We start from the raw sequence: 115,343 nt of genomic DNA, 5'->3' as shown, positions 1-115,343 counted from the left end.
GTAATCCATTGATGGTTTCCTTTGATTAGTAAATTTGCTTCGTCCAACGGTTTTTCAAGTGTCGTTTCCATAATGAATGTTTCGTCTTTATCCACGGTAGGAATCGTACGAGTGTACTTGCTGTCAAACTTAAAATCAGGATCATCTTTTGTATAGAAAACCCACGAATCTTTTATTTCTTTCATTTGATTGCTGTCCGCAGGAGAAAAAATAAAATAAAAGAAATAAGCAATTCCTGTTAAAAATAACAATGATAATATAATGATTATGCTCCACTTTATACGTAAATAAAAAGATTCTTTTTTATTATATATGTTATTAAAAAAAGCCATAAAGGTATTCCTTTCTAAAACTTGTAATGTTAGGGTAAACGTTTTTTAAACTAACGTCAATTATTTATAATAAAAAATGAGATAAAGATGAGGAAATAGAATTAGAAACATGTAATTATTAAAGGGAAACATTTTTACAGCTATAATTTGAAAAAAATTTATCGTTATTATATGATTAAGAAGGATTGAATAAAGAAAGAAGTTGAAAACGATGCCTGATTACAAAAAAATAACTTTTATAAGTTCTATAACGTTGATTATATTTTTAATTCTTATTCTTCTCGTCGTCTTGGTTCCCCGAATTTTTGGTTTGACTCCTTATATTATTGAGGACAAAGAAATGAGTCCATATTATGCACAAGGAAATCTGATATATGTACGACCGAAAAATACAAATGAGATTTTAGTCGGAGATATTATTACATATTATGAAAATTCAGGAAAAAAAATCTCGACGCGTCGCGTAATAGCCGTTGAAAACAACCACGAAGATTTTTATACAAAAGCTGATACAAAGACTTATATTGAGCCTGGAGTAGTAAAAAAGAGAAATATTATCGGTAGTCCCATCTTTCAGATTCCATATATTGGACTAGTCCTTTCAAAAACGGCATTTGCATGGATTCAGGGGTTATTCTTTACGATTGCTTTTTGCCTAACAGGAATCACAGCATGGAATACCTTTGTAGAGTTGAAAAAGAAGCGGAGACGAACACAGAAATTTTTGTAAGAATGTTAAAAACATAAATGTATTCCAGAGATCCAACGACTCTTCTGAACATGAAACACGAGAAAACACTCATGCAGCTTGTAGATTTAGTCAGTTGTTCGTATAATGTGTGAAGAGGAGGAGTAGTATGCGCAATGAAATGATGCATCGTCCTGTAGTCAAAGAAGAACTATTGGATTTTATGCGTACCCAGCAAAAAAAATTACCGGGTGAGCTAGGCAAACTGGAAGAAGAAGCTCATGTAGCAGAAGTACCAGTTATTCCCCATGAAACAGTTGTATTTTTGAAATTTTTACTTGGACAGCTTCAGCCTGAACGAATCTTGGAGATCGGAGCAGCTATCGGTTTTTCATCAAGTGTCATGGCCACGACAATCGGAGAAAACGCTCATGTTACGACAATTGATCGTTTCGATGTCATGATCGAGAAAGCTAAAAAAAACTATGAACGTCTAGGACTGACAGATAAAGTGACTTTGCTTGAAGGTCAAGCAGCAGATATCTTGCCGGAGTTGTCTGGTCCGTATGACTTTATTTTTATGGATAGTGCAAAATCAAAATATATTGAATTTTTACCTGAATGCTTACGTTTGTTAAGAAAAGGTGGCGTTTTGATGGTAGATGACATCTTCCAAGGAGGAACGATCTTGCTCCCAGATGAAGAGATTCCCCGTGGCAAACGAGCTATCCATCGTAAATTAAATGAATTTCTTCGTGTTGTGATGGATCATCCCGATTTGACATCGACAATCTTGCCATTAGGTGATGGTGTGATCTTAATGACAAAGGAATCAGAAACAATCGAGTTGTGATACATGATTATGGCAGCCTGTAGATAATCGATTGAATCGAGGGCTCAATTCGAACTTGATGTAAAAGTTTCTATATTTGTAAGTCAATTAAAGGATACAGGAAATCTAAATAAACAGGAGTAGCATGAAGTCAATGTAGCTCCTGTTTTCCATTGATAACCTTAGAACAGCTGAAGGAGAATGTCTCGTTTTAAAAGATTGATTTAGTAGTTGGGCCAAAATAATTCATTATTTGCTAATTAAATAACTATTTCGTATTGACAGAAGCAATTTAATTATCTATAATTATTGATGTTCCGCTGATTCTTGTCATAGTAGCTCAGCTGGATAGAGCATCCGCCTTCTAAGCGGACGGTCGGGGGTTCGAATCCCTCCTGTGACGCTAAAAAACCGTTAGAAACTGAGGTTTCTAACGGTTTTTCTTTGTTTTTTGTGCCAATATTGTTTGTTTTCAAAGGCAAATAAAATAAAAAAACATCCTTATCGAGTACAATTATAAGGAGCAAAAAAATAAAATTCATCAGAAAAGAGGAAGAAGATATGACGATACTATCGAAAATTTTAGTGACTCTAGTTGCAATTGAATTTTTTTATATCATGTATATCGAAACGGTGAGAACTGATTCTGACACGACAAGTAGGGTTTTTAAAATGAGTAAAGAAGAGTTAAGCAGAAAATCTGTTCAAACATTGTTTAAGAACCAAGGAGTGTACAATGGACTATTAGGAGTGGGACTACTTTATGGAGCTTATCTTTCTTCCGCATCTAAAGAAATCACAAGTATGCTATTAATATCTATTTTTTTTGTTGCATTATATGGCAGTTTGACTAGCGATCGTTGGATTTTACTCAAACAAGGTGGGCTAGCTCTGTTGGCATTGCTTTCTATTTTCTTATAAATATAGAAAAAATAAGAATTTATCTAACAGGAAACTTTGTGAAAAATATTACTTTATCTCATGAAATATGATATTCTAATGAATGGTATTTTAGAAAATTTCATGAAAAAGGAGTTAGATAGGTGTTCAAAAATTATGTTTCCTCACTAAAAAAAGAATTTTCAGGTTATGATCTTTCAAGATTTCAGAAAGATCTTTTGGCTGGGATCACAGTAGCTGCTGTAGCATTGCCTTTAGCCTTGGCTTTTGGGGTATCAAGCGGAGCTGATGCGGCCGCAGGTTTGATTACGGCTATCATTGCCGGTATCGTTATTGGCGGTTTATCAGGCGGTTTTTATCAAATATCAGGTCCGACAGGTGCGATGGCAGCTATCTTGATGTCTATTGCGGCAACAAAGGGAATGCAAGGTGTATTGCTTGCTACTTTTTTAGCGGGTCTATTTTTACTTGCAGCAGGACTTTTCCGATTAGGAACACTGACTTCTTTTATCCCAGCACCCGTAATTACGGGGTTTACTTCAGGTATTGCTATCATTATTGCATTAGGTCAGATCGATAATTTATTTGGTGTTCACTCGGAAGGTACAAACGTTATTGAAAAACTAAGTAGTTATCAAACGATAGGATTTCCGATAAACACAGCCTCTTTGATCATGGGAGGGCTAGTCATTTTAGGGATGTTTATCTATCCAAAAAAATGGGCGAAACGAATGCCTAGTTCGCTGCTGGCTATCATTTTGGCAACAGCAGTTATGCTATTGTTCCATTTACCAGTAGCAACTGTGGGTAAGATTCCACAAACATTGATCAGTAGTAATCGTTTGAATATGGGAGATTTTAGCTTTTCTGCCTTGCAACAAGTGGCAGTTCCAGCTATTAGCATTGCTTTATTAGGAATGATTGAAAGCTTGCTATGTGGTGCTTCGGCTGGCCGAATGGCAAATAAGCCCTTAGATAGCAATCAAGAATTAATGGCGCAAGGAATTGGAAATCTGTTGCTTCCTTTCTTTGGCGGGATTCCTGCTACTGCGGCCATCGCCCGTACAAGCGTGGCCATCAAATCTGGTGCACAAACTAGATTAGCTGGTATGATACATGCAGTTGTCTTACTGCTCTCCATGCTTGTTTTTGCGCCAGTGATGTCACAGATTCCAATGCCAGCACTTGCAGGTGTTTTGATCGTGACGGCTTGGCGTATGAATGAATGGGAAACGATCAAGGAGCTATTTACTAATAAATATTGGTCAGCAGTTCTATTGTTTATCCTTACGATGATTTGTACAGTTATCTTTGATTTAAGTATTGCTATCGTGATCGGGGTGATCGGCGGCTGTGTATTTTTTGTTGTCAAAAGCGCTGCTATCACGATTTCATTAGAAACGATCGATTGGCAAAGAATGGGGCTGCCAGAAACGGAAAAGCTGAATAACTGGACAGTAGTGTATATTAGTGGTCCACTGTTTTTTATGTCTTCAGAAAAACTCAAAAATAAATTGGAAGAACTAAATCATCACGATGGTGTCATTTTCTCCATGCGAGGCGTACCAAGTATTGATTTGACGGCACGTGCAGTTTTTGATGAATTTCAAGAAAAAGCAGAGCAAAGAGGACAAACGATTATCTATACTTCCTTGCAGCCAGAAGTAGAAAAACAACTTTCTCACTTGTGGGAACATACATTCACGCATCAACATCAAACAGTTGCTCATGCGTTGACAGCTTTACATGCGAAATATACTGCAATTAGCCGTTAAAACAATGAAAAAGAACAGACAAGACTGTAAACTGAAGATTTTATAGTCTTGTCTGTTCTTTTTAATATTGCTGTAAAAGTGAAGCTAGTACTTGCCAGTCTTGATGGATAACAGGTACAAGGGAGCGATTGTAGAAAATAGCTGCTGGATGAAAAAGTGGAAGAATTCGATAGTTTTTTTCTGACCATTCGTAGGCATCCTTTTGTTCTGTTAATTGTAAGACAGGCCCTGTATAGAGTTGACCATGATTTTTGGTAACCGTATATTCTTTGCCAAGTAAACGTTGAAGACCAATGTTTCCAAGTGTCGCAATTAATTTTGGCTGGACCTTCATCAGTTCGTAATCCAATATTGGTGCATGCGCAAATACTTCGGAACGAGTAGGTGTCCGATTTGGATAAACAGTTTCTGACTGTTGTGTCCGTTTATTGATCCGATGAGTCACGCGATACGGGCGGCTCCTTACAGCACTGGTGATATACACCTCTTCTCGTGTTAAGCCAGTTGAAGAAAGTGCCTGCATCAATTCTTTTCCAGCTTGACCGCTAAAAGGAACATGCGTATCAATCTCTGTTTTCCCTGGGGCTTCTCCCACGAGCATCAGTTTAGGATGAAGAGGTCCTTGCCCAGCGATAAATCCTTCTACAGGACGGCCGTTCATTCTTAAAGAAGCTTCTTGTATCAGTTCTTTTGGGTATTCCATTTATGCTCCTCCTTTTTCTTTTATTATAAGAATAAAAGAAACACAATGCGACTATTTTATTTGGTAGAACTGTGAGGATAGAAAAGCAGAAGTATTGCTTGAATTTTTGTTTTACTTTTTGATTTTAAATTTAGTTGACTAACGATTGCTGTTCTGGTAAGCTAGTACTGTTGTAATTGTGGACTCCACAGCTACAACCGCTCAGAACAAGTAATAAGCACAGCATATGCTGTCACTTCGGATGGCGAGTCTAAGTATATCAGAAGGAGGTGCTTTATAGCATGTACGCAATTATTAAAACTGGTGGTAAACAAGTAAAAGTTGAAGTGGGACAAGCAATCTATGTTGAAAAACTTGACGTTGAAGCAGGAGAAAAAGTTGTTTTTGACGAAGTTATCTTAGTAGGCGGCGAATCTACAAAAGTAGGCGCTCCAACTGTTGCAGGTGCAACTGTTGAAGGTACTGTTGAAAAACACGGCAAACAAAAGAAAGTCGTTACTTTCAAATACAAACCTAAAAAACATTCACACCGTAAACAAGGTCATCGTCAACCATATACAAAAGTGGTTATCGACGCGATCAACGCTTAATAGCGTTTGAGAAAGAAGGCCTATATATGATCAAAGGAACATTTAAGCGAAATGACGCAGGTCAGATCGTTTCATTCACTTTGACCGGGCATGCTGATGCTGGTCCTTATGGAAGTGATATCGTTTGTGCAGGTGTTTCTGCGTTAGCGATCAGCACTGTCAACGGGATTGCCTCATTAGCCGGTTTTGAGCCGATTGTTGAAATGAATGAAGAAGAAGGCGGTTATCTTTATACCGAAGTCACTTCAGGAATGACACAAGAACAAAACAATATTGCTGAGATTCTATTAGAAAATCTTTTATTAGGATTACAATCGATAGAAGCTGAAAACTCAGAATATATCCAAATTAAAACAATTAATGATAAATAGGAGGTGCAGACCATGTTGTTATCTATGAATCTACAATTATTTGCCCACAAAAAAGGTGGCGGTTCTACATCTAACGGCCGTGACTCAGAATCAAAACGTCTAGGTGCTAAACGTGCTGATGGACAAACAGTTACAGGTGGATCAATTCTTTACCGTCAACGCGGTACAAAAATCTATCCAGGTGTAAACGTGGGTATCGGTGGAGACGACACTTTATTTGCAAAAGTTGATGGCGTAGTACGTTTCGAACGTAAAGGCCGTAACAAAAAACAAGTGTCTGTTTATCCAGTAGCTCAAGAAGCTTAATTGAATCTTGTGATTAAAGAGGTTGTGACAAGACTTTTGTCACAGCCTTTTTTTGTTTATAAAAATAAAAGTTGTAGTGGAGGCTACGAAGTTTACTTTGTCTTTTTACACTTAATATTTTTTTGCCAATTTGGAATCAGAATGTTTTGATAACTATCGTTTTCAATTGATGGAAGCTATATTGTTTGCTATCAGTGAAATAATTATATGGTAAACAGTGTTCTTTTTCTTGTTTCCATTATAAAAATCGTATCGGGATTTTTGGTTCTTTTAAATTGAACATTTCTATCTATCCGCGTGTTATCAACAAAACAAAATCAGGTAAATAGTTGACGAAACAGAAATAAATACATAGTATTATGTTTTGAAGCCTAAGTACAACAGTCTATAGAAAAGGAGCGATACCATTGGCAAAACGCATTGACCGAATTTATATGTATGTCAAAGAAAAAACCGCTCATTTAACAAAGGCAGAATATGATCAAGGAGTAACAACACAGGAAATTGCTGAAGTGTTAGGGATTCAGCGAACAAATAGCAGTAAAGATCTGAATCAGCTAGTGCGCGAAGGAAAACTGATAAAGACAGACGGACGACCAGTACGTTACATATATCAAACACTCGTTACGCACGTAAAGCCAGTTACAAAACATGTAGTCAGTTACAAAGAAACGTCGGTCTCTGAAGAAAAAAATACACTCCAAATAGATACTAAGGATATCTTTGCAAAAATCATTGGAGCTAACGGCAGCATGAAAAATTCAGTGGAACAGGCAAAAGCTGCGATTTTGTATCCGCCAAGAGGATTAAATTGTTTGATTACAGGACCTACCGGATCAGGAAAGACTTATTTTGCACACGCGATGTATCATTTTGCAAAAGCACATCATGTAATAGATGAGGAAACGGAACTGATTGTTTTCAATTGTGCTGATTATGCCAATAACCCTGAGCTTTTGATGAGTCATTTATTTGGGTACGCAAAAGGTGCTTTTACAGGCGCAGATGAAGAAAAAATGGGGATTATCGATCAAGCGGATGGCGGTATGCTGTTTTTGGATGAGATTCACCGGTTGCCGCCTGAAGGTCAAGAAATGATCTTTTACTTTATGGATCATGGAACTTACAGTCGTCTTGGGGAAACAACGAAATCCCATGAAGCAAATGTACGGATCGTAGGTGCGACCACAGAAGACCCAGGTTCTTCTCTATTAGAAACTTTTGTTCGGCGTATCCCGATCAATATCAAACTTCCGGCTTTTGAAAAACGTCCTGCAAATGAGAAAGTCGATTTAGTAAAAATCATGATTGCCCACGAAGCAAACCGCACGCAGCGAAAGATTTCTTTGACAGAAGATGTAGCAAAAGCATTGATCGGCAGTGTGACCTATGGAAATATAGGACAATTGAAGTCAAATATCCAGTTAGTATGTGCACGAGGATTTCTAAATCATATGCAATCACCCGAAATCTCGATCACAATCGATGATTTGACAGAAGGGATTCGTAGCGGATTGATTCAATTAGCAAGCAACCGCAGTGCAATGGCAGAGCTTTCTAAAATATTGGAGCCAAAGATAACTGTAGCACCAAATGATACGATCATGAAAATCCAATCGGACTCCTATGAGTTACCTTATAATCTATATGATATCATCGGAGATAAAGCAGCTTTACTGAAGTCGGATGGTTTGGATCAAGAAGCAATCAATCATTTCATTTCTACAGATATCAACATCCATCTGAAGTCTTTCTATAAAGACCATGGTTTTTCTTTTAATGCAGACAGCAAATTAGCAGAATTTGTAGATCCGAAAATCATAGAAGTGACCAATCAGATTTATGTAATGGTCAAAAGATCTTTACCATATGAGTTTCAGCAAAACTTTATTTATGCTATGAGCTTGCATATCAGTTCTTTTTTGAAAAAAATCAACTTAGGAGAAGAACGGCATACGAATGATAACATCCGTGAGATGGCTTTTGATTTTCCAGATGAATATGCTGTTGCGAAAGAAGTGCGTAGTTATATCGAAACGTATTTTCAAGTGGAGATTCCAGAAAGTGAAGACTATTACTTGACCGTTCTACTCGTCTCGTTACGGGCAAATCAAGCAAGCGGCAGAATCGGTGTAGTCGTTGCAGCTCACGGAAACAGCACAGCAAGCAGTATGGTCCAAGTTGTCCAACAGTTGTTAGATGCAGAGAACGTACGAGCAGTAGACATGCCTTTAGATATGGATCCGAAAACAGCATTGGATCGAATTGAACGCAATGTACAAGAAGTAGATGAAGGAAGCGGGGTCATACTCTTAGTAGATATGGGGTCCCTTGCGTCGTTTAATTCGCAAATTCAAAGAGACACTGGAATTCCAGTACGTACTGTTGATATGGTAACAACTTCTCTAGTTTTGGAAACTGTACGAAAGGTCTCAGTATTAGGGACAGATCTAGATATGTTGCATGAATCATTGAAAAATTTTCGAGGTTACGCAGAAATATCTTCTGTAGAATCTGTTCAGGAAGCAAAACCTATTCATAAGAAAAAAGCTGTTTTGGCTATCTGCGCATCTGGCGAAGGTACAGCACAAAGAATCAAAGAATTGATCGAACGAGCGGTAAACAAGCGTCAAGAAACAGAATTAGAAGTTCTAGCTTTGTCGATTGTGGAAGTGAAAGAAGAACTGCCAGTTATCCAAAAAGAATATCAGATCATAGCTACTACTGGGATTACTGATTTGAATATCCAAGCCCCATTTATTCCTTTAGAACGTTTCATTGATCAAAATATCGAAGTCATTTTGGATCAGTTGCTGATGGAATCAGAATTGGAGGAAACTGAATTCATCTCCCTAGATGAAGAGTCAGCTAAAAATACGTGTGTTGAGTTTATCTCTGATAATTTCATCTTTATTAATGGTAGTAAGTTAATCGATCCAATGTGGCAATTTTCTACACAAATCTCTCAGACGACGGAAATCGGCGATGAAGAATATGGATTCAAAATCAACCTAGTGATGCACACAGCAGGAATGATCGAACGTATTATTCGGAATGAACCATTGACTGTGGAAGAAAACGAATTGACAAATACAACGAATGATCCTCTTTATAGCCAATTGGCAGCCTCAGTTGTTCTGTTGGAAGATCAGATAAAAGTAAAAGTGCCGATAGAAGAAATGTATTATCTGCTACGTCTAGTCCATAATCAGTTAGATAAAAAAGAATACACTGTGCCATGAATACACAAAAACGATACACTTTTATAGTGTATCGTTTTTGTGTATTGGTTAAGAATCCTTTAAATTCAATTAGTGTATCGTAAAAAAGTTGGCACGCTTTTTGCTTATAGTAGTGTGTGCTAGGAGGTGGTTGTTCACACAGAAATGATAGGGGTTTCTGTGAAGTAGTGAGGAAGAAGGAGTTTTGCAGATGGATATTCGATTGGCACGTATAGATGATCGTTTAATCCACGGGCAAGTCGCAACAGTTTGGTCGAAGCAAACAGGTGTTGAACGTATCATTGTGATCAGCGATGTAGTCGCTCAAGATAAATTGAGAAAGTTTCTACTAAAAGAAGCTGCACCGCCGGGGATCACAGCAAATGTAATAACCGTGCAGAAAATGATTCAAATCTATCATAGTGGATTATTATCACGAGCAAAAGTGATGCTTTTATTCACCAATCCCCAAGATGTTGAAGCGGTTGTCCGCTGCGGTGTACAGTTGAAGTCGTTGAATATCGGCGGTATGAGTTTTACTGAAGGCAAATCAATGATTACCAATTTTGTTTCAGTAAATCAACAAGATATTGATTCCTTTCGTTACTTGAACAGTCAAGAAGTGGAGTTAGAGATTCGAAAAGTACCTGCTGACAGGAAAATCCTTTTGATGGAACTACTAGCGAAAATCAAAAAGGTGTAGCAAGAATGGTTGTTGGAAAAGGTCAAATAATTCTGTTGTAATGGTTAGCAATTATTAATATTTTTGAATTTGTTACAACAAAAGTAAATAGGAGGTATAAATATGGTAGGGATTATCCTAGCAAGTCATGGACAATTTGCTGAAGGAATCTTACAATCCGGTTCAATGATCTTTGGCGAACAAGAAAACGTCAAAGCCGTGATTTTGAAACCAAGTGAAGGTCCAGATGACTTGAGAGCCAAATTGGAAGAAGCGGTTGCTTCTTTTGATAATCAAGACGAAGTGTTATTCTTAGTTGATTTATGGGGCGGAACACCGTTCAATCAATCAAACACATTATTCGAAGAGCACAAAGATAAATGGGCAATCGTCAGCGGTTTGAATTTACCAATGTTGATTGAAGCCTACGCATCACGCTTTTCAATGGAATCTGCTCATGAAATTGCAGCACACATCATTGAAACAGCAAAAGACGGTGTAAAAGTAAAACCGGAAGAATTAGAACCGGCAGAAGCACCGAAAGCAGCAGTTGAAGACGCACAACCTAAAGGAGCACTTCCAGAAGGAACTGTGGTCGGAGACGGAAAAATCAAATATGTATTAGCACGTGTTGACTCACGTCTGTTACATGGACAAGTTGCGACAGCTTGGACAAAAGCAGTGCAACCAAACCGTATTATCGTTGTTTCAGATGCAGTATCAAAGGATGATCTGCGTAAGAGACTAATCGAACAAGCTGCTCCTCCAGGTGTAAAAGCAAATGTTATTCCTATTAGCAAAATGATCGAAGTAGCAAAAGACCCTCGTTTTGGAAATACCAAAGCATTGCTTTTATTTGAAAATCCTGAAGACGTATTGACAGCTGTTGAAGGTGGCGTAGACATCAAAGAATTAAATGTTGGGTCAATGGCGCATTCGGTTGGTAAAGTCGTTGTAAGTAAAGTATTGTCTATGGGACAAGAAGACGTTGAAGCGTTTGAGAAGCTTGAACAAAAAGGTGTGAAATTCGATGTACGTAAAGTACCTAATGATTCACGCGATAACATGGATGATATTTTGAAAAAAGCAAAAGCTGAATTAGCAAAAGCGTAATAAATAATATTAAAATTTATAGGAGGCTTATCATGTCTATTATTTCAATAATTTTAGTCGTATTAGTTGCCTTTCTAGCTGGTATGGAAGGTATTCTTGATGAATTTCAATTTCATCAACCACTAGTGGCATGTACATTGATCGGTTTAGTTACCGGTAACCTCGAAGCTGGTATCGTACTTGGCGGTACGCTTCAGATGATCGCTTTAGGTTGGGCAAATATCGGTGCCGCTGTAGCACCAGATGCTGCATTAGCATCAGTAGCATCAGCAATTATTTTAGTTTTAGGTGGACAAGGTGTTAAAGGTGTTCCTTCTGCGATCGCGATTGCCGTTCCTTTGGCTGTTGCAGGGTTGTTCTTAACAATGATCGTACGTACAATCGCTGTTCCAATCGTTCATTTGATGGATGCGGCTGCTGAAGAAGGAAACATCCGTAAGGTTGAAATGTGGCACATCATTGCTGTATGTTTACAAGGGGTTCGTATCGCGGTCCCAGCAGCAGCGTTGCTATTTATCCCAGCACAAACTGTGCAATCATTCCTTGAATCAATGCCAGCATGGTTAACAGATGGTATGGCTATCGGTGGGGGAATGGTCGTAGCTGTAGGTTACGCTTTGGTAATCAACATGATGGCTACAAAAGAAGTATGGCCATTCTTCGTTATTGGTTTCGTTGTAGCTGCAATTTCTCAATTAACATTGATTGCTCTAGGTGCTTTAGGTGTTGCATTAGCTCTTATTTACTTGAACCTTTCTAAAATGGGTGGTTCATCAAATAATGGAGGCGGAAGCAACTCTGGTGACCCTTTAGGCGACATTTTGAATGACTATTAATCTTGAAGGAGGAAAATAAAATGGCAGAAGAAAAAATCAAATTATCAAAAAAAGATCGTTTAGCTGTTGCGTGGCGCTCTACCTTCATTCAAGGTTCATGGAACTACGAACGTATGCAAAACGGTGGCTGGGCATTTTCTATGATTCCAGCAATCAAAAAATTATACAAAACAAAAGAAGAACGTTCTGCAGCATTAAAACGTCACTTGGAATTCTTTAATACACACCCATACATTGCTTCTCCAATTTTAGGGGTTACATTGGCTCTGGAAGAAGAACGTGCGAATGGCGCGCCTGTTGATGATGTAGCGATTCAAGGGGTTAAAGTAGGTATGATGGGTCCTTTAGCTGGTGTTGGTGACCCAGTGTTCTGGTTTACAGTACGTCCAATGCTAGGTGCACTAGGTGCTTCATTAGCTATGGGAGGAAATATCCTTGGACCAATCATCTTCTTCTTAGGTTGGAACATTATTCGTTGGGCATTCATGTGGTATACACAAGAATTTGGCTACAAAGCTGGTTCTAAAATTACTGATGACCTTTCTGGCGGATTGTTACAAGACGTAACAAAAGGTGCTTCAATTTTAGGGATGTTCGTATTAGCTGCCCTTGTACAAAGATGGGTATCAATCAAATTCTTACCAGTTGTATCAACTGTAAAATTAGATAAAGGTGCTTACATCGAATGGGATAAATTGCCTTCAGGTGGTGAAGGAATCAAGAGTGCATTTGAACAAGTTAATAATGGCTTAGCCCTTTCTCCTGAAAAGGTAACAACATTACAAGACAACTTAGACCAATTGATTCCTGGTTTAGCTGCATTAGGATTAACATTGTTATGTATGTGGTTGCTTAAGAAAAAGGTTTCTCCAATCGTTATCATCCTTGGTTTATTCGTAGTCGGTGTTGTTGGACACGTCATCGGACTTTTATAATCCATAAAAATATAGCTCGGGCGTTGTCCCGAGCTTTTTTTATATAGTATACTGTTCATAAACAAATATCTGGAGGGAGAAAATGGTTCAATCAATCAATACAAAAGTAGACTTGGTAATTGATGCTACTTCGTTTACGGGTCTGACAGATTACGGGCAAATCATGATAGGTGATAATGGTTTTGAGTTTTACCATGCGCGAGATAGACGCAAATATATCCAAATTCCATGGGAAGAAGTGGATTATGTACTAGCATCAGTCATGCTAAAGGGAAAATGGATTCCTCGATATGCCATTCAAACGAAAAAAAATGGTACATACACATTTTCTTCCAAAGAACCTAAAAAAGTGCTTCGTGCGATCAGAGAATATGTAGATGAAGATAGAATGGTACAATCATTGAGTTTCTTTGATGTAGTGAAACGTGGTATTCGTAGTATGTTTAAACGCAAGTAAAAAATAAAGAAAACTTCTAAGAGGAGGTTTTCTTTATTTTTTTACTTTGCAGAAGAAAATATGAAATAGCAAAACCAATTATTTGTCCCCTTTAAATCCCATATGCTAAAATTGATTAGCAAAGAAGGAGGTTATATTATGAGTTGGTTATGGACATTGATTGTTGGAGCCGTGATCGGAGCAATTGCAGGTGCGATCACCAGTAAAGGAAATTCGATGGGCTGTGTAACGAATATCATTGCTGGACTAGTCGGTTCAAGTATTGGACAAGCGATTTTCGGCGAATGGGGACCAAAAGCTGCAGGTATGGCACTTATTCCATCTATTTTAGGCGCAGTGATTTTGGTAGCAGTTGTCTCATTTTTCTTTGGAAAACGATCATAAGTTTTTACAAAATAGTAAACTAAAAGGAGTTGCAGCGAGACTGTGACTCCTTTTTGGCTTTATTTATTTAAAATAAAAAGAAGTTTTCCGGAAATTTTTATTTAACTGTCGTGTACGAAGAAAAGTTTGCTATAATGGAAAAAAGCGTGCAAAGAAAGAGGGAGTTTCATTATGATGCTACGTGTAGAAAAATTGCGCAAAAAAATGCAAGAAGAAAATTTGGATTCATTTTTGGTTACCAGTCCGTACAATCTTCGTTACTTAACGAACTTTACAGGTACGACAGGATTAGCTGTTATTACTTTGGAAAAAGCATTTTTTATTACTGATTTTCGTTATACCGAGCAGGCGGCAGCGCAGGCTCAAGGGTTTGAAATTATTAAAAATGTCGGACCTATTTTTGATGAGGTAGCAAACTTAGTACGCAAAGAAGAACTGCACTCATTAGCTTTTGAGGAAACAACAGTCTCATTTTTAGAATATTCGGTTTTAGAAGAAATCATCGATGCGGAATTAGTACCTGTTTCACAGATGATCGAAGAACTCAGAGAAGTGAAAGATGAAGAAGAAATCGCCATTATCGAAAAAGCATGTCATATTGCGGATATGGCATATGATCACATCCTGAAAATGATCCAACCGGGCATGACTGAGATTGAAGTCGCAAATCAACTAGACTTTTATATGCGTTCTCTTGGCGCTTCAGGTGTTTCTTTTGATACGATCGTTGCTAGCGGATTGCGTTCGGCTATGCCGCATGGTGTAGCAAGCAAAAAAATCATCGAACAAGGCGACTTGATCACATTGGACTTTGGCTGCTATTACGAAGGGTACGTTTCCGATATGACACGTACATTCGCTATTGGTGATCCTGGGGAAAAATTAAAAGAAATTTATCAAATAGTCTTAGATGCTCAATTAGCAGTTATTGATGCTGCAAAACCAGGAATGACTGGTGTCCAATTAGATGCAGTTGCTAGAGATTATATTTCAAAACATGGTTACGGGGAAGCATTTGGACATTCTACAGGACATGGGATCGGTTTAGAGATCCACGAAGGACCAAACGTTTCTTCTCGTGCAGAAAAGCAATTTGTACCAGGAAATGTGATCACTGATGAACCAGGGATCTACTTACCAGAAATCGGTGGAGTACGTATTGAGGATGACTTGTTGATCACAGAAGATGGAAATCGTGTGTTGACTCGTTCACCAAAAGAATTGATCATCTTATAGTTTCATCAATAGAAGAAGTAAGCGTAAAAATCAGTGTTCACAGACTTTGTTATAGAAAATCACTCGATTTAATGATACACTATAGAAGAACTTTTAAGCTGTAAGAGATAATAAAGTTGGGTGTTTTCTCCAATTCATAGCAGTTTGCAGCTGATCGGCGGCAGTTTTCTTACCACGTGATCACTATAGCCGCATCATAGGGAATTCGAATGTATCTCGTGCTTAGGCAAAGGGAGGAATAAATAAATGGCAGATGAAAAAAATTTGATTTTAAACGCAAACCAAGATTTAGGAGAGATCGTGATCGCTCCTGAAGTCATCGAAGTAATTATCGGGATTGCAGCTTCTAAAGTAGAAGGCGTATACGGAATGCGCGGAACTTTTGCCAGCAATGTCACTGAATTATTAGGACGTGCAGCTCACGGAAAAGGTGTTTACTTAGCAAACGAGGAAGATGGCTTGAAAGTAGATCTTTACTGTTATCTAGAATATGGTGTTTCAGTTCCTAAAGTAGCAATGGAAATGCAGGAACGGGTCAGCCAGCAAGTCCTTTTCATGACGGATATCGATTTATCTGAAGTCAATATCCATGTAGTAGCTGTTGTTCCTGAAAAATTAGAACAACCAACAATCGAAGAACTTTTTGAAGACGAAGAGGAAGAGAATGAATAAAGAATTATCAAGACACGAGATTCGGGAAATGGCATTGCAGGCTTTATTTCCATTAGACTTCAATGCAGACCTAACAAAAGAAGATGCGATTTTCAACGCAATCGAATTAGACCACCGCGACATGATCAACGAAGATGAATCAGAGTTTGTTCCTGTTTATCTTGATACGCTAGTTGGCGGTGTCTGTGCAAAAAAAGATGAATTGGATAAAGTGATTGAAAAACATTTGAAAAACAATTGGCACATCAATCGGATCTCAAAAATGGATTTGGTGATCTTGCGTATCGCGATTTTTGAAATGACTTATGTGACAGATGTACCAGCGGCTGTTGCTTTAAATGAAGCAATCGAGTTGGCAAAAACATTTAGTGATGACCGTTCACGTAAATTCGTCAACGGTGTTTTATCCAATGTATTGAAAGAATTAGAAGCTGGGGCGTAAGTCCTAGCTTTTTTCTATGAATCATCATAAACCTGTTATAAATCGGGAAAATTCTATGGTAGAATGAAAACACAAAAAATATCTGGGAGTGGTTAGATGGCAGAATTGATTAACGGAAAAGAATTAGCTGAAAAAATGCAGGCAGAGATTGCTGAAAAAATCCAAAAATTGAAAGATAATGGTATCCATCCCGGATTAGTCGTTTTATTGGTAGGGGAAAATCCAGCCAGCCAAATCTATGTAAGAAATAAAGAACGTGTAGCAAAAGAAATCGGAATCCATTCATTGGTAGAGCGTTATCCTGAGACGATTTCTGAAGACGAACTACTTGCAGAAATTGAAAAATACAATCAAGATCCTAGTTTTCATGGTATATTGGTCCAATTACCATTGCCAAAGCATATAGATGAAGAAAAGATCCTGTTAGCTATCCGCCCTGAAAAAGACGTAGACGGCTTTCATCCGATGAATTTAGGCAGACTCCTTGCGGGTAAACCGGACAAGATTCCTTGTACTCCATACGGCATCATGAAAATGTTTGAAGCTTATTCTATCGATCCTGCGGGTAAACGAGCAGTAGTTATCGGACGAAGCAATATCGTCGGTAAACCGATGGCTCAGCTACTCTTGATGGCAGATGCAACTGTTACTGTGGCTCACTCTAAAACCGAAAATCTGGCTGAACTGGCACAAGAAGCAGATATTTTAGTCGTAGCAATAGGACGTGGACATTTTGTCACAAAAGAATTCGTGAAACCAGGTGCTGTAGTGATCGATGTAGGGATGAACCGTGATGCTAACGGTAAGCTGATCGGTGATGTGAAATTTGATGAAGTGGAGCCTATTGCAGGCTGGATCACTCCTGTGCCAAAGGGTGTAGGGCCAATGACTATCACGATGCTGATGTATCAAACCGTAAAATCTGCCGAAGCTTTTGGAGCAGGTGAATAGATGGCACAAGAATATTTAACTGTCACTACATTAACGAGGTATTTGAAACGTAAATTTGATGCCGATCCTTATTTAGAACGCGTATATTTAACAGGCGAAATATCGAATTTCCGTTTACGTGCCAATGCCCATCAATATTTCAGCTTAAAAGATGACCATGCAAAAATATCTGCTATTATGTTCAAAGGAGCATTCCAAAAATTGCGCTTCCAGCCAAAAGAGGGAATGAAAGTCCTTGTTGTTGGGCGTATTTCATTATATGAAGCGGGAGGTTCTTATCAAATCTATGTAGAGCACATGGAGCCTGATGGAATAGGTGCTTTATATCAAGAATTGGAAGAACGAAAAGAAAAGCTGATGAAGGAAGGCCTTTTTCAAGGGCCTAAAAAAATGCTGCCACGTTTCCCAAAGCGAATCGCGGTCCTTACCAGTCCAAGCGGAGCGGTTATCCGCGATATCATCACGACGGTGAAAAGAAGATATCCAATTGTCCAATTGGTTTTGTTCCCAACAGTTGTACAAGGAAACCAAGCAGCGGACAATGTTGTCAGGAATATCCAGAGAGTAGAAGAGATGGGCAATTTCGATACAATGATCATCGGTCGTGGGGGTGGTTCGATTGAGGATTTATGGCCGTTTAATGAAGAGCGGGTTGCTCGGGCGATTTATCAAGCTAATACGCCGGTGATTTCATCTGTAGGACATGAAACAGATACCACGATCGCTGATTTAGTAGCAGATGTTCGGGCTGCTACTCCAACAGCAGCTGCAGAATTAGCTGTTCCTGTTTTGTCAGAAGAGTTGATGCGCATTCAAGAACGGCAAGCTAGATTGCAGCAGGCGTTTGTACGCCAGATCCAGCGCAAACAAGAACGGTTCGAGCGTGCTCGACGTTCCTATGTATTTCGGCAGCCTGAAAGATTGTATGAAGGTCAGACCATCAAATTAGACCAGTTGAAACAGCGATTATATCAAGCTACACAGCAAATTTATCATGCGAAAGAAAAACAAACGATCGCATTAAGCCACCAATTGGAACAAGTGGCTCCGCTTTATCGAGTTAAAGCAGCTCGCCAAGAAACTGCTTATCTAGAAAAACGCTTAGAAGAGAAAATCCAACAATATATGAAACAACAGCAGCAGCGTTTTGCTCAAGCTGTTCAATCTCTTGATTTGTTGAGTCCATTGAAAATCATGGGAAGAGGCTACAGCTATACGACGTTAAATGATCAAGTAGTAAAAAGTGTCTCCGAGATTCATCAAGGGGATTTGCTGACGATCCATTATCAAGATGGAATCGTTAAAGGACAAGTACAAGAGATAGACAAAGGAGAATAAAAATATGGAAAATCCAACTTTTGAAGAGTCACTGCAAGAATTAGAAAAAATTGTCATGCAGTTAGAACAAGGAGACGTTCCATTAGAATCAGCTCTAGATTCGTTTAAACGAGGAATGGAATTAAGCAAACATTGCCAAGATACATTAGCTAAAGCAGAAGAGACCTTGACGAAAATGATGACAGAATCAAATGAAGAAGTTGATTTTGACGGAAACGAGGAAAGCTGAGATGAGATTAACTGACTTTTCAGCTATTCATCTACCTGCTGTAGAAAAAGAAATCTTGTCTTTTTTAGATGAGCATACAACGGATAGAGGACTCTATGATGCGATGAGTTATTCAGTGAAAGCAGGCGGGAAAAGAATACGTCCCTTATTACTTTTAACGGCCGTTGCTTCCTTTGATGAGCCTATTGATGTTCCCGTCTATCAAGTAGCAGCTGCTTTAGAAATGGTGCATACGTATTCCTTGATCCACGATGATTTGCCTGCGATGGACAATGATGATCTTCGTAGAGGAAAACCTACCAATCATAAAGTATTCGGCGAAGCATTAGCTATATTGGCCGGAGATGGTTTGCTTACAGGAGCATTCCAGCTAATCAGTATGGCACACTTAGGTAATTCTCCTAAGCTTCTGCTGCTTCAGCAATTAGCTGTTTGTGCGGGATCACAAGGTATGGTTGCTGGGCAAGCTGCAGATATCGAGGGCGAATCGAAAAAGCTTTCTTTAGAAGAATTAGCATTTATTCATGAAAGAAAGACAGGGCATTTGATTCGTTATGCCTTGCTGGCTGGTGGCATATTAGCGAAGCAACCTGAAGAAATCTTATTGCTACTTCAACGATTAGCCGAACATTTAGGTTTAGCTTTTCAGATAAGAGATGATCTACTCGATGTGATTGGTACAACGAAAACATTAGGGAAAACAGCTGGTAAAGATGAACGTATGGAAAAAAATACTTACCCGCGTTTATTAGGCCTAGAAAAGACACGTGAGGCGTTGGAGATTGAGCTGTTATCCGCCAACAAGATCATAGACAAATTAGAAGAGGACGTTTTTTCTTTTGATGGCGGGCTGATGCGCCAGATGATCAAGCAATTTGATGTGGAGAAATGAGGGAAAGAATGGAAAAAGAACGCGTAGATGTATTAGCGGTCAAACAAGGATTATTTGAAACAAGAGAACAAGCCAAACGTTCAGTGATGGCTGGTTTGATTTACAACGAAAAAAACGAGCGGTTTGATAAACCGGGAGAAAAAATTCCAGTGAGTAGTGAATTAAGAGTCAAAGGTAAAAAACTTCCTTATGTTTCTCGGGGGGGATTAAAATTAGAAAAAGCACTCAAAGCATTTGATCTATCTGTTGAAGGAAAAACATTGTTAGATATTGGTGCTTCCACTGGCGGATTTACTGATGCAGCTTTGCAAAATGGCGCAAAAATGAGTTATGCTTTAGACGTTGGCTACAATCAGCTAGCTTGGAAAATAAGACAAGATCCTAGAGTCGTTGTAATGGAAAGAGTGAATTTTCGTTATGCAAAACCCGAAGACTTTACCTTAGGAATTCCAGAAGTTGCTGTTATCGATGTTTCTTTTATTTCACTAAAACTGATGCTGCCTCCATTACATGCTATTTTAAAAGAAGAGGGAGAAGTGATTGCTTTAATCAAACCCCAATTCGAAGCAGGCAGAGAAGCTGTAGGGAAAAACGGAATTGTTCGTGACCCTCAGACCCATCAAAAAGTTTTAGAAGACATTTTGTCATTTGCGGCACAAGGTGGATATGATGTGCTGGAATTAAGTTATTCTCCGATCACGGGGGGAGAAGGAAATATCGAGTTCTTGGCTCACTTGAGGAAAGTACCCGAAAGCGGAACAATCAATTCAGCTATTAATATGGCAGAAGTGGTTTCAAATGCACACGAACAGTTTGACCATAAATAAATTGTAACTGTGAAAATCAAGTGAGAAGTATGCGGATTCTTCTTTATTATACCAAGGAAATAAGCTATCATTGATTAAGAAGAATATGCTAAGGAGCGAAGACGTAATGAGAAAAAAAGATCGGCATCGTTTGATTACTCGATTGTTGAGTGAGCAAGATATCCGAAAGCAGGAAGAATTTGTTGAAATCCTGAAAAGCAAAGGAATATCTGTTACTCAAGCTACGATTTCCAGAGATATAAAGGAACTGAAACTGATCAAGGTACCGGCTTCAGATGGCGGCTACCGTTATAGCATACCAGCTGAAACAAACGAAGATGTAAATACTAAATTGGAAAAACTATTAAAAGACGCTTTCGTGGCAGTTGACCAAATGGAAAAATTTGTTATTTTAAAAACATTGCCGGGAAATGCTTCGGCAGCAGCAAATTTGATTGATAAACGTTACAAGAAAGAATTATTTTCGATTATCAATGATGACGATAATGTTTTGATGATTACACGAACTGAAGACCAGGCAGTTTTATTGAAGAAAGACTTCCTGCATTACCTTTAAGTTGAGGAGCGAATGTGATGCTACAAGAAATCAGTATTACTAACTTTGCGATTATTCCGGAATTGCGGCTTTCTTTTCACGAAGGAATGACCGCGCTGACCGGAGAGACTGGTGCGGGTAAATCCATTATTATCGATGCTTTAGGTCTGTTAGCAGGAGGAAGAGGTTCAAGCGATTATATACGTCAAGGAGCAGAAAAATGCGTGCTTGAAGGGTTGTTTGAACTACCAAAACAAGAAGGATTCTCTGAACTGATGGTTGAATTAGGGATCGAAACAGATGAGGACAATCTGATTGTTCGACGGGATATGTCCTTAACTGGAAAAAATGTTTGTCGAGTGAATGGTCATATTATCACATTAGCTAATTTAAGAAGAATCGGCAGTTATTTAGTAGATATCCAAGGACAAAACGAACATCAGGAACTGCTCCAGCCTGAATCACATCTTGCTTTATTGGATCGTTTTGGAGATGTAGCTTTCCAACAGAAGAAAAAGAGTTATCAGCAAGAATATATCTCTTATCGTGAGCTGGAAAAAAGGGTACGAAAAGTGCAGCAAAATGAAAAATCCTATGTTCAGAGAATAGATATGCTCCATTTCCAGCAAGAAGAAATAGCTGCTGCTGATTTGCAAGTCGGAGAAGAAGAGAAATTAAAAGAAGAAAGAGAAAAACTTAGCAATTATCAAAAAATTGCTGATGGATTAGCTGCAGGTTACGGAGCACTGACGAATAATGAACAAAACAGTGTAGATGGTGTTGGCTTGGCCGTTTCAGAACTGCAAGGGATCGCCCATCTAGATGTGGAGTATGAAGCAATTTATGAAAATATCCAAAGTGCTTACTATTTGCTGCAAGATGCAATCGGCGATATGAGTCGTCAGATTGATTTATTGGAGTTAGATGAGAGTCGTTTAGAAGAAGTGACGCAACGTTTAGAATTAATCCGACAGTTGAAACGTAAATACGGCGAATCCATTGAGTCAATATTGGCTTACTATGACGAAATCACCGAAGAGCTAGCTTCTTCTGATTTTTCAGAAGGTCAATTGGACAAAATGAAAGAGGAACTAGAGCAAAAAGAGCTTCTACTTCAGCAACAAGCCGCAGATCTTCATGAAGCGCGTAAAAAAATCGCAAAAGAATTGGAAAAATCCATTCTGCATGAATTGAAAAGTCTGTATATGGAAAACACTGAGTTTGAGGTACGTTTCTTAAAAGAAGAAAATAGACAATTGAATCATGATGGATTTGACCAAATCGAATTTTACATTACGACCAATCCAGGAGAGCCACTGAAGCCTTTGGTGAAAGTCGCTTCTGGTGGCGAACTGTCTCGGATGTTGCTTGCTTTGAAAACTATTTTTTCTTCTGAGCAAGGTGTGACAAGTATTATTTTTGATGAAGTGGATACAGGTGTGAGCGGAAGAGTTGCACAAGCCATCGCAGATAAAATTTCTCAAATATCGAAATACTCTCAAGTTTTGTGCATCACTCATCTGCCTCAAGTTGCTGCAGTCGCCGACTATCAATATTATATTGTGAAAGCAGTGATTGATGGACGTACGCAAACTTCTGTTTCAGAGTTGAAAACAAAAGAAAGAGAAGAAGAAATTGCACGTATGCTGGCTGGAAGTGAGATTACAAAACTCACACTCGAACATGCAAAAGAACTATTGAAACTCGCAAAAAGGACCTGAGCCACCTCGCAGTGGTTCAGGTCCTTTTCAGCAGCTGATAGCTATATTTTATTTTTACATGACACTCATTACAGCAGTCAATACAACAGATCCAATCGTTAAAATCAGCATTGTCCAAATGACAAATTTTGTTACTTTAGCAAAAGTACTTGTTTGTTTTTTTTCACGCATTGTTTTCAACCTCGTCATTAATTAGTTGATTCAAGTGTACAATCTTTTTGCCATTTCCACAAGAGGGCTTTTTTATAAAAACTTCCCTTTTTTTAAATAATAGGTAGTTACGATACAAATAAATAATGTTAATAGAACTAGCCATATAAAGGCATCATCCCTTTCAGCAATAGGTAACTTAATGTTCATTCCATAGATACTGCCGACGATTGTCGGTATAGTTAAAATAATCGTTAAAGAAGTTAAAATTTTCATAATATTATTCAGATTATTCGATACGATTGCTGAAAAAGTCTGATTCATTTGTTCTACTAGTTTTAATTGAATGCGAGAAGTAGTCATTGCCTGCTCTGTTTCCACCAATACATCACGTAAATGATTTTTCAAAGCATGATTTTCTTGGAAAAGTTTATTTTGCGCTAGTTCTTTCAATGCATCTAAATTAGCAGAAGTCGCTTCTCTGAAATAAACGAGGCTTTTTTGGATATCCATAATTTGATAAAGTTGTTTGTTTTCAGTGGATACTTGAAGTTTGGCTTCCAAAGTATCGCATTGAGATTGAAGCGTAGCTAAATAACTGTTGTAAGAGAGTGTGACCTGCCAAATGAATTGAAAGAAGATATTGAGATTAGGCGAAATATCACTTTTTGGAAAGGTCTGGCTAAAGACTTTCTTTAAAAACAGTGGTTCATGATTCGTAATTGTGATAAGCTTCTTTTTGGGCGTCAAAATAATAGAGAGCGGGTATGTATCCACTTGAAAATAACCGCTAGGACTTGTTTTAGCAAAAGGATATTGTAACAATAATAACGCTGGCTTTGTCAACTTTGATTGATTGAATTCTTCTGTACGGGAATTTTCTGCATCGTCCAATATGGAAGTGATGTAATCTGACGGAATTTCAAATTGATGTGTCAGCTGATGAATCTCTTCTTGATTAGGACGTTCTACACAATACCAGATCGTTTGGTCAGTTTCCTTTCCGGTATTACGCAGTTTCTCATTATCTAATGTAAAATATTTGATCATGATTTTCCTCCTGTTGCCTGTTTCTTTTATTATAACGGATAGGGAATTGGAATACATGGAATGTGTTTGTAAGATATAGAATATAACTGCATAAATTTAAATAAAATGAAACAGTTGTGTAAAGTATATACAGTATACTTGAAGCAACGATAAAAAAGGAGTTTACGTTCATGGGCACATTCACACCACTTATCTTGTTTTGGTATATTTACCCGGTAATCGTTTTGTTTGGTTGCCAATTTCTTGTAAAATTATTTTCGTTAAATCGTCGTTTTAAAATAAAAGCCCCTGATTTGGCGATTCCTTTTTTGTGGGGCGGTATGCATGCATTGTCTAGAAATACAGGGACAATTTCTATCTTGCCGTTTTTCTTTATTTCTGTTTTGCTAATGGGAATTTGTATTGCTGTTTTCCAAGCATATTATTATGAAGAAATTATTTATCCGCGTTATTTCAAGATGACTTGGCGTTTGGTTTTTCTGTTGACAATCGTCTTGTACGCTGTCTTGATCATTGTGAACATACTTTCTTACCTATGAAAAAAATAGAAAAGCTGTAAAAAGTCTTTTAAAAGGCTTTTTGCAGCTTGATTTTTAAAAAAATGTTTATGAATAAAAAAAGTTGTTCCCGGATTTCCCAGAAAAGGTGGTAGAAAGTGGGGGATTGTGGTAGACTAATTTTAGTTAGTGGAGGAATGGGGGGCTTTCAATGTTGATGGGTGAATTCCAACATAATATTGATGCAAAAGGACGTTTAATCGTGCCCTCAAAACTTCGTGAAGAACTTGGCGAAAAGTTTGTTCTGACACGCGGATTGGATGGCTGTCTTTTCGGCTATCCGATGAGCGAATGGGAAAATCTGGAAGCTAAACTGAACGAAATGCCGTTGGCTAAAAAAGACGCACGTACTTTTGTGCGATTCTTCTATTCGGCTGCCACTGAATGCGAACTTGATAAACAAGGACGAATCAATATACCCAGCACGTTAAGAAATTATGCAGCTTTGACAAAAGGTTGCGTAGTCATCGGTGTATCTAACCGAATTGAAATTTGGGATGAGACACGATGGCAAGATTTTTCTGCAGGAGCAGAAGAGAACTTTGACGAAATTGCTGAAAGTATGATTGATTTCGGACTATAAGAATAGGAAGAGGCTGACTAATGACTGAAACATTTCAACACTATACAGTCATGTTGAAAGAAACGGTAGATGGATTGAACATCAAACCGGATGGCGTTTATGTAGACTGTACACTCGGCGGTGCCGGACATAGTGAATATTTATTAAGCCAACTAAGTTCTAAAGGGCATCTGTATGCGTTTGACCAAGATCAAAAAGCAATCGATCACGCCAAGCTGCGTTTAGCTTCTTATGTCGAACAAGGTATGGTCACATTTATCAAAGCGAATTTCAGAGAATTAGAAGAACGCTTGAGTGAGCATGTAGATAAGGTAGACGGCATTTTGTATGATCTAGGGGTTTCCTCTCCTCAGCTAGATGAAGCAGAACGTGGATTTAGTTATCATCAAGATGCACCGTTGGATATGCGCATGGATCAGTCAGCTCCTTTATCCGCTTATCACGTAATTAATGAATATTCCTACCATGAATTAGTAAAGATTTTCTTCCGCTATGGCGAGGAGAAATTTTCCAAACAAATTGCTCGTGAAATCGAACGAGTACGAAAAACAAAACCAATCCAAACAACTGGTGAGCTTGTCGAAATCATTAAACAAGTCATCCCAGCTCCCGCAAGAAGAAAAGGCGGGCATCCTGCAAAAAGAATTTTTCAAGCTGTGCGGATTGCAGTAAATGACGAACTCGGTGCCGAAGAGGCCTCTTTAGAACAGGCAATCCGGTTATTGAAAGTCAATGGAAGAATCAGCGTAATCACATTCCATTCATTGGAAGACAGAATTGTCAAAAGTATGTTTAAAGAATATAGTACGGTACAAGATCTACCACCGGGACTTCCTGTCATACCTGACGAATTCCAACCAGAACTGAAAGTCATTACTCGTAAACCAATCCTTCCTTCAGAGGAAGAGCTAGCAGAAAACAATCGATCACGCAGTGCAAAGTTACGTATTGCAGAAAAAATAAGAATGAAAGAGGAGTAGAATGATGGCAGAATTAAAGAAAATGCAAGATTACGAATATGATTTACCTGAATTGGTGGATCAGCCAGAACAACAAATGCCTGATTCTTCTTCGAATCAAGAAATTATTCTTCCACAATCACCGGCAAAACGATTGAAGCAGATTTCTGCTTTGGAAAAAATTGCTGTGGCAAGCGTGGCGATTGCTATTGTTGCTTTATGTGTTTTAACAGTTATGCTGCGCACAAATATCAGCGGAGCTGAAAAAGAAATCACGTCAATACAAACAGAAATCAATGATAAAAAGCAAGAAAAAACGAGTTTAGAACAAGAAAAAAACGAACTTTCTCGTACTGAACGGATTAAACAAATCGCAGAAGAAAAAGGATTGTCTATTAATGACGACAATTTAAGGAAAGTGAAGTAAATGAGTCTTAAAAATAAAATTCGGCGGTTTATGGAAAAGAAAAATCTAAATCCGATGAACAATCGCAAAAAAGTAGGTATCATTTTATTTGCTACGAGTATTGGATTGTTCTTTTTATTTGCCGTCCGTTTCTCGTATATCGTTATTGGAGGTCATGTTGCTGGTACCTCATTAGCTGAAAAAACAAAACAGTTGTACCAAGGAAGTGAAGTAGTAAAAGCAAAAAGAGGAACGATTTATGATCGTAACGGTGTGGCGCTCGCAGAAGATGCCTCCTCTTATTCAATTAAAGCGATACTCTCAAAAACATATACCTCTGGGGATAAAAAACTGTATGTTGAAGAAAAGAATTTTGATAAAATAGCAGAAATCCTGCATAAGAATCTTTCTATAGACAAAAAAGATGCACTGAATATTTTAGAAGACGGCGCAAAAAAAGAGCTGTATCAAGTTGAATTTGGTAGCTATGGGAAAAATATCTCCCAAGAAACCAAGCAAAACATCGAAGCGGATATGAAAAAAGAAGGTGTCGCTGGTCTTTACTTTGTCGACCATCAGGCTCGGATGTATCCAAATGGCGTCTTTTCTTCTCATTTTATTGGATACGCAGTTCCAGACAAAGATGAGAATGGCTTAGTTGGTAAACTAGGTTTGGAGTCTGCTTACAATGATATCTTGAGCGGTAAAGATGGTAAGATTATTTATCAAAAAGATAATTTTCAAAATCCTCTGCCAGGTACAGTGGCAGAAGAAGAAAAAGCTGTCGACGGACAAGATATCTACACGACTTTAGACAGCAGACTACAAAGTTATTTAGAAACACTGATGGATCAAGTAAATGAAGAATATCAGCCAGAAGAATTGACAGCAGTCCTGATGAAAGCAAAAACCGGAGAAATCTTGGCAATGGGACAACGACCTACTTTCAATCCTGAAACAATGGAAGGATTGACTGGAAAAGATGCTATCTGGCGTAATTTCTTGGTACAAGATAGTTATGAACCAGGATCAACCATGAAAGTTTTCACTACTGCAGCTGCTATCGAAGAAGGAGAATTCAACGAGAATGAAACCTTCCAATCTGGAAAAATCCAAGTAGAAGATGCTACGATCAATGACCATGACTTTGGTGAAAAAGGTGTGCTGACCATGCGTCAAGCTCTTTCATGGTCAAGTAACGTCGGGATGGTCATACTGGAACAGCGATTAGGCGGACGATGGTATAACTATTTACAAAAACTAGGATTTGGACAAAGTACTCATTCTGGATTAGATGATGAAGTAAACGGTGCTTTACCTACATCAAATATTGTCGACCGAGCAATGAGTGCTTATGGACAAGCGGTAGGTGTGACGAATTTCCAAATGATGAAAGCTTTCACTTCTATTGCGAATAACGGTACAATGATTCAACCTCGATATATCAGCAAAGTGGTGGATCCCCAAACTGGAGAAGAGCGAACAACTCAAACAGAAGTTCTAGGGCAACCTTTTTCAAAAGAAACAACAGAAAAAGTCCGTGAATATATGAGAGATGTTGTCGAAAGCGAAAACTACGGTAGTGCTTATGGTGTATATAGTGTACCTGGATACAATGTATCGGCAAAAACCGGAACAGCCCAAATCGCTTCTGATACAGGGGGATATCAAACAGGAGATACAGCCTACCTGTATTCGATTGTGGAGATGGTTCCTTCTGAAGATCCAGACTATGTCTTGTATCTAACAATGAAACACCCTAAGACATATGATCGAATGGCCTTGGCTAAAATCGCAAATCCATTGATGAAACGGGCAATGGATTTTAAAGAAACTGAAGAAGATTCAGATACAGAAACAAAAACAGAAAAAGTATCCGTAGCCGATTATCGTAATCTTGAAGCGGACGTTGCAGCAGCTGATGCTCAAAAAAGTGGACTGCAACCTGTAGTGATCGGTAATGGTAAAAAAGTACAAAAACAATCTACTGCCAACGGTGATCAGTTGATCTCTGGAGAAAAACTGATCCTATACACTGGTGGTGATAAGCTGATGCCTGACGTAACAGGATGGTCAAAAGCAGATATCATGAAGCTGGGGAAAATCCTCGGTATTGAAGTTAGTTTTGATGGAGATGGTTATTGTGTCAAACAAGAACTTGCTCCATATGAAAAAATCACTGAAGACAAACTTAGTTTTACTTTAGAAGAATAAGAAGAGAAATAGGAGAGAAAAGAGCATGGAATGGACACAAGCATTGATTCCCATTGTCAGCAGTTGTGCAATGACAATTGCCGCAATGCCGCTATTTATTGGTTACTTTCAAATGAAAAAGCAAGGTCAGGCGATTCGTGAGGAGGGACCAAAGTGGCACAATAGCAAAGCCGGAACTCCTACAATGGGCGGCTTAGTGTTTCTGATCGGCTCTATTTTGACAGGAATTTGGGTTGGAGCTTGGCAAAAACAGCTAACTCCTACTCTTTTCATCTTGCTTTTTGTATTAGCGTTATACGGAGTAATCGGCTTTCTTGATGATTTTATAAAAATATTCAAGAAAAGAAACATGGGACTGAACTCGAAGCAGAAATTGATTGGACAGATTCTAGGGGGAATCATCTTTTATCTTGTTTACCGTTCTGAAGGTTATCCAGGTGTATTGAATTTCTTCGGACTAGATCTACCTTTAGGAATCATTTATGGTATTTTCGCTCTCTTCTGGCTTGTTGGATTTTCAAATGCGGTAAACCTGACAGATGGCATCGATGGATTAGTTGCTGGCTTAGGAAGTATCTCTTTTGCAGCTTACGGTCTAATTGCTTGGCATCAGCATCAGTATGATGTATTAATCATTTGCTTAAGTGTTTTAGGAGGTTTACTGGGTTTCTTCGTCTACAACAGAAAACCTGCCAAGATTTTTATGGGAGATGTCGGTTCATTAGCGTTGGGCGGACTTTTAGCGGCAATTTCTATAATGCTAAACCAAGAATGGACATTGCTTTTGATTGGTTTGATCTATGTTATGGAAACAGCAAGTGTGATGCTTCAAGTTACTTCCTTTAAGCTTACAGGAAAACGAATTTTTAAAATGTCTCCAATTCATCATCACTTTGAAATGTGCGGATGGTCGGAGTGGAAGATTGATACAGTTTTTTGGTTGATCAGCATTGTGACTTCGTTGATCACATTATGGATCGTTTGGTAGGAGATGACGGGAAATGAAAAAAATATCAACATATGAAAATAAGAAAGTGCTTGTCTTAGGACTCGCAAAAAGCGGAGTAAGTGCGGCCAAATTATTACATGAATTGGGCGCACTTGTCACCGTTAATGATGGAAAACCTTTTGACGAAAATCCGGAAGCACAAGAGCTGCTTTCTTTAGGGATAAAAGTAATAACAGGCAGTCATCCAATCGAATTGTTGGATGAAGAATTTTCATTGATGGTCAAAAATCCAGGGATTCCCTACAGTCATCCTTTAGTAGCAAAAGCCCAAGAAATGGGTATTCCGGTAATTACGGAAGTTGAGCTAGCTTACGAAGTAGCGGAATGCCCAATTATTGGGATTACAGGAACGAACGGAAAAACAACGACAACAACGATGACAGGACTACTACTGAATGCAGGAGCAGATCAAGGAATTGCACGTTTAGCAGGAAATATTGGGTATCCAGCAAGTGGTGTCGCGCAAGAAGCGAAACCAGAAGATAAAATCGTGATGGAGTTATCTAGTTTTCAACTCATGGGAATCACAGATTTCCGCCCTCATATAGCGGTGATTACCAATATCTATGAAGCACATATTGATTATCATGGTACAAGAAAAGAATATGTCAAAGCTAAATGGAACCTTCAAAAAAACATGACAGAAAAAGATTATCTGATCCTTAACTGGAATCAGTCAGAACTACAAGAATTAGCGCAAAGAACAAAAGCACGTGTACTGCCTTTCTCGACAAAAGAAGTGTTGGAAGACGGTGTGTATGCTGACGATTACTCAATATACTATAAAAAAGAAAAAATAATGGAAATATCTGAACTTGGCGTACCAGGTAAGCATAATGTAGAAAATGCACTAGCTGCTATTTCTGTAGCAAAATTGTATGGTATATCAAATGAAGCTATACGAGAAACGTTGAATTTATTCCATGGCGTACCACATCGTACGCAATATGTAGGAGAAATCCAAGGCAGAAAATTTTATAATGATTCAAAAGCAACCAATATTTTAGCGACTAAAATGGCTCTAAGTGGATTTGAAACGTCTAAGGTCGTGTTATTGGCTGGCGGATTAGACAGAGGAAATACATTTGATGAATTAATTCCTTCATTAAAAGGAATCAAAGTAATGGTCGTATTTGGCCAAACAAAAGAAAAGTTGATGGATGCTGGAAAAAAAGCAGGCATCGAGACAATAGTAACAGCCGATTCTGTAGAACAAGCAGTTCCTTTAGCATTAGAAAACAGTACAGATGGTGATGTAGTTTTATTATCACCAGCGAATGCCAGCTGGGATCAATACCCAAATTTTGAAACTAGAGGAAACAGATTCATGGAAGCTGTGAACCGATTAAAATAGAAAAAGTAGAAGCGAGCGATAAAAAATGAAAATTTTGGTTACAGGCGGAGGAACAGGGGGACATATTTATCCAGCTCTTGCCTTTGTCAATTATGTAAAGACTCAAGAACCGAATGCTGAATTCATGTATGTGGGAGCAAAACGAGGTCTAGAAAACAAAATCGTCCCTGATACAGGAATGCCTTTCCATACCTTGGAGATTCAAGGATTTAAACGAAAAATTTCCATGCATAACATCAAGACGGTCCGATTGTTTCTTAAGAGTATCCGTCAAGCAAAAAAAATCCTCAGTGATTTTCAACCAGATATCGTTATCGGTACTGGAGGATATGTTTCCGGAGCGGTAGTGTACGCTGCAGCCAAAATGGGTATTCCAACAATTATCCATGAACAAAACAGTGTACCAGGTGTTACCAATAAATTTTTAAGCCGATATGTGGATCGGATCGCTCTTTCATTTAAAGATGCGGCTTCCTTTTTTCCTGAAAACAAAGCAGTTCTTGTAGGTAATCCTCGAGCACAAGAAGTAGCAGATACTAAAAAATCAGATATTTTGAAAACATTTGGTTTGGATCCAGAAAAGAAAACAGTCTTGATTTTTGGCGGTAGTCAAGGAGCACTTAAAATCAATCAAGCAGTATCAGTTTTTTTAAGTGAATATATTCCTTCTTCTTACCAAGTTTTGTATGCTTCAGGAGATAGATATTATGAAGAGATCCTAAATAAAATAAATCCTGAAATACAAAATATTAGTGTCCAGCCTTATATCAAAAATATGGCAGAGGTCATGGCTTCCAGTGATCTGCTGGTGGGGCGTGCTGGTGCAACTTCGATCGCAGAATTCACAGCTCTGGGGTTACCGGCAGTGTTGGTTCCCAGCCCATATGTTACGAATGATCATCAGACTAAAAATGCAATGAGTCTTGTTCACGCAGGAGCAGCAAAAATGATTGCAGATAATGAACTAACAGGTGAATCACTAAGTCAGACAATCAACGAAATCATGGGTGATGAAGAATTGCAAAAGCAAATGTGCCGAGCTTCTAAAGAACAAGGAATCCCTGATGCTTCAAAACGTCTTTATGACTTAGTAAAACAAATAATCAAAAAATAAAGGCGGTGGTCTTAGTGAGTAAGAAAAAAGAACCAAAAAAATTGTCTCATCCGTCTTCTGATGAAAACAATTTGACTCCTTGGCAAAAGGCTAACCGAAAATATCTGGCAGAACAAGAGATGAAAAACCAAGAGCCAAAAAAAGAAGACATAACATTAGATACACCCCTTTCAGATTCTGAAGAAGAAAAAACGGTTCAAGAGGAACAGCAAGAAGAAAGCCAGTCCGAGAAAAAAATCGAATTTTTTGAAGAGATCAAGCAAAAGAAAAACGGTGGACCATATAACGGTTCTTTTTTGAACCGGCTGCCCAATTTAAAAAGTCAACGGCACAAAGTACTATTTCGTCGGTTAGCTTTGATCATCACTGTATTGGGTATACCGCTGATTTTTTTGATCTATTATGTTTCTCCTTATAGCAAATTACAAGCAGTTGCAGTATCAGGCAATAAGACAGTCAACAGCCAAGAAATCATCTCTGATACAAAATTGTCATTAGGAGAAAATGTTTGGGGACAGTATTTTCATCGATCTACTTATATCGATCGCCTTAAAAAAGCACAGCCAAGAATCGAAACAGCAAATATACATTTCAAAGGAATGAATGAATTCGATTTGGATGTAACAGAATATAAAGAGATTGCTTTGATCGCAAAAAACAATCAATACTACCCAGTGATTGAAAATGGAACAGTATTAGATGAAAAAGTAGCAAATCCTACAAAAAATCTCCCTATCTTGGAAGAGTTCAAAGACTCTGCAAAAATCAAAGAATTAACAAAGCAATACAATCAGTTATCATCAGAATTACAAAAAGCAATTTCTGAAATCAAGTACACGCCAAGAGCAAGCAATAAAAATCTGATCCAATTGAATATGAATGACGGCAATCAAGTTATTGTAAATATCAATAATCTTGCGAACCAAATGAAATATTATTCGCAAGTAGCCAAAGATATGGATGAAAAAGGTGTGATCGACATGGAAGTTGGTATCTTCTCGCATCCTTACGGTAGCACTCAAGAAACGGAAGAATCGGGCCAATCGGAAGAAACAACTGAAAGTGAAGAAAATGCGGATCAAACAAACGAATCAAGTGAAGAGGCAGAAACGCAAGCAGCACAAACACCTGGATCGTCTAACACAAACGGATCATCTGATTCAAATGATTCAAGTGAAACAAGTCAAATAGAAGATAATCCAAGTACAACTCCGTCAAGTTTAAATGAAAATTGATAAAACAACTTTAAAAAGTAAGAATGTACTTTCTAAAAACCAGTAATTTATGGTAGAATTGGAAGCAGTGAATATATCTATTAATAAGTATATTTTAAAACGGACGCTAGTTGTTCGCTTGTATATGGAATAGTAAGTAGGAGGGAATCCCATTCATGGCAAAAACAGGAATGTATGTAGGCCTTGATATTGGAACGACATCTGTTAAAGTTGTCGTGGCTGAATATATCGACAGCCAAATGAATATTATTGGAGTAGGAAACGCAAAATCAGAAGGGATTAACCGAGGCATTATCGTTGATATCGATAAAACGGTCCAAGCGATACAACGAGCAGTACGACAAGCAGAAGAAAAAGCAGGTATCCAGATCAAAGGCGTAAGTGTCGGTTTGCCAGCAAACATGCTTGAAGTAGAAAATTGCCAGGGAATGATTGCAGTTAACGGAGATTCAAAGGAAATCACCGATGAAGATGTCAGAAATGTGGCTTCAGCTGCCCTTGTTCGTTCAATACCTCCTGAACGTCAAATCGTGTCAATATTGCCACAAGATTTTACTGTCGATGGGTTCGAGGGAATCAAAGATCCTCGTGGAATGATCGGCGTAAGATTAGAAATGTACGGTCTGTTGTTTACAGGACCTAAAACGATCATCCATAACATACGTAAATGCGTGGAAAATGCCGGATTAATCGTCAACGAAATGGTGATTACTCCTTTAGCGCTGACTGAATCAATTCTTTCTGACGGAGAAAAAGATTTTGGTACGATCGTCATTGATATGGGTGGCGGCCAAACAACAACGGCTGTTATGCATGATAAGCAATTGAAGTTTACCAATCTTGACCAAGAAGGTGGCGAATTTGTCACTAAAGATATCTCTATTGTATTAAATACGTCATTTAACAATGCAGAAGCGTTGAAAATAAACTACGGTGATGCATACCCAGAACGGACATCACCAGATGAAGAATTTCCAGTAGATGTGATTGGTCAGTCAGAACCAGTGAAAGTCGATGAACGCTACTTGTCAGAAATTATTTCAGCTCGAATGGAACAGATTTTCAACAAAGCAAAAGATGCATTGGACCAAATCGAAGCATTAGAGTTGCCAGGTGGCGTCGTATTGACAGGCGGAGCTGCTAGTCTTCCTGGTGTTGTGGACTTGGCACAAGAAATCTTCGGCGTAAATGTAAAATTGTATGTTCCAAATCACATGGGGCTGAGAAACCCGGTATTTACAAATGTAATAAGTATCGTGGATTATTCAGCAAACTTGAGTGAAGTGTATCAATTGGCAAAAATTGCTGTTACGGGTGAAACCTCAGCAGCTCGTCAAATGGTAGTTGAACAAGAAACAACAAACACATATGAGAGCTATGAAGCACCTGAAGAAACAATCTACGATGAGCCGGAACCAAAAGAGTCCGGAGAAAATGTAAAAAATAAAATCAAGGGTTTCTTTACAAATATTTTTGATTAATTCATCCTGGGAGGAATAAGATATGGAATTCTCAATTGATAATAATATCAATGACGGCGCAGTAATCAAAGTCATCGGAGTCGGTGGTGGCGGTGGAAATGCTGTAAACCGAATGATTGAAGAAAACGTTAAAGGTGTTGAATTCATTACAGCCAACACAGACGTGCAAGCATTAAAAAATTCAAAAGCTGAAACAGTTATCCAATTAGGCCCCAAATATACTCGTGGTTTAGGTGCTGGTTCTCAGCCAGAAGTTGGACAAAAAGCGGCAGAAGAAAGTGAACAATCCTTACGCGAAGCTTTAGACGGTGCAGATATGATTTTCATCACTGCAGGAATGGGTGGAGGAACCGGTACAGGTGCTGCACCAATCGTTGCAGGTATCGCGAAAGAATTGGGCGCATTGACTGTTGGTGTCGTGACACGTCCATTCACTTTTGAAGGACCGAAACGTGGCCGTTTTGCTGCAGAAGGTATCGCTCGTTTGAAAGAAAATGTGGATACATTATTAATTATCTCAAATAACCGTTTATTAGAAGTTGTAGATAAAAAGACACCGATGCTTGAAGCTTTCCGTGAAGCAGATAATGTTTTACGACAAGGTGTACAAGGTATCTCTGATTTGATCACAGCGCCAGGTTACGTTAACCTTGACTTTGCTGACGTGAAAACAGTGATGGAAAACCAAGGTACAGCATTGATGGGGATCGGTGTGGCTAGTGGAGAAGATCGCGTAGTAGAAGCAACGAAAAAAGCAATCTCCTCTCCATTGCTTGAAACATCTATTGATGGAGCTGAACAAGTACTTCTTAACATCACAGGCGGTTTGGATATGACATTGTTCGAAGCACAAGATGCTTCAGATATCGTAGCAAATGCAGCAACTGGCGATGTAAATATCATTCTAGGTACATCTATCAATGAAGAAATGGGCGATGAAATCCGTGTGACGGTCATCGCAACAGGTATCGATGAATCAAAAAAGGAACGCAAGTCTAGCCGACCAGCTAGACAAGCACAAATGCAATCACCTGCTCAAAAGACTGTATTAGATATGGATCAAGCTAAACCAACTTCTTCAGAAGAAGAAAACAGTTTTGGCGATTGGGATATCAGACGTGAACAAAATGTTCGTCCTAGAGTTGATGATTCCAATTTTGACAATATCGAAAAAAAAGAATTTGATACATTCAACCGCGAAGAAACAAAATCTCATGGCGATGATGAATTAAATACGCCACCGTTTTTCCGTCGTAAAAAATAAAGGAGAGGAAGAGCACATGATTGCTGACAACTTGCAGAAAATCAAGCAAGAAATTCAGGATTCGTGTGCTCTTGTTCATCGTGATCCGAAAGAAGTTACATTAGTAGCTGTAACAAAATCTGTTGAATCCGCTCAAGCTGAAGAATTGGTTAGAGCTGGCGTTATGAATTGTGCAGAAAACCGAGTAGATAAACTATTACAAAAGAAACAAGATTTATTTGATTTTCCTGAAATAAAGTGGCATTTAATTGGTAATTTACAGCGCAGAAAGGTAAAATTGATTGTAAATGAAATTGATTACTTTCATGCGTTGGACAGTTTAAGATTAGCAGAAGAAATCCAGAAGCGGTTAGAGAAAGAATTATCCTGTTTTATTGAAGTAAATGTTTCTGGTGAGGAATCAAAACATGGAATTTCACCAGATGAGCTTTTACCGTTTGTGGAATCTTTAGCTGCCTGCACAAAAATCAAGGTTGTTGGGTTAATGACTATGGCGCCTAAAGAAGCTTCTGATGAGCAAATCCATAAAGTGTTTGGTACGCTGAAAGAATTGCGTGATCTTGTTCAAGCAAAAGGTTATGCCCATGCACCATGTAGTGAATTAAGTATGGGGATGAGTCAAGACTTTCAAATTGCGATTGAAGAAGGTGCAACATTTATCCGTGTAGGAACAGCGCTATTCAAAGACGAATAAAGGAGGAACAAAAATGCCGCTTTTAAACAGAGGAGCAATTGCTAATTTTTTCGGATTAGCTGATGAGGAAGAGTACGAATACCAAGATTATCCTGAAACAACAAAAAAGGCTGTACAGCCAACTAAAAAAAATACAACACAGAATCAATCAACTCATTCTGTATCTGCTGCGAATACTCATGAAAAACAAAAAACGGCGACTTCACGTCCTGTAACGCATGAAAGTATTCAGCCGGCTGAAAAGAAAAAAGTAATTGAACTACATCAATCACCTACAAAAACTGTAGCGAAAGAAAGAACAGCTTCAAGAACCTCTACACAACCTAAAGCAAATCTTGCTGGAAAAATCACTGTAATGGAACCAAGAGCTTATTCTGAAGCTATGGCGATTGCTAAACGAATCATTGCTGGAGAAGCAACCTTAGTGAATTTTCATTTAGTAGAAGAAAAACAAGCGAGAAGAATCGTTGATTTTCTAACAGGAACAGTTTATGCACTAGATGGAGATATCAAACGTGTTGGAGATGAGATTTTTCTTTGTACACCGACTGGGATGGAGATTGACAGTTCAACCGCTCAATCTTTTGCAGATGCGAATTTGTTTGATCTGTAAGAGGAGGAACTACGATTTATACTATTGCACTATTACTTCATTTACTTCAACGGGCAGCCTATTTCTATAGCATTATCTTGATGGTATATGCATTGCTCTCTTGGTTTCCAGGCGGGTATCAATCAGGGCTAGGACGATTATTAGCTAAGATCTGCGAACCGTATATCAGTTTGTTCGATCGTCTGCCTTTGAGGATTGGACCCTTGGATTTCACAATTTTAGGGGCAATCCTGATCTTGAACTTAGCCGTACAAGGTTTAGCACAGATCGTTATATGGATAACTGTCCATTTAGTTTATTGATTGAAGCAACAAAATCTTTATTCTCAGAATAGATAGGAGGGGAAAATTTTGGATGCAAATGTATACCAGCACTTTCGGGCAGATGAACGTACATTTATCGATTCGGTAGGCGATTGGATTGAACAGGTTCAAGGACAATATGCACCCTATCTGACCGAATTTCTTGACCCAAGACAATCCTATATTTTAGAAACACTGATTCGACAAAGCAGTGATTTGCGTTTCATGTTTTATGGCGGATATGAACAGGCAGAAAGAAAAAGATGTTTGATTTTCCCCGATTATTACGAACCTGTAGAGGAAGATTTTGAAACAGCATTGTATGAAATCCATTATCCTAGCAAATTTGCCAGCCTAAGTCATGGGAAAATCCTTGGAACTTTAGTGGGAACGGGGATCAAACGCTCTTACTTTGGCGATATCATCTCGGACGGTGATCGCTGGCAAGTATTTATTGCAAATGAGGTGGATCATTTTGTTGCTGCACAAGTAACAAAGATTGGAAAGGTTGCTGTACGCTTGGAACCAATCAAATACACAGAAATGATTATGCCGAAAGATAGCTGGACACAAGAAAGAGGAACAGTTAGTTCCATGCGACTAGACAGTGTGATCTCTGAGATTTATAATATTTCCAGACAGCGGTCCAAGCAGCTGATCGAAGCTGGTAAAGTAAAAGTGAACTGGACAGAAAATACAAGACCTGATTTTGTACTTGAACTATTAGATATTATTTCAGTCAGAGGTTATGGCAGAGTCCAGATCCAAGAACTTGAGGGGAAGACGAAAAAAGAAAAGTACAGGGTACTGTTCGGTGTATTACGTAAATAAAATAAAAAGGTGGTTTACTCATGGCTTTAACTCCATTAGATATCCAAAATAAGACATTCCCGACAAAAATGCGGGGATATAATCAAGACGAAGTAGATGATTTCTTAGATTTAGTTGTTCGTGACTATGAGGAATTGACTCAAAGAAATCGAGAATTAGAAAAAGCAGTCAAACATTCTGAAGAAAAACTTGAGTACTTCAATGAATTAAAAGATGCTTTGAACCAATCAATCATCGTAGCTCAAGATACGGCTGATAAAGTAAAAACAAGTGCAAGCAAGGAATCCGAAGTGATCGTTACTTCTGCACAAAACAAAGCAGATGAGTTAGTTGCGAACGCTGAAAAACGTGCACATCAATTAACAACTGATGCAGAAGAAAAAGCAAGAAAAATCTTGACAGATGCAACAGAAAAAGCAAGACAGCTTGCGACAGAAACTGAAGATCTTAAGAAAAAAACACGAGTATTCCATCAACGTATCAGCTTGATGCTTGAGTCTCAATTAGAACAAGTGAAAAGTCCGGAATGGGATGAAATTTTACAACCATTCTCCAGCTACGTGACTGACAGCCATGAAGTGATCAAAGAAGTTTTAGCAAAACAGCTTGACAATGAAAATGATACTGATGTAAACTCAGACACAGGAGTCATAGAAGCACCTATGACGGCATTTGATACACAGGCTATTGATATCTCGATCGTGCCTGGTGAAAATGAAAACGAGTAGAACAGAAAAGCACTTTGTTATTCTTAAAGCGAGCCGATGAGAGTGGAAGTTCGGTAAGACACTGCATGGTGAAAGATCCTCTACTTGAGACCTGCTTTTCCGAAATTAGAGTAAGAAGCAGCGGCTGACCTCGTTATTGGTCACAGAGAGTTTGCACTAGATAGATGCAACTAAATTTGGGTGGTACCACGGCATGTTCGTCCCTTGCGGCTGAACATGCTTTTTTGTGTCCGGAAAACAAATAAAGGAGTGTATGGTTGAATGAAAATGAAAGAAACCTTGCAATTAGGAAAAACAAAATTCCCTATGCGTGGTAATTTGCCAAACCGAGAAGGCGAGTGGCAAAAAGAATGGGAAGAAAATCGAATCTACCAAAAAAGACAAGAGTTGAACGAAGGAAAACCTAGCTTTGTTCTTCATGATGGACCTCCATATGCCAATGGTAATATCCATTTAGGACATTCATTGAATAAAATCAGTAAAGACATTATCATTCGTTCAAAATCAATGTCTGGCTATCGTGCACCATATGTTCCAGGATGGGATACACATGGATTGCCGATTGAACAAGTATTGGCTAATAAAGGCGTGAAACGTAAAGAAATGTCCATGGCAGAATACTTGGAAAAATGTCGTGAATATGCACTTTCCCAAGTAGATAAGCAACGAGCAGATTTCAAACGCCTAGGAGTTGCAGGAGATTGGGAACATCCTTATGTTACATTAGATCCTTCTTATGAAGCTGCACAAGTACGCGTATTTGGTAAAATGGCTGAAAAAGGCTATATTTACAAAGGATTGAAACCAATTTACTGGTCTCCGTCAAGTGAGTCTTCTTTAGCGGAAGCTGAAATTGAATATAAAGATGTAAAATCTCCATCTATTTTTGTAGCTTTCAATGTCAAAGACGGCAAAGATATTCTTGATGAAGATACAGCTTTTGTCATTTGGACGACAACACCATGGACATTGCCAGCAAACCAAGGTATTGCTGTAAATCCAAAATTTACGTATGTATTGGTGGAAGCCGATGGCCGTAAGTTTGTCGTAGCGAAAGATTTGCTAGAAACAGTCCAATCAGAAATCGGTTGGGAAAATGTAACAGTTCTAAAAGAATTTGCTGGACAAGAAATGGAATATATGACTGCAAGTCATCCATTCTATGAACGTGAATCACTTGTGATTTTAGGCGATCATGTTACTTTAGACGCTGGTACTGGATTAGTCCATACTGCTCCAGGACATGGGGAAGATGACTATATCGCTGGTAGCAAATATAAACTATCTGTAGTGTCACCTGTAGACTCAAAAGGATTGTTTACAGAAGAAGCACCTGGATTTGAAGGTATCTTTTATGACAAAGCAAATCCTATGATCACTGATCTATTAAAAGAAAAAGGAGCTTTGCTGAAGCTAGATTTCTTTACTCATAGTTATCCTCACGATTGGCGGACGAAAAAGCCTGTGATCTATCGGGCAACTCCACAATGGTTTGCATCTATCGATAAATTCCGTCAGAATATTTTGGATGAAGTAGAAAAAGTAGAGTGGGTTATCCCATGGGGTAAAACACGTTTGTATAATATGATCCGTGACCGCGGCGATTGGGTAATTTCCCGTCAGCGTGCATGGGGAGTACCACTTCCGATTTTCTATGCTGAAAATGGAGAAGCAATCATCACACCAGAAACAATCGAACATGTGGCAAAATTATTTGCTGAACATGGATCAATTATCTGGTTTGAAAAAGAAGCGAAAGAACTTCTTCCTGAAGGATTTACCCACCCAGGTTCTCCTAATGGCGAATTTACAAAAGAAAAAGATATCATGGATGTCTGGTTTGATTCTGGTTCTTCTCATGAAGCTGTTTTACGTCAGCGACCAGAATTATCATTCCCAGCAGATATGTATTTAGAAGGATCAGACCAATATCGTGGCTGGTTCAACTCAAGTATCACGACTAGTGTGGCTATCAATGGTGTAGCACCATACAAATCAGTTATTTCTCAAGGATTTGCTTTAGATGGTGAAGGCCGTAAGATGAGTAAATCTTTAGGAAACATCATTGCACCAGAAAAAGTGATCAAACAATTTGGTGCAGATATCCTTCGCTTATGGGTATCTAGTGTAGATTATGAAGCAGATGTTCGTGTTTCTATGGATATCTTAAGTCAAGTGGCAGAAGTATATCGTAAAATCAGAAATACGATGCGTTTCTTATTAGCGAATACAGAAGATTTCGATCCTAAAAAAGATACTGTTTCGTACAATGATTTACGTTCTGTAGACAAATATATGACCGTTCGATTGAACCAAGTAATCAAAGAAATCCGAGAAGAAGGGTACGACAAATATAACTTCATGCATATTTACCGTACAGTTATGAACTTCTTGACGGTTGACCTATCGTCATTCTACCTGGATTTTGCTAAAGATGTAGTTTATATTGAAGCAGAAGATGATTATCAACGTCGTTGCATGCAAACTGTTTTCTATCAAACAGCTGTAGCTTTGACAAAATTATTGACTCCTATCATTCCGCATACAGCAGAAGAAATCTGGTCATTCCTGAAAGAAGAAGAGGAGTACGTTCAGTTAAGCGAGTTTCCTGGTTATGAAGAGTTTGCAAACCAAGAAGAATTGATGGATACCTGGACTGCTTTCATGGACTTCCGTGATAATGTCTTAAAAGCATTGGAAGAAGCAAGAAACAGCAAATTGATTGGTAAATCTTTGGAAGCAAAACTAACTGTTTATCCAAAACAACAAGTTCGTGAAATGTTAAAAGCTTTGGATGCAGATATTGCACAATTATTGATCGTTTCACCAGACTACTTTGAAGTTATGGCAGCAGATGAACAAGTGCCAGATAACGCTATGGTATTTGATGATGTTGCTATTACAGTGGAAAAAGCAGACGGGGAAACTTGCGATCGCTGTCGCCAAGTTCGTAAAGATGTAGGAGTAGATGAAAAACTTCCTCATCTATGCGGTCGTTGTGCAAAAATCGTTGAAGACTTCTATCCTGAAGCTGTAGCTGAAGGATTCGAAGAAAAGTAAAAGGGAAAAGGGGGTGTGACATGTTCTTTGTCACACCCCCTTTTGTTATCAATCGTTTAATTTTCCACGTTCACGATACCAGTTATCTGGTTGCCAGATCCATTCGAATCCGTCTTTTTCAAGTAGTTCGAAAGCTGCTCTAGGTCCCATTGATCCAGCTTTGTAGTTGGGAAAATCCGGTTGTGTTTGGTCCCAAGCTTTTCGAATGACATCCACGATATGCCAAGATTGAGCGACTTCTTCCCAATGAGAGAAGTTCGTTCCATCACCATTCAACGCATCTAATAGTAATTTTTCGTAAGCTTCTGGGCTATTTTCAACCATTTCTGCACTATTTCTAAATTCCAATTTGATTGGTTCCGTTTCAAATCCTTGCCCTACTTCTTTCCCATTCAAGGATAAAGAAAATCCTTCAGTTGGCTGAATATAGATCGTTAGAACATTAGGTGGAAGTGTCGTATCGTCACATGGTTCATCGACAGATGTTTTGAATACATTAACAGGAACTTGTTTGAATACGATGTTGATCCGAGTCCCTTTTTCAGTCAAACGTTTGCCTGTACGTACATAGAAAGGAACACCTGACCAACGGAAGTTATCGATAGTGAATTTGCCTGCGACGAATGTTTCAGTCTCTGATTGAGCATCCACTTTGTCTTCTTCGCGATAGCCCTTGAATTGTACACCATCCAATTCACCTTGAGCATATTGCCCGCGAACGAAGTTTTCTAACACTTCTTCTTCGTTATAAATGCGGATAGCTTTCAATGCTTTGATCTTTTCTGTACGGATTTCTTTTTCGGAAAATGCTACTGGCGGTTCCATTGCAAGTAATGCTACAACCTGTAAAATATGATTTTGCACCATGTCTTTAAGTGCGCCACTATGATCGTAGTAGCCCCCGCGATCTTCTACACCGAGGTTTTCGCCAAAAGTAATTTGGATATTGTCGATATAGCGATTGTTCCATTGAGCCTCAAAAATATTATTGGCAAAACGGATAGCTGAGATGTTTTGGATCATTTCTTTTCCTAAATAATGATCAATCCTGAAAATATCTTGTTCTGGGAATACTTCTCTGATTTGCTGGTTCAATTCAAAAGCAGACTGGTAATCAGAACCGAACGGTTTTTCTATGATCAAACGATTGAAGCCATTTTTTGTCATAATATTTTGTGATTTCAAATGAGAAACGATCGTTCCAAAAAATTGAGGTGCCATAGCCAAATAATAGACACGGTTACCGTTTAATTGATAGTGTCCATCTAATCGGTCAGACAATTCTTTTAATGTCTGATAATGCGTTGAATCATTTACATCATGGGATTGATAGTAAAAATGGCTTGCAAAGGTAGTTGCTTCTTCATCTGAAGGATTCAATGCACGGATTGTTTCTTTGACAACTTCACGGTAGTGCTCATCGCTCCAGGGACGGCGAGCGGTTCCGATTACAGCAAAATGCTCGCCTAAATTTCCTTTTCTGTAAAGGCGGAACAAAGACGGGTACAATTTACGCTGGGCTAGGTCACCTGTACCGCCGAATATCGTAAACAATACATTTTTTTCATTAGACATGTGGATACACTCCTTTATATTTTATCGACAAAAATCGTGCTGGCCGCCTTAAAGCTGACGGGGATTTTCTTTCTATCATTTTGGATAGTGATCGGTCCTTCATAAGCTGCGATGTCAACGATCTCATATTCTTCGTTGATATTCAGGTCAATAGTGACTAAGTAATCCAACAATTCTTTTTCATCAAGCACTCGTGCGATACGCACTTTTGTACCGACAGGATAGGACTCCAATGTTTGTCGGCGTTCTTCATGGACAACTTCCTCTTTTTTAGGAATCGATCCTCCATGAGGACAATGTTCAGGATGATTCAAATAGTTTTCTAAATGATCTGCAAGATGTTCCGAAGTCACATGTTCCAATACTTCAGCATCATCATGGACTTCATTCCAGCTATAGTCTAAATGTTCAACTAAAAAAACTTCCCATAAGCGATGTTTGCGAATCAGACTGCTAGCTTTTTGCAGTCCGCTTGCAGTCAATTGTACACCTTGATAAGGGGAATGTTCTACAAGCTCTTCTTTCACAAGTTTAGAAATCATTTCACTGACAGATGCAGCTGAGACATCTAGACTAGATACGATTTGTTTATTGTTGACTTTCGTTGTATCTCCACCTAGTTCTAAAATGATTTTCAAATAATCTTCTCGATTTGGTGTCATATTCGATCATCCTTTCATGGTAAAAAACCATCATTAGTAAGTGTAACAAAAAAAACGTTAATTGACTATTTTTCTAAATAAAAAACAAAGGATTTTTAGACGTTTTTACAACAAAAAACGAAAGATGATAGAGAAGACTCATTCTTTCGTTTATAAAGGATATATATATACATTGGGAGGGATCTATTTTTCAGATAACAACTTATATGAAGTGTCTGCAGATTCGTCATAAAGAGTTTGTTCGGGATAAGAAAAGATAAGATAAAAACCATACTGATCACGTACGACTAAACGATATTCATCTATTTCTACCACAGATGTGCCAAGAGACTGACCGTTGATCAAAAACGTGTAATCAGATGTAATCTGTAATTGTTGTTTTTGCTGGCTATCACTAAAGAACCATGTACCTTGATACTTTGAGAGTCCTTCTGACTTTTCCGCTTGTTTTTTCTTTTTCAAGTAAATAAAACTTGAGAGAACGGTAATGAGTGAACCAAGAAAATAGATCATTTTTTTTATCACCAAATCACTCCTTTATGAGAAAATAATCGCATAGACATATTCTTTCTTCTTTATTTCATTGTACCGAATAAAAGCTAAAATTTCTCTAAGACTTTCGACTGGTTTTTTTACTGTTTTTCTACAAATTATGATAGGATACATAGTAGGAAGAAAGGTGACATAATTTGAAGTATCAGCAAGTGGAAATAGCTTTTTTTATTGACCGCCCGAATCGGTTTATAGCACATTGTATGAAAAAAGACGGAGAAATAATTATTGCGCATGTCAAAAATACAGGTAGAGGAAAAGAGGTCCTGATACCAGGCGCTGAAGTGGCTATTGTATTTGCTCCTGGACCTAAACGGAAAACCGCCTATGATCTGATTGCTGTAAAAAAGAAGGGTGACTGGTTTAATATCGATAGTCAATTGCCTAATCGGCTGGCAATTGATGGTATTTTAGACGGCACGATCCTTTTACCAGGATTAACTGGTCCATTTACGGTATACAAGCGTGAAGTAACTTATCTTCACTCCAAATTTGATATTTATTTAGAGACGGTGGTCGGACAAAAAGCATTTGTTGAAGTCAAAGGTATGACACTTGAAAATAAAGCGATTGGTGCTTTTCCTGATGCGCCCACACTCAGAGGATTGAAACATATAGGAGAATTAACGTATGCCGCACAAGATGGTTATGCCGCTTATGTCTTGTTTATTGCTCAATTCGAACATCTTCATCTGGCAACGATCCATGAAGAAATGCAACCAGCACTAGCTGATATGGTTCGACATGCGCAGCAAAGCGGAGTTCAAATCCTCGCCTATAATTGTCAAGTATCGGCAGATGAGGTAACTGTCAAGCAGGCCATTCCATTTGATGTAGATATCCCTTTTGAAGATCCTATACAATAGAAAGAAGGTAAAATAATGATCAACTTAGGTATTATCGGAACAAATTGGATTACTCATCAATTTGTCCAAGCAGCTTTAAGCACAAAAAAATATGAATTGACAGCGGTATATTCTAGACATTTGGAAAAAGCACAGGAATTTGGTTCTCATTATGAAGGGGATATCGAATTCGCAACAGATTTGAAGACTTTTTTCAATATTACTCATATGGACACCATTTATATTGCTTCTCCGAATAGTCTTCACTTTAGTCAAGCTAAGCAAGCAATTTTGGCAGGAAAAAATGTGATAGTTGAAAAGCCAGCTTTTTCGACGCCAAAAGAAATGGATGAAATCATCCATTTGGCAAATGAACACAATGTGTATTTTTTTGAAGCAGCAAGAAATATCCATGAATCAGGTTTTAAAAAGATTGCCGATTACTTACCATTAAAAGACGAGATAATCGGTGCAAATTTCAGCTATATGAAATATTCTTCGCGCTATGACCAAGTATTAGATGGAGAAGAACCGAATATCTTCTCGACTCATTTCTCAGGTGGTGCATTGATGGATTTAGGTGTTTACCTTGTATATGCAGCTGTTGCTTGGTTTGGAATGCCAAAAGAAGTCCATTATTTCCCAAGAAAGATTTCTACTGGTGTAGATGGTCTTGGATGGGGGATCTTACGTTATGAGAATTTTGATGTATCGATCCAGCCAGGTAAAATCGGTGATTCTTATTTACCGTCAGAGATTTATTTTGACTCAGGAACGCTAGTGATGAATGGAGTCAATGCAATTGAACAAGCACAATTTCATGATCGCGCGCATAAAGAAATCATTGATTTGGCGGTAACAGCTGCAGAAAATCCAATGGCAGATGAAGCAGAGGATTTTGCCAATGTCATGGCTCATCCGAAAGATCCAGCTTGGGGATTGTTGTATGAAGAGTGGATCGAGCTAGCTAGAAATGTGAACCAAGTGATTTATGATTTAAGAAAAAATGGCGGCATCAAATTCGATGCAGATAATGAGGAAGATTTTTAATGAACGAATTTGTACAAGTATTTCCCGAAAATTGGCAGAGAAAATATGAGGATAAAGGGTTTGTCTCACCTTCTCTTATTCAACGAGCAGTTTTTCAGACACTAAGTAATAAACAAAGTATAGTAGCGGTTTCTCCTACAGGTTCAGGTAAAACACTGGCTTATCTTTGGCCTCTACTACTAAACGTGGAACCAGGTGAAGCAAGTGCGTTGGTCATTTTTGCTTCTTCTCAAGAACTAGCTATTCAAGTAGCAGATGTTGCACGTGAATGGGGAAAAGACAAAGAGTTGAAAGTCCAATCTTTGGTGGGCGGAGCCAACGTCAAACGTCAGATTGAGGGGTTGAAGAAAAAACCAGAAATCTTGATTGGTACACCAGGAAGAATATTGGAATTGATGAAAGCAAAAAAAATAAAAGCACATCAAGTGAAAACAATGGTATTTGATGAAGCAGACCAGCTATTTGACGCTGGGAACAGCCAAATCATTGATCAAATTCTTCATCAAGCTCCAACAGAGTATCAGCTAGCTTTTTTTTCAGCGACAGCAGATCGTTCCCTTGAAAGCATTGAAAAAATCACTGGGAAAACGTTTGAGACAATTGACGTGACAGCAGAGGACGATTCTCGAAAAGGACTGAGACATTACTTTTTACGTGTACCGATACGAAAGAAAGATGACTACTTGAGACGTCTCACGCATATAGAAGATTTTCATGGTCTGATTTTCTTTAATCAACTGACTGAATTAGGCGTAATGGAAGAAAAATTGCTGTATAGAGGTGTACCGGTAGGAAGTCTGGCCTCTGATCAGAACAAGCTACTCCGAAAAGCAGCGCTAGAACAATTCAAAAAGAAAATGGTCAGAGCACTTTTGACCACAGATGTGGCGGCTAGAGGTTTAGATATTACAGGTCTTCCTTATGTAGTGAATGCAGAAGTTCCGTTAAGTGAAGAAGCTTATTTGCATCGTTCGGGAAGAACTGGTCGAATGGGTAATGAAGGAATAGTAATTACACTCGTACAAGATAATAATCTAAGAGATTTAAAACGGCTTTTACGTCCATCAAATATAACACTTGAAGAGATTTTTTTATACGGAGGTAAGCTGCAAACTGAGCAGCCAACCAAAGAAGATGCAGCTCCTGCAGTAAATAAAAAGTATGCGAAAACTTTTTCTGGAAAGGAGCAGAACCCAGAATATAACAAAGAAAAAATAAGAAAAAAAGTTAAAAATAAATCAAAAAAAGAGAGAAATAAAGGAGCAAGGCGCAAATAAGCGCCTTTTTATGCTATGATTATGAAAACGGGAACAAAATTGGTTGCCAGAGGAGGGGTTATGTGAAAGAACGTCAAGAAGAGATCTTGCAGCTATTGACAGAAAACCAACAAGGATTGACAGCAAGTGATGTAGCTGAGCGCTTAACTATCGATCGAAGCAATGCAAGCCGATATTTAAGTGAACTATACAAGGCCCATCATATTGTAAAAACCGCTGGCCGACCAGTCGTTTACTCTTTGCCAACGGAAAAGTCAAAATCTGATGAAGTGCATGTCGACTCTTCTACGCAAGTGACTTTTGAAACACTCGTTGGAGAAAATGATTCTTTAAAAGTCAGCATACAGCAGGCAAAAGCTGCGATTCTTTATCCACCGCGGGGGTTGCATACGATTATTTTTGGAGAAACTGGTACAGGGAAGTCGATGTTTGCTGAATGTATGTATCATTTTGCAATCGATTCAGAGATGCTTTCTGCAGATGCGCCATTTGTTTCTTTCAATTGTGCGGATTATGCTCAAAATCCGCAACTGCTCTTTGGACACATCTTTGGGATCAAAAAAGGGGCTTACACAGGAGCAGCTCAAGATAGTCCCGGTCTAATAGCCAAAGCAGACGGCGGTATATTGTTTTTAGATGAGATCCACCGTTTACCGCCGGAAGGGCAGGAAATGCTGTTTACTTTCATTGATAAAGGTATTTACCGTCCGCTTGGAGAAAGTGCACAAGTACATGAAGCATCTGTTCAGATCATTGGGGCGACGACTGAATCTTCAGAAAGTTTCTTATCTACGTTCAATCGACGGATTCCTATGGCAATCACCTTGCCGAATCTTGCTTCACGTTCACTGGATGAGCGTTATGAAATCATCTCTCTTTTTATCAAACAAGAAGCGAATCGTTTGAATCAACGTATCGATATCGAAAAAGAAGCGATTCTTGCCTTCATGCTTTATGATGCGGAAGGAAATATCGGTCAAGTGAAACGAGACTTGAAACTAGTCTGTGCAAAATCTTTTTTACATTACCGTACTCATCATGAGAAAAAGCTAATCATTCGAAAAGAAGAACTTTCCCTTCAAGTACAAAAAGGATTACTGAAAATCAAGGAAATACCGGAACGTCTCGACCGATTCATGGACAGCAAAAGTCAGTATTTGACATTTGAACCAGGATTTGCTGATGTTGTCTGGTCACAAGATCCAGAACGAAACATGCAGGTCTATAACGATATTGAGGAAAAAGTCACTTCTCTTTCCGAAACCGGTGTGGAGAACATTGATCTAGAGACCCTCATTTCAAAAGATGTGGATGCTTATTTCCAGACATATGTCAAAGAATTGACTAAAAGTTCGATTCCCAAAGATCTTTTGCCAGATGAAATCTGGCGGTTAACCAATCAATTGTATGATGTGGCTGAAAAACGGTTAGACCGTATTTATAATGAAAAAGCTCGTTTTGCTTTTGCTTTGCATCTGCAAAGTACATTGGATCGTGTGAGAGAAGGTCATATGATCGTCCACCCAGATTTGAATAACGTACGGAAAAATTTTAAGAAGGAATTTCAAGTAGCAATCGATCTTTCAACGATCATTGAAGAAGAAGAACAAGTTGAGATTCCTTTTGATGAAATCGGCTTTATTAGTATGTTTCTTTCTATCAATCTAGGAGAAAGTGAGCCTGTTAAAGAAAACAAAGTAGATGTTCTCGTATTGATGCACGGCAGACAGACTGCTTCAAGCATGTTGGAGATGGCACAAGAACTATTAGGAACAAAAGTAGGGAAAGCTTTTAATATGCCACTGGTTATGGAAGTTCAAACAATGTATGAAGAAGTGTTACAATATGTCAAAAACTATCAAGAGCATTTGACGAATGGCCTACTCTTGTTAACAGATATGGGATCATTAAACACCTTCAGTGATTTGATTTATGAAGAGACTGGCATTCGGACGAAAGCTATCACGATGACAAGTACCATGATTGTGATAGAAGCGATACGGATGGCAAGTGTTGGAAGAAGCTTAGAAGACATTTATCAAAATATCCAGCTTTCCTTTGAATCGATCGTACGTGATCAGTTCAAAGCGGAAAAATCTGAAACTTTACAGCGTAAAAAAGCCGTAATCGTGACATGCTTTACTGGTGAAGGAGTAGCTGCCAAATTATATCAGCGTATTATGCCAGTGATTAATCAAAATAAGGTAGAACTGATCCAGATGCAGTTTTTAGAACGTGAATCATTCAAAAAACACATCGATGCCTTATTGGAAGAATATGAGATCAAAGCAATTGCGGGAACAGTTGATGTTGATTATCAAAATATCCCATTTTTTTCCGCCTATGACGTTTTTGATGATGAAAAACTAAACATTTTAAAGCGTATAGCTGATGATGAGATCCCGACAGCTAAAATTGTCGATTCACTTTCTGGATCATTAAGCGATGTCTTTTCTATTGATGAACTGATCCGTTCATTGCAAAAGACAGTTCAGCAGATCCAGACCGATTTGTCGATTATCGTGGAACCTGGAGTAGATACTGGAATCGTTATCCATTTAGCCTTCATGTTAGACGGATTGATCAAACAAGAAAGCCATCGGCAATTTGAGAAACTGTCTATTTTCTCAAAAATTTATCGTTTGGAAATGGATATCGTTCGGGCAAACTTGATGGCACTAGAACGAAAATATCAGGTAAAAATTCCAGAAGATGATATCGCATTTCTTACACAAATGTTTCTTGAAAATAAAATAAAAAAATGAACACACTAATCATACTGTTTACACACTAAACATCTGTGTGCGCACTATAAAAAAGAGCTAAAAAGCATGAAAACGCTATTTCAGCTCTTTTTTTTATTGGCATGCTTCTTGCGTTATATAAAAGTGTAAAAAAATAAAAGGAGTGTTAAAAATGGCAAAAAAAACAATCATGTTAGTTTGTTCAGCAGGGATGAGTACGAGTTTATTGGTCACAAAAATGCAAAAAGCAGCAGAAGAAAAAGGGATGGAAGCCGATATTTTTGCGGTCTCTGCCTCAGATGCAGATAATAATTTAGAATCTAAGAATGTCGATGTATTATTATTAGGTCCTCAAGTACGTTTTATGAAAGCTCAATTTGAACAAAAACTTGCGCCTAAAGGTATTCCATTAGATGTCATCAATATGCAAGACTATGGCATGATGAACGGAGAAAAAGTTCTTGCACAAGCAGAAAATCTAATGAAATAAATCAAGTATGCAGTTGGGGGTATAACAACGTGGAAGATCAACAAAATCTAGAAGCCATCATGGGGTTAATCATGTTTGGCGGTAATGCAAAGAGCGATGCAATGGAAGCGATTGCGGCTGCTAAAATCGGTGATTTTGAGTTAGCGGATAGGAAAATCGCTGATGCAGAAGAATCACTTATACAAGCGCATCATGCACAAACAGACATGTTGACACAAGAAGCACAAGGAAATCATATGCAAGTGACATTATTGACTGTTCACAGTCAAGATCACTTAATGACATCTATTGCGTTTACTGATTTAGCAAAAGAAATCATCGAACTTTATCGTCGCGTATACAGCGAATAAATACAACTTCTTTTTTGAACGGAAGAAGAAAAATTTTTGAACGGATTTTTTATTTTGTTATAAGGAGAACTCTCTTTATATAAAAAACTTATAGGAGGAAGTAAAAAATGAACGGACTATCAAGTTGGATGGAGAAATACATCCTGCCGGTTGCCGCAAAAATCGGAGCGCAAAAACATTTAGTTGCTTTGCGTGATGCTTTTATCGGCACACTGCCCGCAACAATGGCGGGATCAGTCGCTGTAATGATCAATGCAATTATTCGTGATTTACCGCAACAGTTTAACAGTACCTATGCTGACAGTTTAGCAGCAGACAAAGGAATCTTTGCCGTATTGAATGTCATCATCGGAATCAATGGTTTTGTCTGGAACGGTACACTAGCAATCGCCGGATTGATCTTTGCCTTTTCTTGGGGGTATAATCTTGCCCGAGCTTATGGAGTAAATGATCTAGCTGGGGGGATCGTTGGTTTAGCTACCTTGATTCAAGGTATTTCCTTTGGTCCAGCATTATCAGCAGCATTAGATGTGAATGTTCCTTCAAATGTCGCAGATGCAATCAATAGTTCTGAGATTGGTGCAACGATTGCAGATGGCACACTGTCAGTTGGATTATGGGGTTGGCTAAAACTAGATCATTTGAATGGAAACGCTTATTTTACAGTTATGATCATGGGAGCTATTTCAGTCATTATTTTTTGTAAATTGATGCTTGCCAACATTACGATCAAAATGCCTGATTCAGTACCACCAGCAGTATCTAAAGCATTTGCAGCCATTTTACCAGCGACGATCGCTTTATACGTCATTGCTATTATCAATTATATCGTAGGTCGTGTAGCTGATGGGCAACTGATCATTGATTTGGTGCAAAAATATATTGCAGAACCATTCCTAGGATTATCTCAAGGGTTGGGAGCAGTATTGATCGTCACAGTATTTGTTCAAGTATTCTGGTTCTTTGGTATTCATGGACCAAATGTATTGGCACCAGTGCTAGAGGGAATCTGGGGACAAGCACAACTAATCAATATTGATATTTTCCAAAAAGGTTATAACGGAAAAACTGGTACACCAGCCGTGTTAGATGCAATCGAAGATGGAAAAGCTTATATGTGGGTCCGCGGATCGTTCGATGCTTTTGCATGGTTTGGCGGATCAGGCGGAACGATCGTCTTACTGATAGCTATCTTGATTTTCTCTAAACGTGCAGATTATCTAACAGTAGCTAAATTATCCATTGGGCCTGGTATCTTCAATATCAACGAACCAGTGATGTTTGGTCTGCCAATCGTATTGAATGCAATCATGTTTATCCCATTCTTGATTGCTCCAGTAGTAGCAACAGCAATTGGATGGACAGCTACTTATCTTGGCCTAGTCGCTCCGGTATCGCAGCAAGTCACATGGGTAGTACCGCCGTTCTTATTGTCATTCTTAGCAACAGGTGCGGATTGGCGGGCACCGATCGTAACATTAGTATGTATGGTCGTGACTTTCTTGATTTGGGCACCATTTGTCATCTCTGCAAACAAAATGGACCCTGCCGCAGGAGAACAACAATAAGATGAACGTGAGGAGCGGAACGCTTTAAGTTTCGTTCCTCATAATGAATTTTCGAGGAGGAACTGAAATGATTACAATTGCCAGTGCAATGCAACAAGATGAAATCAAAGAATTGTTAGAAGGATACAATGAAGAAGGAATGACTTTTACATTTAAAGAAAAACAAGGAATCAAGCTGTTCTTTGAAACAAGTGCAGAAGATCCGGAAGTTGCGGCTAAAAAAGCAAAGGAACTGATCAAAGCACAGCCTTGGGGAACAGTCCTTTATTTTCAATCAACAGCTGTTTAGAAAATGGTTTAAAAAGATAGGATGGTTGAGATGATAAAAAACGGTTTATTTTTATGTAGTATTGGTTCTTTGATCGTGTTGTATAGTTTGAATCCACATTCGCAAAGGTATGATTTGTATAGTATGGTCACAGGTCTTTTTCTAACAGGATTAGGAATCTATTTCTTCATGAAGGGAAAAAAAAGAGAAGAAGCAAAGGAGAAAAATAACTAATGGAAATCACGAAAAAATTAAATATTCCAGCATCGTTTTTTTACGATAAAGTTATGGACTCTGTCCTTTTCGATGTACGTAAAGCGACCGGCAAATCAGTAACTAGAAAACAGCTGAAAAATTTGGAGTACGTCAAACAATTCTCGCAAAATAACCGGGCTCGCATAAAAATCGAAGAAGTCATTGAAAACCAGTCTTATAAGTTTCGTACATCGACAACGAAGAATGAATTCGTCGTTCATTATCAAATCAAACCATTGGACGATTCGACCTGTGAGGTTCATTACACAGAAAAAATGGAGTCTTATGGCATGCTTCAAAAGTTGAATGATATGCTTTTAGGAACAATCTTGATGTATTTTAAACGGAGACGTTTCAAAAAAATGCTAGATATGATCGAAGCAACGTATTAAATCAATGAAACATGGTACTATTTAGTTATTGAAAAATGAAGTAAGCTAGAAGGAATTTTTCATAGGAAGATAGATCTTTCCTGTGAATCCTCACTAGCTTTTTTGTAGGAAGGGGCAGCAAAATGACAAACAAAGTAAGAGAGCTAGGTGTATCTTCGATTGAGGAAATGTTTGATTTAGCCACTTATGCATTTAATGGGGCAGATACACCTGAAAGGCGAGAACGTTTTCGTACACTTGCGGAGAATTCTTGGAATTACGGATTTTTTGATAAGGAGGATCGGCTAACAAGTCAAGTCATGGCGACCCCTTTTCCAGTGAATTTTTACGGACAAGAGTACCTAATGGCCGGCATTGGCTATGTTGCTTCTTATCCAGAAGCAAGGGGACAAGGCGGGATCAATCAGATCATGGAAAAGATCCTTGAAGATTGCCGTGATCGTAAAGTAAGCTTATCTTATCTGGCGCCATTCTCCTATCCCTTCTATCGGCGCTATGGCTATGAACAATCATTTGATAAAATCAGTTATCAACTAAACAGTCGTGATGTGCCGTTTATCAAAAAAAAATCTGGAAAAATAAAGCGTATGGATTTTGAAGATGCAAAAGCTGCAATCAGAAGAATTTATGAACAGATGCCGGAAAACCAACGAGCTGGTCTGAAGCGCGAAGACTGGTGGTATACGTATAAATTCAAGCAAAAAGGCAATTACCAGTTTGCTTTGCATTTTGATGATAATGAGGAAGCAACGGGATATATCGTTTATCAGCTTGCAACGTCTTCCTTTATTATTGCGGAGTGGGGATTTTTGGATCATGATGCTTTTTGCAGCCTTGTTCGCTTCGTAAGTTCTCACAATGGTGCTTTTGAAACATTTGAATATTCATGCGGCTACGGCGGTAATGATCAAAATTATCTATTAGAAAATCCATTTGCTTCTGTAATGATCACACCTTATATGATGGCGAGGATCGTAGATATTTCTTTGTTTTTGGAAAATTATCCATTTAAAAAGAGACAAGCTGCATTTGCCCTACAAATAGAAGAAGATCATTATGCGAAATGGAATGAAGGAATCGTGGAAGTAACAATCGAAAATGGAAAAAATCATCTCTCAAAAGTAGAACAAACAAAACTCCCAATCGTTCGAGGAAGTATCCAACATATCACGCAGCTATTATTAGGGTATCGTAAAGTGGAAGAGTTGGTATTCCAAGAAAGAATACAGGTGACAAAAGAATATGAAGAAACGTTAAGCTCAATCTTGCCACAGCAACAGCCAATTCTTAATGACTATTTTTGATAAAAAATAGAGCTTGTGGCAGAAATTGTATTCACTAAATTTTGTCTTATTTTTCGAAGAAGTTGCTTCTGAGACGCTTTTTATACGAAAAAAAGGGTTGTGACAAGACTTATGTCACCACCCTTTTGTTTTTCATTTGGCATTTGAAGGAAAATGTTAAAGTAAATCCTCTTTTTTCGTAAATTTGAATTTTTTGTTTTCTTTTGTTTTAGGGTTTTCTTTTTTGTGGTCTTGGATTGCTTCTTTCGTAATCTTTTCCCGATTTTTTTTAGATGAATCTAAGCGTTCTGCGTATACTTTTTCTTTTGGCTTATCATTCATTGGAAAGAACCTCCCTACATTATTTCATTCTACCTCTAGTTTATCATCTGTTAAGGACTAGTGGAAACGTTTTGCCTAACTTATAAGCTGATTTTTTTAGCAGATAAGCTTGCAAGTAAAAAACAAACAAGCTACAATTGATTTATTGAAATTGTTCCTGTAGCTCAGTAGGATAGAGCAATCGCCTCCTAAGCGATAGGTCGCTGGTTCAATTCCAGTCAGGAACGTACAAATAACCCCTGTATCCTTTGCGGTACAGGGGGTTATTTTGTATTTGTGCCAAAAATGTGCCGAACTAGTTATCATTTTTATATAAACTATCGAACACAGCATTGATTTTTTCTTTATCCTGATCTTCAAGTTCTCGAACAATATGAAGATAAGTAGACATTGTAGTTTCTAAACTGCTATGGCCTAAACGTTTCGATACGCTAAGTATATTTACTCCTTGATAAAGTAAAATAGATGCATGCGTATGTCTTAGTCCATCAATAAACAGTCGAAGAGAAAATAGGCAAAAATTGATTACTAAAGAAAAACTTAATAGGTCGACGGTGTAGTTGTTTTTCATACTTCAACAGATTCGAATTAAACGATTTCGATTGGCTTATACCAGTCCTATCCAACGAAAGATATATCGTTCTTAACTCTAGCGGTATAACTTGAAGCTTTACGTAAAGCCAATGGGAATGAACTGGAGATGACTTTTTATTATTTTTAGTAATAGCTGATGGGTTAATACTTACAACTTTCCTTTTCAAAGTACCATATAAAAAAACGGTGGGGTTGTTTAGCGAAATAAAGGATCTAAGCCAATAGCTTAGATCCTTTATTCTATGCTTTATATTATTTTTTGCATGTGTGCGAAAGTATACTCAAGCCCAATCGCCATTTCGGAAAATCGGTACTGTAGAGCCATCTTCACGGATTCCGTCGATATCCATCTTGTCAGATCCTACCATGAAATCTACGTGGGTTTGACTTCTATTCAATCCAGCTTCTGCTAATTCTTCATCGGACATTTCTGTACCGCTTTTCACACTGAAGGCATAAGCAGAACCTAGTGCTAAGTGATTCGATGCGTTTTCATCAAATAATGTATTGAAAAAGATGATGCCAGATTGAGAAATAGGTGAAGGGTCAGGTACAAGTGCGACTTCTCCTAAACGACGCGCACCTTCATCTGTATCAAGCAGTTTTGCTAAGACATCTTCTCCTTGTTCGGCAGAAAAATCAACAACTTTTCCATCTTTAAAAGTAAATTTCATACCCGAGATGATGGTGCCAGCATAACTCAGTGGCTTTGTACTTGAAATGTAACCATCTACTCGATGACTGTCAGGTGCTGTGAACACTTCTTCCGTCGGCATATTTGCCATGAATTTTTCTCCACGAGGATTATAGCTTCCAGCGCCTTCCCAAAGATGGTTTTTAGGCAATCCGATAATAATATCTGTACCGGGAGCAGTATAGTGAAGGGCAGAAAATTGTTCTCGATTCAATTCTTCTGCTTTTTTTGCTAATTTTTCATCATGCTTCTTCCATGCTAAGACAGGGTCTTCTTCATAGACACGAGTCGTTTTGAAAATCTGATCCCATAATGCCTCAACTTGTTTTTCTTCTGGCAGTTCTGGGAAGACTTTTGCTGCCCATTGTTTACCAGCCGCAGCCACGACAGTCCAACTGACTTTATTTGCTTGAGTTGCCTTGCGTAAATTCATTAGTGCTTTGCCATTCGCTGATTGATAAGACGCTACTCGATGGCTATCTACACCAGCAAATGCATCGGGATCGGCAGAAACAACACTGATCCTGCTTGCTCCTTTTTCAAGCCATTCATCCGCTTGATCGATTTTAGATTGTGGTACATTCTCAATACGATCCGTTGCAGCATGTAAAAGAAATTCTCTTTGGATCTGGTCGTCAGTCCATTGAACGATAACCTCAGCGGCTCCTAGTTTATAAGCTTCTTGTGTGATCAATCGAGCAAGGGGTGCCTGTTCCACGCTGATCTGTAAAACAACTGTGTGTCCTTTTTCTGTGGCTACGCCAGTTTCTGCAATTAAGCGTGCATATTTTTTTAGAAGTTCATTAAAATCAGATACCATAATAAAAATTCCTCCTCACCATTTTTTCTGGTAACTATTAGCATGATACCATTTAATTATGATTCAAACAATGAGGCTTTAAATAAAAAAAGGAGGTTATTTTTTTAAGGTTAAGTTTCATGATATATGTTACTAGTTGCTATTTCAGCTTGTGAAGAAAATCAAAAACTAATTTTGCATATCAAAAAAAACATGTTACAATGAAATTAATCAATGGTGGAAGCGTTATAAAAAAATTAAGGAGATTAAAAAAATATGGCAAGAAAAAAGACGATTACTAGAGAACAGATTTTGGCAGCTGCTTATGAAGTAGCTGCCACCGATGGATTTACACGATTTACTGCGAGAAACATCGCGAACAAAATGAATTGTTCCACGCAACCGATTTATCTTGAGTTTAAAAATATGGATGACTTGAGACAAGCTCTTTTTGAGCAGATCTATGATCATTTACAATATGAAGTGTTCACTGTTGAGCATACAGGGAATACGATTATCGATCTTGCTTTTAATTATATCCATTTTGCAAGAAGAGAGAAGAAGTTGTATCGTTCACTGTACTTAGAAGAATATGGTGGAGGAAAAGAGATGCAGAATTTCTCTTATACTTACTTTGTGAATACAGTGAAACGCGATCCAGCTTATGTGAATCTTTCAGAAGAGCAGATCGAATCTTTGTATAATGGGACATGGATCATAGCTACTGGGATCGCAGCTTTGATGTCTTCAAGCATCATCCATCCAACTGATGAACAGATTGAAAAGATGATCCAAGACAGTATAGATGCTATCTTGAAATTCAAAGAACCAATCGAAATCGATTGAATATACTCAAAAGTTCCACAAATCAGTAGATAACAAGAGATGTGTCAAAATAAGGAAAAGTTCGTTTTTCTTACAGCGTATGCATTTTTAACTCCCGAAGAACTCTTCCATGAATGCAATGAATAAAAGAGCCGTACAGATTGAATAAATCTGGATGGCTCTTTTATTGCAAGTATATTAAATTTTTGCGACTAGTTCTTTAGCGAAAGCTTCTAAATTTTCGATATCTTCTTCTTCAGCATTCAGATCCACTTTAACATTTTCGGCTCCTTTTGATGCGCCTGTTTTTGCAAAAGCAGCATCGAAATCATCCACCGATTTGCAGAATTCATCGTAAAAAGTATCACCAGATCCGCAGACACCGTAAATTTTTCCCGATAGATCCAATTCTTGCAAGTCTTCATAAAAGTCTACGATCTCATCAGGCAGATCGCCATCATCGTATGTATAAGTAGCTACTACGCAAATATCTGCCTCCTCGAATTCATCTGCATCTACTTGGGTACATTCGTTGATTTCGACTTCGATATCCAGATTTTCAAATGCTTCTGCAACAATATCGGCGATTTCTTCAGTGTTTCCTGTCATGCTAGCATATACGATTTTTGCTAAAGCCATGATGTGCCTCCTCGTTTATAATTATTTAACAATTATGAATTATACCAAAACATCATTGAAAAGAAAATAAAACCTAGAGACACCTGGGGAATGTCATTTGGCTAAATGTATGCCGCTATGTTAAAATGAGAGGGATTTGTAAAAAGGAGACGAAAATATGATTACTTTAAAATCAGCACGTGAAATTGAAATGATGGCAGAATCTGGAGCTTTATTAGCAGATGTACATAAAAATCTGCGTGATTTTATAAAACCAGGAATCACAAGTTGGGATATTGAGGTATTTGTCAGAAACTATATCGAGAGTCATGGCGGAATTGCTGCGCAAATTGGCTTTGAAGGGTATGAATATGCGACTTGTATCAGTATAAATGATGAAATTTGTCATGGATTCCCTCGTAAAAAGCCTTTGAAAAACGGTGATTTGGTAAAAGTCGATATGTGTATCGATTTGAAAGGCGGCATTTCTGATTCTTGTTGGGCCTATGTAGTTGGAGAAACTACACCTGAGATCGACCGATTGATGGAAGTAACGAAGAAAGCTTTGTACATCGGTATTGAGCAAGCACAAGTAGGGAATCGGATTGGTGACATCGGTCATGCTATCCAAACTTATGTAGAAGGCGAAAATCTAGCGATCGTTCGTGATTTTATTGGTCATGGCGTTGGTCCTACGATTCATGAAGAACCAGCAGTTCCTCATTACGGAGAAGCTGGAAAAGGGTTGCGGTTGAAAGAAGGCATGGTTATCACGATCGAACCTATGGTTAATACCGGAACTTGGAAAATGAAAATGGATCCTAACGGCTGGACTGCGTATACAAGAGACGGCGGACTTTCTTGCCAATATGAACATACATTGGCTATTACTAAAGATGGTCCAAGAATTTTGACATCACAAGGAGAAGAAGGCACTTATTGATCTAGCCAGTCAATAGGTACGGGAGAGGTACATGAAAGTTTGGAACAAAATAAAACAAAATGAAAATCTGATGCGCTTTATTGAGACGACTCAAAAGCGCATCACTGATTCAGAAATGAGTACGACCTCTGTCGTCGTTGCTTATTATTTACTCTTGTCTTTATTTCCATTGATTATTGCTTTTGGTAATATTTTACCGTTTCTCCACATCGATCAAGAGACTGTACTGACCTATTTACGAGAAGTGATTCCTGAGACCGTTTACCAGTTTATCGGTCCTGCAATCAAAGACCTTTTGACACAAAGTTCAGGAGGCTTGTTATCCGTTTCTGCATTAGCGGCTTTATGGTCTGCAAGTCAAAGTATCAATGCTTTGCAAATTGCGATGAATAAAGCGTATGGCGTAGAAAATAGAAAAAATTTTTTGATCGTCCGTTTCTTCTCACTAATTGTCATTGTCTTGTTCATGATTGCTATTAGTGGGGTAACTATCGTTCTTGGGTTGGGACAGCTGATTTTGGATGCTATTCAGCCAATCGTACAAATACCCGTGAACTTTATCGATCAGTTCCAAACTTTGAAGTGGCCAATCACATTGGTAGCTTTATTTGTCATCATGTTCTTGATTTATTTAATTGTCCCTAATGCTCAGTTGAAGTTGAAGACGATCATTCCGGGCACGATCTTCGCTACTGTCGGCTGGATGCTGTTATCACAAGTGTTTAGTATCTATGCTAGGTATTTTGCAACGAGGATCAGCGGTTATCAGATCATAGGAAGTTTTATTGTACTCATGCTTTGGCTTAATTTTGCTGCTACGATCATCATTTTGGGCGGAATCATCAATGCAGTTGTTCAAGAATACGTGACGGGTCATCAAATCAAAAAACGTCGAGATCCAAGCCGAAAATGGTTCAATAAATTGAAAACTAAATTTTCTCATAAAAAAAAGTAGAAACAAGAGTTCTTATTGTAAATTTATATCAGTAATTTATAATAATTATGACTCTTAATTAAAGTAGGTGCCCATATGCTTGTTTCTTTTAGTATGGTTATAAGATTTTTTCTGACAATTTTATTATCACTGATATTAACACCTGTATTCAAAATCATTTCAGTACAAACAGGTATGGTCGACAAACCAAATGAAAGAAGAATAAATAAAGTTCCAATGCCTTCAGCGGGCGGACTGCCTATCTTTATTTCATTTGTTATATCGACTTTATTCTTATTCCGTAAAATTATCCCTCAATCGTATATTGTACCGATCTTGATTGCTTCTTTAGTAATCATAGTCACAGGAGTGCTCGATGATAAATATGAGCTGACACCTAAACAAAAAAGTATAGGGATCTTGATTGCTTCTCTTATTATTTATTTTGTAGCAGATATACGTATTGATTCCTTCACGCTTCCTTTTATTGGATATATCCAACTAGGCTGGCTTAGTTTTCCCGTAACGATTTTTTGGATCTTCGGTATCACGAATGCGGTCAATCTGATTGACGGTTTGGATGGGCTGGCGGCAGGGATTTCATTGATCGGTTTAATTACGATAGGAATCATTGGATATTTTTTCCTCCATGCTTCTACAGTGTATATTCCAGTTGTTATTTTCTGTCTTGTAGCAAGTATTATCGGTTTTTTTCCTTACAATTTTTATCCGGCAAAGATTTATTTAGGCGATACAGGAGCTCTATTCCTAGGGTTTATGATGGCCGTCCTTTCACTACAAGGGCTGAAGAACGTGACTTTTGTTTCATCGATTTCTTTGCTGATCGTCATGGGAGTGCCGGTAACAGACACGTTTTTTGCTATCATTAGGAGAAAAGCAAACCGTGTTTCTTTTTCTACAGCAGATAAAAAACATCTTCATCACCGACTAATCAGTTTAGGCTTTACTCATAAAGGTGCTGTCCTGACGATTTATGCGATGGCTTTGATGTTTTCTTTCACAGCTATGGTCATGAATTATACTGGAAGAATCGGAACGATCATATTGATTATTGCCATGTTGTTTGCTGCAATTTTATTATTTGAATTGATTGGTCTGATCAATGAGAAACATCAGTTTATTTTAAAAACATTGCGATTTTTAGGGAATAAAGAGTACCGTACGCAAGTAAAACAGAAATATTTGAAGAAATGGAACCGTCATATAGATGAATAACAAATTAAACCAGCCGATCCTTATTAGTATTGTGACGGCAAACAGTGATAAAATTTTTCGGACACTAGATAATTTTATTTCAACTGTAAAAGATGAAACAGCAGTAAAAATCCGAATTTTTGACAACAATTCACTTCCCGAGTACAAAAAAAGACTAACAAAGTATAGGAAATATCCCTACATCGATATCTATTTTCATGATGAAAATTCCGGATTTGGTTATGGACATAATCACAATCTGATAGCTAGCGATTCTCGCTATGGCATTATTTGTAACCCAGATATTTTAGTGGATGAAGAGACAGTTACAGCATTGGTCTTGTTATTGAAAGAACATCCGGAATGTGCGATGTTAGCACCTAAGATTCTTAATGAAGATGGAACAACTCAGCACCTCATACGTGAGCAGCTGGCTGTTTTTGATTACGTTTTGCGCTTTGTGCCTTTCAAATGGGTCAAAAAAAAGTTTGACAAACGACTGGCTGTGTTTGAATGCCGAGGATTGCCTACTGATGCTAATAGTTATGTACGGATGATCTCAGGTAGTTTTATGGTAGCTGATATTGATAAATTTAAAGAGATAAAGGGGTTTGATGAGCGTTTCTTCATGTACTTTGAAGACAACGACTTGTGTTTGAGTTTTGAAAAAGCAGGTTACAAGTTATTGTACACACCCTTTTATGCAGTTATCCATTTTTACGGGAAGGGTGCGCATCGAAATGCAAAACTGTTTCGCGTGTTTTTGACTTCTATGATGAAATTTTTCAATAAGTGGGGGTGGCGTTTTTTCTGATGAAACCAGAAATATTAGTAGTCGTTGTGCTTTATCAGCAACTATTCAGTCAATCTCCAGCTTATGGACCATTAAGCAAAGCACTTAGCGAAAAGCAAATTCAGCTTATTGTTTACGATAATAGTCCTCAAAGGCAGCAAAATGAGCTGTTTGAAAAAGAAAATATCGTTTATCATCATGATCCGCAAAATCCTGGTTTAGCGGTGGCTTATAATTTTGCGTTGTCTCAAGCAGATGAAGGAACACGTTGTCTCGTCACTCTGGATCAGGATACGAGGCTAGTCGACGATTATTTTGAACTATTGCGTAAAGTAACCTTTACAGATGAATGTGTTGCTGCAGTTCCGATGATTTTTTCTGGGAGTCGACAAGTTTCTCCCCTATATTCAGATCGTTATATCAATCGTACAGCTCAAGCAGTAGAAGTTGAAGGCCCAACAGCTGAACGAATCATGGCAATCAATTCAGGTGTTGCCTGGTCTGTCAAATTTCTAAAAAAGATTGGCGGGTTTAATCCTGCTTTTTCTTTAGATTTTTTGGATCATTGGCTGTTTTGGAAAGTGGATCAGTTGGAAAAAACTGTGGAGATCCTTCCTGTACGAATGGAACATGATCTTTCGGTTTTAGACCATGAAAAAGTTTCAAGTAATCGATACCGTTCTATTTTACAAGCAGAAAATCGATTTTATCATGAATATGATCAAAGGCATTTATCCAGTCACCGACGACAATTATTGTTAAGAACAGCTAAACAGTTCTTGACCGTCAAAAACCGGCATATCTGGCGGATGACTTTGCGCTCATATGTTAAGAATTGGAAGGTGTGAATTCGTGCGTTCGGTTTGTATAGCTACCTTTAATGGAGGCAGATATTTAAGAGAGCAGTTAGATAGTATTTTATCTCAGCTTTCAGCAGAAGATGAAGTAGTCATTTCTGATGATGGGTCAGTAGATGATACATGGGATATATTAACTGAATACGCAGAAAAAGATAAGCGAATCCAGCTTTTTTCGGGGCCTCGTCAAGGATTGATCGCTAATTTTGGTTATGCGATCCAGCAGACGAAAGGAGATCTAATCTTTTTGGCAGACCAAGATGATGTTTGGTTGGAGACAAAAGTGAAAAAGATCACTGACTATTTTGAGCAGAATCCGGATCAGCTAGTAGTAGTTTCTGATTTGATCATTGTGGACAGCGAGCTGCAAGAGATCCATGATTCGTATTTTTCGTTTCGAAATTCCAAAGAAGGATGGCTTAATAATGTGATAAGAAGTCACTATATTGGTGCTGGTATGGCTTTCCGGTCTTCTTTAAAACCCGATATCTTGCCGATCCCGTCAGAAGTGCCGATGCATGATATGTGGATTGGTTTGCTGGGAGGAAAGAAGACTGGGTTCCTAAGAGAACCGTTAACTCTGTACCGAAGACATGATTTAAACGCGAGTGAGATTGAAACACATTCTAAATTACGGCAAAAAATTTCTTGGCGTGTTCATCTGATTACGGCGTTGATCAAACGAAAATGGTTTAAACGTTGATAAAAGATGTTTAAATCCTTAATATTTCCATGACAAATATAACAATTGATGAGATAATAACAAAGTGAAATTTGAAATCAAAAAGGAGAGCATATATCCATGAAGGGAATCATTCTTGCTGGGGGCAGCGGAACACGTCTGTATCCTTTAACAAAGGCAACATCGAAACAATTGATGCCGATTTATGACAAACCAATGATTTATTATCCAATGTCTACTCTGATGTTGGCGGGAATCAAAGAAATTCTGATTATTTCAACGCCACAAGATACACCACGTTTCAAGGAATTATTTGGAAACGGTAATGATTTAGGACTGCAGATCGAATATGCAGTACAAGAAAGTCCAGATGGATTGGCACAAGCGTTTATCATTGGAGAAGAATTTATTGGAGATGATAGTGTCTGCTTGGTATTAGGGGACAATATTTACTATGGTGGCGGTCTGTCTAAAATGTTGCAACGAGCAGCTTCAAAAGATACAGGCGCGACAGTATTTGGCTATCATGTCAATGATCCAGAACGCTTTGGTGTAGTAGAATTTGATGAGAATATGCAAGCTTTGTCGATTGAAGAAAAGCCTGCTCAGCCAAAATCAAATTACGCTGTAACTGGCCTTTATTTTTATGACAATGAGGTAATTTCTATCGCTAAAGGTATCAAACCTTCAGAACGTGGAGAACTAGAGATTACGGATGTCAATAAAGCATATTTGGATAAAGGAAACCTATCCGTAGAACTTATGGGACGCGGATTTGCTTGGCTTGATACAGGAACACATGAATCATTGCTTGAAGCATCTACCTTTATCGAAACAATTGAAAAACGTCAGAACTTAAAAGTGGCTTGTTTGGAAGAAATTGCTTACCGTATGGGCTACATCGATAAGGAACAATTGCTGGCCCTTGCACAGCCATTGAAAAAAAATCAATACGGTCAATATTTATTGAATTTGGCCGCTGAATAAGGAGTCCTTACAGATGAAAGTAACAGATACAAAATTAACAGATGTCAAAATCGTAGAAATGGACGTCTTTGGCGATCATCGCGGTTTCTTCACAGAAAGTTATTCAAAAGCAAAATTTGCAGAACATGGATTGAAATATGACTTTGTTCAAGACAACCATTCACTATCAGCTGAAGCTGGTGTCCTTCGGGGGCTTCATTTCCAAAAAGGAGAAGCTGCACAGACAAAATTGATTCGGGTAGTCACTGGAGCAGTTTTAGATGTAGTAGTGGATATCCGCAAAGGTAGCCCGACTTATGGTCAATGGGACGGATTTATCTTATCTGAACATAATCATCGACAGTTGCTTGTACCTAAAGGATATGCCCATGGATTCGTTACTTTGACACCAAATGTGAACTTCCTTTATAAGTGTGATAATTACTATAATGCAGAAGCAGATGGGGGCATCGCATTTGATGATCCAGATTTAGCGATTGATTGGCCAATTGATCCATCAAGAGCGATTATGTCGGAAAAAGATCACCGTCATCCGACATTAAAAGAATTTGAAGCAGAAAATCCATTTGTTTACGGAGAAATCTAAGAATTAAGGAGAAATTTTCTTATGAAAAACATCATTGTTACCGGAGGTGCCGGATTCATCGGCTCTAATTTCGTTCATTACGTGGTAAACAATCATCCAGAAGTGCATGTCACTGTTTTGGATAAACTGACTTATGCAGGAAACAAAGAGAACTTGGCTGGACTTCCTAGCGATCGCGTAGAATTGGTCGTAGGAGATGTTGCAGATGCAGAATTAGTGGACCGTCTAGTAAAAGAAGCGGACGCAGTTGTTCATTACGCGGCAGAATCCCATAACGATAATTCATTAAAAGATCCTTTCCCATTTGTACAAACGAATATCATTGGTACGTATACACTTTTAGAAGCTTGCCGCAAGTATGATGTACGCTATCATCACGTATCTACTGACGAGGTTTACGGCGATCTTCCATTACGTGAAGACCTGCCAGGACATGGGGAAGGCGAAGGAGAAAAATTCACTGCGGAAACACCATATAATCCTTCAAGTCCATATTCTTCTACAAAAGCTGGTTCAGATCTGTTAGTAAAAGCATGGGTGCGTTCTTTTGGCTTACGTGCAACCATTTCAAACTGTTCAAACAACTATGGTCCTTATCAGCATATTGAAAAATTTATTCCTCGCCAAGTAACGAATATCTTAAGCGGTATTCGTCCAAAATTATATGGCGAAGGAAAGAATGTTCGTGACTGGATCCATACGAATGATCATTCTTCAGCAGTGTGGCTGATTTTGACGAAAGGCAGAATTGGCGAAACCTATCTGATCGGTGCAGACGGTGAAGAAGATAATAAGACCGTGATGGAATTGATCTTAGAAATGATGGGTCAACCAAAAGATGCGTACGACCATGTAAACGACCGTGCAGGACACGACTTGCGTTATGCAATCGATTCGACAAAATTACGGGAAGAGTTAGGATGGAAGCCTGAGTTTACGAACTTCCGTGATGGGTTGGCTGACACGATCAAATGGTACGAAGAACATGAAGACTGGTGGAAAAAAGAAAAAGAGGCCGTTGAAGCAGCATATGCCAAAAATGGACAATAATACAGAGAAAATGTCACTGTATTAATGGAAAAACACATGTGAGGCAGGCGCTCGCCTGTCTCTTTTTTAAAATAAAAATCAAGGAGCGGATAATCATATGTTTTTATTAACTGGAGGAAATGGGCAACTAGGTACAGAATTGCGCCATTTATTAGATGAAAAAAATCTGCCATATGTTTCAACAGATGCAAAAGACTTGGATATCACAGATGCCGAGAAAACAATGGCTTACATCACAGAATTAAAACCTGATGTTATTTTCCATTGTGCAGCTTACACAGCAGTAGATAAAGCAGAAGAAGAAGCAAAAGAATTAGATGAGAAGATCAATGTTGATGGTACAAGAAATGTAGCACTTGCAGCAAAAGCTGTGAATGCTCAATTCGTCTATATCAGTACAGACTATGTTTTCGATGGAAAAAACAAAAATGTAGAATACGAAGTAGACGACCAAACGAATCCACTAAATGAATATGGTCGTACGAAATTATTAGGCGAAAAAGCAGTAGAAGAGATTTTAGAAGACTATTATATCATACGAACTTCTTGGGTTTTCGGGATCTATGGACACAATTTCGTCTTCACGATGCAACGCCTAGCGGAAACCCGCGACAAACTGACTGTAGTAAATGACCAGTTTGGGCGACCAACTTGGACACGTACTTTGGCAGAATTTATGGTATATGTCATCGAAGAAAAAGCACCATTTGGTATTTATCATTTGTCGAACGAAAATAGCTGTTCTTGGTATGAATTCGCAAAAGAAATATTGAAAGATACAGATGTAGAAGTTGCACCTGTTACGTCAGAAGAATTTCCGCAAAAAGCAACACGTCCGCAGTATTCAGTCATGAGCCTGAAAAAGACAGAAGCGTTAGGATTTGTCATACCAACTTGGCAAGAAGCACTTGCGCAAATGCTGGAAGCTGCCAAAAAAATGAATAAGTAATTTCCTTTTTATCAAATAGAATTTGGAGCATGATATGGAAAAACAAACAAGAAGTGCACGACGAAAAGAAAAGCCAAAAGCGAACCAGGCAGATTCGAATTTGGTGCTTGACCTGTTTCTAAAACTCCGCTATCTTATTGGCGTTTTAGTCATCGTGGTCATCGTTACTTTTAATTTAAACGGAAGTTCACTTGGTGTTTGGGATAAATATGTGTCGCAAAGAGACGATGGGAAAAAAACTGATGTGATTTTTGGACAGAATCGGGAAGTGCGGTCAGACGAATGGCTGGTGCAGACACCTTTTTACCTCTCACAAGCTGAAGAGGACTTTCCGTTGGTGAACGAGGATTATTCATTAAACGGACAAAACATGATCATTGCGTATAATTCTCCTGTAAAGGATATTACGGTTATCGGAAAACCATTCAACTGGGGATTCTTTTTCCTCGGAAGAGATCGAGGACTTTCCTTTTATTGGGCGATGAAATTAGTCGTCATGGTCTTGCTTGGATTCGAAGTACTGATGATATTAACGAAGAGAAAAAAAGCTCTATCGCTAATCGGTGCATTTGCGCTGACATTTTCTCCAGCAGTCCAGTGGTGGTTCATGCAACATGTGGGCGATTTGATTTTCTTTACTTTGGGACTGATGACTGCTTTTTATCATTATTTCTACAATCATGATAAAAAATGGCTACGAACGTTGATGATGCTTTTGGTGGTTATTTTCGGTATTGGGTTTATTTTAGTGATTTACCCAGCCCATCAAGTGATGCTGGCGTACTTGCTGATTTTTTATTTTGTTGGCCTGCTTATTTACTATAGCAAGAAAGTTTCATGGGATCTGTTGGATGTAGTGTTGATTGGAGGGGCAGTTTTATTTATTGGCGGAGTCATGGTTCATTTCTGGCTAACGTCAAAAGACGCATTGTTAGCTTCTTTGAATACCTTATATCCAGGAAAACGGGTAAGTACTGGAGGAAAGTGGACGATTGGCGAATTTTTTTCTTTCCTTACAAATTGGAAAATTCCTTTTGAAGATATCAACTATTCGAATAACTCTGAAGTGGCCCTGTTCTATCACTTTTTTCCAACTGTATTCCTAGCAAGTCCATTTGTGTTATTTGGCAAAAAAGATAGCGAACAAAAGTTACTGGGACGTATTTTGATGATTTTTTGTCTGTTTTCTATCTTTTGGATTACCGTTGGGTTGCCAAAATGGCTAGCAGAAATCACTCTGCTGTCTTATGTTCCTCCATTAAGAGCCATCCTTACTTTTAGTTTTGCGGCTTGTTTATTATCGATCTGGTTTATCGCTTATATTTGGAGAGAAGATGTTATTCCTATTTGGTATAAATTCATTTTGTTGGCAGTAAATGCATGGTCTTATTTCTATGCGATTACGCATTCGAAAATGGATAATTATTTTTCGGATTTTGAAACCATCGCAGTTGCTGTGTTGGGAACAGTGATTTTAGCTTTTGCATTATTTGGCTGGAGACGCTTGTTTTACCTCGCTTTTGCCGCCTTAGTTATCGTATCTGGCTTTTTCGTCAATCCAGTCGTAGAAGGTACAGGAGCGATTTTTGAAAAAACACTGGCAAAAGAAATCCAAAAAATCGATCAACAAGATCCTGGTAAAGTTTGGTTGTCTGAAGATGAATTATATAACTTCACCCCAACATTGGGAGTGAAATCCTTCAATACAGTACGCTTTTATCCGGATATAGCTGCATGGAAGAAAATCGATCCGAAAGAAGAATATGAGAAATATTATAATCGGTATGCTCATACAAGAGCTTTTATCGCTAAGGAGGATACAAAGTTCATTTTAGATCGTCCAGATATGTTTTCGGTCACGTTGAATTTTGAAGACGCAGAAAAATTAGGGATCGACTATGTGATCAGTAAACGACCATTAACTGATTACAACCAATTATATGAAGCGCAGTTCACGCAGCTATATGGACCGGATAAAGACGGTTATATGATTTTTAAAGTAGAATATCCGGATTATCCAGATGTACCACAAACACAAACTCAGGAAAATCAGCTAGTCGTACAGTAATAGGCTAGCTGAGAATAATCCTGAAATATTAGTAGAAAGGAGAGTGGAGATAATTCAAGCAATCGTACAAAAATTTGTCAACAAAATGAGTGTCGGTTTCTTGCTTTTGTTGCTGACGCTAGTCTTTTTTGTTTGGACAGCAGGGTTAGGTTTTCCAGCAACTTTGTTTATATATAACAATAGTTCATTACTTATCGCTTTTAGTGTGGCTATTTTGCTCATTTTAAATGTTTATAAAGCAAAAGGCGTCGATTTTCTTTATCTAGGTGTTGCGCTTGCCCTTTTCATTTTCTTTTCTTACTTTCGGGAATTAAGAAATGAGTCTTTATTTGGAGACTTACTGTTTCCTTTGATTATTTTATTTTGTTTAGTAATTAAATGGATCGAGTGGACAAAATGGGATCGCGGTATTTATCTGATTGTCTTTTCGGTCTTCCTCGGAATCACGTTATATCGTGTATTTACAGAGATCCAAGTACCAGAAGGACAAAGCATCTGGGCTCCAGGCAATTCGCTTTCTGATATTTGGATCAATACGAATACAATCGGAAGTTCTTTGATGACTCTTGCTTTATTGATCAGTGGATTTGCCAGTTCTTTTGAACGATGGTATGTACGAATCATCGGTGCAGTAGCAGTTGTTGCAGCTTTTCTCGGGATTTGGGTCTGCCAATCTAGAGGTGCATTAGTCGCGTTGATTGTTTTTGCGATATTGGATCTTTTACCTAAATCGTTGATGCGTGTCATTCGTGCGCCATTTATTGCTTACACGGTTACGATTCTTTTAGCTTTGCCGATTTCTTATCTGGCGGCTGTCTCTGAAAAAGTCAATTTGTTTACCGGTCGAGAAGATATTTGGCATAAATTCTATCAGACGCTAGGAGAAAAATCTGAACAAATTTTACTAGGAATGAAAACATTTATCTTCCAACGAGGAAACCAATTTTTAGGAAACCACAATAGTTATAATTCTATTTTGAATATCTATGGATTGATAGGATTTGGGATTGCTGCTTTGCTGCTTATCCTTTTTATTGGTCGCTTAACGTTGAAAGCAGATTTATCCAACGGGCAGATGACTTTTATCTGGGCCTTTTTTGCGGTGATGATGCAGTCATTTATGGAGGATACATTGACTTCATACCCATGGGTTCCGATTATTTATATCCTGTTGGCTATGGCCGTTCATCGATATGATGAACCAGAAGTTGCGGAGGAATTCTATGTTATGGAAGAGGCATATGACGATATGACTTATGATGATACATCTTATGAGGAACAACCAGATAGCGCTCATTCTTCCAGGATCCAACGCTATCATTGATAGGCACAAAATACGAGAGAGGCTGTGACAACCGTCGCAGCCTTTTTTGGTTTATTGCAATTGTCTAGCATCTTCTGTAAAATAGAAACGTTAGAGAAAATCTTGTATCATAGAAAATTAAGAAAGAAATAAGAACGCAGCTCGGTACCAAAAATATGGTAAAATGGCACTTGACTGTAATTCACTGAAAATCGCTTGGAGGAACACAAATGTTTAAAGATTTGTATTTATTTATGAAGGACATTTATCAGAACAGAAAATTATTGCTACAGTTTTCGATCAATGACTTCAAATCAAGATATGCAGGATCGTTTTTAGGAATCTTATGGGCGTTTATCAATCCGCTATTTACTGTATTGATTTATTGGCTGGTATTTGGTGTTGGACTGAAAGCACAAATGATCGATGCAAAATACCCATTTATCGTATATTTAGTTACCGGGATGATTCCCTGGTTCTTCTTCTCAGATGCATTTGCATCAACTACGGTTGTTTTTCGGGAATATACTTATTTAGTAAAGAAAGTCGTATTCAATATTCGTATCTTGCCCACGACGAAAATCCTATCCAATCTGTACACCCATTTATTCTTCATTCTGATTGGCATAGCTGTCGCGCTTATAAATGGTATATATCCTTCAGCAATGTCTTTACAGCTGATTTATTATTTATTTTGCATGTGTGCTTTCTTGACAGGATTGACTTGGCTGACGGCATCGATCCAACCATTTTTACCTGATATCATGCAATTAATTACGATCGTGCTGCAGTTGATCATGTGGACATTACCGATATTATGGAGCCCTAATCAGTTTGATTCAGGTCTTGTAAGCATATTGAAATTAAATCCGCTGTACTATGTTGTTCAAGGTTATCGTGAGTCATTTTTAAGTGAAGCTTGGTTCTGGGAGCATGGAACATATACTTTGTATTTCTGGGTTTTCACGTTAGTAATGTTCGTAATCGGCTCTGCAGTGTTCCGTAGATTGAAACCACATTTTTCAGATGTGCTGTAAGGAGAATAGCTATGACAGAATATGCAATTAGACTAAAAGATATCACAAAATCTTATAATATGTACGCAAAACCTTCGGATCGATTTCGTGAAGCCCTCAATCCTTTTAAGAAATCCTATCATGATGTATTTTATGCGTTGAAAAACGTGAATGTAGAAATAAAAAAAGGTGAGATGATCGGTTTCGTGGGAGAAAACGGATCGGGAAAATCTACAATGTTGAAAATCATTACGGGAGTACTGACACCAACATCCGGCACGATGGAAATCGAAGGAAAAATCTCAGCTTTGCTAGAACTAGGTTCAGGATTCAATCCTGAGTATTCTGGTTATGAAAATATCTATTTAAATGGAATGGTTCTAGGATTTTCAAGAGAAGAAGTCGATGAAATGGTCGATGATATCATTGAATTTGCTGATATTGGCGACCATATTTATCAACCTGTAAAAACCTATTCAAGTGGGATGTTCGTTCGTCTAGCTTTTGCTGTAGCGATCAATGTGAATCCTGATATTTTGATTGTGGATGAAGCATTGGCAGTAGGAGATCTTGAATTCCAACTGAAATGTATGGAAAAATTTACAGAAATTAAGAACTCGGGAAAAACGATTTTATTCGTTTCTCATGATATTAGTTCGATTCGCCGTTTTTGTGATCGTTCCTATTGGTTGAAAAATGGAGAAGTTGTCGAATATGGTGATACGATGGAAGTAACGACGAATTACGAAAACTTTTTGAAGAAAAAATCAGTTAAAACAGTAGATCGAAATAAAAACCAAGTAGAACGCTTCGCAGCTCCAGATATCGTAGACGTGACGAAAGCCGAATTGTTGGATAAAGATAAAAATCCAGTGGATATGCTGGAACAAGGAGAAAAACTATACGTTAAAGTAACCTATGAAGTAAAAGACGATACAATCAAAAATCCAGTTTTAGGAATTGCTCTGCGTACAGTCGACAATTTTTATGTGTGCGGACTCAATACTCTACTAGATGGTATCAAGATCCCTTGGAAAAAAGGTGAGAATATCTTTTATCTGGAGTATGAAAAGTTAGGTTTGTTAGCTGGTGAATATTATTTTGACGTTGCGGTCTTTGAAGAAAATGCAACGGTTCCTTTGGTATACAAGACAAAATACATGAACTTGTTTGTCAGCGGTTCTTATATCGGAGAAGGCATCGTGGTCTTAGACCATAAATGGGAAGAAGGGACTCATAGCAATGAAATATGATTTTGAAATGGACCTAGATGAACAAAGCAGTGTGGGAAAAATTGCCGCACAGATCAAACCAGGAAGTAAAGTTTTAGAGTTTGGTCCTGGAAACGGCCGATTAACGAAACATTTGATCGGAGCAAAACAATGTGAAGTGAGCATTGTCGAGCTAGATAAGGAATTGTTCGATTTTGTCAGCGAGTTTGCCCAAGATGGATTTTATGGAGATATCGAAAGTTTTGAATGGGCAAACTATTATGCTGGACAAACATTTGATTACGTTTTGTTTGCCGATGTTTTAGAACATTTGGTAGATCCTGGAAAAACGTTGAAGAAAGTTAGAGAATTTTTGAATGAAGAAGGAGAAATTCTAATTACATTCCCTAACTTGGCGCATAATTCTGTCATGATTGATTTGTTCAATAATCAATTGCCATGGGCTTCTTATGGTTTGCTAGATGAAACCCATAATTCTTTTTATACTCATGATGGCTTCCAAAAAGTTTTTGAAAAAGCAGGATTATACATCAATATTGAAGATTATTTGTACTTAGCTGTAGGTGATACAGAATTAAAATCAACTTATGAAGAATTGCCGGAAGCTGTACGTTATGATTTCAAAATGCGACCATTTGGCGAAGTCTACCAATACTTCTTCTCATTGATGAAACATCCAGTAGCACAAAGTTCCATTGCGCAGCCACAAAATTCTAATTATGTGAAAGTATTAGAAGTAATCCAGCAAACGAAACAAGATGAAATAATTCAACAAATACCATTCAATAATTTCACAGGGGAAAATGAGACACTAAGTTTCCATGTATCAGAATTAGCAGAACGAATGGTGTTTCGCTTCGCGCAGCAACCTAGCTTTATCGAATTCAGCGCAGAAGCTGCTGGAGAAAAACTCACATTTATCGATTCAAATGCTGTAGTCAAAACAGTAAATGATTGTTATTTGTTTGATGGTAAAGATTTACCAGAGTTTTTTTTAACGGATATTGCAGGGAAAGAAGTGACGATCCATTGTCACTATCGTTTTATCGGAGAATTGACACCAACAATGAAAGAATTGCTGGAAACGATCCGTCCAATGGCTGAAGTTACAAAGCAGCTTTCTGAGAAAAATGATGAATTAGAAAGAGAAAATCATCATCTTATTGAGAATAATACAAGATTAGATCAGACGTTGAAAACAACCATAAATCGCTATTGCACGTTGTTGGAAAGTGATGAATGGACAATCAAACATAGATTAGGCCGACGTAAGAAAGAAACATCGAAAAAAATCCAAGAAAAAGAGCTTTCTCTATGTATTGACGAAAAAATCTGGGATGCAGAAACAAAGATATTGAAAATCATCGGGTGGGGAATCGCTAATTCGGATCGCCAACCATTGTCCTATAAGTTATCAGCCGACCAATCACCATTTTTTGAAGCAATTCCTGTTTTACGAGAAGAAGTCAATCAAGCAAAACAGCTAGCTGAAGGAGCAAAAGCAGGATTTGAACTGCGGATCCTTTGCGAGAAGGAACGTTCATTCTTAGTGGAAGCAGTGGCTCAAAATGGTCAATCATGGATCATTGAAATGTAAATAATGATTAACTTATAAAGATAAGGAGTAAACGAATCGTGCAAAAAAAAGAAATTGCCGTATTTATCGATCAAATCACTCGTGAACGGGCCACTGGCGATTTGCTTATTGTGGGCTGGGCAATTGATGAAGTGACCAAAGAAATCCCTACGATAAAGGTAGAAAAAGAAAATGTGATTGCTGAAGCAACACATGTCGTAAGATTGGATATCAATCATTTATATAAACTTGATGTTAAGACCCAAAGCGGTTTTAAGGTACGTTTATCAGGGAAAATGAGAGGAAAAGCAATCTTAGACTTCCAAACAGCAAGACATCAAAATGGCATAGCTGTGAAATTAAACGGTAAATATCCTTATGATGACGGCATTGAATCTTCATGGGAAAGAAAAAAAAGATTACTGAAAAAAGGGATAAATTATGCAAGGACTCATGGCGTAAAAAAAGCAATCCGCCGGGTCAAACTGGAATTGAAACCAGGATCGATCGACTATGCAGAGTGGATCAGTCGTCATGAGAAACCTGATCTGAAAGAGCAAAGGAAGGAAGTACAAGGATTTGCCTACCGCCCATTGATTTCCATACTTATGCCTGTCTATAACGTTGAAATCAAATGGCTCGAAAAATGCATTGATTCGGTACTTGGTCAAACGTATGATCACTGGGAACTATGTATCAGTGATGATGCTTCTACTGATCCAGCTATCCGAAAGTGTCTGGAATCCTATCAAGCAAAAGATGATAGAATCAAAGTCGTTTTCCGACAAGAAAATGGACACATCAGTCTGGCAACAAATTCTGCATTGGAAATGGCAGAAGGAGAGTTTATAGCGCTCTTAGATAATGATGACGAATTACCCCCATTTGCATTATATGAAGTGGCAAAAGTGCTAAACGTACATCCAGAACTGGATTTGATCTACAGTGACGAAGATAAAATCGATGCAGATGGGAATCGCTTTGACCCGCACTTCAAAGCAGACTGGTCTCCCGATACATTGATGGGAAATAATTATATCTCTCACTTAGGCGTATATCGGACAAGCATTGTTAAGGAACTTGGCGGTTTCCGTAAAGGATATGAAGGCTCTCAAGATTATGATTTGGTTCTTCGTGTGACAGAACAAATTCCTGCAGAACACATTTACCACATTGACCGTGTCTTGTATCACTGGCGGACGATCCCGGGATCAACTGCAAGCAATGGAGAAGCTAAAAGCTACATCTATGATTCTGGAGTGAAAGCATTGACAGATGCTCTATCTAGAAGAAATATCAAGGGAAGCGTACATCCTGGGAGAATTTCTGGTTTTTATGAAATCACTTATGATGTTTTGCAAGAAGACTTGGTCAGTGTGATCATTCCAACTAAGAATGGCTATGAAGATCTAAAAACTTGTGTGGATTCGATCATCGAAAAAACGTCTTATCCAAATTATGAAATCATTATTGCAGATAATGGAAGTACAGATCCTAAAATGCAAGAATTATTTGCAGAATACAAGCATCAGCTGAAAGACCGATTTATCGTCGAATTAATTGACATTCCATTCAATTATTCACGTATCAACAATCTGGCAGCAGAAAAAGCTAACGGCAAATACTTTTTATTCTTGAATAACGATACAGAAGTGATTGAACCTGACTGGATGACAGCGATGGTTTCTTATGCACAGTTTGATCGAATCGGCTGTGTAGGAGCAAAATTATTTTATCCGGATGATACAACGCAGCATGCAGGTGTATTATTAGGGATCGGTGGCGTTGCAGGGCATGCATTGAATAACTATGATCGAACACATTGTGGTTATTTCGGCCGATTGGTCATTGACGTCAATTACTTAGCAGTCACTGCAGCTTGTATGATGGTCAAGGCAGCTGACTTCAATGCTGTCAATGGATTTGATGAAACATTAGAAGTAGCATTCAACGATGTTGACTTGTGCTTGAAAGTTTATGAACTGGGTCGTTACAATGTCTATGCACATCAAGCAGAATTGTACCATTTCGAATCTAAATCAAGAGGTTATGAAGATACACCAGAAAAACAAAGACGTTTTGCTGGGGAAATCAAAAAAATGCAAGATAAGTGGCCTTCTTATATTGCTCATGACCCATTTTATAACGATAATCTAACTAAAGAAGGAATCGGCGATTTTTCGTTGAGACCTGATTGATTAAAAGAACTGTATTTTCATTTTTATTAATGAAAATACAGTTCTTTTAATTTAATTATATGAATATTGTAACTTGTGAATAAGGAATTAGCAGGAGAATACTAGTTCAGCATAAAGGAAGTGATGGGACTTTTGAGACAACTTTCTGTTATGCAGAAATACACATATAAACAGACAATAAACGCTTTTCCCCGTTTCTTTTAATTTCCTTTACAATTTGGTTATTCACTAGGTTTTTAAACTTTGCTATGGTAAGATGATAGAGGCATTATTTTATGGTTAGGAGTGTATATATGAATAAAAATGGGGAGTGGAATGCGGCACGCAGAATATTCATTATTCTTATGGATGTACTTGTATTAAATGTGTCGATCTATCTTAGTTTTTTGCTGAAATTCCAAGGAGAAGTACCAGTGAGAAACTTAGAGACCTTTCAGCATTCAGCAATTTTTATTTCCATCATCTTTATTGCGTTGAATATTTTGTTAGGAGCTTATGTATTCTATAACCGAATGATCAGTGATATTGTCTTCATTACTGTTATTGGACAAGTACTAATAGCATTGGGGATCATGGTAGTTACTTTTGCTGGCCGATGGTTTGCATTTCCGCGTGGCGTCATTTTGATCTCGTTTATCCTAGGTACGATATTACTTAGTGTTTACCGGATAGTCGTTTACAAACTGTACTTAAGAGTCAGTCGTGATAAGAAAGTCCTTATCGTAGGTTTGGAGAAAGATGTCGCACCAGCTATCCAAAATTTTCAATCTAAGAAAAACAATAAACATAAGGTTGAAGCAGTGGCAATCGATAATTATTACGAAAATACAAAAAAATTGATCGATGATATGGATATCGTCTATTTGGCTTCTAAAATCCCAGAAGATGAAAAAATCAACATTTATCAATTAGTGACTAAAAAAGAGAAGAAGTTATTTTTAAATACGACTTTTGAGAATCTGACAATGATAAATCCGAATATTATGAATTTTGAAGATGAAAGCATCATTGAAGCTTCTGGGTTCAGAATCCAACCAGAATACGAACTATTCAAGCGTCTCTTTGATATCATCGTTTCGCTTATTTTACTGATCCTCGCCTCACCTTTTATGCTAATCACAGCGATTTTGGTAAAAACAACTTCACCTGGACCAATCATCTATAAACAAGTACGTATTACGAAAAATCAAAAGGAATTTTCAATCTATAAATTCCGTTCCATGAGTGCGACAGCTGAAGCAAAATCAGGACCAGTCTTGGCAAAGAGCAATGATGCACGTGTGACACCAGTAGGTAAATTTATCCGTGCTGTACGTTTTGACGAATTACCTCAAATCTTTAATGTATTGAAAGGCGATATGTCGATTGTCGGTCCAAGGCCAGAAAGACCATTTTTCGTTGATCAGTTCAATGAAGAAAATCCTTATTATTATTTAAGACACAATGTACGTGCGGGAATTACCGGATATGCACAAGTATACGGAAAATATGTATCAGATTATAACAGTAAACTACGTTTTGATTTGTTGTATATCAAAAAATATTCATTACTATTAGATTTGAAGATTTTACTTCAAACAATCAAAATCTTATTTGATAAGATGTCATCTCAAGGACTAGATGAAGATGAAAATATTAGTTCATTAGCAGAAATCGACTTTTCACAAGAGAAAATTTATCGCTAGGCTGGAGGAAAGAAATGAAATGAGCCATCCGATATTTAGTATAATTATTCCAATTTATAATGCAGAAGACACGATTGCTCATACAATAGAAGTTTTAAAAAATCTGGCATTCGAAGAATATGAAGTGATTTTGGTCAATGATGGTTCAACGGACAAAACAGAACAGCTGATTCAATCAGCTATCCAAGGAGATAGTCATTTTCAACTTTTTACAACCGAAAACCAAGGCCCTGGACTTGCTCGAAATGAAGGCATCAAGCAATCTACAGGGAAATATGTATTATTTTTCGATGCAGACGATGAGCCAGTCAAAGAAATTTTGGCAGATTATCAGCAGTTGTTTGAACAGCATCCTGAAGCAGATTTGCTTATCAGTTCTTTTACATTCCGTACGTTAAGCGGGGAAGAAATTATTTCGGAAAAGGACTATCTTGTTCCAGAATACCAATATACAAATCATGAACAGTTCGTGGATGATATGTATCAACTGATGAATCAACAGCTGATGTATGTGGTTTGGAACAAATGTTACAAGAGGGAAATCTTGATGGAAAAACAGATTTTATTCAAAAATTACAGCAGTTGTGAAGACCGTATCTTCAATTTGAACTATTATGAACATTGTCAGCAAGTAATATTGAATCCAAGAATCGAGTATATCTATCATTTTGAAGGTGGAAAAGGGATAACCAACCAATATAAACCGAATAAATTTGAAACCTTTAAAGAATTTTATGAATTAGCAAATGTCGTGACAAGTGATAAAGATAAACCAGGTATGGCTTCTCTTCTTTTAAAAGGAACAACCTCTGTGATTTTTTCTATTTATGAGAATTCTGAGCGAACTGCTAAAGAAAAAAGAGAAGAAGCCATGCATATTTTGAATGATCCAGCCATCCAAGAAGCTAAAAAGATTGCATTGACTGATTCTAGCGCGAAAAAAGTAACAAAATGGCTGTATAATTTGCCAGCTCCTCTCTTATTATCTGCGGTGAAAGCTGGCAGCTTTGTGGAAGTGAAAATGCCAAGCATCATGGCATTGTTGAAGAGAGTTTATTAAAAAAGTCGGAATAAGGGGTTGTGACTGTCTTTTGTCACAACCCTTTTAAAAACAAAAAATAGCTATTTATCTATCAGTTTTCGGTCAGTAAAGAAAGAACCATTTGCATAAGATTGAAAACCGCCTCTATTTATGAGAAAATAGGGAAGATTAATAAAAGAATGGTTGAGGCAACTATAATGTACAGTACAGATCCTGAATTAAAAAAAATTCAAAAAGTAAATCTCGAAATGGCACAATACTTTGTAGATTTTTGTAAAAGTCACGATTTGTTGTGTTATTTTTGTGGTGGCGGCGCAATCGGAGCAATCCGGCATAAAGGTTTTATCCCATGGGATGATGATTTAGATTTTTTTATGCCTAGAAGGGATTATGATCGATTAGCTGAATTATGGGAAACCGGTCCACAAAAAGATAAATTTGTTTTATTAAGACCAGCTCTGACGAATCATGATCGAAACTCCTTTACAACTATCCGTAACGTCCATACGACCTTTATCAAAACGTATCAGGAAGATTTAGATATCCCTCATGGTATCCAATTAGATATTTTTCCGTTAGATACTGCACCTGAAAAGCAAACTGAACGGAAAAAGCAAAAGATATGGGCAATGATCTATGCGATTTATCGAAGTCAGCAAGTACCGCAAAACCATGGGAAAGCGATGGAATTAGCTGGAAAGCTATTGTTAAATAGTGTATCTGCAAAAACGAAGTATAAAATATGGAGATATGCTGAAAAGCAGATGACCAAATACAATGATAATCCAACGAATTTCGTTACAGAACTTTGTGTCGGACCTCGATATATGGGGAATGTTTATCCTGCAAAAGACTTTGAATCTGCTGTGTGGGTGCCATTCGAAGATACAGAGATGCCAGTACCAGTTGGTTATGATAATTATTTAAGTCAAGTTTTTGGTGACTATATGCAGCTTCCGCCTGAAAAAGATCAGGTTTCTCATCATGAAGCAGTTTATATTGATCCAGAACATCCATACACAATGTACAAAGGAAAATATTATTTAACTAAAGGAGCAGAAAAAAAATGATTACAGCTATTATTATTGCCGGTGGTGTGGGTAAACGAATGGGACAAGATATCCCAAAACAGTTCATTACAATTGAAGGAAAACCTATTATTATCTATACTTTAGAATCATTTCAACACCATCCTCAAGTTGACCGGATTTTAGTCGTTTGCAAATCTGGTTGGGAAGAAACGATGTGGGCGTATATCAAAGAATTCAATATTAGCAAAGTCAAATGGGTCATTACAGGTGGATCAAAAGGACAAGAGTCGATCAATAATGGTGTTCAGTTTTTGAAAGACTATTCTGAAGATGATGATACGATCATCATCCATGATGGAATCCGTCCACTAGTAGACGAACTGGTATTGTCAGATGTAATCGTTAAATGTAAAGAATTTGGTAACGGTGTAACCTCTCTACCTTACAACGAACAAATTTTTATCAAGAAAACAGAAGAAACGACGGAACAGTATGTCGATCGTAACACATTGAGGCGTGTCTCAACTCCACAAGCTTATCAATACGGAAAACTACGGGCAGCATATGACCGGGCAGTGAAAGAAGACATCGGTATGACTGATTCTTCTTATACGAATACCATGATGGTAGATTTGGGAGAAACTTTATATTTTGCTGCTGGTTCTGATAAAAATATCAAATTGACAACAACAGATGATCTAGAATTGTTCAAAGCATATTTAAAAATGAAAGACTAGGTGAAAGATGATGACGTTGATTAAACAACCAATGTACCAAGAAGATTTGGCAAAAGTAATCAATCATACACCAAAAATAAAACAGCTACATGGAAAATCCGTTCTGATGATTGGTGCTTCTGGAATGATCGGCTCTTTTTTGATTGATACTTTGATGGCTGCTAATGAACAACTAGGAATCAAAATCAAAGTTTATGCAATGGGCAGAAACCGTCAGAAGCTTGAAAAAAGGTTTGCCAGTTATCTTGAATTAGATACTTTCGAAATTGTTGAAGGTGACGTCACAGAACCCTTACCAAAAGAAATTCAAGCTGACTATTTGATACACGGTGCAAGTAACACACATCCTAAGGCTTACGCAACTGATCCAATCGGTACGATCATGACTAATCTTGCAGGTACAGAGCAAGTATTGAAACATGCAGTAGCAACCCAACCGGTTAGAGTATTATTTTTATCAACAGTAGAAATCTATGGCGAAAATCGAGGCGATATAGAAAAATTCACAGAAGATTACTGTGGATACATCGATTGTAATACACTGAGAGCAGGCTACCCTGAAGGAAAAAGAGTCAGTGAATCATTATGCCAAGCCTACATCGCAAAACACGACCTCGACATCGTGATTCCAAGGCTTTGCCGTACGTTTGGTCCGACGATGCTTTTATCTGATACGAAAGCATCCTCACAATTTATTTTAAATGCAGTCGAACAAAAAGATATTGTTTTAAAAAGTGAAGGAAACCAATATTTTTCGTATGTATATGTTGGAGATGCTGTTTCTGCTATTCTTCATTTACTGCTTGAAGGAGAAAAAGGAGAGGCGTACAACGTTTCTTCAGAAAACTTTGATTTACGACTAAAAGAATTAGCCCAACAGCTAGCTGATATCAGCGGCAAACAAGTAATTTTTGAATTGCCGGATGAGATTGAACAAAAAGGTTTCTCAAAAGCTAGCACAGCGATACTTGATAACAAGAAAATCAAAGAAAATGGTTGGTATCCAATATTTGAATTGAAAGAATCATTGATACACACAGTAGAATTAGTTAAAGGTGAGAAGCAAAATGTGTGAGATTAGTATTATTGTTCCTGTCTATAAAGTAGAACCTTATTTAAGAAAATGTGTAGATTCAATCTTAGCACAAACATTTACTGATTTCGAAGTGATATTAGTAGATGACGGTTCTCCTGACAATAGCGGTAAAATATGTGATGAATATGCATCGAAAGACAGTCGTGTCCGTGTTATCCATAAAAAAAATGGCGGATTAAGTAGTGCAAGAAATGCCGGGATTGATGTGGCACGAGGAAAGTATTTAGGTTTTGTTGACAGTGATGATTATATCGAAAAAGATATGTATGAACTTTTGTACGACAACATTGTCAAAGAACAAGCAGATCTTTCTATTTGTGGGATTTATGATGTATATGAGGGGAAAAAACCAGTAAATAAACCAACTATCAAAAAAACGGTAACTGCAACGGAAGGATTGTTATTAATATTACATGGAAATATTATTTCTGTTCATGCTGTGAATAAACTATACAAACGAGAGCTGTTTTCTACACTCCGCTATCCTGAGGGAAAATATCATGAAGATTCTTTTGTTATTGTTGATCTTTTAGACCGTTGCAAAAAAATAGCAATAGATTCAAAGCAAAAATATTATTACTATCATCGTTTAGATAGTATAAATACGGAAACATTCTCTGCCAAACAATTTGAGTTCATTGAAGCATGGGTGATAAACGAGAATAAGCTAAGAGGAAGAGGCAAAAAAATTGAAGAAGCTGCGCACCAAAGAGTCTGTTTTGCCAATTTTTTAGTTTTAGATAAAATCGTAACAGCCAAGGCAACCAACTTGCCAGAGACCAAAAAAATCGTTCATTATCTAAGAAATAATTTCCTATTTATTATGAGAAATCGAATTTTTACGAAAAGTCGCAAACTTTCCATGCTTTTATTGCTATTTAGTATTCATTTATATAAATTTCCTGTGGAGTTGAGAAGAAAAAAATTGGCCAATAATAAATAGCAATGTTGGATTTTAACTAAAAGATTTTTAAATTTCATGGATAAATATAGATTATCGGAGGTTCATATGTCTAGTAATGTTTTAGAACGAATAGAAAAAATAGGGAATAAACTATCATTACCATACATCATTTTTTTCGAGTTGGTTTTAATAGCAAGAATGGTTAGTGTCTATTCGACACTTCCAACAAAAATTGATTCAATTTTTACATTGATAATCATTGTATTTTCAGGAATAGTATTTTTTTGTCATTTTTTTCCTATGATACTAAAAAAAAAGAAGATACAAATTGAATACTGGTTAGTCTTATTTATAGTTATATTGGTTATAACTACTTTAATCAATCACTCTTATGCATTTACAGAAAATATCAAACTTATTATTTGGCAATGTATTTTTTTCTTTTGTGTATTTGAAGTTGGAAGAACAAATAACCAGCGTATTTTTAAAATTTTTGAATATGTTTTGCTTATCGTTTGGACAGTTCTTACGAGTATTGCCTTGTATTTGTTTTTCGCACACGTCAATTTTTCAATGCCTGTAAAAACATTGTATTACGGAATGAGAATAGGATTTTATGAAAACCGATTATATGGTATCTTTGTTGATCCAAATTATGCCTGCACTATTTCTTTAATCTGTATATTATTTGCTATAAGAAACATAATTAAAAATAAAAAAATTATTCAAAGAACACTATACTCGTTTATAGCTTTGATTCAATTCAGTTATGTAGCTCTTTCAGGATCTAGATCAGGTATTATACAATTAATGGCTGCAACCTTCTTTGGTGTTTTTTTTGTTTATTTATATAAGAATTCTACAAATCGTAAATTTGTTGCTACCAAACTCGTTCAAGCTTTATTATCAGCAATAGTCTGTTCAGCTATTGCTTATGGTGGAGTGTCGTTTGTTCAATCCGGTTACATTTTTTTGGGTAATGAAATCCATGTAAGCAGTCCTAAGATGTTAGATAGTTTTGAAAAAAGAACGCCAGCTAACACAGAAAATAATAAATTGTCTGCTAAAAGACCCGATGTAGAAGAGAATACGGATATTTCAAATAGTCGATTTAAATTATGGAAAAGTGCAACAGAACTTATGAGGTTAAACCCATTATTCGGAGTTACGCCAAAAGGATTTGTAGATGTTGCTAAAGAAAAAATTCCTGAGACTCATATAGCAAGAACTGGGCAAACACCGCACAGTGCCTTTTTCTATTTGCTAGCAGCCACTGGTATTACAGGAACGATTATTTTCGTAGTATTTTTAATCACTAAAATGGTGAATTCTCTTCGAATCCTTTTTTCTAATAACAATAAAGATTATATTGAATTCATTATTGATAATCAGGTTGTACTGGTTATTTTGGTATCAAGCCTACTGATTACAGAAATTGTTCTTACACGGCGTACAGCAACTTTTGTCTTTTGGTTGTATTTAGGAAAACTTCAGCACACTTTTGATTTGATGAAAGTGAAATTACGTAATAAGAAATAGTTGTTTGATATAGGCGGCTTTAGGAGAGTACAAAAATGAAAAAATTAACGATGATAGAGGTACAGCAAAGAGCAGTGAATATTTTGATGTATATTGATAAGATTTGTCGAAAAAATGAGTTGAAATATACAATTTTTTACGGCAGTTTGATTGGGGTAGAAAGACATAAAGGTTTTATTCCTTGGGATGATGATATTGATATAGTTATGCCAAGGCCAGACTACAACAAGCTGATTGATTTATTGAAAACAGATGAAAATTATACGTTATTAGCTTTTGAAACTAGAACACACTATCGCTACCCTTTTGCGAAACTTATAGATCCCAATACAATTGCAAAAACAAAACAATATTTTGGTGGGGAAGACCCTGACTTAGGTGTCTTTGTAGATATATTTCCTATTGATGGAATACCAGATACAGAAAAAGAAAGAGAAAAATTGAGAGAAATTACAGAGCAATATCGTTTGAATCTGATGGACACATTTAAATGGTGCTATGCTCGGAGTTTTTATTTTTCAAAAGCTTTAATAAAACTTATTATGCGGTATCCATATCACCGAAAATTATTAAAAGAAGGAAATGATAGATATTGGAGAGATAAGTATCAAGAGATGGCCAAAAGTATTCCTTTTGGGGAAACTAAAACATGTGGTTATATGGAATGGATTCATATTAACTGGGGTGTTTTTCCAACAGAATGGTTTCATGAATTTGAAGATGTAGAATTTGAAGGTCATAAAGTCATGGCTATCAAAGATAGAAAAAAATTCTTGAAGTTGCGTTATGGAAACTACATGGAAATGCCTCCTGAAAAAGAGCGAGTAACACACCATCCTTATGATTTTTATGAAAAGTGATCCAACTGATTTGATTATCTAAATACAAACCACAGATTTTTAAAAATTAGAGAGAGTGAAATTTTATGTATGAGCAACTAAGTACGTCTGTTGTAATGGCTACATACAATGGTGAAAAGAATATCTTGGAACAATTAGATTCACTACTAAGCCAGACAAAAAAAATCAATGAAGTACTGATTTGTGATGATTGTTCTACTGATAATACAGTTGATATTATCAGTAGTTTTATTGAGAAAAACAATTTGTCATCAACTTGGCATTTAAAAATTAACGAAAAAAATCTAGGATGGAGAAAAAATTTCTTTCATTTATTAAATTTAGCTAGCCAGGATATCATATTTACGTGTGATCAAGATGATATTTGGCACGAAACAAAAATTGAAGAGATGAGTAGCCTCTTCAGAAATAAGAAAATTCAAGTATTAGTTACGGATTATCATGAATTAGTAGAACTTGGCGGTTTATGTGAAGAACTGAAAAAAGTTGATACAGAAAAAAATGAGCAACAAATAGAAGAGCGAGTCATTTTTAATGAGAATAATTTGTTTCTCCGAAGACCAGGGTGCGTCTATGCAGTTAGGAAAGAATTTATCCCACAAGTTAATCTCTATGCGTCTAACATGGAAAACCCGGTTCATGATATGTCGATGTGGGGGAGCGCGGTTCTAACAAATGGTTTATATTTATTGAGAAAACCGTTGATAGAATGGAGAAAACATGGACAAAGTTCTTTTAAAAAAGAAATAGATCAGTCAAATAAAGAGCAATTATACTACAAAAGGCTCATGACTTTGCAAAGAAGATTGCAACGTGTTGAAGCTGCCAGAAATTACTTGATAAATAATGTGACTATAGTAGATTATGACAAAAAGAAAAAATTACTGGATAATTTGATTAAAGAGTTAGAAATGCGTATTTACATGTTAGAAAAAGAAAAAATACGAACAGTTATTTTCTCGTTCTGGAAATACAAACATAAATTTTATTTTGGAACTGATATCTATCATCTTCTAAAACATAAGTATAAAAAGTGAGGATATCAATATGAATACTAAAGCAAAATCAGTTATAAAAAATCTTTATTATACAGTAGCCGCAAATTTTGCTACATTAGGTGTCTCAATCTTGCTTAATTTATTTGTACCAAAACTATTGGGAGTAACAGAGTATAGTTATTGGCAGTTGTATGTGTTCTATTCTTCATACGTAGGCTTTTTGCATTTTGGATGGATTGATGGAATCTATTTAAAAATAGGAGGGGAAGAATATAATAAACTTGATAAACGCTCGCTCGGATCACAGTTTTGGTATCTAACGATTTTTGAGTTCTTTGTTTCAATAGCTATAGTTGTTTGGGCTTATTTCTTTATGCCAAACAGTTCCCAATCACTTATTTTAATATTGACAGCTGTTGTTTCAGTGATTACGATCGTTAAAACTTTTATTCTGTATATTTTCCAGTCGACGAATCGAATAAAAGAATATGCACAGCTTTCTAGGAATGATCGCTATCTTTATGTCTTGTTTATTGCTATTTACTTTGCTTTAGGCGGCAGAGATTTTTATTGGCTGATCATTATGGATATCGCTTCTAAATTGATCGTGACACTTTGGGGAATGTCTCGAATCAAAGATATGTTGCAAGTCAATATGATTAGTCTAAAAGAACTTGTCCCTGAAATTTTTGATAATATCAATATTGGTAGTAAGTTAATGTTGAGTAGTATTGCTAGCATGCTCATTCTTGGAACTATTCGATTCTTCGTACAACAACGATGGTCAATTGAAACTTTTGGTAAACTATCCTTTACATTGAGTATTTCAAATATGTTCCTAACATTTGTCAATGCAGTAGGAATTGTTATGTTTCCATTATTAAGAAGGACAAATCAGCAAAGACTCCCTGAACTCTTCCGTATCTTACGGGACTTATTTGTTCCTTTAACCTATGGTTTATTGATTTTTTACGTCCCAGCAAAAATTGTTTTGACCATGTGGCTACCCGAATATACGGAAAGTCTGAATTTTATGGGAATCTTGTTTCCAATCGTCATTTATGAAGGAAGAATGTCTTTACTTATCAATACGTATTTAAAGAGCTTGCGTAAAGAAAAAACGATATTGATGGTCAATGTGATGACGCTATCCTTTTCATTAGTGGCTTCATTAGTCATTATATTTGTGATAGGTAACTTGAATTTAGCAGTAGGCTTGATATTGTTGAGTCTAGCGTTTCGATGTAATTTAGCAGAATATTTTCTTTGTCGTGGAATGAAATTACCTGTTGGATACAGACAATTGGTAGAAACGATTCTAACGATTGCTTTTATCTTTAGTAACATCTGGTTTGGCGGTAACTTTATTAGTCTAGGTATCTATAGCTTGATTTATGTGATTTATTTGCTATATGTACATCGCAGCTTCCTTGCTAGCTTTGGTGAATTCCGCTCTCTACTAAAAGATCGTTAAGCTAAGCTATATTGAAATATAAAATAATGCAGAGTAAGTCCGATTAGGATTTACTCTGCTGTTTTTATTTTTTGAAGCGATTAATTTGTTAAATTCGGCAATCAGCACATACTGGCAGTATATTCTTTATATAGTTTTTCCTGGTTAAAAATGGTAAACTAACTGTATTAAGTATGAGAATGCATAATTGGAGTGAATTTGATGGATACTATATTGATTACTGGCGGAGCTGGTTTTATCGGTTCAACGCTAGCGAATTATTTGGGAAAAGAAAACAAAATCGTAGTAGTCGACGATTTATCAATGGGAAAAAAAGAAAACTTGGATATGGAGAAACAAGTGACTTTCATTGAGGGGGATGTATCAGATCCTCAATTGATGGAAAGAATCATGAAAGAGTATCAGTTTGCCTATATTTTTCATTTAGCTGCTGTAGCTAGTGTGGCAGATTCTGTAGAACGTCCTCTAGAAACTCATTGTGTAAATTTTGACAGTGCGCTTTTATTGCTTGAATTGGCACGAAAATATCAATCTGGTTTAAAACGATTGGTGTTTAGTTCATCAGCTGCAGTTTATGGCGATGAACCAACGTTGCCAAAAAAAGAAGAATCGGTCATCCGTCCTTTAACACCATATGCCATCGATAAGTTTGCAGCAGAACAATATGTTTTGGATTACTGTCATTTATATGATGTTCCGACTAGTGCTGTCCGATTTTTTAACGTTTATGGTCCAAATCAAAATCCTAACTCTCCATATAGCGGAGTTATTTCGATTCTAGTGGACCGATACAAAAAACAATTGGCAGGAGAAAAAGCAGAATTTACTTTATTTGGTGATGGTAGCCAATCTAGAGACTTCGTTTATATAGAAGATGTTATACAAGCACTTTTACTTGTTGCTAAGGAAGAAAAAGCTTTAGGACAGCAATTCAATGTCGGTACAGGAAAAAGCACTACGCTACTTGAATTGATCCATTCAATTGATCAAATCTTAGGAACAGAGCTAGCGCTTAAATATGAAGCAGAACGTTCAGGGGATATTCGTGATTCTTTAGCGGATATTTCAAAGATCCGTTCTTTAGGTTATCAACCCAAATTTGATATATTGAACGGAATGGAACGTTATTTAAAGACAGAAATCGATTAAAACAAAAAACCAGCATCCTGCTGGTTTTTTGTTTCGACTTAGCTTTTTAAATTAACACCTTCCATCAGTTCGTAAATCTGATTTCTTAAATCAGTGGCCGGCAATTTGATGTTTTTATCAGATTGGATATTACTTTCCATGACGATTGCATCTTTTGTGTCTTTTTTCATTGCCACTACTGCATGGAATCGATTGATATTTCCCTGAGCAAGGATATAATCATTTCCACTGTAAACACCGCCGCTGTAAGGATGTTTATCACCATTATTTTGCCACAATGAGAAAAGTAGTTCTTTTGGTATAATATCGCCAGACAGAACACTAGTAAAGAATTTGTTCAAGTCATAAACAGACATACTTATATTTCCTGTGCCTAATTCATTTCGGATGTCTGTTTCAGGCTCGACCAATGCTTTTGAATAATCGTCAGTTGCAGACATTTGGTAAGATACAGCATGCTGAGGGGAATTTTTTACATTTTCATAAAAATCTGTATGTTCTAGATGGAGTGGCCGAATGATTTCTTTTTTTAAAAGAGTTTCATAAGGCTGATTCGTTAGTTTGATCAATACCCCTGTAAGCAATGTATAATTTAATGGTTCATAATGATACGTATCATAATCAGTAAATTTCAAATGATGAAGGGCAAACTGAATGATCTCACTATCTGACATAGGTTTTTTTGGAGAAGCGGTTCGATGAAGACCAGAGCGCATGTAAAGCATATTTTTGATTGAGATTTGCTGACTTCCAGGAATCTGAGGATAAAATTCAGATAGCTTTGTGTCAAAAGTTATCTTGCCAGATTGAATTTGTTTTAGGATAAGTAAAGCAGTCATCGCTTTTTGGATCGAACCGATTTGATAGTAAAGAGAAGGAGAATTCGATTCTTTTATGCGTAGATTTGCGTACCCATATCCTTTTTCTAATATCACTCGATTATTTTTGCGTACATAAATCGAACCGATATAATCTGATTTTTGCAGTAATTGATCAATTTTGCTGGCAAGCATCTGCTCATTAGATGTTAAATTGGAAGCAAGTTGTGCGGGTTCCGTTTTATAAATTTGTGGTTGAGGTTGTTTTGTTAATTGCCATCCTGTAATGATGCCTGTTGAAAAGAAGCTGACAGCCAGCAACAAAACTGCGAGAAAAGAAAGAGAGATCTGCTGTTTTTTTTGATGTTTTCCTTTTGCCATGTTAATTCCTTTCTATCCATTTTTAACTATTTTTCATTGTAATCCTCAAAAAGAGCATTTGCCACTTACAATTTTGACATAATATTTGGTAAAATAATTCACGGCAGTAGAAATTTCATGTATAATAAACAGAGTTACGAAGATGATAGTAAGGAGGAGTTGTTTTGTCAGGAAACAAACAACACCCAAGCAAAGACAAAAAAGAAGCCAGTAAGGCAGCTACAGCAGATATAATCGACAAGCGGAGAAATCTGCGTAAAAAAGAAGATAAGATCGTGAGGAAGATCATTTTAGTGATCGCTCTTACATTATTGATTATTGGCGGATTTCTCGGGTTTACCGTATATCGTTATGTAGATAGCGGGTTGAAGCCTTTAGATAAATCGGACGACCAATTAGTCCAAGTGGAAATCCCAAGCGGCTCTTCTAATAAGCAGATTGGCGAAATTTTGGAGAAAGACAATATTATTAAAAGTGGGATTGTTTTCAATTATTATACAAAATTTAAAAACTTAACTGGCTTTCAAGCTGGTTATTATCAGTTAGCGCCTAATATGACTCTTGATGAGATTGGCAAGCAGTTGCAAGAAGGCGGCACATCTGAGCCAACAAAAGTTGCAGATGGGAAAATTGCCATTCCAGAAGGCTACGACATCGATCAGATTGCTGAGCGGGTAGCGAAGGTAACTGGTAAAGACAAGAAAGAATTTTTAGATTTAGTAAATGATGAGACTTTCTTTAACGAGTTGTATCAAAAATTCCCAGAATTGTTGGAAAGTGCCTCTAAAGCTGAGAACACAAAATACCGTTTGGAAGGCTACTTATTCCCAGCTACTTATGATTACTACACGAGTACTTCGCTTAAGGATCTTGTGATTGAGATGGTGAACAAGACAAATACGGTCATGCAAAACTATTATTCAGCTATCAAACAGAAAAATTTGACTGTACAAGAAGTTTTAACTTTGGCCTCTCTAGTTGAAAAAGAAGGCGTAAAAGAAAATGATCGTAAAAATATTGCACAAGTCTTCTTTAACCGAATCAAGGCAAATATGCCACTTCAGTCAGATATCTCTGTTTTATATGCATTAGGAGAACATAAAGAATTGGTGACGTATGAAGATACAGCTGTAGATTCACCATACAATTTGTATACCAATACCGGCTATGGGCCTGGTCCTTTTGACAATCCAAGCGAAGAGGCAATCAAGGCAGTATTAGAACCAGCAGAAAATGACTATTATTATTTCGTAGCAGATACGAGCACTGGAAATGTTTATTTCGCTAAAACGTATGAAGAACATATGGAACTAGTGCAAAAATATGTAAATAATTCTTAGAAAAACAGGGGCTAGTCATTGATCATTTTTAGAAAAACATTTACATTTTAAGAAAAGCGTGGTAATCTTTTTTGGACTATATTCCTCAAAAGATTACCTTTTGCGGTATTTTATCGAAAAAAGGAGACGTTACACATGGTAGAGAAAGTTTATCCAATGACTCTAGAAGGTAAAGAAAAATTAGAAAAAGAATTAGAAGAACTAAAAACAGTTAAACGCGGAGAAATCATTGAACGAATCAAAATCGCTCGCGGTTTCGGAGATCTTTCCGAAAACTCCGAATACGAATCAGCTAAAGATGAACAAGCATTTGTTGAAGGAAGAATCACAACAATTGAAAATATGATCCGTTTTGCACAAATCATCGATAATGACGGCGTAGATGCAGATGAGGTATCGATCGGTAAAACAGTTACGTTCATCGAGTTGCCTGATGGAGATGAAGAAGAGTACACGATTGTCGGAAGTGCTGAAGCAGACCCGTTTTCTGGAAAGATTTCCAATGATTCTCCTATCGCGCAAGCATTGATTGGCAAACGTAAAAATGATGAAGTAACCATTGCTACACCAGGTGGCGATATGTTAGTTAAAATCGTCAAAGTAGAACAAGCGTAGTCTGACTGAAAGATCTAGAGAGTTCATCTTACTGATGACGCACTCTAGATCTTTTCTCTTTGAGTATTGCAGGTTTCACTGAACGATCTTACATCTAAAGTCCTATAGCCAACAGTCAAAAAAATAGGTATGATGAAATGAGAATGTGTCAGGAGGGAGAAAAAGCGATGAATAGTTCTTGGCGTTTTTTTGTGGTAGTCGAAGCACTGCTGCTGTTATTTGCTGTTTGGCAAATCGTAAACAATACTGGACTTTTGCTTTTAGTAATATTCGGTATTTTCAATATATATCTAGCTATGCGCAAATATCCTCGTACTAAATTTCAAAATTTTCAATTGATCTTAGGGAGCTTGGTCATTTTTTTTAGCTTAGTCAACAGTCCTGCTTTATGGATGATGGTTGTATTGGCCGTTTTATTTATCGGGCTGAAAGGTGTAGAGATTTCAGGAATAGATTTGACAAAAAATGCTTTTTGGCGAAAAAAACAGATCATGATGGTCCAAACAGAGCAATTAAAAACACATAATAATGAGCGTAAAAGACAGCAATTATTTGGTAACCAACGTATTGGAAACGACGTCTATGAATGGGATGACATCAACATTGCCATCATTTCTGGTGATACTATCATCGATTTGGGCAATACACTTTTGCCAAAAGATGATAATATTGTGATTGTAAGAAAAGGGATAGGCAGAACACGGATCTTAGTACCCCTGGGAGTGGCTATTCGATTAGAGCATGCGACATTAGTAGGAAATGTCTTGTTTGAAGAAGAGCAGTTTTCCTTAAAAAACGAACAGATCAAAATCTGCAGCAGTGATTATGATGAAAATCCTCGCAGATTGAAGATCATTACCAATACCTTGGTTGGAGATGTCGAGGTGATACGAATATGATGGGAAGAATATCCAAAGCAATGCTAGCTGTTTATTCGGGGATTGCGGCTTTCCTTATTATTCTATTTTCACTTTTCACTTATTTTTATGCCAGTAACCAAAGTCATTGGTGGGGAGAATTGCTGCGTGCGCGTTTATTATACGTTCCGCTTATCTTCCATTTGATGGCAATTTCATTAGGTGTAGGATTGATCGTATTTCTATTGTTATCACTTATTCAAAAGGCAAAATACGGGAAAATCGAAGAAAAGCTTCGTGCACTTTCTTCTGGCAATTATGAATCCAAACTTTTGCATCAGCCGATCCCAAGCGCGTCGGATGATCTGTACATCAAAGATATTGATATGGAAATTACTAAAATAAAAGAAAAAATGATCGAAGTATCCAGTGAATTACAGATTATGACTAGCCGTCCTCAATATGTAGATGGACAAACCAAAGAAGAGATTTTAGAATTAGAAAGGCATCGATTAGCTCGTGAGCTTCATGATTCAGTTTCACAGCAATTATTTGCAGCGATGATGATGATGTCGGCATTGACGGAGCAAGCAGAAAAAAGTGAGACACCAGAAATGTTCCGTAAGCAGTTGAAAATGGTGGCAGAGATCATCAACGCTTCCCAGTCTGAGATGCGTGCGCTGCTTCTTCATCTGCGTCCAGTCAATTTAGAAGAAAAAAGTTTAAAACAAGGCATTGAGCAGTTATTGAAGGAATTGCAGAATAAAATCCAGATTTCGCTAAAATGGGATGTAGAAGATGTAAAATTAACTAGTTCCATTGAGGATCACTTGTTCCGAATCGTTCAAGAATTGTTATCAAACACATTAAGACATGCTAAGGCTAATGAATTAGAAGTCTATTTGCATAAAATAGATAACAATCTTTTATTACGTATCATTGACGACGGGACAGGATTTAATATGAATGAAACCAAAACGGGAAGTTATGGATTGAACAATATCAAAGAACGAGTAGCTGGTATTGGTGGAACAGTAAAAATCATTAGTTTTAAAGGGCAAGGTACGAGCGTGGAGATCAAGGTCCCTTTGATGAAGGAGGCATAGATAAAGATGATAAAAGTTTTATTAGTAGATGACCATGAAATGGTACGCTTAGGCGTCTCTTCTTATTTATCTATCCAAGAAGACATTGAAGTGATTGGAGAAGCTGAAAATGGACGTCAAGGCTATGAAAAGGCGATGGCACTTCGACCAGATGTCATTTTAATGGATCTAGTCATGGAAGAAATGGATGGCATCGAATCAACAAAAGCAATCTTAAAAGATTGGCCAAAAGCCAAAATCATTATCGTCACAAGTTTTATTGATGATGAAAAAGTTTATCCTGCAATTGAAGCAGGAGCAGCAGGATATTTATTGAAGACGTCTACCGCACATGAAATAGCTGATGCTATAAGGGCTACGCAACGCGGCGAGCGAGTATTGGAACCTGAAGTGACAACAAAAATGATGGAAAAAATGAGTCGGCGAAATGATCCAGTATTGCATGAAGAATTAACGAATCGAGAAAATGAAATTTTGATGCTGATTTCTGAAGGGAAAAGTAATCAGGAAATCGCGGATGAATTGTTTATCACACTGAAAACAGTTAAAACGCATGTGTCGAATATATTAGCTAAGTTAGAGGTAGAAGACCGAACTCAAGCAGCTATCTATGCGTTTAAACATGGTTTGGTGAAATAAAAACGATGATAAAGAGGATAATCAAAAGCTGAGAAAATAACTATTATTTTTCTTGGCTTTTTTACAATAATGATGCTTGCTTTTGTTTTTGGAAAGGCTTTGTTATACTGAGAAAAGAAGATACTAAAGGAGGAAAATGGTGAAACAAAATTTTGCAATTGTAGGCCTTGGACGATTTGGCGGAAGCATCTGCCGTACACTGATCGAAGCTGGACAAGAAGTACTGGCTATTGACAGTAATGAAGATCGAGTCAATGAATATATGAATATAGCCACTCATGCTGTTGTGGCAAATGCACAGGATGAGATGACACTTCGTTCATTAGGTATAAGAAATTTCGATCATGTAATTGTCGCTATTGGAGAAGATATCCAAGCCAGCATCTTAGTTACTCTGATGGTAAAGGAAATGGGCGTACCGAATATTTTAGCAAAAGCCCAAAATGAGTACCATGCCCGTGTACTAGAGAAGATCGGAGCAGATCGTGTCGTACACCCTGAGCGAGACATGGGGATACGGATTGCACATAACTTAGTATCAAAGAATATTCTAGACTACTTAGAGCTGTCAGATAAATATTCTTTAGCAGAAATCCGAGTCTCCAATCCTAAATTTTTCAACAAAACATTAGCTGAATTAAATTTCAGGCAACGTTTTGACTTAACAGTAGTCGCCATACGAAGAGTAGATCAAACGGTTATCGCTTCTCCTGCAGCAGATGAATATGTTCGTGAAAATGATAATCTACTGGTTATTGGAGAGACAGGCGATGTGGATATTCTAGACGATAAGATGAATCAATAGAAAGAAAAGAGAAAGTAGGTTGTTGGGATGAAATTAACGGTAACGCCAAAAGCACAAAAGTGGTTTGACTCAGAAATTGATCTGCCAGAAACTTACGGAATACGTTTTTTTGGAAAAGTCTACGGCAAAACAGAGGTTCATGATGGTTTTTCGATTGGAATGTCAGTTGAACAGCCAGAACATCCTGTAAAGAAAGTGGAAATGGATGGGACACTTTTTTTTATCGAGGAAGCAGATGAATGGTTCTTTAAAGGATATGATTTACTTGTTGATTATGATCCCAACCTGGAGGAGCCAACCTATCACTTTAAAAAACAATAAAAAAAGAGAGGGTGACACAATTTTTGTCACCTTCTCTTTTTTCTTTTGAAAATATTGTTTTCAGCTATTAATATCCTGCAGACAATTTTACTTGATTGGTTTGAAGCTCATGGGTGGCAAAGTAGCTTTTCAGATTGGTTAAAAAAATAGCCATTAATTTCTTTTGAAAATCAGGTGTCAAACCTGCAATGTGGGAAGTAATCAGTACATTGTCCATTTTCCAAAGAGGATGATCTTGTGGAAGAGGCTCTTCCTCAAAAACGTCTAATGCTGCAAAGGAAAGTTGCTGGTTATTTAAAGCCTGCACCAGATCTTGTGTCTTAACAGAAGCACCACGGCCAACATTGATGAATACAGATTTTGGATCAAAGTGTTCAAACATATGCTGATCAAAGAGCCCAGTTGTTTCCTCCGTTAGAGGTAAGATATTGACTACGAAATCTACTTCAGGAAGAACTTCCTTTAGTTGATTTAAAGAAAAAGTCTTTTCCATTCCTTCTGCTGGATGACCGGATGTATTGATTCCATAGCAGTTCATGTCTAATGCTTTGCTTTTTTTTGCAATCATTTTTCCAATATGGCCAGTTCCAATGATTAGTATTTTTTTCCCTTGGATAGATTGGTAATGGACCGATGAACCTAACCATTTCATGTCACTCTGTGCCTTTTGTGCTTGAAAAAGACCACGAGAATACCCAAGGATGATTCCTAAGACATGCTCCGTAATCGATTCACTGTGGATGCCACTACCATTTGAAAGTAAAATATGTTTCTTTGAAAAAGTCTCAAGGGGTAGCTGATCAACACCAGCTGAGATAGATTGGACCCATTTCAAGGTAGAAGAGGCTAATAGTTTTTCTTGGTAGTCTGAGTTCCAGCCCAAACTGATCTCTACATTTTGTAGATCCTCTGGTTGTAATTCTGTTTTAAAGATATAACCAGGCGCTATAGTATGGATTTCTTCGATAAATTCATCACGAAATGGACGATCTGCATAAATGATTCTTTCTGACATAGTTAATTTCCCGCCTTTCTTTACTCTAAGTGTAGCGCATACAAGAAGAACTTTGAAGCGCCTTGCTTGTTTTTTGAGAAAGAAATATTTTTCAAATAAAAAAGGGGCTGTGACAAAAAAATGTCACAACCTCTAAAAGGGTCTATTGAAGTAGAAATAACGAGTTGTCTTTATTTCTTAATTGATCGATATTTTTGCCCATCCTTTGACAGCTTGAGCAAAAATAAAGATTCCTGCAAAAGCAATGAAGGCGCTAGTGTCAAAAGAAGGAAGAAAGACCATCAAGATTGTTGCAATTATAGTAGGCAATGAAATTGAATAGATCAATGTTTTTAAACAATCAAGAAAAGTAGCTTTTGTTAGTCGAAAGCGTGCATAGAGAAAAGCAGCAATGTTGGTAAATAGCAAAGTGATCAGCAGATTCAGAAAACTAGGATAAATAGAAAATATAAATGTCAGGACTTTTATCCAAAGTGGTATAGATGCTTCACTTAAAAAAGAACGGAGCTGCTTACCTGTTAAGTTTTTTAAAGATTCATTGGTGTAGGGAAGTTCTAATTGGTTATTGTTCAACAAAGCAGAAGTCGTGCCTGTATTAGGAAGAGCTATGATAAGTTTGTTTTTTAACATCCCGACACTAACAAAATTCCCCATCAAATCAGTAGAGATGTCCTGTTCTGTTCGTTTTCCCTCTGGATCAAATGTGAAGATAATGGAGTTTGTTTGGTAAATGAATCCTTCTTTTTCTTCGGTTTGAAGCTGCCCGTTTTGGATTGTAAAATCAGGAATGCGAGTAGCAATCTTTTGCCCATCCAATTGAATGTTGTTTAAGACTTGAAAAACTTGAAAAGAGATTGGCAAAGCCATAATTATACTCAAAACTAAAAGATAGACAATGGCTTTCCAAAATGGGACATTTCTCGCCTCCTTTAGGTCTTTGAATCGTATAAAGGAACTGATAATTAATTGTTTTGTTGTCATAAGTACTCCTCATCTAGTAGTGTCATCACTTGCAATTCTAGCGAAGTATCAAGTGAAATACAAGTGCTTTAGGGAAACAGCTGAATGATTGGTGAAATATCAAAAAAATGTTATTCTTGTCTAAAGACTATCCAATATAAATAAAATGGAGGAAGGAATAGTGCCTACACAGCCACAGAGATCATCAAAAAAACTATTTGGAGTAGTGGTTTTGAATACGGTGATCACTTTATCAGAATTTATTGGAGGGATTATGTCAGGGAGTTTGTCTCTTGTTTCAGATGCTTTTCATAACCTTAGTGATACATTGGCAATTATTTTTTCTTACGGGGCACAAAAAATGGCCCGAAAAGAAGCAAATAAAAAACGTACGTATGGCTACCAGCGTTTAGAAATATTGAGTGCTTTCATCAACTCATTCATATTGATCATATTATCCTTGTTTTTAACCGTTGAAGCATTCAAGCGGTTCACTTCACCAGAAAAGATAAATAGTCATTTGATGCTAACAGTAGCAGTTATTGGATTGCTCGCGAATTTGTTCTCAGTATTATTATTACGACAAGAAGCAGATGAAAGTTTGAATATAAAATCTAGTTATTTGCATTTGTTAAGTGATACACTGTCTTCGGTAAGTGTGATTATCGGAGCAATTTTGATCCGTTTTTTCGATATCTACTGGATCGATCCAGTTATTACACTGATCATTTCGATATATATATTGATAGAAGCGATAATGGTGATCAAAAAAGCTGCCGCTATTTTGATACAAAGTGCACCTGCTATCGACTATGAAAAAATGGAACAAGAAATTGAAGCAATCGATGGGGTAAAGGATGTTCATCATGTCCATATTTGGCAGTATAGCGAAAAGATAATTATTTTCGACGGACATATTGATTTTGAAGATCAGCTACTAAGCGAGATTGAAAAGATATATCCTCGTATAATTTCTTTATTAAAATTAAAATATGGTATTACACATGTGACGATCCAAGCAGAGACAAAGGCAAAGGATCAAAAAAAATTAATTTTTTTAAATAAAGATGAAAGTTATTGAAATATAGAGTATGATAAATAAGAATTTTTAATAAGGTAGGTTGGCTCATGAAGCAGTATCGACAGTTAAAAGGATATTTAGAAGCAAAAGGATATTGGGAGATACTAGTCTATCTCTTTTTTGGTGGTTTGGCTACGATTGTAAATTTTGTTAGTTTTGCTCTCGCACGCCAATATTTTGATTTAAGTATGGCCTTATCCAATTCTATTTCGTGGTTTTGTTCTGTATTGTTTGCTTTTGTAACGAACAAACTTTGGGTATTCCATTCAAAATCACCGAATTTTACACATGCACTTATTGAATGCGGTAAGTTCTTCTTCTACCGTATCCTTTCTTACGGATTGGACATGGGGGCAATGGTATTGTTGATCAATGTTATGAACAGCAATGAGTATGTGGCGAAAATCATCACTCAAATTATTGTTATCCTTGCGAACTATATTTTCAGCAAGTTGTTTATTTTTAAAGAAACTGAGGTTTTTGAAGAAGAAGTAGGTCAAAGTGAAAAAGACGACTAGGCATAACAATTGAAGAATTTCCTTCTCTTTGTTACTCTTTGTAATGTAGACATTATTAAGAAAACATTGAGGAGGAATTTTTTTATGACTTACACATTACCAGATCTACCTTATGCATATGACGCATTGGAACCTTATATTGACGAAGAAACGATGCATCTGCATCATGATAAGCATCACAATACTTATGTGACGAATTTAAATGCAGCAATTGAGAAATACCCAGAATTAGGCGAAAAAACAATAGAAGAATTATTATCTGATATGGACGCTATTCCAACAGATATCAAGACAGCTGTACGTAACAATGGTGGCGGACATGCTAACCATTCATTTTTCTGGGAAATCATGGCACCAAATGCTGGTGGCGAACCTACAGGAGAAATAAAAGAAGCGATTAATGAAGCTTTTGGTGATTTTTCTTCTTTTAAAGAAGAATTCAAAAAAGCAGCCGCTGGACGATTTGGTTCTGGATGGGCTTGGCTTGTAATGGAAAATGGAAAATTAGCTATTACCTCTACTGCAAATCAAGATTCTCCATTGATGGAAGGAAAGACACCAATTCTAGGTTTGGACGTTTGGGAACATGCTTATTATTTGAAATATAAAAATGTCCGACCAGATTATATTGCAGCATTCTGGAATGTTATTAATTGGGATGAAGTAAACAAACGTTTCGAAGCAGCAAAATAACCATTTCCTCCGTCATATCAGTCTTAAAAATAATTTGGAAAATAAAAGAGCGAAAGCTTGCTAGCGTTTTCTAAATTGGGTATAATGTTCTTGCAAGGTTACTTGCAAGAACTTTTTTGGAGGCTATACATTTATGGAACACGGAACGGTTAAATGGTTCAACAATGAAAAAGGATTTGGGTTTATTACAGTAGACGGCGGAGATGACGTATTTGTTCATTTCTCAGCAATTCAAGGAGACGGCTTCAAGAGCCTAGAAGAAGGTCAAGAAGTAGAATTCACGATTGTTGAAGGTGCACGCGGACCTCAAGCTGCTGAAGTGACTAAATTATAATAATTTGTTGAATAAAGACACGACTTCTTAGAGAGTCGTGTCTTTTTGTCTATTTATGAAGTTTTTAGATTTTTTGGCTAAGTAAATGCATTTGTTCACTTGACATGTCCTAACTAATTATCAAGCAAGGAACATTTTCTTCGTTAGTAATAGATTTTAAAGAAATTTCAGTTTTTTGGATGTTGAATAAAAGACCATTTGTGAAACCACTAGTATACATACTCATTACCATGTCAATTCTATTACTTTAAAAGAAAATCGTTTTACTTTGAAGAGGAGCATATCTATCCATTAAAAGATGATGGTAATGCAATCACTAGTTCGAGTCATTTTAATAGCCATGCAGTGAGCTGGAAATAAAACGAATAGAAGATGGGTTTAACAAAAGGACCAGTCATAGGAAGAAATTTTCGTGAAATCGAATGATAATCTGAACGGTAGGCAAAGACTGTTAAAAAGATGAGAAAGGTATGTGCGATCATTTTACTGCACGATTATTTGGAAAATACCTTGTTGTTCGCTTTTTCTGGAAAAAATACATAAAAAAAGATAAAACGATTGCGAACTGCGTGTATTCGGTCTTTCGATCTTTTTCACGGTATGGTATGATAGTTAAGAATTTTGAGAAATTTTAAAAAATAATAATCGTTACACAAAAATGTTTTTTAAAGTTTTCTTATGATTAAAAAGTGAATTTGCTGATTGAACAGTTATATGAGACAATATTTTAGAAAATGTGAAACAGAGGTGTATTATGAAGCGATGGCAAAAAGTTCTATTAACCTTGTTAGGGGTATTCGTTTTGCTGATTGCCGGATTATCAGCATACGGAATCAGATTTATGGGAGAAGCGAGCCAAACAGTAAACAAAATTTCTAAAAACTCTAATCGAATATCCTCCAAACGTTCTGAGAGAGTAAGCATTGATGACAAAGAACCTTTTTCGGTTTTGCTATTAGGTTTAGATACCGGTGGATTAGGAAGAACGGAACAAGGACGTTCTGATACGATGATGGTAGTAACAGTTAATCCGAAACAAAAAAAATCAACGATCATCAGTTTGGACCGAGATATTTATACGAATATCGTAGGTTATGGAACGGTAGATAAATTAAATCATGCCTATGCATTTGGTGGTGTCGAAATGGCCATGGATTCAATTGAGCAACTGCTCGATATTCCTATTGATCATTATGTAACGATCAATTTGGATGGCATGGAAGATTTGATCAATGCGGTCGGTGGCATCAAAGTGAATAATAAAATTGACTTTACTTTGGATGGTGTCCATGTACCAGTAGGTGAACAAACATTGAATGGAGAAAAAGGTTTAGCCTATTCTCGAATGCGACACGAAGATCCAGAAGGCGATATTGGTCGACAACGTCGTCAGCGGGAAGTAGTGACGAAAATCGTCAATAAAGTTTTAAGTTTAGATGGCGTAAGCAATTATAGAAAAATTTTAAAAGCAGTTGAGAACAATGTGACGACGGACTTAGATTGGGATGACATGCTTGATGTAGCGACGAACTACACCCCGGCGTTTGAAACAATCAAACAAGACCAGTTGCAAGGCGAAGGACAAATGATCAATGATATCTACTATCAAATTTTAGGAAAAAATGATCTTCTTTCGATCCAAAATGAACTGAAGAAACAATTAAATATAAAAACAAGCGATACATTACCTAATTTGAAAAATGAGAATGCTTCAATGATGTTCTTTGATGATTCGGAAGATGGCGATTCGACAAACGGTGATGGATCGAATAGTGAAGGGTACACCGATTATTCTTCCTATTCAGAAAACACATATGATCAGTACCAAGATCCGAATACCTATTATCAGCAAACAGAAGATACAAGTCAGTACTATACACCAAGTCAAGATACTCAAAGTTATGATCCTTACGCTGGACAGGAACAAAATGGTTATGGTTATGACCAGAATAATGAGTATGGAACAACAAGTGGGTACTAGAAAAAAATAGTTTGGTTAATAAAGAGTGCCACCTAAATTAGACAAAAAATCTAACTTAGGTGGCACTTTTTCTATGTGTTAAATTACAGGACGTCTCTTTTTAGCCCTTAGTTTAAAAAATAAATTGAATAATTCAATAGAGTTGCGAATAGTACCCATAAATAATAAGGAATCATGAGCCACATTGCCAGGCGATGATGCAGCCACAACTGATACATAAGCACTGACAAGAAAATAACTAAAAGTGTAATATCGATTGCTGCAATGAAAATATTTCTTAAATTAAAAAATAGAGCAGACCATATAAAATTAAAAATGAACTGAATCACAAAAAGACCGACAAGATTGTTTCGCTGTTTTTTGTTGTTGTGATTAAGTAACAAATAAAGAGAAATACCCATCAATATATACAGTAAGGTCCACATCGGCCCAAATATCCAGCTAGGTGGTGCAAATGGTGGAAGTTGCAAAGAATAGTAATATTCTCCGGGATTTCCGCTAAGCAACCCTGATAAAAAGCCTAATATGACAATTCCTATAACACAAACCCAAAAACGAATATCTTTTATCATCTTCATTTTACTAACTCCTTTCTATAATAGTAGTTTACCATGAAGGCTCACAGCAAGACCTGTATTTAGTTTGTGAAGTAAGAAAAAAATTGATAATTGTTGTTATTAAAAAGTTGAACATTTGTTTATATGAATGATGTTTTTGAAAAAGATCATATGATTTGATTCTCATGTTTTCTATTTGTACTTTTCTCGTCTACTTCTATTATAATCTGCATCTTACTTTTTTCACCTTTTTTACTTCAACATAAAATTATAAAAGCATAATGTTTGTGTTAATACAATAAAGCGTTTACAATGTGGTTATCAAATGAAGGAGGTTTCTACATGAAAAAGATTAGTACGTTATTGTTTATTGGGTTAGTTAGTTTAGGGTTGTTCGGTTTTAGCATTCCAGGTTTTGCGCATGGTTATATTACTTCTCCAGGAAGCCGTGCATACCTAGGAACATCAGCAGCAGGAAACTTAAATCAAAATGTCGGAAGAGCACAATGGGAACCGCAAAGTATCGAAGCTACCAAAAATACATTCATTGATGGAAAAATTGCTAGTGCAGGAGTCAGCGGCTTTGAGCCTTTAGATGAACAGACATCTAACAGATGGCATAAAAACATGGTTAATCCAGGAACATTAAATATTACTTGGAATTTAACAGCACAACATCGGACAAGTACTTGGGATTACTACATTACAAAACCAACTTGGAATCCTAATCAACCTTTGAAATTTAGTGATTTTGAATTGATCACAAAAATAGACGACAAAGCAACTGTTCCACCAAAAACAGTCAACCAAACGATCACACTTCCGCAGGATCGAAAAGGATATAATGTGATTTTAGCAGTATGGAATATCAGCGATACGACAAATGCATTTTATCAAGTGATAGACGTGAATATCCAATAATAATCAAAAAGGGCTGTGACAAAAACTATGTCACAACCCTTTTTTTAAATAAATAGTGTCCTCCTGTTAACTCTTCGGTCACAAGTACAGTATTCATAAAACATGAAGAGCTATTTTTGTTTGGCTGTTCTTATTACTTGATGCAGGGCAGACTTTTTCACAACCTCTTTCATTTAGTCAGCGAGTCTCGTCATCTTCACGACAACTTCACAACGTGCAGTCTGAGGAAACATGTCGACAGACTGTAAATATTCAATCTTGAACTTTTTACTTAAATTAACCAGATCTCTGGCAAGTGTAGAAACATTACAGGAGATATAAACAAGTTTTTTTGGAGGGTATTTCAATAATGATTGGATCAATGCGTTATCCAAACCCGTACGTGGTGGATCTACGATGATACCATCAGGCTGAAAACCTTCATTCAACCATTTAGGCAGAACTTGCTCTGCTGTCCCGACTTCATATCGAGTGTTGTGATATCCTAATCTTTCCGCATTTTTTTTTGCATCAGCGATTGCTTGAGGAACGGTATCCATTCCCCGTACTTCTTTGGCTTGTTTTGCTACACTTAAGCCGATCGTCCCAACTCCGCAATAAGCATCCACGATCGTTTCATTAGGCTGGACATCTAATGCTTTAATTCCTTCGCCATAAAGCAATTCGGTCTGCTGAGGATTGAGTTGAAAGAAGGCACGAGGAGAAAGATCGAAAGTCACTTCATTGATTTGTTCTTCAATGGCTTCTTTTCCCCATAAGTGGATCGTTTCATCCCCCATCACGAGAGACGTTTTTTGTGCCTGGACATTTTGCATGATTGAAACAACTTCGGGCAGTCGTTCATTGATCTCACGGATCATTGCGTTTTTTTGCGGGAATTTTTTACTGCGAGTAATAAAAACAACTTGTAACTCCCCAGTTTTGACACCGATTCTAACCATGATTGTGCGGAAGATTCCACTGTTTGTCCGTTCATCATAGATGGGTGCATCAAATTTATTCAATAGTTGAACAACAGTATTCATTACTTTTTGTGTTCGAGGTTCTTGAACCAAGCAGTCTGTTATAGGGACTAACTGATGAGAGTTTGCTTCGTATAAACCAGCTTCAATTTTTTGAGTCTGCTTATTTTTTCGTAACTGAAATTGTGCTTTGTTTCTATAATGCCAAGGCTCATCCATCCCGATCGTCGGCAAAAGTTGATAAGATCGAAAGCCTGCTGGTTTGAATTTTTCCAATGCTTGCAAAAGCAGATCCTTTTTAAAATCCAATTGAGCTTGATAAGCTAAGTGTTGTAATTGACAGCCACCGCATTCATAGTAAACAGGACATGGTGCCACTACGCGATCTTTGCTTGTTTTTTTGACTTTTATTAATTCTCCTTCTGCATAGCGAGGAGTTGCTTTCGTGATTTTCACTAGTACTTCTTCTTTTGGTAGTGCATATGGAACAAATATGATCAACCGTTTGAAATAACCGATTCCTTCACCATTTATGCCTAAACGCTTGATTTTCAAAGGAACCGTTTGTCCAGTTTTGACAATTGTTTCTGCCATAAGTATCTCCCTTTTTCTTTTTTCTGTGGTTTATTCTAACATATAATACCTGATTACGGGGATTTTCTGTGGTATGATAGAGAATATATGTTCGAGGAGGATGTTTATGTTAACCGTTACGAGAATCAGTAAAGGCAAAGGCCCTTTCTATCGCGTAGATTTATCTGAAGGAGAAGCTTTACAAGTATCTGAAGATGTATTAGTACGCTATCGATTATTAAAAGGACGGGAATTAGACGAAGAAACTATCCAAGAGATCAAGAAGAGTAGCGGAGCTGATTTCGGTTTTCACCTAGCAATGAATTACTTAAGTTATCAGTTGCGATCGGAAAAAGAAATCCGAACATACTTAAAAGAAAAGGAAATCCTTCAAGAAGATCGAAATAAAATCGTAGTCCGCTTAAAAGAATTGGACCTTGTCGATGATTTGGTCTATGGGGAAAGTTATGTGCGCACGAATATGCGCTTAAGTGACAAAGGACCAAAGAAATTAGCGCAGCAGATGCAGCAAAAAGGTTTGAAACCTGAAATCATTGAACAAGCGCTCAGCCAATATACATTTGAAGACCAAGTTCAAAATGCACATCAGACAGCCGAAAAAGCGTTTGGAAAAAATCACGGAAAAAGCCAAAAAGAATTATTGAGAAAAATCCAACAAACATTGATGACGAAAGGCTTTTCTCAAGAAGTGATCCAACAAGCGATGGCTGATCTTCCGCAAGAAGCAGATCAAGAAATAGAATATGATTATTTAGTCAAACAAGGGGATAAACTATGGCGAAGAAATTTAAGGTTTGAACCTAAAAAAAGAAATCTAAAAGTAAAGCAAAGCTTATATCAAAAAGGATTTGATTTGGATATGATCCAGCGATTCATTACGGAAAAGGAAGAGGAAAGTGAATAAAGAATGGGAAAAATGGACAGATAAAGAAACAAAAGAATTTCAAGATCAGTTCATTCAATGGTATGAACAAGAAAAAAGAAACCTGCCTTGGCGCTATAATCGTGATCCTTATCGTATCTGGATCTCTGAGATCATGCTTCAGCAAACCAGAGTAGACACAGTGATCGATTATTTTTATCGTTTCATGGAATGGTTTCCTACAATTGAAGAGCTAGCAAATGCTCCAGAAGAAAAGCTTTTAAAAGCATGGGAGGGCCTTGGTTATTACTCAAGAGCCCGGAACATCCAAGCTGCTGCTAAACAGATCATGTCAGAATTTGATGGGGAAATGCCGCAAACGCCTGAAGAAATTAGCTCATTGAAGGGAATAGGACCATATACGACAGGCGCGATTGCAAGTATCGCATTTGGACTTCCAGAACCCGCGGTTGACGGCAACGTGATGCGAGTAGTCAGCAGATTGTTTTGCATTGAAGCAGACATCGCAAAAGCTTCTAGCAGGAAAATCTTTGATGAAGCGATGCGGAAAATCATTGATGAAAAGCATCCAGGTGAATTCAACCAAGCAATGATGGATCTAGGTTCAGCTATCTGTACACCAACTTCTCCAAAGTGTGAGACTTGTCCGATCCAAGCCTTTTGTTTAGCTAACAAACGAGGAATCCAAACGAGTTTTCCTGTAAAAACAAAAAAAGCAAAGCCAAAAGACGTTTATTATATCAGTGCGGCTCTTCAAAATCATTCTGGAGCGTATTATTTTGAAGAAAGAGATAGCCAAAAATTGCTGGCGAATATGTGGACATTTCCAATGATGGAAGTGACACAAGAGGAGTATGAGCGATTGAAAAAAGAATGGGAAACAAAGCCAGAAATCGATCTGTTTGATGACCTAGTAGCAGAAGAAGAGCAAAATCTCCCATTTGAAAAGCAGGAACTCTTTGTTTGGCAGACACGACATTTAGGAGAAGTTACTCATATTTTTAGTCATCTGAAATGGCATGTTCTCCTTTTTTACGGACGGGCAACCGAGGGAGCAGAACAAGAATTTACCGAGAACAAAACTTCGAAGTGGTTGAAGCCTGATGCATTTGATTCGGTCGTTTTTCCTAAGGTCCAAATGAAACTGGTAGATCAGTTAGAGAAAAATCGAAACAATAGGAATCCTTTCTAGGCAAAGCTCATTTTTATTGATATAATAATTATGATGTCGGTGTAATGAACACCCAAACACAAAGCACAAAATGCTGCTTAAGGAAGGGTTGCTATGGGAGTTCCAAAAGAAGGAGAGTTTGTGACGATCCAAAGTTACAAGCACGACGGCAAATTGCATCGAACGTGGCGAGATACCATGGTATTAAAAACAAGCGAACACTCTATGATCGGCGTGAATGATCACACATTAGTCACTGAATCTGATGGACGCCGATGGGTAACGCGCGAACCAGCGATTGTTTATTTTCATAAAAAATACTGGTTCAATGTAATAGCAATGATCAGAGAAAAGGGGGTTTCCTATTATTGTAATCTAGCTTCACCTTTTTTGCTGGACGATGAGGCCTTGAAATATATCGACTATGACTTGGATATCAAGGTATTTCCTGACGGCGAGAAACGACTATTGGATGTCGATGAATATGAGATGCACAGCAAAATGATGAATTATCCGAACGATATTGACTTCATCCTAAAAGAAAATGTGAAGATTCTGGTTGACTGGATCAATAATGGAGATGGCCCGTTCTCGGAAGGCTATATTGATATTTGGTATAACCGTTACAAGCAATTGTCGCGTAAGTAAACACAAAAAAGAACAGTAAGCCAGTGAGAGATTTTTCTCAAAAGCTTGCTGTTTTTTGCTTTTTTCGAAATAAATTTTTATAAAGTCTTTTTCATATAAATATGAGGCATGCCAGCATCTTCAAAAGGATCGCCGTAAGCTGTATATCCTAGTTTTTCGTAAAAAGTTTCAGCTGTGGACTGTGCCCCTAATAAAATCGTATTATAGCCTTGATTCTTAGCAAAGTTTTCTGCTTCTTCAATCAATATTTTTCCTAACCCTTGGTGTCTGTATTCAGAAAGAATCGCCATCCGCTGTAATTTCATTTTTCCGTTTTCTAAAGGCAAAAGACGTACAGTTCCTTGCGGTTCTTTTTTATCTGAGTACAGGACGAAGTGGATACAATGGGCTTCATCTTTGTCTATTTCTCGAGACAAAGGCACACCCTGTTCGACTACAAAAACTTGATGCCTGATCCGTACAGCATCTAAGTAAATATTGCTCATTGTATCTTTTGTTTGTACAACTTTCATGGTCTAGCCACCTTCCTTTCGTATAGTATACTGGAAAATAAAACAAATAAAAAGTATGGCAAGTTTTCAAAAATAAAAAAAGAATAAAAGAATTTTTAACGAATATAATATATACTAGTAAGAAAGAAAGGAGGAAATCTATTGTTTGAAAAACTTAGACAGTCTAAACTAATGTTTTGGTCGCTTGAATTATTGATCATAGCTGCATTGATCATGATTTCATCAGAAATAAACTTTATTTTCGAACCGATCGGGACATTTTTTTCCACGTTATTTGCACCTGTACTGATTGCAGGCTTTCTTTACTATTTATTGAATCCTATTGTCAAGCTGTTGATGAAAGCAAAAATCAAAAGAATATGGGCTGTCGCAATTGTGCTGCTCCTTTTAGTTGCAGCAATTATTTGGATTTTACTTAGTGTCATCCCAAGTCTAGTACAGCAAATTTCCTCATTGGCATCTAATATGCCTGATTTCATCAAACAGGTAGAAAGCTGGTTAAAAGAGGTAGCCGAATTGCCTTTGTTCAAGGAAGTAGATATCAATAAATATTTTGAGCAATTAGACATTTCTTACGGGACAATCATTCAGCAATTCCTTAGTGGAGTATCCAATAGTTTAGGTTCGATCGTTGGAACGATCGCTTCGGCAACCGTAGTAATCATTACAGCACCATTCATCTTGTTCTATATGTTGAAAGACGGAGAAAAACTAGTCCCAAACATCCAACAGTTTTTCCCAGAAAAAAGAAGAAACCAAATTGTGGAGTTATTGGGGCAACTGAATAAAACATTGGCTAATTACATTAGCGGACAAGCAATCGAATGTTTATTCGTTGGTACCTTCACATTTTTAGGATATATGGTAATTGGTGTGGATTATGCTTTCTTATTTGGGGTCATTGCGGGATTGACAAACCTAATTCCATATTTAGGACCTTATCTAGGACTAGCACCTGCATTTCTAGTAACAGTCTTCAATGATCCGGTAAAAGCATTACTTTGTTGTGTGGTTGTGCTAATAGTCCAACAGTTGGATGGGAATATCATTTATCCTAATGTAATTGGGAAATCACTGAAAATCCATCCATTAACGATCATTATCGTTCTTCTAGTAGCTGGAAATATTGCCGGATTGCTTGGTATCTTCTTAGGTGTTCCTTTTTACGCAATCTGCAAGACGATCATTTCCTATATAATCAAAATCGTCAAAGAAGACAAGCAAAATGAAAACAAGAAGAAAATTGCTACGACCTCGTAGGTAGTTTTAGTACACTTGTTTTTATTGCAAAGAAAATTGCTTTGTGATACCATTTTAACGTGGCTATAGTGCCACGTTTTTTTCTATCGTAAACTAAAAATTAATTTTATAAGGAGAGAATGCGATTATGAATGCTGACCCTGAGAGTCAGTCGCTGTTAGCGCAGATTTTATTATTGATCGTTTTGACATTGATCAATGCTTTTTTAGCAGCTTCCGAAATTGCTGTTGTTTCGATCAATAAGAATCGAATCGAGCAAAAAGCTGATGAAGGAGATGTGAAATCTCAAAAGCTTTTAAAAATATTGCAGAATCCAAATAATTTCCTATCGACAATCCAAGTAGGAATCACTTTGGTCAACATTTTGTCTGGTGCTTCACTAGCTAATACTTTATCGGAACGGTTAGCTCCGGTATTAGGTGGCGGTACAGCGGCAAAAAATATTGCAAATATCATTGTGCTGGCTATTTTGACCTATGTATCGATTGTTTTTGGAGAATTGTACCCTAAACGTATTGCTTTAAATAAATCAGAAGAAGTCGCAAAGTTCACTTCAGGGCTGATACGCTTGATTGGTGTAGTAGCTAAGCCCTTCGTCTGGCTGCTTTCTGCTTCCACAAGTTTATTGGCGCGTATCACGCCGATGACTTTTGATGATGAAGATTCAAAAATGACCAGAGATGAAATGCGTTATATGCTTGAAAACGAAGGCGTATTGAATAATGAAGAATTAGAAATGCTCCAAGGGGTTTTTTCTCTTGATACGAAAGTTGCCCGAGAAGTCATGGTCCCACGAACGGATGCATTTATGATTGATATCAACGACACTGTGGAAGAAAATGTGAATGAAGTTTTATCCGAAAACTATTCAAGAATCCCTGTTTATAACGAAGACAAAGATAAAGTAGTCGGAATCCTTCATACAAAGAATTTACTAAAAGCTGCCCATAAATTCGGCTTTGATAATTTAGATATCAAGAAAATCATGCAGGAGCCTTTATTCGTTCCTGAAACGGTCTTTATTGATGATCTGTTATATGAAATGAAAAAGACGCAGAATCAGATGGCTATTTTATTAGATGAATATGGCGGCGTCGTTGGGTTAGCAACACTAGAAGACCTTTTAGAAGAAATCGTCGGAGAAATCGATGATGAATCAGATGAAGTTGAGAATCTTTATGAAAAAATCGATGAACACGAATATATCATCCAAGGACGTATGCTGATTGATGAGTTCAATGAAGCTTTTGACAGTGATCTGCATATGAGTGATGTAGATACGATGGCTGGTTATTTGATTACAGCATTAGGCATGATTCCGGATGAAGGCGAAAAGTTATCGTTTGATGTCGATAATATTACGCTGGTTTCTGAAGAAATGGAAGGTTCTCGAATCCTTAAAATCCGTGTCATTTTTCATGATCCGGAAGAAACAGAAGCGGAACCTGAAGAAGAACGAAGATACTTCAGAAAAGAATTCGAAGATGACGAGCCAAGAAGATAATTGGAAACTTGGTTATGAAAGACGTGTTGCTTGAATAAACAAGCAACACGTCTTTTCTTTTAGTCAGCTGACAAAAAAATATTTGACTCTTATGGTTTGGTGGCTTTTTCATTCGCTGAATCCATGCTATACTGATTCAGTTGTAGTAGTTGACAAAGGTTGTGAAAAAGCTATCCTGCATTAAGTAATAAGAGCAGCCAAGCAAAAACAGCTTTTCGTATTTTTGGCTTGGGTGGGCTTATTGCTGATAGGCTGTCTCTAGAACGCCGTTTACTCGGAAAAAGAGACTGCTACACGGCTTTTGTCACAGCCCTATATGAAATTGTCTTTCTTTAAGAGATCGGACAATCTGTGCCTAGAGAAAATATAAATAATTGAATGGAAGAAATGGAGTTAGGTTATGAATAATCCAGAATTAAAGCAACAAGTGGACAATCGCAGAACTTTTGCGATCATTTCCCATCCGGATGCTGGGAAAACAACGATTACAGAACAATTACTATTGTTTGGTGGGGCTATCCGTCAAGCCGGGACCGTAAAAGGCAAAAAAACAGGTAATTTTGCCAAATCAGACTGGATGGAAATCGAGAAACAACGTGGGATTTCTGTTACTAGTTCTGTTATGCAGTTTGATTATCAAGGGAAACGAGTAAATATCTTGGATACACCAGGACATGAAGATTTTTCTGAAGATACTTATCGTACTTTGATGGCCGTGGATAGTGCGGTCATGGTAATCGATAGTGCAAAAGGGATCGAAGCACAGACAAAGAAATTATTCCAAGTTGTAAAAAAACGTGGTATCCCGATATTTACTTTTATCAACAAACTAGATCGTGATGGTCGTGAACCATTGGAATTGTTAGAAGAATTAGAAGAGCTATTAGATATCGAATCTTATCCGATGAATTGGCCAATCGGTATGGGTAAAGGGCTAGAAGGTCTTTATGATATCTACCATAATCGTGTAGAGTTTTATCGTCCGGAAAATTATCAGGATGAACGATTAGTAGAATTGGATGAAGATGGACTGCTTCCCGAAAATCATCCTCTAACTGAAAATTCCTTATATGAACAAGTCTTAGAAGAAGTAGAACTAATCAAAGAGGCTGGAGATGCATTTAATCAAGAAAAAATTGCTCGTGGCGATCAGACACCAGTATTTTTTGGTTCTGCATTGACTAACTTCGGTGTACAGACTTTTTTAGAGACTTTCGTTGAATTGGCACCAGCTCCTTATGGACACAAAACACAAGATGATCAGATGGTAAGTCCTTATGAGGAAGAATTTTCAGGTTTCGTATTCAAGATCCAAGCAAATATGAATCCAGCCCATCGTGACCGAATCGCTTTTGTCCGAATCTGTTCTGGAACATTCGAACGAGGAATGGATGTCTGGTTGGAACGTACAAATAAAAAACTGAAATTAAGCAATGTCACACAATTTATGGCAGATTCGAGAGAAAACGTCGAAAAAGCAGTAGCAGGCGATATCATCGGTGTATATGATACAGGCAATTATCAGATTGGGGATACATTGTTCGAAGGAAAACTAAAAGTTGCTTATGAAGAACTCCCTTCATTTACTCCAGAGCTGTTTATGAAAGTGACTGCAAAAAATGTCATGAAACAAAAATCCTTCCACAAAGGAATCTATCAATTAGTTCAAGAAGGAGCGATTCAGCTTTATAAAACATATCTAACGGAAGAATATATCATTGGAGCTGTTGGTCAGCTGCAATTCGAAGTATTCCAATATCGTATGTTAAATGAGTATAACGCCGAAGTAATCATGTCTCCAATGGGACACAAAATCGCTCGCTGGATCGATCCAGAAGATTTGGATGAGAAGATGAGTTCAAGTCGCAATATCTTGGCTCGTGACCGTTTCGACCAACCATTGTTCTTATTCGAGAACCAATTTGCAGAACGCTGGTTTGCGGATAAATATCCTAATGTAAAATTAAAAAGTTTGATGTAAAGAAGTCTTGACACAAGCTGCCCTGCATCAAGTAATAAGAATAGCCAAACAAAAACAGCCTCTCATATTTTGTTTAGAGCCGTGACGGATTTTCCGTGACGGCTCTTTTTACTATATTAAAATCATAGAAATGTCTAATCAAAAAAATATAAAAATTATTTTGCGTACATATGATTAAAGAAAGGAGAGTGTGACACATGGAAACAGAATGGCAAAGACGTGAAAGA

General features: G+C 37.4%; 116 protein-coding genes, 2 tRNA genes, 1 pseudogene and 1 other annotated feature (2 of these 120 cut by a window edge). Of the genes and pseudogenes, 102 read left to right on the top strand and 17 right to left on the bottom strand.

Translation table 11 applies throughout. The features are described from left to right. On the bottom strand, positions 1 to 332 hold the 5' end (the start) of the coding sequence (locus IGL31_RS09500) for a membrane protein (RefSeq protein ID WP_002332097.1). 1,513 nt of this gene lie to the left of the window's left edge; 332 of the gene's 1,845 nt are visible here — the first part of the coding sequence; its start codon is at positions 330 to 332; its stop codon lies off the left edge, out of view. A gap of 211 nt (positions 333 to 543) precedes the next feature. Between IGL31_RS09500 and IGL31_RS09495 the strand changes: the two genes are divergently transcribed. The 5 genes from IGL31_RS09495 (at position 544) to IGL31_RS09475 (ending at position 4,527) form a co-directional block, all read left to right on the top strand. Then, a complete protein-coding gene (locus IGL31_RS09495) occupies positions 544 to 1,062 on the top strand; it encodes a signal peptidase I (protein WP_002299609.1) in 519 nt (172 codons plus the stop codon). Between the two features lie 127 nt (positions 1,063 to 1,189). Further along, the gene (locus IGL31_RS09490) at positions 1,190 to 1,873 is read left to right on the top strand and encodes an O-methyltransferase (RefSeq protein ID WP_002288107.1); all 684 of its coding nucleotides are present in this window, start codon (positions 1,190 to 1,192) and stop codon (positions 1,871 to 1,873) included. A 308-nt stretch (positions 1,874 to 2,181) separates the two neighbouring features. Further along, positions 2,182 to 2,255: transfer RNA gene (locus tag IGL31_RS09485), tRNA-Arg, on the top strand. Between the two features lie 158 nt (positions 2,256 to 2,413). Continuing rightward, a complete protein-coding gene (locus tag IGL31_RS09480) occupies positions 2,414 to 2,773 on the top strand; it encodes a DUF1304 domain-containing protein (RefSeq protein ID WP_002323271.1) in 360 nt (119 codons plus the stop codon). Positions 2,774 to 2,895: 122 nt separating this feature from the next. Then, on the top strand, positions 2,896 to 4,527 hold the full coding sequence (locus tag IGL31_RS09475) for a SulP family inorganic anion transporter (protein WP_002298016.1): 1,632 nt from the start codon (positions 2,896 to 2,898) through the stop codon (positions 4,525 to 4,527). A 61-nt stretch (positions 4,528 to 4,588) separates the two neighbouring features. Here IGL31_RS09475 and IGL31_RS09470 read toward each other — a convergent pair whose 3' ends face one another. Further along, on the bottom strand, positions 4,589 to 5,230 hold the full coding sequence (locus IGL31_RS09470) for a uracil-DNA glycosylase (protein ID WP_002289449.1): 642 nt from the start codon (positions 5,228 to 5,230) through the stop codon (positions 4,589 to 4,591). Positions 5,231 to 5,415: 185 nt separating this feature from the next. Beyond that, positions 5,416 to 5,492: a sequence feature (ribosomal protein L21 leader region), on the top strand. Between the two features lie 19 nt (positions 5,493 to 5,511). Between IGL31_RS09470 and rplU the strand changes: the two genes are divergently transcribed. The 20 genes from rplU to recN all read left to right on the top strand — a co-directional run bounded on the left by rplU (position 5,512) and on the right by recN (position 22,968). After that, entirely contained in the window at positions 5,512 to 5,820 is a 309-nt protein-coding gene (rplU, locus tag IGL31_RS09465) for a 50S ribosomal protein L21 (protein WP_002289450.1), read from the top strand. Positions 5,821 to 5,846: 26 nt separating this feature from the next. Then, a complete protein-coding gene (locus IGL31_RS09460) occupies positions 5,847 to 6,191 on the top strand; it encodes a ribosomal-processing cysteine protease Prp (RefSeq protein WP_002289451.1) in 345 nt (114 codons plus the stop codon). 12 nt (positions 6,192 to 6,203) lie between these two features. After that, positions 6,204 to 6,497: a 50S ribosomal protein L27 gene (gene rpmA, locus IGL31_RS09455; RefSeq protein WP_002289452.1), complete on the top strand. Its 294-nt coding sequence runs from the start codon at positions 6,204 to 6,206 to the stop codon at positions 6,495 to 6,497. Between the two features lie 434 nt (positions 6,498 to 6,931). After that, entirely contained in the window at positions 6,932 to 9,739 is a 2,808-nt protein-coding gene (locus IGL31_RS09450) for a sigma 54-interacting transcriptional regulator (RefSeq protein ID WP_179189395.1), read from the top strand. A gap of 190 nt (positions 9,740 to 9,929) precedes the next feature. Next, on the top strand, positions 9,930 to 10,421 hold the full coding sequence (locus IGL31_RS09445; protein ID WP_002289455.1) for a mannose/fructose/sorbose PTS transporter subunit IIB: 492 nt from the start codon (positions 9,930 to 9,932) through the stop codon (positions 10,419 to 10,421). Positions 10,422 to 10,523: 102 nt separating this feature from the next. Beyond that, the gene (locus IGL31_RS09440; protein ID WP_002289456.1) at positions 10,524 to 11,513 is read left to right on the top strand and encodes a mannose/fructose/sorbose PTS transporter subunit IIB; all 990 of its coding nucleotides are present in this window, start codon (positions 10,524 to 10,526) and stop codon (positions 11,511 to 11,513) included. Positions 11,514 to 11,545: 32 nt separating this feature from the next. Beyond that, the gene (locus tag IGL31_RS09435; RefSeq protein WP_002294546.1) at positions 11,546 to 12,349 is read left to right on the top strand and encodes a PTS mannose/fructose/sorbose transporter subunit IIC; all 804 of its coding nucleotides are present in this window, start codon (positions 11,546 to 11,548) and stop codon (positions 12,347 to 12,349) included. 20 nt (positions 12,350 to 12,369) lie between these two features. Further along, positions 12,370 to 13,284 (top strand): PTS system mannose/fructose/sorbose family transporter subunit IID, encoded by a 915-nt coding sequence (locus IGL31_RS09430; RefSeq protein ID WP_002286670.1) that lies wholly within the window; start codon positions 12,370 to 12,372, stop codon positions 13,282 to 13,284. Between the two features lie 82 nt (positions 13,285 to 13,366). Further along, positions 13,367 to 13,741, top strand: coding sequence for a DUF956 family protein (locus IGL31_RS09425; protein WP_002286668.1), 375 nt, complete (start codon positions 13,367 to 13,369; stop codon positions 13,739 to 13,741). Positions 13,742 to 13,879: 138 nt separating this feature from the next. Next, on the top strand, positions 13,880 to 14,125 hold the full coding sequence (locus tag IGL31_RS09420) for a GlsB/YeaQ/YmgE family stress response membrane protein (RefSeq protein WP_002286666.1): 246 nt from the start codon (positions 13,880 to 13,882) through the stop codon (positions 14,123 to 14,125). 171 nt (positions 14,126 to 14,296) lie between these two features. Beyond that, on the top strand, positions 14,297 to 15,361 hold the full coding sequence (locus IGL31_RS09415; protein WP_002391738.1) for a M24 family metallopeptidase: 1,065 nt from the start codon (positions 14,297 to 14,299) through the stop codon (positions 15,359 to 15,361). Positions 15,362 to 15,607: 246 nt separating this feature from the next. Continuing rightward, positions 15,608 to 16,033 (top strand): Asp23/Gls24 family envelope stress response protein, encoded by a 426-nt coding sequence (locus tag IGL31_RS09410; protein WP_002286664.1) that lies wholly within the window; start codon positions 15,608 to 15,610, stop codon positions 16,031 to 16,033. Beyond that, on the top strand, positions 16,026 to 16,475 hold the full coding sequence (nusB, locus tag IGL31_RS09405; protein WP_002286662.1) for a transcription antitermination factor NusB: 450 nt from the start codon (positions 16,026 to 16,028) through the stop codon (positions 16,473 to 16,475). The genes IGL31_RS09410 and nusB overlap by 8 nt, the downstream gene beginning before the upstream one ends. A gap of 96 nt (positions 16,476 to 16,571) precedes the next feature. Continuing rightward, on the top strand, positions 16,572 to 17,426 hold the full coding sequence (locus IGL31_RS09400) for a bifunctional methylenetetrahydrofolate dehydrogenase/methenyltetrahydrofolate cyclohydrolase (RefSeq protein WP_002286660.1): 855 nt from the start codon (positions 16,572 to 16,574) through the stop codon (positions 17,424 to 17,426). Continuing rightward, positions 17,427 to 18,764, top strand: coding sequence for an exodeoxyribonuclease VII large subunit (xseA, locus tag IGL31_RS09395; RefSeq protein ID WP_002301369.1), 1,338 nt, complete (start codon positions 17,427 to 17,429; stop codon positions 18,762 to 18,764). 4 nt (positions 18,765 to 18,768) lie between these two features. After that, positions 18,769 to 18,993, top strand: a complete 225-nt coding sequence (locus IGL31_RS09390; protein WP_002286657.1) for an exodeoxyribonuclease VII small subunit — start codon at positions 18,769 to 18,771, stop codon at positions 18,991 to 18,993. Between the two features lies 1 nt (position 18,994). Beyond that, on the top strand, positions 18,995 to 19,885 hold the full coding sequence (locus IGL31_RS09385) for a polyprenyl synthetase family protein (protein ID WP_002286656.1): 891 nt from the start codon (positions 18,995 to 18,997) through the stop codon (positions 19,883 to 19,885). A gap of 8 nt (positions 19,886 to 19,893) precedes the next feature. Further along, entirely contained in the window at positions 19,894 to 20,712 is an 819-nt protein-coding gene (locus tag IGL31_RS09380) for a TlyA family RNA methyltransferase (RefSeq protein ID WP_002286655.1), read from the top strand. A gap of 106 nt (positions 20,713 to 20,818) precedes the next feature. After that, the gene (locus IGL31_RS09375) at positions 20,819 to 21,268 is read left to right on the top strand and encodes an arginine repressor (RefSeq protein ID WP_002286653.1); all 450 of its coding nucleotides are present in this window, start codon (positions 20,819 to 20,821) and stop codon (positions 21,266 to 21,268) included. A 17-nt stretch (positions 21,269 to 21,285) separates the two neighbouring features. After that, complete coding sequence (gene recN, locus IGL31_RS09370) at positions 21,286 to 22,968, top strand: DNA repair protein RecN (RefSeq protein WP_002286651.1); 1,683 nt, start codon at positions 21,286 to 21,288, stop codon at positions 22,966 to 22,968. Positions 22,969 to 23,022: 54 nt separating this feature from the next. Here recN and IGL31_RS09365 read toward each other — a convergent pair whose 3' ends face one another. Together IGL31_RS09365 and IGL31_RS09360 are read right to left on the bottom strand one after the other, a co-directional pair. Continuing rightward, positions 23,023 to 23,139 carry a DUF4044 domain-containing protein gene (locus tag IGL31_RS09365; RefSeq protein ID WP_002291876.1) on the bottom strand — a complete coding sequence of 39 codons (117 nt, stop codon included), beginning with the start codon at positions 23,137 to 23,139 and terminating at the stop codon, positions 23,023 to 23,025. Between the two features lie 72 nt (positions 23,140 to 23,211). Continuing rightward, positions 23,212 to 24,168: a magnesium transporter CorA family protein gene (locus IGL31_RS09360; RefSeq protein ID WP_002286649.1), complete on the bottom strand. Its 957-nt coding sequence runs from the start codon at positions 24,166 to 24,168 to the stop codon at positions 23,212 to 23,214. 170 nt (positions 24,169 to 24,338) lie between these two features. Between IGL31_RS09360 and IGL31_RS09355 the strand changes: the two genes are divergently transcribed. The 17 genes from IGL31_RS09355 to ileS all read left to right on the top strand — a co-directional run bounded on the left by IGL31_RS09355 (position 24,339) and on the right by ileS (position 42,572). Next, positions 24,339 to 24,707, top strand: a complete 369-nt coding sequence (locus IGL31_RS09355; protein WP_002286647.1) for a DUF3397 domain-containing protein — start codon at positions 24,339 to 24,341, stop codon at positions 24,705 to 24,707. A 169-nt stretch (positions 24,708 to 24,876) separates the two neighbouring features. Continuing rightward, positions 24,877 to 25,308 carry a division/cell wall cluster transcriptional repressor MraZ gene (gene mraZ, locus IGL31_RS09350; RefSeq protein WP_002326039.1) on the top strand — a complete coding sequence of 144 codons (432 nt, stop codon included), beginning with the start codon at positions 24,877 to 24,879 and terminating at the stop codon, positions 25,306 to 25,308. 20 nt (positions 25,309 to 25,328) lie between these two features. Beyond that, the gene (gene rsmH / locus IGL31_RS09345; protein ID WP_002297994.1) at positions 25,329 to 26,288 is read left to right on the top strand and encodes a 16S rRNA (cytosine(1402)-N(4))-methyltransferase RsmH; all 960 of its coding nucleotides are present in this window, start codon (positions 25,329 to 25,331) and stop codon (positions 26,286 to 26,288) included. A 4-nt stretch (positions 26,289 to 26,292) separates the two neighbouring features. Then, on the top strand, positions 26,293 to 26,694 hold the full coding sequence (gene ftsL / locus IGL31_RS09340) for a cell division protein FtsL (protein ID WP_002294542.1): 402 nt from the start codon (positions 26,293 to 26,295) through the stop codon (positions 26,692 to 26,694). After that, the gene (locus IGL31_RS09335; protein ID WP_002286640.1) at positions 26,695 to 28,887 is read left to right on the top strand and encodes a penicillin-binding transpeptidase domain-containing protein; all 2,193 of its coding nucleotides are present in this window, start codon (positions 26,695 to 26,697) and stop codon (positions 28,885 to 28,887) included. It begins immediately after the preceding gene. A 25-nt stretch (positions 28,888 to 28,912) separates the two neighbouring features. Further along, positions 28,913 to 29,875: a phospho-N-acetylmuramoyl-pentapeptide-transferase gene (mraY, locus tag IGL31_RS09330; RefSeq protein WP_002286639.1), complete on the top strand. Its 963-nt coding sequence runs from the start codon at positions 28,913 to 28,915 to the stop codon at positions 29,873 to 29,875. A 13-nt stretch (positions 29,876 to 29,888) separates the two neighbouring features. Then, the gene (murD, locus tag IGL31_RS09325; protein ID WP_081156747.1) at positions 29,889 to 31,250 is read left to right on the top strand and encodes a UDP-N-acetylmuramoyl-L-alanine--D-glutamate ligase; all 1,362 of its coding nucleotides are present in this window, start codon (positions 29,889 to 29,891) and stop codon (positions 31,248 to 31,250) included. Positions 31,251 to 31,275: 25 nt separating this feature from the next. Further along, positions 31,276 to 32,364 carry an undecaprenyldiphospho-muramoylpentapeptide beta-N-acetylglucosaminyltransferase gene (gene murG / locus IGL31_RS09320; RefSeq protein ID WP_002325465.1) on the top strand — a complete coding sequence of 363 codons (1,089 nt, stop codon included), beginning with the start codon at positions 31,276 to 31,278 and terminating at the stop codon, positions 32,362 to 32,364. Positions 32,365 to 32,378: 14 nt separating this feature from the next. Then, on the top strand, positions 32,379 to 33,599 hold the full coding sequence (locus tag IGL31_RS09315) for a cell division protein FtsQ/DivIB (protein WP_002339623.1): 1,221 nt from the start codon (positions 32,379 to 32,381) through the stop codon (positions 33,597 to 33,599). A 155-nt stretch (positions 33,600 to 33,754) separates the two neighbouring features. After that, positions 33,755 to 35,080: a cell division protein FtsA gene (ftsA, locus tag IGL31_RS09310; RefSeq protein ID WP_002286631.1), complete on the top strand. Its 1,326-nt coding sequence runs from the start codon at positions 33,755 to 33,757 to the stop codon at positions 35,078 to 35,080. A 22-nt stretch (positions 35,081 to 35,102) separates the two neighbouring features. Continuing rightward, positions 35,103 to 36,344: a cell division protein FtsZ gene (gene ftsZ / locus IGL31_RS09305; protein WP_002286629.1), complete on the top strand. Its 1,242-nt coding sequence runs from the start codon at positions 35,103 to 35,105 to the stop codon at positions 36,342 to 36,344. A 16-nt stretch (positions 36,345 to 36,360) separates the two neighbouring features. Further along, positions 36,361 to 37,038 carry a YggS family pyridoxal phosphate-dependent enzyme gene (locus IGL31_RS09300; protein ID WP_002324421.1) on the top strand — a complete coding sequence of 226 codons (678 nt, stop codon included), beginning with the start codon at positions 36,361 to 36,363 and terminating at the stop codon, positions 37,036 to 37,038. 13 nt (positions 37,039 to 37,051) lie between these two features. Further along, positions 37,052 to 37,651: a cell division protein SepF gene (locus IGL31_RS09295; protein ID WP_002286627.1), complete on the top strand. Its 600-nt coding sequence runs from the start codon at positions 37,052 to 37,054 to the stop codon at positions 37,649 to 37,651. A 23-nt stretch (positions 37,652 to 37,674) separates the two neighbouring features. Then, positions 37,675 to 37,953, top strand: a complete 279-nt coding sequence (locus IGL31_RS09290) for a YggT family protein (RefSeq protein ID WP_033582058.1) — start codon at positions 37,675 to 37,677, stop codon at positions 37,951 to 37,953. Positions 37,954 to 38,001: 48 nt separating this feature from the next. Further along, positions 38,002 to 38,784, top strand: a complete 783-nt coding sequence (locus tag IGL31_RS09285; RefSeq protein WP_002286624.1) for an RNA-binding protein — start codon at positions 38,002 to 38,004, stop codon at positions 38,782 to 38,784. Positions 38,785 to 38,804: 20 nt separating this feature from the next. Next, a complete protein-coding gene (locus IGL31_RS09280; RefSeq protein ID WP_002286622.1) occupies positions 38,805 to 39,512 on the top strand; it encodes a DivIVA domain-containing protein in 708 nt (235 codons plus the stop codon). 261 nt (positions 39,513 to 39,773) lie between these two features. Further along, entirely contained in the window at positions 39,774 to 42,572 is a 2,799-nt protein-coding gene (gene ileS, locus IGL31_RS09275) for an isoleucine--tRNA ligase (RefSeq protein ID WP_002286621.1), read from the top strand. 48 nt (positions 42,573 to 42,620) lie between these two features. On the opposite strand, the gene zwf is transcribed toward ileS, so the two are convergent. The 3 genes from zwf to IGL31_RS09260 all read right to left on the bottom strand — a co-directional run bounded on the left by zwf (position 42,621) and on the right by IGL31_RS09260 (position 45,334). Then, positions 42,621 to 44,147, bottom strand: coding sequence for a glucose-6-phosphate dehydrogenase (gene zwf / locus IGL31_RS09270; RefSeq protein ID WP_081156746.1), 1,527 nt, complete (start codon positions 44,145 to 44,147; stop codon positions 42,621 to 42,623). Between the two features lie 14 nt (positions 44,148 to 44,161). After that, positions 44,162 to 44,809 (bottom strand): metal-dependent transcriptional regulator, encoded by a 648-nt coding sequence (locus IGL31_RS09265; RefSeq protein WP_002286616.1) that lies wholly within the window; start codon positions 44,807 to 44,809, stop codon positions 44,162 to 44,164. 183 nt (positions 44,810 to 44,992) lie between these two features. Beyond that, complete coding sequence (locus tag IGL31_RS09260; protein ID WP_002294538.1) at positions 44,993 to 45,334, bottom strand: DUF4828 domain-containing protein; 342 nt, start codon at positions 45,332 to 45,334, stop codon at positions 44,993 to 44,995. A gap of 164 nt (positions 45,335 to 45,498) precedes the next feature. Here IGL31_RS09260 and sfsA point away from each other — a divergent pair, with 164 nt between their 5' ends. The 11 genes from sfsA to IGL31_RS09205 all read left to right on the top strand — a co-directional run bounded on the left by sfsA (position 45,499) and on the right by IGL31_RS09205 (position 55,904). Then, the gene (gene sfsA / locus IGL31_RS09255; RefSeq protein WP_002286614.1) at positions 45,499 to 46,227 is read left to right on the top strand and encodes a DNA/RNA nuclease SfsA; all 729 of its coding nucleotides are present in this window, start codon (positions 45,499 to 45,501) and stop codon (positions 46,225 to 46,227) included. 15 nt (positions 46,228 to 46,242) lie between these two features. Then, positions 46,243 to 47,256 (top strand): Gfo/Idh/MocA family protein, encoded by a 1,014-nt coding sequence (locus IGL31_RS09250; protein ID WP_002286612.1) that lies wholly within the window; start codon positions 46,243 to 46,245, stop codon positions 47,254 to 47,256. Beyond that, the gene (locus IGL31_RS09245; RefSeq protein WP_086300185.1) at positions 47,256 to 48,533 is read left to right on the top strand and encodes a DEAD/DEAH box helicase; all 1,278 of its coding nucleotides are present in this window, start codon (positions 47,256 to 47,258) and stop codon (positions 48,531 to 48,533) included. The genes IGL31_RS09250 and IGL31_RS09245 overlap by 1 nt, the downstream gene beginning before the upstream one ends. 62 nt (positions 48,534 to 48,595) lie before the next feature. Next, positions 48,596 to 51,298 carry a sigma 54-interacting transcriptional regulator gene (locus IGL31_RS09240; RefSeq protein WP_002297976.1) on the top strand — a complete coding sequence of 901 codons (2,703 nt, stop codon included), beginning with the start codon at positions 48,596 to 48,598 and terminating at the stop codon, positions 51,296 to 51,298. A 151-nt stretch (positions 51,299 to 51,449) separates the two neighbouring features. Continuing rightward, entirely contained in the window at positions 51,450 to 51,767 is a 318-nt protein-coding gene (locus IGL31_RS09235) for a PTS sugar transporter subunit IIB (RefSeq protein ID WP_002286606.1), read from the top strand. A gap of 29 nt (positions 51,768 to 51,796) precedes the next feature. Next, positions 51,797 to 52,117: a PTS lactose/cellobiose transporter subunit IIA gene (locus IGL31_RS09230; RefSeq protein WP_002286604.1), complete on the top strand. Its 321-nt coding sequence runs from the start codon at positions 51,797 to 51,799 to the stop codon at positions 52,115 to 52,117. Positions 52,118 to 52,224: 107 nt separating this feature from the next. After that, complete coding sequence (locus IGL31_RS09225; protein ID WP_002286601.1) at positions 52,225 to 53,685, top strand: PTS sugar transporter subunit IIC; 1,461 nt, start codon at positions 52,225 to 52,227, stop codon at positions 53,683 to 53,685. A gap of 67 nt (positions 53,686 to 53,752) precedes the next feature. After that, positions 53,753 to 53,974, top strand: a complete 222-nt coding sequence (locus IGL31_RS09220; RefSeq protein WP_002286598.1) for a hypothetical protein — start codon at positions 53,753 to 53,755, stop codon at positions 53,972 to 53,974. A gap of 30 nt (positions 53,975 to 54,004) precedes the next feature. After that, positions 54,005 to 54,187, top strand: a complete 183-nt coding sequence (locus IGL31_RS09215; protein ID WP_002286596.1) for a DUF3188 domain-containing protein — start codon at positions 54,005 to 54,007, stop codon at positions 54,185 to 54,187. Next, the gene (locus IGL31_RS09210; protein ID WP_002286592.1) at positions 54,187 to 54,600 is read left to right on the top strand and encodes a DUF3284 domain-containing protein; all 414 of its coding nucleotides are present in this window, start codon (positions 54,187 to 54,189) and stop codon (positions 54,598 to 54,600) included. Before IGL31_RS09215 ends, IGL31_RS09210 begins: the two co-directional genes overlap by 1 nt. Positions 54,601 to 54,722: 122 nt before the next feature. After that, positions 54,723 to 55,904 carry a GNAT family N-acetyltransferase gene (locus tag IGL31_RS09205; RefSeq protein ID WP_086300184.1) on the top strand — a complete coding sequence of 394 codons (1,182 nt, stop codon included), beginning with the start codon at positions 54,723 to 54,725 and terminating at the stop codon, positions 55,902 to 55,904. A 156-nt stretch (positions 55,905 to 56,060) separates the two neighbouring features. On the opposite strand, the gene IGL31_RS09200 is transcribed toward IGL31_RS09205, so the two are convergent. Further along, the gene (locus IGL31_RS09200) at positions 56,061 to 56,225 is read right to left on the bottom strand and encodes a hypothetical protein (protein ID WP_002286676.1); all 165 of its coding nucleotides are present in this window, start codon (positions 56,223 to 56,225) and stop codon (positions 56,061 to 56,063) included. Positions 56,226 to 56,378: 153 nt separating this feature from the next. Between IGL31_RS09200 and IGL31_RS09195 the strand changes: the two genes are divergently transcribed. After that, a tRNA-Arg gene (locus tag IGL31_RS09195) sits at positions 56,379 to 56,452 on the top strand. A gap of 68 nt (positions 56,453 to 56,520) precedes the next feature. On the opposite strand, the pseudogene IGL31_RS09190 reads toward IGL31_RS09195, so the two are convergent. Both IGL31_RS09190 and IGL31_RS09185 read right to left on the bottom strand, forming a co-directional pair. Continuing rightward, positions 56,521 to 56,718, bottom strand: a pseudogene (locus IGL31_RS09190) (tyrosine-type recombinase/integrase); the annotation flags it as partial. A 382-nt stretch (positions 56,719 to 57,100) separates the two neighbouring features. Then, positions 57,101 to 58,333, bottom strand: coding sequence for an aminopeptidase (locus IGL31_RS09185; protein WP_086300182.1), 1,233 nt, complete (start codon positions 58,331 to 58,333; stop codon positions 57,101 to 57,103). Positions 58,334 to 58,588: 255 nt separating this feature from the next. On the opposite strand from IGL31_RS09185, the gene IGL31_RS09180 reads away from it, so the two are divergent. Continuing rightward, the gene (locus IGL31_RS09180; protein ID WP_002286467.1) at positions 58,589 to 59,158 is read left to right on the top strand and encodes a TetR/AcrR family transcriptional regulator; all 570 of its coding nucleotides are present in this window, start codon (positions 58,589 to 58,591) and stop codon (positions 59,156 to 59,158) included. Positions 59,159 to 59,335: 177 nt separating this feature from the next. On the opposite strand, the gene IGL31_RS09175 is transcribed toward IGL31_RS09180, so the two are convergent. After that, the gene (locus tag IGL31_RS09175; protein ID WP_002297963.1) at positions 59,336 to 59,776 is read right to left on the bottom strand and encodes a flavodoxin; all 441 of its coding nucleotides are present in this window, start codon (positions 59,774 to 59,776) and stop codon (positions 59,336 to 59,338) included. A 157-nt stretch (positions 59,777 to 59,933) separates the two neighbouring features. Here IGL31_RS09175 and map point away from each other — a divergent pair, with 157 nt between their 5' ends. The 27 genes from map to IGL31_RS09040 all read left to right on the top strand — a co-directional run bounded on the left by map (position 59,934) and on the right by IGL31_RS09040 (position 90,659). After that, complete coding sequence (gene map, locus IGL31_RS09170) at positions 59,934 to 60,698, top strand: type I methionyl aminopeptidase (RefSeq protein WP_086300181.1); 765 nt, start codon at positions 59,934 to 59,936, stop codon at positions 60,696 to 60,698. Positions 60,699 to 60,729: 31 nt separating this feature from the next. Continuing rightward, on the top strand, positions 60,730 to 61,653 hold the full coding sequence (locus IGL31_RS09165; RefSeq protein WP_002286461.1) for a YihY/virulence factor BrkB family protein: 924 nt from the start codon (positions 60,730 to 60,732) through the stop codon (positions 61,651 to 61,653). Positions 61,654 to 61,728: 75 nt separating this feature from the next. Continuing rightward, positions 61,729 to 62,868 (top strand): MraY family glycosyltransferase, encoded by a 1,140-nt coding sequence (locus IGL31_RS09160; protein WP_002286457.1) that lies wholly within the window; start codon positions 61,729 to 61,731, stop codon positions 62,866 to 62,868. After that, positions 62,861 to 63,661, top strand: coding sequence for a glycosyltransferase (locus IGL31_RS09155; RefSeq protein ID WP_002377108.1), 801 nt, complete (start codon positions 62,861 to 62,863; stop codon positions 63,659 to 63,661). Before IGL31_RS09160 ends, IGL31_RS09155 begins: the two co-directional genes overlap by 8 nt. Then, entirely contained in the window at positions 63,661 to 64,488 is an 828-nt protein-coding gene (locus IGL31_RS09150) for a glycosyltransferase (RefSeq protein WP_086300180.1), read from the top strand. Before IGL31_RS09155 ends, IGL31_RS09150 begins: the two co-directional genes overlap by 1 nt. Before the next feature lie 4 nt (positions 64,489 to 64,492). Then, entirely contained in the window at positions 64,493 to 65,200 is a 708-nt protein-coding gene (locus IGL31_RS09145; RefSeq protein ID WP_002286451.1) for a glycosyltransferase family 2 protein, read from the top strand. A gap of 99 nt (positions 65,201 to 65,299) precedes the next feature. Then, positions 65,300 to 66,166: a glucose-1-phosphate thymidylyltransferase RfbA gene (gene rfbA / locus IGL31_RS09140; protein WP_086300179.1), complete on the top strand. Its 867-nt coding sequence runs from the start codon at positions 65,300 to 65,302 to the stop codon at positions 66,164 to 66,166. 13 nt (positions 66,167 to 66,179) lie between these two features. After that, positions 66,180 to 66,752: a dTDP-4-dehydrorhamnose 3,5-epimerase gene (gene rfbC, locus IGL31_RS09135; RefSeq protein ID WP_002286442.1), complete on the top strand. Its 573-nt coding sequence runs from the start codon at positions 66,180 to 66,182 to the stop codon at positions 66,750 to 66,752. A 21-nt stretch (positions 66,753 to 66,773) separates the two neighbouring features. Continuing rightward, the gene (rfbB, locus tag IGL31_RS09130) at positions 66,774 to 67,802 is read left to right on the top strand and encodes a dTDP-glucose 4,6-dehydratase (RefSeq protein ID WP_002294532.1); all 1,029 of its coding nucleotides are present in this window, start codon (positions 66,774 to 66,776) and stop codon (positions 67,800 to 67,802) included. 97 nt (positions 67,803 to 67,899) lie between these two features. After that, positions 67,900 to 68,751 carry a dTDP-4-dehydrorhamnose reductase gene (gene rfbD, locus IGL31_RS09125; RefSeq protein ID WP_002294531.1) on the top strand — a complete coding sequence of 284 codons (852 nt, stop codon included), beginning with the start codon at positions 67,900 to 67,902 and terminating at the stop codon, positions 68,749 to 68,751. Positions 68,752 to 68,785: 34 nt separating this feature from the next. Next, positions 68,786 to 70,819 (top strand): DUF7657 domain-containing protein, encoded by a 2,034-nt coding sequence (locus tag IGL31_RS09120; RefSeq protein WP_002302719.1) that lies wholly within the window; start codon positions 68,786 to 68,788, stop codon positions 70,817 to 70,819. 43 nt (positions 70,820 to 70,862) lie between these two features. After that, complete coding sequence (locus tag IGL31_RS09115; RefSeq protein ID WP_002322625.1) at positions 70,863 to 72,143, top strand: EpaQ family protein; 1,281 nt, start codon at positions 70,863 to 70,865, stop codon at positions 72,141 to 72,143. A gap of 209 nt (positions 72,144 to 72,352) precedes the next feature. Then, complete coding sequence (locus tag IGL31_RS09110) at positions 72,353 to 73,159, top strand: ABC transporter permease (RefSeq protein ID WP_002289081.1); 807 nt, start codon at positions 72,353 to 72,355, stop codon at positions 73,157 to 73,159. A gap of 11 nt (positions 73,160 to 73,170) precedes the next feature. Beyond that, complete coding sequence (locus IGL31_RS09105; protein ID WP_002289079.1) at positions 73,171 to 74,391, top strand: ABC transporter ATP-binding protein; 1,221 nt, start codon at positions 73,171 to 73,173, stop codon at positions 74,389 to 74,391. After that, a complete protein-coding gene (locus IGL31_RS09100) occupies positions 74,381 to 75,967 on the top strand; it encodes a class I SAM-dependent methyltransferase (protein ID WP_002294528.1) in 1,587 nt (528 codons plus the stop codon). The genes IGL31_RS09105 and IGL31_RS09100 overlap by 11 nt, the downstream gene beginning before the upstream one ends. 38 nt (positions 75,968 to 76,005) lie before the next feature. Then, positions 76,006 to 78,144, top strand: a complete 2,139-nt coding sequence (locus IGL31_RS09095; RefSeq protein ID WP_086300178.1) for a glycosyltransferase family 2 protein — start codon at positions 76,006 to 76,008, stop codon at positions 78,142 to 78,144. A 293-nt stretch (positions 78,145 to 78,437) separates the two neighbouring features. Then, positions 78,438 to 79,829 (top strand): sugar transferase, encoded by a 1,392-nt coding sequence (locus IGL31_RS09090; protein ID WP_002295430.1) that lies wholly within the window; start codon positions 78,438 to 78,440, stop codon positions 79,827 to 79,829. A 19-nt stretch (positions 79,830 to 79,848) separates the two neighbouring features. Continuing rightward, entirely contained in the window at positions 79,849 to 80,889 is a 1,041-nt protein-coding gene (locus IGL31_RS09085; protein WP_086300177.1) for a glycosyltransferase family 2 protein, read from the top strand. 179 nt (positions 80,890 to 81,068) lie between these two features. After that, entirely contained in the window at positions 81,069 to 81,941 is an 873-nt protein-coding gene (locus IGL31_RS09080; protein ID WP_010727879.1) for a LicD family protein, read from the top strand. Then, positions 81,938 to 82,639 (top strand): IspD/TarI family cytidylyltransferase, encoded by a 702-nt coding sequence (locus tag IGL31_RS09075; protein WP_002297058.1) that lies wholly within the window; start codon positions 81,938 to 81,940, stop codon positions 82,637 to 82,639. Before IGL31_RS09080 ends, IGL31_RS09075 begins: the two co-directional genes overlap by 4 nt. Before the next feature lie 7 nt (positions 82,640 to 82,646). Next, a complete protein-coding gene (locus IGL31_RS09070) occupies positions 82,647 to 83,714 on the top strand; it encodes an NAD-dependent epimerase/dehydratase family protein (RefSeq protein ID WP_002324408.1) in 1,068 nt (355 codons plus the stop codon). Continuing rightward, positions 83,707 to 84,678 (top strand): glycosyltransferase family 2 protein, encoded by a 972-nt coding sequence (locus IGL31_RS09065; RefSeq protein WP_002295420.1) that lies wholly within the window; start codon positions 83,707 to 83,709, stop codon positions 84,676 to 84,678. The genes IGL31_RS09070 and IGL31_RS09065 overlap by 8 nt, the downstream gene beginning before the upstream one ends. A 66-nt stretch (positions 84,679 to 84,744) precedes the next feature. Further along, on the top strand, positions 84,745 to 86,178 hold the full coding sequence (locus tag IGL31_RS09060; protein WP_010727878.1) for an O-antigen ligase family protein: 1,434 nt from the start codon (positions 84,745 to 84,747) through the stop codon (positions 86,176 to 86,178). A gap of 35 nt (positions 86,179 to 86,213) precedes the next feature. Further along, complete coding sequence (locus tag IGL31_RS09055; RefSeq protein ID WP_002295416.1) at positions 86,214 to 87,038, top strand: LicD family protein; 825 nt, start codon at positions 86,214 to 86,216, stop codon at positions 87,036 to 87,038. A gap of 65 nt (positions 87,039 to 87,103) precedes the next feature. Then, positions 87,104 to 88,075: a glycosyltransferase gene (locus IGL31_RS09050; RefSeq protein ID WP_002295415.1), complete on the top strand. Its 972-nt coding sequence runs from the start codon at positions 87,104 to 87,106 to the stop codon at positions 88,073 to 88,075. Positions 88,076 to 88,085: 10 nt separating this feature from the next. Beyond that, complete coding sequence (locus IGL31_RS09045; RefSeq protein WP_086300176.1) at positions 88,086 to 89,510, top strand: lipopolysaccharide biosynthesis protein; 1,425 nt, start codon at positions 88,086 to 88,088, stop codon at positions 89,508 to 89,510. Between the two features lie 201 nt (positions 89,511 to 89,711). Next, positions 89,712 to 90,659, top strand: a complete 948-nt coding sequence (locus IGL31_RS09040) for an NAD-dependent epimerase/dehydratase family protein (protein WP_002328615.1) — start codon at positions 89,712 to 89,714, stop codon at positions 90,657 to 90,659. Between the two features lie 38 nt (positions 90,660 to 90,697). On the opposite strand, the gene IGL31_RS09035 is transcribed toward IGL31_RS09040, so the two are convergent. Then, complete coding sequence (locus IGL31_RS09035) at positions 90,698 to 91,858, bottom strand: serine hydrolase domain-containing protein (protein WP_002328614.1); 1,161 nt, start codon at positions 91,856 to 91,858, stop codon at positions 90,698 to 90,700. Between the two features lie 164 nt (positions 91,859 to 92,022). On the opposite strand from IGL31_RS09035, the gene mltG reads away from it, so the two are divergent. The 7 genes from mltG to IGL31_RS09000 all read left to right on the top strand — a co-directional run bounded on the left by mltG (position 92,023) and on the right by IGL31_RS09000 (position 97,541). Continuing rightward, complete coding sequence (mltG, locus tag IGL31_RS09030; protein ID WP_002295410.1) at positions 92,023 to 93,198, top strand: endolytic transglycosylase MltG; 1,176 nt, start codon at positions 92,023 to 92,025, stop codon at positions 93,196 to 93,198. Positions 93,199 to 93,333: 135 nt separating this feature from the next. Further along, positions 93,334 to 93,813, top strand: a complete 480-nt coding sequence (gene greA / locus IGL31_RS09025) for a transcription elongation factor GreA (protein ID WP_002295409.1) — start codon at positions 93,334 to 93,336, stop codon at positions 93,811 to 93,813. Positions 93,814 to 93,980: 167 nt separating this feature from the next. Beyond that, entirely contained in the window at positions 93,981 to 94,712 is a 732-nt protein-coding gene (gene liaF, locus IGL31_RS09020) for a cell wall-active antibiotics response protein LiaF (RefSeq protein ID WP_002295408.1), read from the top strand. Beyond that, a complete protein-coding gene (liaS, locus tag IGL31_RS09015) occupies positions 94,709 to 95,776 on the top strand; it encodes a two-component system sensor histidine kinase LiaS (RefSeq protein WP_002318624.1) in 1,068 nt (355 codons plus the stop codon). The genes liaF and liaS overlap by 4 nt, the downstream gene beginning before the upstream one ends. A 6-nt stretch (positions 95,777 to 95,782) precedes the next feature. After that, positions 95,783 to 96,415 (top strand): response regulator transcription factor, encoded by a 633-nt coding sequence (locus IGL31_RS09010; RefSeq protein ID WP_002295404.1) that lies wholly within the window; start codon positions 95,783 to 95,785, stop codon positions 96,413 to 96,415. Between the two features lie 139 nt (positions 96,416 to 96,554). Next, the gene (locus IGL31_RS09005; RefSeq protein ID WP_002289151.1) at positions 96,555 to 97,220 is read left to right on the top strand and encodes a potassium channel family protein; all 666 of its coding nucleotides are present in this window, start codon (positions 96,555 to 96,557) and stop codon (positions 97,218 to 97,220) included. 27 nt (positions 97,221 to 97,247) lie between these two features. After that, positions 97,248 to 97,541, top strand: coding sequence for a HesB/YadR/YfhF family protein (locus IGL31_RS09000; RefSeq protein WP_002289149.1), 294 nt, complete (start codon positions 97,248 to 97,250; stop codon positions 97,539 to 97,541). A 67-nt stretch (positions 97,542 to 97,608) separates the two neighbouring features. Here the strand turns inward: IGL31_RS09000 and IGL31_RS08995 are convergent, their stop codons facing one another. Together IGL31_RS08995 and IGL31_RS08990 are read right to left on the bottom strand one after the other, a co-directional pair. Then, positions 97,609 to 98,556 (bottom strand): phosphoglycerate dehydrogenase, encoded by a 948-nt coding sequence (locus IGL31_RS08995; RefSeq protein WP_086300175.1) that lies wholly within the window; start codon positions 98,554 to 98,556, stop codon positions 97,609 to 97,611. 177 nt (positions 98,557 to 98,733) lie between these two features. Continuing rightward, positions 98,734 to 99,537, bottom strand: coding sequence for a DUF1189 domain-containing protein (locus IGL31_RS08990; protein ID WP_002289147.1), 804 nt, complete (start codon positions 99,535 to 99,537; stop codon positions 98,734 to 98,736). Positions 99,538 to 99,682: 145 nt separating this feature from the next. On the opposite strand from IGL31_RS08990, the gene IGL31_RS08985 reads away from it, so the two are divergent. The 5 genes from IGL31_RS08985 (at position 99,683) to IGL31_RS08965 (ending at position 104,123) form a co-directional block, all read left to right on the top strand. Next, on the top strand, positions 99,683 to 100,597 hold the full coding sequence (locus tag IGL31_RS08985; protein ID WP_086300174.1) for a cation diffusion facilitator family transporter: 915 nt from the start codon (positions 99,683 to 99,685) through the stop codon (positions 100,595 to 100,597). Positions 100,598 to 100,644: 47 nt separating this feature from the next. Further along, positions 100,645 to 101,115: a GtrA family protein gene (locus IGL31_RS08980; protein WP_002292862.1), complete on the top strand. Its 471-nt coding sequence runs from the start codon at positions 100,645 to 100,647 to the stop codon at positions 101,113 to 101,115. 84 nt (positions 101,116 to 101,199) lie between these two features. Continuing rightward, positions 101,200 to 101,808, top strand: a complete 609-nt coding sequence (locus tag IGL31_RS08975) for a superoxide dismutase (protein WP_002298541.1) — start codon at positions 101,200 to 101,202, stop codon at positions 101,806 to 101,808. A gap of 133 nt (positions 101,809 to 101,941) precedes the next feature. Then, entirely contained in the window at positions 101,942 to 102,142 is a 201-nt protein-coding gene (locus IGL31_RS08970; protein ID WP_002292860.1) for a cold-shock protein, read from the top strand. Positions 102,143 to 102,896: 754 nt separating this feature from the next. Continuing rightward, positions 102,897 to 104,123: an LCP family protein gene (locus IGL31_RS08965; protein WP_002295400.1), complete on the top strand. Its 1,227-nt coding sequence runs from the start codon at positions 102,897 to 102,899 to the stop codon at positions 104,121 to 104,123. A 107-nt stretch (positions 104,124 to 104,230) separates the two neighbouring features. Here IGL31_RS08965 and IGL31_RS08960 read toward each other — a convergent pair whose 3' ends face one another. Beyond that, positions 104,231 to 104,701, bottom strand: a complete 471-nt coding sequence (locus IGL31_RS08960) for a TspO/MBR family protein (protein WP_002292857.1) — start codon at positions 104,699 to 104,701, stop codon at positions 104,231 to 104,233. 321 nt (positions 104,702 to 105,022) lie between these two features. Here IGL31_RS08960 and IGL31_RS08955 point away from each other — a divergent pair, with 321 nt between their 5' ends. Continuing rightward, the gene (locus tag IGL31_RS08955) at positions 105,023 to 105,601 is read left to right on the top strand and encodes a lytic polysaccharide monooxygenase auxiliary activity family 9 protein (protein WP_002292856.1); all 579 of its coding nucleotides are present in this window, start codon (positions 105,023 to 105,025) and stop codon (positions 105,599 to 105,601) included. 173 nt (positions 105,602 to 105,774) lie between these two features. Here the strand turns inward: IGL31_RS08955 and rlmD are convergent, their stop codons facing one another. Next, positions 105,775 to 107,157: a 23S rRNA (uracil(1939)-C(5))-methyltransferase RlmD gene (rlmD, locus tag IGL31_RS08950; protein WP_002295399.1), complete on the bottom strand. Its 1,383-nt coding sequence runs from the start codon at positions 107,155 to 107,157 to the stop codon at positions 105,775 to 105,777. A gap of 106 nt (positions 107,158 to 107,263) precedes the next feature. Between rlmD and recX the strand changes: the two genes are divergently transcribed. The 3 genes from recX to ntdP all read left to right on the top strand — a co-directional run bounded on the left by recX (position 107,264) and on the right by ntdP (position 109,859). Continuing rightward, entirely contained in the window at positions 107,264 to 108,061 is a 798-nt protein-coding gene (recX, locus tag IGL31_RS08945; RefSeq protein WP_025478199.1) for a recombination regulator RecX, read from the top strand. Further along, entirely contained in the window at positions 108,054 to 109,232 is a 1,179-nt protein-coding gene (gene mutY, locus IGL31_RS08940) for an A/G-specific adenine glycosylase (protein WP_002296955.1), read from the top strand. The genes recX and mutY overlap by 8 nt, the downstream gene beginning before the upstream one ends. A gap of 93 nt (positions 109,233 to 109,325) precedes the next feature. Then, positions 109,326 to 109,859: a nucleoside tri-diphosphate phosphatase gene (gene ntdP, locus IGL31_RS08935; RefSeq protein WP_002290817.1), complete on the top strand. Its 534-nt coding sequence runs from the start codon at positions 109,326 to 109,328 to the stop codon at positions 109,857 to 109,859. 77 nt (positions 109,860 to 109,936) lie between these two features. On the opposite strand, the gene IGL31_RS08930 is transcribed toward ntdP, so the two are convergent. Continuing rightward, positions 109,937 to 110,371 carry a GNAT family N-acetyltransferase gene (locus IGL31_RS08930; RefSeq protein WP_002290819.1) on the bottom strand — a complete coding sequence of 145 codons (435 nt, stop codon included), beginning with the start codon at positions 110,369 to 110,371 and terminating at the stop codon, positions 109,937 to 109,939. 141 nt (positions 110,372 to 110,512) lie between these two features. On the opposite strand from IGL31_RS08930, the gene IGL31_RS08925 reads away from it, so the two are divergent. The 4 genes from IGL31_RS08925 to IGL31_RS08910 form a co-directional block, all read left to right on the top strand. Continuing rightward, complete coding sequence (locus tag IGL31_RS08925; RefSeq protein ID WP_002290821.1) at positions 110,513 to 111,631, top strand: AI-2E family transporter; 1,119 nt, start codon at positions 110,513 to 110,515, stop codon at positions 111,629 to 111,631. Between the two features lie 127 nt (positions 111,632 to 111,758). Continuing rightward, on the top strand, positions 111,759 to 113,135 hold the full coding sequence (locus IGL31_RS08920) for a hemolysin family protein (protein WP_002295395.1): 1,377 nt from the start codon (positions 111,759 to 111,761) through the stop codon (positions 113,133 to 113,135). Positions 113,136 to 113,535: 400 nt separating this feature from the next. Then, positions 113,536 to 115,116: a peptide chain release factor 3 gene (locus IGL31_RS08915; protein ID WP_002298237.1), complete on the top strand. Its 1,581-nt coding sequence runs from the start codon at positions 113,536 to 113,538 to the stop codon at positions 115,114 to 115,116. A gap of 197 nt (positions 115,117 to 115,313) precedes the next feature. Further along, positions 115,314 to 115,343, top strand: partial view of a hypothetical protein gene (locus tag IGL31_RS08910; RefSeq protein ID WP_002287661.1) — the beginning only. The gene runs 195 nt beyond the window's last position; the window shows 30 of its 225 coding nt (coding positions 1-30); the start codon lies at positions 115,314 to 115,316; the stop codon falls past the right edge of the window.

Source organism: Enterococcus sp. MSG3290 (genome assembly GCF_050555565.1).
Taxonomy (GTDB): Bacteria; Bacillota; Bacilli; order Lactobacillales; family Enterococcaceae; genus Enterococcus_B; species Enterococcus_B faecium.
This window is presented reverse-complemented; position numbering and strand designations above follow the sequence as displayed.

Bases quoted from the DNA above. Each gene is read 5' to 3' on its own strand.
- IGL31_RS09495 (WP_002299609.1), top strand. From the start codon at position 544: ATGCCTGATTACAAAAAAATAACTTTTATAAGTTCTATAACGTTGATT.
- IGL31_RS09490 (WP_002288107.1), top strand. From the start codon at position 1,190: ATGCGCAATGAAATGATGCATCGTCCTGTAGTCAAAGAAGAACTATTG.
- IGL31_RS09480 (WP_002323271.1), top strand. From the start codon at position 2,414: ATGACGATACTATCGAAAATTTTAGTGACTCTAGTTGCAATTGAATTT.
- IGL31_RS09470 (WP_002289449.1), bottom strand. From the start codon at position 5,230: ATGGAATACCCAAAAGAACTGATACAAGAAGCTTCTTTAAGAATGAAC.
- rplU (WP_002289450.1), top strand. From the start codon at position 5,512: ATGTACGCAATTATTAAAACTGGTGGTAAACAAGTAAAAGTTGAAGTG.
- IGL31_RS09460 (WP_002289451.1), top strand. From the start codon at position 5,847: ATGATCAAAGGAACATTTAAGCGAAATGACGCAGGTCAGATCGTTTCA.
- rpmA (WP_002289452.1), top strand. From the start codon at position 6,204: ATGTTGTTATCTATGAATCTACAATTATTTGCCCACAAAAAAGGTGGC.
- IGL31_RS09450 (WP_179189395.1), top strand. From the start codon at position 6,932: ATGTATGTCAAAGAAAAAACCGCTCATTTAACAAAGGCAGAATATGAT.
- IGL31_RS09445 (WP_002289455.1), top strand. From the start codon at position 9,930: ATGGATATTCGATTGGCACGTATAGATGATCGTTTAATCCACGGGCAA.
- IGL31_RS09440 (WP_002289456.1), top strand. From the start codon at position 10,524: ATGGTAGGGATTATCCTAGCAAGTCATGGACAATTTGCTGAAGGAATC.
- IGL31_RS09435 (WP_002294546.1), top strand. From the start codon at position 11,546: ATGTCTATTATTTCAATAATTTTAGTCGTATTAGTTGCCTTTCTAGCT.
- IGL31_RS09430 (WP_002286670.1), top strand. From the start codon at position 12,370: ATGGCAGAAGAAAAAATCAAATTATCAAAAAAAGATCGTTTAGCTGTT.
- IGL31_RS09425 (WP_002286668.1), top strand. From the start codon at position 13,367: ATGGTTCAATCAATCAATACAAAAGTAGACTTGGTAATTGATGCTACT.
- IGL31_RS09420 (WP_002286666.1), top strand. From the start codon at position 13,880: ATGAGTTGGTTATGGACATTGATTGTTGGAGCCGTGATCGGAGCAATT.
- IGL31_RS09415 (WP_002391738.1), top strand. From the start codon at position 14,297: ATGATGCTACGTGTAGAAAAATTGCGCAAAAAAATGCAAGAAGAAAAT.
- IGL31_RS09410 (WP_002286664.1), top strand. From the start codon at position 15,608: ATGGCAGATGAAAAAAATTTGATTTTAAACGCAAACCAAGATTTAGGA.
- nusB (WP_002286662.1), top strand. From the start codon at position 16,026: ATGAATAAAGAATTATCAAGACACGAGATTCGGGAAATGGCATTGCAG.
- IGL31_RS09400 (WP_002286660.1), top strand. From the start codon at position 16,572: ATGGCAGAATTGATTAACGGAAAAGAATTAGCTGAAAAAATGCAGGCA.
- xseA (WP_002301369.1), top strand. From the start codon at position 17,427: ATGGCACAAGAATATTTAACTGTCACTACATTAACGAGGTATTTGAAA.
- IGL31_RS09390 (WP_002286657.1), top strand. From the start codon at position 18,769: ATGGAAAATCCAACTTTTGAAGAGTCACTGCAAGAATTAGAAAAAATT.
- IGL31_RS09385 (WP_002286656.1), top strand. From the start codon at position 18,995: ATGAGATTAACTGACTTTTCAGCTATTCATCTACCTGCTGTAGAAAAA.
- IGL31_RS09380 (WP_002286655.1), top strand. From the start codon at position 19,894: ATGGAAAAAGAACGCGTAGATGTATTAGCGGTCAAACAAGGATTATTT.
- IGL31_RS09375 (WP_002286653.1), top strand. From the start codon at position 20,819: ATGAGAAAAAAAGATCGGCATCGTTTGATTACTCGATTGTTGAGTGAG.
- recN (WP_002286651.1), top strand. From the start codon at position 21,286: ATGCTACAAGAAATCAGTATTACTAACTTTGCGATTATTCCGGAATTG.
- IGL31_RS09365 (WP_002291876.1), bottom strand. From the start codon at position 23,139: ATGCGTGAAAAAAAACAAACAAGTACTTTTGCTAAAGTAACAAAATTT.
- IGL31_RS09360 (WP_002286649.1), bottom strand. From the start codon at position 24,168: ATGATCAAATATTTTACATTAGATAATGAGAAACTGCGTAATACCGGA.
- IGL31_RS09355 (WP_002286647.1), top strand. From the start codon at position 24,339: ATGGGCACATTCACACCACTTATCTTGTTTTGGTATATTTACCCGGTA.
- mraZ (WP_002326039.1), top strand. From the start codon at position 24,877: ATGTTGATGGGTGAATTCCAACATAATATTGATGCAAAAGGACGTTTA.
- rsmH (WP_002297994.1), top strand. From the start codon at position 25,329: ATGACTGAAACATTTCAACACTATACAGTCATGTTGAAAGAAACGGTA.
- ftsL (WP_002294542.1), top strand. From the start codon at position 26,293: ATGGCAGAATTAAAGAAAATGCAAGATTACGAATATGATTTACCTGAA.
- IGL31_RS09335 (WP_002286640.1), top strand. From the start codon at position 26,695: ATGAGTCTTAAAAATAAAATTCGGCGGTTTATGGAAAAGAAAAATCTA.
- mraY (WP_002286639.1), top strand. From the start codon at position 28,913: ATGGAATGGACACAAGCATTGATTCCCATTGTCAGCAGTTGTGCAATG.
- murD (WP_081156747.1), top strand. From the start codon at position 29,889: ATGAAAAAAATATCAACATATGAAAATAAGAAAGTGCTTGTCTTAGGA.
- murG (WP_002325465.1), top strand. From the start codon at position 31,276: ATGAAAATTTTGGTTACAGGCGGAGGAACAGGGGGACATATTTATCCA.
- ftsA (WP_002286631.1), top strand. From the start codon at position 33,755: ATGGCAAAAACAGGAATGTATGTAGGCCTTGATATTGGAACGACATCT.
- ftsZ (WP_002286629.1), top strand. From the start codon at position 35,103: ATGGAATTCTCAATTGATAATAATATCAATGACGGCGCAGTAATCAAA.
- IGL31_RS09300 (WP_002324421.1), top strand. From the start codon at position 36,361: ATGATTGCTGACAACTTGCAGAAAATCAAGCAAGAAATTCAGGATTCG.
- IGL31_RS09295 (WP_002286627.1), top strand. From the start codon at position 37,052: ATGCCGCTTTTAAACAGAGGAGCAATTGCTAATTTTTTCGGATTAGCT.
- IGL31_RS09280 (WP_002286622.1), top strand. From the start codon at position 38,805: ATGGCTTTAACTCCATTAGATATCCAAAATAAGACATTCCCGACAAAA.
- ileS (WP_002286621.1), top strand. From the start codon at position 39,774: ATGAAAATGAAAGAAACCTTGCAATTAGGAAAAACAAAATTCCCTATG.
- zwf (WP_081156746.1), bottom strand. From the start codon at position 44,147: ATGTCTAATGAAAAAAATGTATTGTTTACGATATTCGGCGGTACAGGT.
- IGL31_RS09265 (WP_002286616.1), bottom strand. From the start codon at position 44,809: ATGACACCAAATCGAGAAGATTATTTGAAAATCATTTTAGAACTAGGT.
- IGL31_RS09250 (WP_002286612.1), top strand. From the start codon at position 46,243: ATGATCAACTTAGGTATTATCGGAACAAATTGGATTACTCATCAATTT.
- IGL31_RS09245 (WP_086300185.1), top strand. From the start codon at position 47,256: ATGAACGAATTTGTACAAGTATTTCCCGAAAATTGGCAGAGAAAATAT.
- IGL31_RS09235 (WP_002286606.1), top strand. From the start codon at position 51,450: ATGGCAAAAAAAACAATCATGTTAGTTTGTTCAGCAGGGATGAGTACG.
- IGL31_RS09225 (WP_002286601.1), top strand. From the start codon at position 52,225: ATGAACGGACTATCAAGTTGGATGGAGAAATACATCCTGCCGGTTGCC.
- IGL31_RS09220 (WP_002286598.1), top strand. From the start codon at position 53,753: ATGATTACAATTGCCAGTGCAATGCAACAAGATGAAATCAAAGAATTG.
- IGL31_RS09215 (WP_002286596.1), top strand. From the start codon at position 54,005: ATGATAAAAAACGGTTTATTTTTATGTAGTATTGGTTCTTTGATCGTG.
- IGL31_RS09210 (WP_002286592.1), top strand. From the start codon at position 54,187: ATGGAAATCACGAAAAAATTAAATATTCCAGCATCGTTTTTTTACGAT.
- IGL31_RS09205 (WP_086300184.1), top strand. From the start codon at position 54,723: ATGACAAACAAAGTAAGAGAGCTAGGTGTATCTTCGATTGAGGAAATG.
- IGL31_RS09200 (WP_002286676.1), bottom strand. From the start codon at position 56,225: ATGAATGATAAGCCAAAAGAAAAAGTATACGCAGAACGCTTAGATTCA.
- IGL31_RS09185 (WP_086300182.1), bottom strand. From the start codon at position 58,333: ATGGTATCTGATTTTAATGAACTTCTAAAAAAATATGCACGCTTAATT.
- IGL31_RS09180 (WP_002286467.1), top strand. From the start codon at position 58,589: ATGGCAAGAAAAAAGACGATTACTAGAGAACAGATTTTGGCAGCTGCT.
- IGL31_RS09175 (WP_002297963.1), bottom strand. From the start codon at position 59,776: ATGGCTTTAGCAAAAATCGTATATGCTAGCATGACAGGAAACACTGAA.
- map (WP_086300181.1), top strand. From the start codon at position 59,934: ATGATTACTTTAAAATCAGCACGTGAAATTGAAATGATGGCAGAATCT.
- IGL31_RS09165 (WP_002286461.1), top strand. From the start codon at position 60,730: ATGAAAGTTTGGAACAAAATAAAACAAAATGAAAATCTGATGCGCTTT.
- IGL31_RS09160 (WP_002286457.1), top strand. From the start codon at position 61,729: ATGCTTGTTTCTTTTAGTATGGTTATAAGATTTTTTCTGACAATTTTA.
- IGL31_RS09155 (WP_002377108.1), top strand. From the start codon at position 62,861: ATGAATAACAAATTAAACCAGCCGATCCTTATTAGTATTGTGACGGCA.
- IGL31_RS09150 (WP_086300180.1), top strand. From the start codon at position 63,661: ATGAAACCAGAAATATTAGTAGTCGTTGTGCTTTATCAGCAACTATTC.
- rfbA (WP_086300179.1), top strand. From the start codon at position 65,300: ATGAAGGGAATCATTCTTGCTGGGGGCAGCGGAACACGTCTGTATCCT.
- rfbC (WP_002286442.1), top strand. From the start codon at position 66,180: ATGAAAGTAACAGATACAAAATTAACAGATGTCAAAATCGTAGAAATG.
- rfbB (WP_002294532.1), top strand. From the start codon at position 66,774: ATGAAAAACATCATTGTTACCGGAGGTGCCGGATTCATCGGCTCTAAT.
- rfbD (WP_002294531.1), top strand. From the start codon at position 67,900: ATGTTTTTATTAACTGGAGGAAATGGGCAACTAGGTACAGAATTGCGC.
- IGL31_RS09120 (WP_002302719.1), top strand. From the start codon at position 68,786: ATGGAAAAACAAACAAGAAGTGCACGACGAAAAGAAAAGCCAAAAGCG.
- IGL31_RS09110 (WP_002289081.1), top strand. From the start codon at position 72,353: ATGTTTAAAGATTTGTATTTATTTATGAAGGACATTTATCAGAACAGA.
- IGL31_RS09105 (WP_002289079.1), top strand. From the start codon at position 73,171: ATGACAGAATATGCAATTAGACTAAAAGATATCACAAAATCTTATAAT.
- IGL31_RS09100 (WP_002294528.1), top strand. From the start codon at position 74,381: ATGAAATATGATTTTGAAATGGACCTAGATGAACAAAGCAGTGTGGGA.
- IGL31_RS09090 (WP_002295430.1), top strand. From the start codon at position 78,438: ATGAATAAAAATGGGGAGTGGAATGCGGCACGCAGAATATTCATTATT.
- IGL31_RS09085 (WP_086300177.1), top strand. From the start codon at position 79,849: ATGAGCCATCCGATATTTAGTATAATTATTCCAATTTATAATGCAGAA.
- IGL31_RS09080 (WP_010727879.1), top strand. From the start codon at position 81,069: ATGTACAGTACAGATCCTGAATTAAAAAAAATTCAAAAAGTAAATCTC.
- IGL31_RS09075 (WP_002297058.1), top strand. From the start codon at position 81,938: ATGATTACAGCTATTATTATTGCCGGTGGTGTGGGTAAACGAATGGGA.
- IGL31_RS09070 (WP_002324408.1), top strand. From the start codon at position 82,647: ATGATGACGTTGATTAAACAACCAATGTACCAAGAAGATTTGGCAAAA.
- IGL31_RS09065 (WP_002295420.1), top strand. From the start codon at position 83,707: ATGTGTGAGATTAGTATTATTGTTCCTGTCTATAAAGTAGAACCTTAT.
- IGL31_RS09060 (WP_010727878.1), top strand. From the start codon at position 84,745: ATGTCTAGTAATGTTTTAGAACGAATAGAAAAAATAGGGAATAAACTA.
- IGL31_RS09055 (WP_002295416.1), top strand. From the start codon at position 86,214: ATGAAAAAATTAACGATGATAGAGGTACAGCAAAGAGCAGTGAATATT.
- IGL31_RS09050 (WP_002295415.1), top strand. From the start codon at position 87,104: ATGTATGAGCAACTAAGTACGTCTGTTGTAATGGCTACATACAATGGT.
- IGL31_RS09045 (WP_086300176.1), top strand. From the start codon at position 88,086: ATGAATACTAAAGCAAAATCAGTTATAAAAAATCTTTATTATACAGTA.
- IGL31_RS09040 (WP_002328615.1), top strand. From the start codon at position 89,712: ATGGATACTATATTGATTACTGGCGGAGCTGGTTTTATCGGTTCAACG.
- IGL31_RS09035 (WP_002328614.1), bottom strand. From the start codon at position 91,858: ATGGCAAAAGGAAAACATCAAAAAAAACAGCAGATCTCTCTTTCTTTT.
- greA (WP_002295409.1), top strand. From the start codon at position 93,334: ATGGTAGAGAAAGTTTATCCAATGACTCTAGAAGGTAAAGAAAAATTA.
- liaF (WP_002295408.1), top strand. From the start codon at position 93,981: ATGAATAGTTCTTGGCGTTTTTTTGTGGTAGTCGAAGCACTGCTGCTG.
- liaS (WP_002318624.1), top strand. From the start codon at position 94,709: ATGATGGGAAGAATATCCAAAGCAATGCTAGCTGTTTATTCGGGGATT.
- IGL31_RS09010 (WP_002295404.1), top strand. From the start codon at position 95,783: ATGATAAAAGTTTTATTAGTAGATGACCATGAAATGGTACGCTTAGGC.
- IGL31_RS09000 (WP_002289149.1), top strand. From the start codon at position 97,248: ATGAAATTAACGGTAACGCCAAAAGCACAAAAGTGGTTTGACTCAGAA.
- IGL31_RS08995 (WP_086300175.1), bottom strand. From the start codon at position 98,556: ATGTCAGAAAGAATCATTTATGCAGATCGTCCATTTCGTGATGAATTT.
- IGL31_RS08990 (WP_002289147.1), bottom strand. From the start codon at position 99,537: ATGACAACAAAACAATTAATTATCAGTTCCTTTATACGATTCAAAGAC.
- IGL31_RS08985 (WP_086300174.1), top strand. From the start codon at position 99,683: ATGGAGGAAGGAATAGTGCCTACACAGCCACAGAGATCATCAAAAAAA.
- IGL31_RS08980 (WP_002292862.1), top strand. From the start codon at position 100,645: ATGAAGCAGTATCGACAGTTAAAAGGATATTTAGAAGCAAAAGGATAT.
- IGL31_RS08975 (WP_002298541.1), top strand. From the start codon at position 101,200: ATGACTTACACATTACCAGATCTACCTTATGCATATGACGCATTGGAA.
- IGL31_RS08970 (WP_002292860.1), top strand. From the start codon at position 101,942: ATGGAACACGGAACGGTTAAATGGTTCAACAATGAAAAAGGATTTGGG.
- IGL31_RS08965 (WP_002295400.1), top strand. From the start codon at position 102,897: ATGAAGCGATGGCAAAAAGTTCTATTAACCTTGTTAGGGGTATTCGTT.
- IGL31_RS08960 (WP_002292857.1), bottom strand. From the start codon at position 104,701: ATGAAGATGATAAAAGATATTCGTTTTTGGGTTTGTGTTATAGGAATT.
- IGL31_RS08955 (WP_002292856.1), top strand. From the start codon at position 105,023: ATGAAAAAGATTAGTACGTTATTGTTTATTGGGTTAGTTAGTTTAGGG.
- rlmD (WP_002295399.1), bottom strand. From the start codon at position 107,157: ATGGCAGAAACAATTGTCAAAACTGGACAAACGGTTCCTTTGAAAATC.
- recX (WP_025478199.1), top strand. From the start codon at position 107,264: ATGTTAACCGTTACGAGAATCAGTAAAGGCAAAGGCCCTTTCTATCGC.
- ntdP (WP_002290817.1), top strand. From the start codon at position 109,326: ATGGGAGTTCCAAAAGAAGGAGAGTTTGTGACGATCCAAAGTTACAAG.
- IGL31_RS08930 (WP_002290819.1), bottom strand. From the start codon at position 110,371: ATGAAAGTTGTACAAACAAAAGATACAATGAGCAATATTTACTTAGAT.
- IGL31_RS08920 (WP_002295395.1), top strand. From the start codon at position 111,759: ATGAATGCTGACCCTGAGAGTCAGTCGCTGTTAGCGCAGATTTTATTA.
- IGL31_RS08915 (WP_002298237.1), top strand. From the start codon at position 113,536: ATGAATAATCCAGAATTAAAGCAACAAGTGGACAATCGCAGAACTTTT.